Here is a 103,651-nt window from a genome sequence, read left to right on the forward strand (position 1 = left end):
AAGTTATTAGCAATACAAATGTTTATTCCGAGGATTCGGATGTGGAACCTTCATCAACTTCCGTAAAAAAAATACCGGAATGTGTCAGGATATTAATGCAATATACTGACTATTATCAGTTTGCTGAGCAGATAAAGCAAATGAAAGCCGAAGGAAAGATAAAAAATTACGCACGTTATGGACAGCTTGAAAATGGAGATGTTTGTTATTTGGCCATTTATAATAAAGCAGGAAAAGTGGTTGCAATTCTTTCCCCCGGAAAGCAAAGACGAAATATAGCTACAGGAAAAACTGATGGGATAATTAATTACAGTGGTCACGGAGCTATTGGATTTGAAGTAAATGAATAATGTTTAATAAGAAAGCAATGAAAAACATAGTAAAGAATAGAATTATCTGCGTTTTGTTTACACTAATTTGCAGTATCTGGATAGGAAACAGGTGTGATGCCGTAACGGTTACGTTACTTACTGATGAATATACACCACGTCCACTTGCATTAACGGTAGCAGAAAAGAATTTGGGTGTGATTCTTTCTGAAATAAATCGGGCACAAGCTGCAAAAAGTATTCTTACTACTAAAGGGTTGCCTATGGATGATTTTTCACTTAAATCACTTCTGCGTATATGGGCAGTAACTCCTTTTTATTGTGATGATGAAGAAGTTGTGGAAAGAATATGGATTTTTAAAGATGGTTCTATGATGGTGAATCATATTCCCTTGATTATTACTCCAGAAGGTGAAGATTTTGGTTTAGGTAACTATCAAGAAGCTGTGGTAGAATTTGATGCGCAAGGAAATGTTACAGATTTTCGTTTTGCACTTGATGCCCATACTGCAGAAAGTATGGAGCGGTGTGGGAATGTAGTCGATAAAGAAAAGCAAATGATTATTTTGCAATATGTGGAACGTTTCCGTACGGCTTACAATCAGAAAGATATTGAAACGATTGAAAAAATGTTTAGTGATGATGCTCTCATTATTACAGGTAAGGTAATTATGCAGAAACAAGGGGATACGCAACTTTTGTCTGCAAAAGTGGAATATACTAAACAGAGTAAGCAACAGTATATCATTAATTTAAAGAAAGCTTTTCATCGCAATAAATGGATTGATGTTAAATTTAGTCAAATAGGTGAAAACGGAGAGAATGGTGGATGTGCAGGTATTACACAGTCGAAAATCGATCCAACCAAGTATGGTGTTCGGCTCAGGCAGGAATGGAAATCAAGCAATTATAGTGATGAAGGTTATTTATTTTTGTTATGGGAATTTCCAGAAGATGGCGGAGATCCCATTATTCATGTACGTACATGGCAGCCTGAATATGTAGCAGGGCAAAAGCAACAACCGGATGATGATATTTCTACATTGGCCGGTTTTGATTTGTAGTTTGTATAGTTTTCGATAAACTTTTAATTTGCATCATCATGAAACATATTTTGCTAATGCTGTTTTTGTTTGTTTGCTTGTGTCCCATGACGGCGCAAACCGAATATATTTCTAATAGTAGAGATTTGGATGCCGATTGCATAGAAAATCTTAATGGTCAATATGGATTACTTTTGCTTTCCAAACATCAGAAATTAATGATTAGTGTAGTAAATGCTAGTAAAAAGGTGGATATAATATATCCAACGCAGGTTGGAGAGAACGGTTTTTATGAGTATCGTGTTATTTTAGATAAAGAAGATACACATCAGGCAAAAGTAGAGGTAAATAGAAGAGGAGATGTGTATAAAACTGAATTTGTAGCCAATCTTAAACCCGATTTTATGATTGCCTATCGTATAGAAGAAATAGCATCGCCTATTCGAATGGAACAACAAACCAAAGGAAATGACGCATATCTTGATGCCACTGCTGCTGAAGTAGAGTTTACTACAAATATTAAAAATCTTATTGTAAAATGTCCTGATCTTTTGGAAGCAAAAATCACACGAAAGACAAACCTGAATGATAAAGATGTCAATATAATTTCGGTTGTTTTTCCTATCAAAAAACTTTTGTCGGCAAGGGAGAAGGTGGAAAAAGCTGAGAAAGAATATGATGAATTGACACAAAAGATAAATTCAAATCAGGCTACCGATGCTGATTATGACCGGCATGACCTTGCTGATAAAGCATGTCAAGTAGCCGAAAATGAATTAAGGATGCTGACTTCAATAGAAATTTACTCAGACAATACCAATCATTTAGTATTGGATATTAGCGACATGGGACCTCGTTCAAAAAAGTGTTATGCAGTATTACCGTTGGTTATAGAGAAAGAGGTCTTTAAAACAGAATGTAGTGCTTATATGACTGAAGGAGCTCGACTATTTGATATGCGGAAATATGATGATGCTCGTGTGGCCTATATTAATGCTATTACTTCGAAAGATGTAGTGATTAATATGAAACCTGCTATTAAAGAGAGTATTTCGCTTTGTGATTCATGTATTCGATATGAAAAATTGGCAGCGTTTTCCATAAGTAAAATTCTAAAAATGCAGAAAGAGGACAATGCTACTCAAGATGCGGTTGCAAAATATGCTTCGGCTGCCATTGCTTTTCTGGATGTGGTAAACAATTATAATCCTAACGATTTTTATACATCAAGAATTGAAAAATTAAAGAATCTTCTTGAAGACATGCCTTTAAAAATTAGCTTTACCACAGTAGAATGGCGTACCATCACAGAAGGAGATGCTATCCCTGATGTAGAAATATGGGCATATTATGGCATGGATGGCATTTCTTCCATAGCGTTGACATCAGCAAAGAAGTTTAAAAAGATTATGTCTAAAGCTCCTGAACAATATAAACAAGAAGGGCTTACCGATACGCAAGGAAGGGCATTGATAGAACTTGATCGAACAAAACTTCCTTTAGGATTTGTGTTCTGTCCTTCTACTGATGAGGATATAAAAATTACATATATTTCTTTGAATGATTTAATGAGGCAAGCTCAGGGTACTTATTTGGAAAAACAATTTAGATTGAAAATGTATAAACGCACGAATAAATATTTTTAATTTATATTAATGTTTCACTTACTTAAATTTAAAACACAATGAAAAGTATCATTAAGATGATGACTGTGGTTATCATGTTGACAACTGCTATTACAGAAGTTTCTGCTCAAGGATTTTTAAAAAAAATGACTAAAGCAATTACGGATACTACTCCAAAGACTGAAACTCTGACACCAGAAAATAGTGAAGAAAACGCCAAGAGAGATTCTATTTTAAAAACTCCGCTGAAATTCGAGGTGAAAAAAGTAATAGAGTTTAATGCAGAAGGTGACACCATAAAAAATGAAGATGGAACGGTCAAAGTTTCTTATCGTGTGGTAGATGAAAATGATAAAATATACGATCCGGCAGTAGTGCAGCAAATGGTAAATGTACGTCTGAAAGCCTATGGTAAGATATTAGCAAAAGTTGGAGGTGGAGCAGCATTAGGTGCGGTTAAGGGGTTGCTCTCAAAAAATAAGAAAGAAGCACTTACTGGAGCCGCAGTGGGTGCAGCGGCTGGCCTCGCTTTTTCTGCAAAAGACATCAAAGAAATCAGAGGTATTAACAAAGATTTGAAACAACTTAAAACTGTTTTGGAAGCCTATCAGACTACTTTTACGGAAGAGGGTTTACCGAAAATGGCAGATGCAGATCTTTCAAATGTGAATGGTATTGATTTTACACAATGTACTGAAACTACTAAATTAATGGCAGAGGTGCAATCTGATTTGGAAGAATCGAAAAATATGGATATCCCAAGTTTGGATGACCTCTCGTTATAATCGTTACTTAACGTGAGTTCGAAATAAAATTAGAAAATAGCCAGTTGTCCGTCATTGACAAAGTTAACGTCAATGGCGGGCTTCTTTTCCCTCAGGTTTTTACGTTGATCCCGTCATTTCCGGTTGAGCCGTAAATCGGCGAGTTGGACATAAAAAAAGAGAGTTATTTGTTGTAACTCTCTGATTCTTTCCGTGATCCAGCTGGGGCTCGAACCCAGGACCCCAACATTAAAAGTGTTGTGCTCTACCTGCTGAGCTACTGAATCAATCCGTATTGCAGTCATTTCCTAATTGCGGGTGCAAAGATATGTATATTTTTTTAATTGGCAAAATATTGGGTGAAAAATATTTTCTTATGGCTTGATTAAGCAAATTCCAACATCGCTTATCCCCATTAATGAAGGGGTTCTCATTAAGTGGACAATGTGTAGACGAGCGGATGATGGGTGAAGGATTTCAAACGGTTTGTCGTAGACATAGGTATGCTGGTGTAAATTCCCCGTTGTTCCGCCGTCGAGCTGTCTTCCTTCTTCATCTGCAAGATATAAATGTATCGTATCTGTTTCATACGTCAGGCTGTCTTTCCAGTTTTGGCTGACGCTTAACCAGATATCCCGATAGGGATAATTCCCGAAATTTCTTATGTTTATTTCTAACCGATAAGTTTCAGGATGCAAATGCTGAGGGAATTCATAGCTTAACGTATCTTGTTTATACCATCCTTTCTCAAAAGAGACTGAATGGTATGAACAATATACTCTGTTGTTTTGACAAGCCGTTAACAGGCAGGCAAATAGTAAAGCGTATAATAATAATTTGCCTGTCTGTTTATTAATGAGTTTACGCCTGAACATCCGGCACTGTTTTTGTTTCATTATTCGGCTTTTTGTTTCCATCGTTGTTATTTGCCCGTTTGTTTCCACCGTTACGTTTGTTGTTATTCCGGTTATTTCGGTTAGCGCGCGGTGTTTCGTTACTTGTTGCAGCTGCGGGTTGTTGAGCTTGGTTTTGACGCGGTTGCCGATTTTTGTCTTTGGGCGGATGGTTGTCTGCTTGTGGCTTAGCCTTCGGAGCAGCCTCCTGTTTTGTGGAGACGGAAGGAGGATTGGGTGTTGCCGATTTGTTCTTTTTCTTTCGGTTTTTCCCGTTTTTGCTCTTGTCAAAGCGGGTCAGACTTTCCTGTTCCAGTAAGTCTTTAGACTGTTTGGGCTCTGCGGTAAACTTCTCTTCAAGCAATTTCGCCGGCTTCTCTCCCCGTTTATTCATATTGATTATTTCAAATGCACGTCTTGCCGAAATCGTAGCTTCATTAGCTAAGAAACTCTTGTCGGTACTGTAAGTTACTGTACCTTTTAAAATGTCAGCTTTGAAATAATAATAAGTAGCATCTGCTGTCTCAAGGGTGATTTCTTTGCTTGGCAGACGCTTCAGGCACTCTACATAAGCATCTACTTCGTAGTTCAGACAACATTTCAGTTTGGCACACTGTCCTGCCAGCTTCTGAGGATTCAAAGAAATATCTTGAAAGCGGGCTGCTCCGGTAGATACAGAAACGAAGTTGGTCATCCATGTGGCGCAACACAGTTCGCGTCCGCAAGGGCCTATTCCTCCGATGCGTCCAGCTTCTTGGCGGGCTCCGATTTGCTTCATCTCAATACGTACGCGGAATGTCTCTGCCAATACTTTTATCAGTTGGCGGAAGTCTACGCGCTCATCGGCTATGTAATAAAAGATAGCTTTGTTTCCGTCGCCTTGATATTCCACATCGCCAATCTTCATTTGCAGTCCGAGGTTTTCGGCTATTTTGCGTGAACGTATCATCGTATCGTGTTCGCGCGATTTTGCTTCCTCGTATTTCTCCATGTCTACCGGTTTGGCTTTACGGTACACGCGGCGTATTTCGGCATCCGGCTTGATATTTGCCTTCCGCATTTGCAGGGGAACGAGGCGACCGGTTAGCGTAACCGTACCGATGTCGTGTCCCGGACTTGCTTCCACCGCCACGATGTCTCCTTTTTCCAGATGAAGACGGTTGCTGTTTTTATAGTATCCCTTGCGGGTATTTTTGAACTGAACTTCCACCATGTCTTGCTCTTCCGCATTTCCGGGGATGTCTGCAAGCCAGTCGTAAGTGTTCAGCTTGTTATTCTGTCGTCCGCAGCCGCCGCAACATAAACGGCCGCTTCCGTTTTTTAGTTTAAATTCGTTGTTCATTGTTTCTCTTATTGTTTTAGTTCCACTATAATCCGCAGTGCCAAGTCGAAGAATATCATTTTTGGATTCACGTTTTGTTCTACATGAATCTGGGCTTCTTCCATCAGTGCGGATATGGATAATATATTTCGTTCGTTAATATACGGCGCAAAGCGGGAGGCAAACTGGCTTTCATCGGCGTTGAGATAAACCATTTGCGGAAGGCGGAAGTTGTACATAAAGTTTTCGCGTAACATCCGTTGGCAATACTCCAAGAATGATTTCTGTCGTTCGCGCCCTATGGCTGCTACCTGTTCGCTCCATGCTTTCAGGTTGCGTACGTCACGGCGGTAAGCTGTACGCATCAGTGTGATAAATAGCTCGAAATAGTTCCGCTGCTCTTCGCTCAGCCGAATGTTTTCCATAGCCCTTAGCAGACTTCCGGCAGAGCGGCGTGCGATGTCTTGAGCATCTGTTTGGGGGAGCATGTAGCGCTGTTCCAGATACCCGGCAAGCGTGCTTTCATCAAGCGGACGGAGGTTAATGCGCTGGGTGCGGCTGACGATGGTAGGCAGTAACTGCGACGGGTCTTCGCTTACCAATAAGAATACAGTGTGCTGTGGAGGCTCTTCCAACAGCTTTAACAGCTTGTTGGCACATTCGGCATTCATCTTTTCGGGCAGCCAGATAAGCATTATTTTGTAACCGCCGAGACTGGATTTCAGCGACAGTTTGCGCTGTATCTCGTCGCTTTCGCGGACGTAAATCTGAGGCTGCTGGTTGCCCGCCTCAATCATGTTCATCCAGACACTTAAGTCGGTATAAAGCTGGCGGTGAAGCATTTCGCGCCATTGCGGGAGGAAGTCATCGCATACAGAGTCACGTCCCGCTTTTCGTTTGATAATCGGGAACACGAAATGCAAATCAGGATGAGTCAGCTTATTCATCATGACGCACGACGGACATTCTCCACACGCATCGTCGGCTTGAGGATGATTGCAGAGCAAATAGCGGGATACAGCCAGTGCGAGTGGAAGTTTGCCACAGCCTGCTGTTCCTGTCAGCAGCAAGGCATGAGCCAACTTTCCGTGACGTATGTCATGTATCAACTGTTGCTTCACGGTTTCTTGTCCGAGTACATCTCTGAAGAATGGCATATAGCGGTAATGTCTTAATCAATAAATTTCACGCGCAATGTCTCTTACGCTTTCTACAGCTCCTACCGTGTAGAAGTGGATGCTGGGCACACCTTGTTCTATCAGTTCGCGGCACTGGTAGATGCACCATTCCGTTCCCAAGATGCGTGCCTCTTGGTCGGTGCGGCACTTGATGGCTTCCGAGGCAAGCTCTTCCGGAAGGTCTACCTTGAAGGTTTTCGGAATCATGGATATTTGAGACAATTTGGTAAACGGCTTGATACCCGGAATGATGGGAACGTTGATGCCAGCTTTGCGTGCCCGTTCCACGAAGTCGAAATAACGGCGGTTGTCGTAAAAAAGCTGAGTTACGGCATATTCCGCTCCTGCCTCTATTTTTCGGGAGAGCCAATACAGGTCTTGTTCAGGGTTAGGCGATTCTTCGTGTTTCTCCGGATAACATGCCACCCCGTAGCTGAACGGTTGCAGCGGAGCCTTGATAGGTGAGCCGTCGACAAACACTCCCCGGTTGAAATCGTTGATTTGTTCTTCCAGTTCAATGGCATGGCTGTTTCCGCCCGGTTCGGGAGTGAATGACGATTCATGTTTCGCCTTGTCGCCGCGCAATACCAGCAAGTCGGTGATTCCCAAAAATTGCAAGTCGAGCAACATGTATTCCGTATCTTCGCGGGTAAATCCGCTGCACAACATGTGAGGGACAACGGTGATGTTATAACGGTTTTGTATGGCGGCAGCCACGGCAACCGTCCCCGGACGTCGGCGCAAGCGGTCGCGTCGGAACAGTCCGTCGCCCAGTTCGCGGTAAACGTATTCGCTACGGTGAGTAGTGATATTGATGTATTTCGGGTCGAATTCGCGCAATGAGTCGATGTCGGCATATACTTTTTCGATACCTGTACCCTTTAGCGGGGGCAGGATTTCGAATGAGAACGCGGTCTTTTCAGTAGATTTTATTAAGTCGATTACTCTCATCGTATCAAATATATATTCTTATTCCAAATTAGTTATTTGGGCAAAAATAAGAAAAAAAAGTGAGATAAATGCAGGAATTTGCAGAATCGGGCAGATAAATTTAAGCGACAGGTTCTGAGGTAACGTAATCTTTAATTGATGCTTGAAATCAGGATGGAGAGCGGGGAGGTTCATGCACTCGGACTTTGCTTCCGAACAGAGATTCGGCATAAATATTTATCTTTGTGTCGGGAAGTGATTAATGTTAAAATGCAATTTCATGAATATTCAAGGACAAAACAACCGGATTATTTTTGCTTTTCCCGACAGAGAAATTTGTTGTTCGGACACGGCGGACGAAAAGATTGGAAAGATGCTTGAACGGTCGGACATTTCCATTATCGGGAATGACAACCGTGTACTGATGCACTTCGATTCGGAAGAAAGTGCCGAAGAACTGTTGACGGGCGGAGGGTTTCTGCTCATCGTTAAAGGGAATGGAAACCGTGTGGACATGGGGACGGTTATCGTGCGCTGTTCCTCCATATTGGGGATGACGGGACTGAAACTTATCATCGGACAGTTGCCGGGGTTGGGAGCGGGCGTTTCGCGTACGGCTGACGGATGTAGCGTCACGATAGGGAACCGGGTGGTTATCAATGGGGTTACGCTTTACCTTCAGGAAGACGGCTCGCAGGTCAGTATCGGCGATGACAGTCAGTTGAGCTGGGGAGTGGACGTGTGGTGTACAGATGCGCATACGATAACAAACCTTGAGGGTGAGCCGGTTAATTATGCCGAAAGCATCGAGATAGGAAACCACGTTTGGATAGGAAAAGATGTAAAGATAGGCAAGAACGTGCGCATAGCCGATAACAGCATCGTAGGCTGGGGAAGCATCGTGACCAAACGGTTTGACGAACCGAATGTAATTCTGGCGGGAAACCCGGCGCGGATTGTGAAACGCGGCATAAACTGGGACCGCAAATGTATCAATAAATATCTGAAAGAATATACGTCGAAAAAGACATTGGAACAGGGTTGAAAACCCGTTTCGGGTGACTGAAAAACGCAAGCGGTAGCGTAAGGTAACGCATACGGTAAGACTTGTTATTTCTACCGCTAATGTTGCCTTACGCTACCGCTTGTGTTTCGGAGGGAAAAACGGCGTCAGTCTATGCGCAGTGCATCAATCGTGTTACGCACACGGCGTGAGGTAGTTACAGGGTGCATGTACTCGTCGGCATCCGTGCCGCCCATCGAAAGCGCCGGGTTGCGCACCTTCATGAGGCTTTCTTTGTTTTCGCGTGCCGAGAAATGAAATTCGGAGGCTTGCGTGCGTTTGGCAAGTTCGGCGATGTTCGACTCATTGACACCGCATCCCGGCATGATGATGATTCTGCCGTCTGCCTGTTTTACCAATTCGGCAAGCAGGCCGGCACCTTGCAGGGCAGTAGGTTGCTGTCCGGAAGTCAGGATACGGTTCACACCCAAGTCGATTAGCTGTTCAAGCGTCTGTTTCGGGTCTTTTACGTAATCAAACGCGCGGTGGAAAGTGACCGACATTCCTTCCGAAGCCTTCATCAGGCGTTTCATGGCAGGCATATCCAATTCGCCTTCCGGAGTAAGGCAGCCAAACACTACGCCGTCGGCTCCTGCCTCACGCGCTGCGCGGATGTCTTCTTCCATGATATCCAGTTCCAGCGGCGTGTAAAGAAAATCGCCTCCCCGCGGGCGGATGATAACATGTAAACGGATGTCGATAAGTTTGCGGGCAAGTTTGATTTCTCCCAACGAGGGGGTAGTCCCGCCTTCGGGCATTGACGCACATAATTCTACGCGGTGTGCCCCGCCTTCTTGAGCGGCGATGCAGCTTTCTGCCGAGTTTGCACAGATTTCAAACGTGTAATTCTTCATGATAACTATGTATAAAATAAAACACGGATTGCGCGTAGGCACGGAATCGTTGTCCGTGTAATCCGCGCAATCCGTGCGAAAAAATGAAAATAAGTAAGTACACCCGTGGGGAGTCGAACCCCAATCGATGGAACCGGAATCCATTATTCTATCCATTGAACTACGGGTGCAATTTTGAATTTGCTGGGCAAAAGTACAATTTATTAGTGTTTCTTCCTAATATTTCGCTTATTTTTTTCTGTTCTTTATTGAGCGGGCAACAGAAAAAGGTTGGTTACAAAATTTTATGTATAGTGAAGCATGGATATACATTTTGATTAGTTTTCTGTAAAATATATTGCAATTTTGTAAAATATATCTATCTTTGCCAAACATTATAATTAATAAACAAACTGATATGAGTTACCTTATAAAGCCTGTAAATTATCATCCTTTGCTCGATATGAAACAAACCGAGCTGGGCATTAAACAGATAAAAGAGTTTTTTCAGCAAAACCTTTCGTCGGAATTACGCTTGCGCCGGGTTACCGCTCCGCTGTTCGTATTGAAGGGAATGGGTATAAACGATGACTTGAGTGGAACAGAGCGTCCGGTTACTTTCCCTATCAAAGACTTGGGCGACCGTCAGGCGGAAGTGGTTCATTCGCTTGCCAAATGGAAGCGGGTTACGCTGGCAGATTATCACATTGAGCCGGGGTATGGCATTTATACAGACATGAACGCTATCCGTGCGGATGAAGAGTTGGGCAACCTGCATTCGCTCTATGTCGACCAATGGGACTGGGAGCGTGTTATTACGCCGGAGCAACGTAGCATTGATTTCTTGAAAAATATCGTTACGCGCATTTATTCTGCCATGCGTCGCACGGAGTACATGATTTGTGAAATGTATCCGCAAATCAAATCGTTTCTTGCGCATGACATTCATTTTATCCATGCCGAAGAGTTGCTTCGGATGTATCCCGATAAGACACCGAAAGAACGTGAAAACTTAATTACGGAACGCTACGGCAGTGTGTTTATCATCGGTATCGGATGTAAGTTGAGCGACGGAAAGCCTCACGACTTGCGTGCCCCGGATTATGATGACTATACGACAGTTGACCCGAAAACAGGATTGCCCGGATTGAATGGCGACCTTTTGGTATGGAACGATGTGTTGGGGCGTGCGCTTGAATTGTCATCGATGGGTATCCGTGTGGATAAGGCGGCACTGCTGAAACAGTTGGAGCTGTCGGGCAAAGAAGAACGTTTGAAACTGTACTTCCATAAACGCTTGATGGAAGGTTCGCTTCCGCTCAGCATCGGTGGCGGTATCGGTCAGTCACGCTTGTGTATGCTTTATTTGAAGAAAGCGCATATCGGAGAAATTCAAGCTAGTATTTGGCCGGAAGACATGCGTGAAGAATGCGCCAAATTAGAGATGCAGTTAATTTGATGGCGCATAGGTAAAAACGGCGAATGGGAAATCGGAGACACGTGTTTGACTCGATTTCCCATTCGCCGTTTTATTGTATGATGATTAGTACCATGTCACTGCACTACCCGTATTGCTTCGTTGGTCCCACTTCAGGGCATCGGTCAGCATACTTGAGTTGGCGCGGATAGAGAAGTTGTAAGAGGTAAACGGACCGAACACCAAACCGCAACTCATGTTAAAACAGTGGAGGTCGCGGGTAATGTTAAGGGTTGTCATTGACATTTCTTTCGAGGTAAAGTCATATCCCGTAGAGTAATTCATATTCCAGCGGCTTCCTATCTTGAAGTTACCCGAAACGTTGAGCGAGTGAGTGAGCGAATACGGGTAACGCATCTTCTTGATATTGAATTTCTCCCGGTCGCGGTTTTCGCGGATGCTGTAACTGTAACTCAAACTGATGCTCCACGGAAACTTGAAAGCCAAATAGCCGTCGGTATCGACAGAAGCCTTTTCGGTTTTACGCATGTTTCCTTTGTTTGTTTCTTCTTCAGTATTTTCCTCGTCTGTTTCTTCTTCGGTATTCTCTTTATCGGTGTCTGTTTTTTCTTCGGTTTTATCTTTTTTGCCGAACAGTTTCTTAAACGTATCGTTATTCAGTGTATATGAGAACGAACCGCTATATCCCTGAAAACGTCCGAAGCGTCCGTACGACCATTCCGTGCGGTCGCCTTCCACGATGTTTCCGTCTTCGTCAAACTGATAAGCATACGTAGCAAACGATGCGTTCATGTTAAACGTATAGCTCTTTGTCAGCTTCAGGCGGAGGTTCATGCTCAAGTCACTCCACCGCTTGTTGGCTACGTCGTAAGAAAGCGTTGCGCCTAATTGGTCAATCAAACTTATTTTCTTGTATCCCGTAGAGTCTTTATCAGATTTCATCTTCATCTCGATGTTGTTGTCAACCGAGAAGTTGATGCTCTGCGAAGATCCTTTTGTGGAAGGATATCCGTATACAGCCCCCTCGTAAGGAGAATACTCCACGGTGCGCACTTCGCCGTCTTCATCGGTATATGTGTACGTGTCGAAATAGCCGTAACGCTTCTTGCTGAAGTCGGGAGTATACGTATAGCTGATGGTAGGCGTAAATACGTGACGTATCTGAAGCTCTTTGCTCTTCATGAACAGCGGTTTATACATACCGTAAAGTTTCGTGTTCATCTGGAGCGAGAGATTGTAGTCGTACACGCGGTTAAACCCGTTGATGGTATCACGGCGTACATGGTCGCTCGATGTGGGGCTTGGGTCATAACTTTGTTTTACCTTACGCAAGTACCACCGTTCGGTGTAGTTGAACGAAGGAACTACATTGATATACTTAAACAGGTTGAACGTAGCAGAGACGGGTATTTTATGCTGCATACCATTTTCCCATTGCGTAAGAGGGGTCTTAAACAAGAGGTTATCTTTCGTGTTAATCGAGTTGGTCATCGTACCGGTATACTGGAACGAAATCTTTTCATACCAACGTTCGTCGCCTACCGCCTTTTTACGTTTGAACGGATAAATACGGTTTAACGAAATGTTTACGTCCGGCAAAGTCATGTTGATAGAGGAGTCTCTGGTATTCTGAGTAATGTTAAATGTTCCTGAAATATTCAAACCTATTTCCGGAAAAGTACGCGAATAACTTACACTGGATGCTTTAGTGTTTTGTGAATATGCCTGCGGATTATACAATGTACTCAAACTTGAACGGTCATAACTGCTGGTAGCAAAATTGACACTTGCCGAGAATGAGCTGTTCGGATTGGCTTTGGCATCCTGACGGTGGCTCCACTGAATGCGGAAGTCTTTCGATACTGAATAGTCGGGCATACCCTTTTCACCGGTTTTGGTTACCAGATAGCTGGCATTGAATGATCCGCTGAACTTATAACGCTTGTTGTAATTCGAAGCAGCTGAGAGTCCCCACGACCCTTTGGTAAAGATTTCTCCCAATACCTTTAAGTCCATCTGGTCGCTAATGGCAAAATAATATCCTCCGTCGCGCAGGTAAAATCCTCGGTTCATTTCATCTCCGTACGTAGGCATAATGAATCCTGAAGAATAACTGCTGTTGAACGGGAAGAAACCAAACGGGACGGCGATGGGCAGTGGAACATCTTCTACTACTAACTGCGCCGGGCCGAAAACCACGTTTTTCTTTGGGCGTACTTTCGCCATGGCGAGTTTCAGGTAGAAGTGAGGATGGTCATGGTTATCGCAGGTGGTATATTTTCCGTGACGCATGTAGATTTCATCATCTGCACCTTTTTTACCTTCCTCACTGGTAACATATCCTTCGCCCTGCTGTGTTACAATGTTGTTGATAAATCCTTTTTTGGTTTTGAAGTTGTAACGCATGATTTTCGATTCGTAAGGCGTTTCGCCATCTTTGAAAATCGGCAATCCTGTTTCTACACCGGCAGTGTCTGCCACGCCTCGGGCATATACCGTACTGCTATCCATATTCATAGATATGATAGCCGAAGTAAGTTCGATATTTTGGTATGTTACTTTTCCCTCACCATACAGATGGGCATATCCTTCTTTTGTGAATACGATGGAGTCGGCAGCTTCGTATACTACCGGCGCGTCGAGCGGTTCTTTCTTTTCATTGTCCGTAGAGTCTAAAGCCAGCGAGTCGAGCATCAGCGAGTCTGACACAAGCGAATCTCTCTGTAAGGAGTCGGTGGCAACCACTTTGTTTTGTCGTGCCCTCTTTCCCCTTACACGCTGGGCTTCGGCGTAGAACGAAAAGAAAAAGCCCACGAAAAATAAGGATATCAGAATGTATGTAGTTCTTCTAAATGATGTCATCACTAATTATTTACAGAACATAATGCCTGCAAAAGTAAGCATTCTGCCCCAAATAAAAGCGAAAGCTCCGGTTTTTAATGTATTTTTTTATTCTATAAGAACAACTTACACCATGTATCGAAGCGTATCACCCCTTCTTCGCCATGTTTTTCGATGCTTTTGCGTGCCTTTTCGATGCTTTTTTCACGGTCAAGGTGCGTTTTCGAGAAAAACTTGTCGGCGAAGCAGATAATCTGTTCTTCCAAGCTGAGCGGAATCATTTCGCGGTGAGGAATGGGAAGATTTTGTTCTTCAATACGTTGTAGTGAAATACCTGCGCCCGTATGTCGTTCGCAAACCAAAGCGTGGCGCGGATATCCTTCGGCTTTCAGGAGTTCTGAACCTAAATAGCCGTGACAGATGTAAGGGTGTGTACCGAAGCAGTATATTTCTTTCGCGTCGGTCTGGAAGATTCCGATGTCGTGCAGCATGGCAGCTTCTTCGATAAACTGCAAGTCCAGCTCCAGTTCGGGATGCCTGCGAGCCATATCCAGTGCCTTATCGGTTACCGAGCGGCTATGAGTAATCAGAATATGCTTTAGTTCGCTGTCTTCCGGGTAATATTTGTTTATCAAGTCAATCGGATTCATGGTTTTTACTTTTGGTATTTTGTTGGCAAAGGTAATGTTTTAATTGATTCCGTTGCCATACAATCTTTTTTTCGTTACTATAATCTATCTATTTCATTGAAATGGCTGCTATGCTTGCTGCTTTTTTCACGACCGAATCTGTAAGTAATGTTCAGTTTGACTTGTCTTGATTCGCTCTTGCCCCAGTTCCATAACTTGAAACCGCTGAACGAACTGTAATTATCCCAACGATTGGTCCAGAAAATATCACTCATGGCGAGGTTTATCGTCCATTTCCGGTTAGCAAAACTCTTACTGAATCCAATGTCTACATATCCCGATGGTTCGATGTATTCATTCGATGCTCCTAATCGTTTTGTGCTGTACGAACCGTTCAGTTCCATTTGGATTTGCCACGGCAGGCGGATGGTATTCTGTATTGAGAAGATGCCGGCAAAACCGTCCAGATTAAATAGACGGAATCGGTCGAACGCAATGTCGTTTTTCACGTAATATCCTATCAAGTTCAGATTCATTTCCCACCATTGTGTCGGGGTAATTCCCTGAAATAGCGTAAGCGATATACGTTGTTGCTTACCGATGTTGCGCGGCGTCATAATCACTTTATTCACCGACAGTGTATCAGTTATCTGAGCTTTGTAGTCTTTCATGTATGAGTACGATGCCGTCAGCGCCGTGCGTTTATGCGAGTATGTAACAGCGACCCGATGTGTTTTCTGAGGCGTGAGAAACGGATTCCCTTTCCAATATGAGAGTTCATCCAACAGGTATTCGAATGGATTTAAATCCTGATAAGCCGGGCGATCAATGCGACTGGCGTAACTCAGAGTCAGCGCATGATGATCATTAATCTGATAATTAAGATTGAACGTTGGAAAAAGATTAAAGTAATCACGCTCGTTTTCTTCATCTCTTTTGCCGCTTACGGCGTGAAGTTTGCCGTCAGAGAAGGTATATTCACCTCGTAGTCCTGCCTCCAGACTAAGTTTTTCTCCGATGGAATGAGTGTATAAAATATAGGCTGCCAATATTTGCTCTTTATATCGGAAGTCGTTTGACTGGGAGGCATCAATGATTTCCGCTCCATCTGCCACATTGTAAAACTGATATCCGTTGTCGGCATTGACAGACGAGAATTTAATTCCCGATTTTACTTCGCCGTTCCACAGCGGATGCTGTTGGTCGTACGACAGAGCGTAGATGTGTATATTCCGGCTATTGACCGATTTGTAGAGGTTATCTTGTGCCACTGTTCCGTTCGGCAATACGTACGTGTTCGGTTGCAGGTTGCCCGAACCGCCGTCGAACCACGCATAGTTAAAATCTGCAGTGTAGCTCACACCCTCTTTCGGAATAGCCGTGTAGTAAAGATTTCCTCCGTACCGATTTCCTTTCTGCTTGTAATAATCATTTCCGGCGTAAAGCGTCTGCTCCAGCGTATGGGTTTCAGCATCTCTGATTTTAGTTATGGTATGGGTCTGTCCCGGTCCGAACAGGGTGTTTATGTCTATGTGTCCGCCGATGGTCTGTTTGTCAGTCAGAGCATATTCCAGATTCAAGCTACCGGATATGGTTTTGCGCTTGTCTGTGTCTTGGGTAGGACTGTAATAATCTTTCCCGTTTTGGACGCGTTGCATCCCGTAATCCATGTCGTAATAACCGAAAGCATGATTGTAACTACCCGATAGACTGATTTTGTTTTGGGTGTAGCTAAACGAAAGTTCTGTATTTTCTCTTAAATTTTTCCAATAAGACACACCATTATTGATGGAAAAGAAAAAACCTTCTGACTTCTTCCGGTTCATATTGATATTAATAATTCCTCCCGAACCTTCCGCATCGTATTGTGCCGAAGGGTTATGTATTACCTCCACCGATGCGACTTCTGCCGACGGCGTAGCTTTCAACAACGTAACTAGTTCGTCTTTTTGCATGTATGTTTGTTTTCCGTTAAGAATGACCAGTACGTTGTTTTTCCCGCCGATGCTGATATTGTTTTCTCCGTCTACGAAAACGCCCGGTGTTTTTTTCAGTACCTCAAGTGCCGTACTTCCTGCAACAATGCTGCTGTTTTTTGGAATGAAAATCATTTTCCCCTTTTCGATTTTAATGGAAGGCGACTGCTTTTCACCCACTACTACCACTTCGTCTAATTTGAAATTTTCGGAATGTAACCGGATAGTTGGGATAACGGTATCTGATGCTACATAAAAAGGTTGGCTTATATAAGATTGGAAACCAAGACTGCTTATGTAGATTTGCATATTTCCTGTGGCATTCAGGGTGTATGTTCCGTCGGGCGAAGTGATACCTTGCCGGATGGCATTTCCGTTTTCGGGATTCATCAATACTACTACGGCTGCATCAAGCGGAGAACCGATTGAGTCGGTGATTGTGCCTTTTACCAGATGCTGTGCAAACAAGCTAATGCTGGGGAGTAAAAATATTAACGATAGAAGTGCTTTTTTCATAGATTGGAGATGTTCGGTTTTTATTAGATTTATATAAAATGATTTATTCGTTATGTTTTTGTTGTTCCTGCAGAGTGTATAAATGAGATGCTATATTGCTGTTCTCTTGTTTTGTAGTTTTCTTCCATTGCTGTGAAAAATAAAAATGTATCTTTGTGCAAAGATATGCTATTTATTTTATGTTGGATATGAAACTTAAAATCTTTCTGTTCTCATGTATTTGGTTGGTTACGGCGATTCAGGCAGCCGCTCTTCGTACCGGTGCCGAACGTTTGGATGTTTTGCTGCCTCTGATTGAAGGGAAGCGCGTGTCGCTGGTAGTAAATCAGACATCGCTGTGTGGCGGTGCGCATTTGCTTGATACGCTGTACAGTCGTGGAGTGAAAATCGTGCAGATATTTGCTCCTGAGCATGGTTTTCGGGGAGATGCCGACGCAGGCGCAACGGTGAAAAACGGTAGAGACGGTAAGACAGGCATTCCGATAACCTCACTTTACGGGAAAAATAAAAAGCCGCAGCCTGCCCAGCTTGCGGAAACCGATGCGGTGGTTTTCGATATTCAGGACGTGGGAGCGCGCTTCTATACCTATATCAGTACCCTTTATTACGTGATGCAGGCTTGCGCCGAACAGGGGAAAGAGGTGGTGGTGCTCGATCGCCCGAACCCGTGTGACTACGTGGACGGTCCGGTGCTGAAGCCTGCGTATAAAAGTTTCGTAGGAATGTTGCCTATCCCTGTGGTTCACGGTTGTACCGTAGGCGAGATGGCTCAGATGATAAACGGGGAAGGATGGTTAGGCGCAGGGCTTACCTGCCCGCTGACAGTGGTAAGCGTGGAAGGGTGGAAGCACGGACAGCCCTATTCGCTTCCGGTAAAACCGTCGCCCAATTTGCCCAACGACCAATCCATTGCCCTTTATCCCTCGCTGTGTCCCTTCGAGGGAACTTCGGTCAGTATTGGTCGCGGAACGCCTTATCCTTTCCAAGTGTACGGAAGTCCGCAGATGAAAGTGTTCAGTTTCCGTTTCATGCCCCGCCCCACGAAAGGCTCGGACATGAATCCGCTCCATAAAAACACGTATTGCTACGGGCGAGACCTGCGAGGTGTATCCGCTCCGAAGGGTTTTTCGTTGCGATATGTGTTAGATGCTTATCGGCATTACCGGAGCTTTACCGATAATCCGGAGAAATCATTCTTCACCCGCCCCCGTTGGTTCGACTTACTGATGGGAACCAATCAGGTACGCCTCGATATATTGAAAGGAAAGACGGAGGAAGAAATCCGCGCGGCTTGGCAGGAAGACCTGAACCGTTACCGTGAAATGCGCGGCAAGTATTTGTTGTACGAAGAAGAATAAGAGGGATTCAGAGGAGCAAAAATGTCAAGATTTGCGGTAAAGTTTTTGCTCTTCAATCATTTTCCAAACCTCCGGATGCAGGAAGTATCGGATGTCTTTCCCTGCCTCGATGCTACGTCGGATGAATGTAGCACTGATTTCCAGCAAAGGAGTATCGACGGCTTTGGCACGGGCAGGAAGCGATTCGGGAGCAACCTCATACGGACGGCGCGGATAAATCAGCAGGTGATGATGCGCCAAGATTTCTTCCGGCGACTTCCATTGCGCAAAAGAGGCCCAATTATCTGCCCCGATGATAAGATAAAACTCGCGGTCGGGATAGGCTTCTGCCAGATGATGAAGCGTATTGACCGTATAAGAAGGGCGGGGGAGACGGAACTCGAAATCGGAAGCCACGAAACGCGGATAGCCTGCCACGGCTCTGCGCACCATTTCCAGCCGCAGGTCGTCGCCCAGCAATTCCGCTTTTTGCTTGAACGGATTCTGAGGAGTGACGAGAAACCATACCTCGTCCACTTCCCCATATTCGCATAAATAATTCGCCAAAGCCAGATGTCCGATGTGGATCGGATTGAACGAACCGCTGAATACCCCTGTTCTTATAGGCTTTTTTTCCATTTCCGGTAATTCACGATTTGCCATGCCGCAACGAGTATCATGGCTACGGCGATGATATATTCTTGTTTGGCAAGTGCCACGATTCCTACCGCCAGTGCAGCCAGTCCGATGAGGATACACACAATCAGCATGAACTGCAGCATCTTTCTTGGGTTTTTTATCATATCCTTTCTTTATTGTTTGATGAAGTTACTGATTATTTTTAACGCTTCGGCTTCAGCCGCTTCAAGTTTGTCATTTATAATTCTTACATCAAACTTGTCGGCGTAGCTCAATTCAAATTCGGCTTTGGCAATGCGGCTCTCTATTACTTCAGGCGCATCCGTTCCGCGTCCGTTGAGGCGTTTGCGCAGTTCCTCTACCGAAGGCGGCTGAATGAAAACCGACAAGGCGCGGTCGCCATAATATTGTTTGATATTACATCCGCCTACCACGTCTACATCGAAAATCACATTCTGTCCTGCTTCTAACTGTTTTTCCACCTGTGCTTTCAGCGTGCCGTAAAAGCGGTCTTTGTAAACCTCTTCGTATTCCAGAAATTCGCCGTTGGCAATGCGTTGCCTGAACTCTTCCGGAGTGAGGAAAAAATATTCAACCCCGTTTTGTTCCGTACCGCGGGGCGGACGGCTGGTTGCCGAGATAGAAAAAGCAAGGTTTAAATTTTGAGTTAGCAGGTAGTTGATGATGGTCGATTTTCCTGAACCCGACGGGGCGGAGAAGATGATTAGTTTTCCCATACTTATAAAACGTTTAAAACTTGTTCTTTTATTTGTTCCAGTTCATCCTTCATCTGCACCACGATATTCTGCATTTCGGCATGATTTGATTTGCTGCCCGTGGTATTGATTTCACGTCCCATTTCTTGGGCGATGAATCCCAGTTTTTTACCCTGTCCGTGTCCGCCCGCCATTGTTTCGCGGAAATACTTCAGGTGATTCGTCAAGCGCTGTTTTTCTTCATTGATATCCAGCTTCTCGATGTAATAAATCAATTCCTGCTCCAAGCGGTTTTTGTCATAATCAGTATTCAGCGTTTTTTCCAATGCTTCGGTAATGCGTTCGCGAACTTTGCTTACCCGTTCTTTTTCAAACGGCTCGATGGATTTCAGAAGACGTTCGATGTTGTCAATTTTTTCAGTGAATTTTTTCTCTAAGGCTTTGCCCTCCTGCTTTCTGAAATCGGTAAGGTTGGTCAGAGCATCTTCGATTACCTTGCGGACTACCACCCATTCTTCTTCTTCCAATTCTTGCACATCTACCCGCGTCAGTACATCGGGCATACGAAGCAACGTTGCAAACCAGTCGGCGGGAAGCGGAATGTTACAACTATCGGAGATTGTCTTTATCTGATTGTAATAATTCTCTATTAAGGCGACGTTTATCGGGGTGGCGATTTCGGCGGTGTCTTTTTCCACCCATAAGCTGAAATCCACTTTTCCACGTTCCAATGTCTGTGATACCAAGTTACGGATTTCCATTTCTTTTTCCCGATAAAGAGGAGCGATGCGCGTAGATAAGTCCATCGCCTTGCTATTTAGCGATTTTATTTCAACATGAATCTTTTTGCCTCCGAATACGGTTGTCGATTTGCCATATCCGGTCATTGATTGTATCATAATTTCTCAATTTTTTTAGTTGCTGCAAAGGTAGGAATTTTTATTGAGTGACTGTTTAAGAGCCTGTTTAAATTTTCCGATAAGGTATTCGGTGAAGGAGGAAATCGGGTTGGCTGTTTGCCCCTGAAAAACTATGGGTAGCGTTGCTTCGTCCAAGCGGTTGCGTTGCCTTGTTCTACCCATAGAATATACTCGTCCTATGGGTAGAATTTTCAGGTTTTGTTCCTTGTTGAAACAGAGAGTGTTACGCTTTCTCCTAAAGCAGGCTGATCAGCTCGTCGATGTCTTCGGGTCTGGTAGCCCAACTGGTGGCGAAACGGACCACTGCCGTATGATTTTCATGCTTCTCCCATACACTGAAGCGTACCTTCCGGCTCAGCTCGTCGACCTTTTCCATCGGGAGAGAAACAAAAAGCTGGTTGGTTTGCGGACGGATAAAAAACGTATATCCCCGCTCGGTCAGTGCCTGACGCAGCCGTGCAGCCATTTTGATGGCATGGCGTGAAATATCCAGATACAGCCCGTCGGTAAACAATGTATCAAACTGTATGCCCAACAAGCGTCCCTTTGCCAATAATGCCCCGTGACGCTTCACGATGGTAAAGAATTGCTTTACAATGCCCGGACGCGGGAAAACGACTGCCTCGCCGAACAATGCTCCCACTTTCGTGCCTCCGATGTAAAACACGTCGCATACCGATGCGATGGTTTCGAGCGTCACATCCGTCTCTTCGGCAGCCAGACCGTATCCCAAACGCGCCCCGTCTAAGAAGAGCGGCAAGCGGTATTCCTTGCATACGGCAGCAATGGCTTCCAGCTCACTCCGCGTATAAAGTGTTCCGTACTCCGTGGGATGAGAAAGATAAACCATTCCGGGATTCACCATGTGGGCATACGCTTCATCGGCAAAAAAGTTTTTCAGATACCGGCTTAACATCCCGGCTTCCATCTTACCCTCCCGGTGCGGAACGGGTAAAACCTTGTGTCCGCCCGCCTCAATCGCTCCCGCCTCATGCTGGTTGATGTGTCCGGTTTCGGTGGCAACCACCCCCTCGTAAGGCCGGAGCAAAGCATCTATCACCGTGGCGTTTGTTTGGGTTCCTCCTACTAAAAAATAAACTTCAGCGTCGGGACATCCGCAGGCTTGGCGTATCTTGCGGCGCGCTTCCTCACAGTAACAGTCTTCCGTATAACCCGGAGTTTTTTCCATATTGGTAGCGGCAAGACGCTCCATAATCAGCGGATGTGCGCCTTCCAAATAATCACATTCAAAATTTTGCATGGCTCTTGTTTGTTTAAAATGTCAGGTAAAAGTACAGATTTTCTGTGAGACACGGCAAGAAGGCATATAAATTTTGTGTTTGATAGCATCGAAATAACAGATTATTTTGATAACTTTGCGCCCGTTATGACACAATGGATGTGCAACATACGATTAAGTCTGTTCATGACATCATGCCGAGGCTTCTTGTCGGAGGATATGAGTATATCTGCCTCGGGAATCTGTACGCTTACTTTTCTTTATCCGGACAACTCTTAATTTGAACTCTATATGGAATTTATCATTGACTTTATTTTGCATATCGACCGGTACATGATTGAAATAGTACAGGATTATCATTTGTGGACGTATGCAATTTTGTTCTTAATCATTTTCTGCGAAACCGGACTGGTTGTCACGCCCTTTCTTCCGGGCGATTCGCTGCTCTTCGTTTCGGGAGCGATTGCCGCTCAGCCCGATGTTCCACTCAGCGTGAATCTTTTAGCTTTGATTTTGTTTGCCGCTGCCGCCCTCGGAGACAGTTGCAACTACGAGATAGGGCGTTTCTTCGGGCACAAGCTGTTCAGGAATCCCCACTCCCGCATATTCAAGCAAGAATATCTGGAGAAAACCCACGACTTTTATCGGAAATACGGAGGAAAGACCATCGTTATCGCCCGTTTTGTTCCCATCGTGCGCACGCTGGCGCCTTTTGTAGCCGGAATGGGGAAAATGCACTATTATTATTTTATTGTATATAACCTGCTCGGCGCGGCAGCTTGGGTTGGCATATTCTGTTATGCCGGTTATTTCTTTGGCGACATTCCCTTTGTGCAAGAAAACTTAAAGCTGGTGCTGGTTGCCATTATTGTGATATCTATACTTCCTGCCGTAATCGAGACATTGCGCGCTAAACTGAAAGCAAATAAGAGATAAACTATAATTAAAAACTACTGCAAATGAAAAATTCATTCTTTAGCCGTTTTGCCCCTAAGGAAACTAAGTTTTTTCCGTTATTGAAACAATTGTCTGAAATCGTGTTGTCAGCTTCTGAGCTGTTAATGGAGAGTTTGAAACACGAATCTCCGGAAGAGAGAAGCGAATACTACAAGAAGATTAAAGACGTGGAACGACAGGGAGACCAGTTGACAAATCGTATTTTTGAAGAACTGGGGAAAACGTTTATCACCCCATTCGACAGAGAAGACATCCACGATTTGGCATCATCGACCGATGATATTATAGACTGTATAAACAGCGCAGCGAAGCGTATCGCCATCTATAATCCCCGTTCTATTTCGGATAGTGGCAAAGAGTTGGCTGTATTGATTCACGAAGGCGCTGTACATATATGTAAAGCGATGGATGAGCTGGAAACATTCTCGAAGAAACCCGCTTCGTTGCGCGAGTGTTGCTTACAGCTCCATCAGATAGAGAATCATGCCGACGATGTTTATGAACTGTTTATCACCCGACTTTTCCGCGAAGAGAAAGATTGCATCGAGATTCTTAAAACAAAAGAAATCATGCAGTGCTTAGAGAAGACAACCGATGCTGCCGAGCATGTAGGAAAAGTGTTGAAGAGCCTGATAGTGAAGTATGCTTAATTAAAACAACAGAAGCGGATAACATAAGTATATGGAACTATTAATAACCATCATCGTTTTAGCACTGATATTCGATTACATTAACGGATTTCATGATGCTGCGAACTCAATAGCGACAATCGTTTCTACTAAAGTCCTTACACCTTTTCAAGCTGTGGTGTGGGCGGCATGTTTTAATTTCGTGGCTTTTTTCATAGCCAAGTATATTATTGGCGATTTCGGTATCGCCAATACCGTATCGAAAACGGTTTTCGAAGATTACATCACCTTACCTATTATCTTGTCAGGAGTAATTGCCGCCATTATCTGGAATTTGTTTACTTGGTGGAAAGGAATTCCTTCTTCTTCGTCTCATACTTTGATTGGCGGATTTGCCGGTGCAGCAATCATGGCACACGGTTTTGAAGCCATACAGCTTAATATCATTCTGAAAATAGCAGCCTTTATTTTTCTTGCACCTTTTATTGGTATGATTGTGGCATTCGGATTTACGCTGATTGTCCTGAATCTGTGTAAGAAATCGCGCCCGCATACAGCCGAAATGTGGTTTAAGAAACTTCAGCTGGTTTCTTCCGCCTTGTTCAGTATCGGTCACGGACTGAATGATTCTCAGAAAGTGATGGGTATCATTGCCGCAGCGATGATAGCAGCCCATTCACAAGGGTTAGGTATGGGAATAAACAGCATAGCCGATTTGCCCGATTGGGTTGCCTTTTCTTGCTTTACAGCTATCTCGCTCGGAACCATGTCGGGAGGATGGAAAATTGTAAAGACGATGGGAAACAAGATTACGCGCGTTACTCCGCTCGAAGGCGTAGTAGCGGAAACAGCCGGTGCTTTTACGTTGTATCTCACTGAGTATTTGAAAATACCCGTCAGTACAACGCATACTATCACGGGCGCCATTATCGGTGTGGGGGCTACCAAACGCTTGTCGGCAGTTCGTTGGGGAGTTACCCGTAGCCTGATGACTGCTTGGGTTTTGACGATACCTGTCAGCGCGTTGCTTGCCGCCGGAATTTATTTGGTTGTGAATCTCTTTTGTTAAGAATATATTTATTAACGGGCTTTAAAAACATCCGAAGAAGAGACGGGAGTGCAAATAAAAATGTATATTTGCAGATTGCTAATAATTTAAGATTGTATTATGTCGTGTATTTTACATATTGAAACATCAACGGATGTATGTTCCGTAGCAGTGAGTCAGGACGGAGCTTCTATTTTTTCGAAAGAAGACTTCAACGGGCCTTCTCATGCTGTAACGTTAGGCGTCTTTGTAGACGAAGCGCTATCGTTTGCCGATAGTCATGCGATTCCGGTCGATGCAGTGGCAGTAAGCTGTGGTCCGGGGTCGTACACCGGACTGCGTATCGGGGTATCGATGGCGAAAGGTATCTGTTACGGACGTAATATTCCGCTTATCGGACTGCCTACACTGGAAGTAATGTGTGTTCCCATCTTGCTTTTTCATGACTTGCCGGAAGATGCATTGCTTTGTCCGATGATAGATGCACGGCGTATGGAAGTCTATGCAGCCGTTTACGACCGCTCTCTGAAAGCACAACGGGCTATTTCGGCTGATATTATCGATGAAAATTCATACGCCGGTTTTTTGGCAGAACATCCTGTTTACTTCTTTGGAAACGGTGCGGAGAAGTGTCGCTCGAAGCTGACGCATCCGAATGCCCATTTTATTGAAAATATAAATCCGCTGGCTAAGTGGATGTTTCCGCTTGCAGAAAAAGAGATGGCACGCGAAAACTTTAAAGATGTGGCATATTTTGAACCGTTCTATCTGAAAGAGTTTGTCACCTCTGTGCCTAAAAAACTTCTTTAAGCGGTTATAGGCGCATTGAAATCCGGTTCTGAAACCTTTAAAAAGATATTGGGATATTTGATGTAAAACATACGCTTGGTTGATGAACTTCGCTGCGTGGTCTTCATGAATTTGTCCCAATGTTTTTTTGATAGGAATAAGATACCTGCCGGAAGTTTTTACATTTAATGTCATACGTCGAACCATGAAGCCGGAAACAGGTGAGAAAACCTTTCATCTCTGTCTGATGGTTTCTATTTAGTTATAAATTAGAATGGAATACAATACGCAGAAACGTAAATTGCCGTTGCCGGAATACGGACGTAGCGTGCAAAACATGGTAGATTATGCGCTGACTATCGAAGACCGTGAAGAACGTCAGCGTTGTGCCAATACAATAATTAATATAATGGGAAATATGTTTCCACTTTTGCGCGATGCTTCTGATTTTAATCGCAAGTTGTGGGACCATCTGGCCATAATGTCCGATTTTAAGTTGGATATCGACTATCCCGTAGAAATAGTGAAAAAGGAAGAGCTGGAAGTTAAGCCTGAGCGAATCCCTTATTTACAGCATAATATTCGTTATCGTCATTACGGGCGGTTTGTTCAGGATTTGATAAAAATAGCATCTGATTTTGAAGAAGGCGACGAGAAAAAGCAACTGGTAAATCTGATAGTCAACCACATGAAAAAAGATTATGTGGCATGGAATAAAGATGGAGTGGAAGATACGAAGATATTGGAAGATCTTTATGAACTGTCGGACGGAAAGATAAAATGTTCTATCGAAGACGTACGCTTTTTCGAGCAACGCACGTTTAATTCGCGTCGTCGTCCGGCAAACAATAATCAGTCGAAGAAAAAATATAATAACCAAAACCAATAAAAACGGACGTATTATGGCTTCGTTTGTAATTGAAGGAGGACATAAGCTACACGGAGAGATTATTCCGCAAGGGGCTAAGAATGAGGTCTTGCAACTGCTTTGCGCCACGTTGCTTACCGAAGAAGAAGTAACCATTAGTAATGTGCCTAACATCTTGGATGTTAACAATCTGATTCAGATGTTGCGCGACATGGGGGTTGAAGTCTCGAAAAAGTCGGGAGATACTTATACGTTTAAAGCAGCAACAATAGATAGGGAATATTTGGAAAGCGAAGAATTCCTTACCCGTTGTTCGAAGTTGCGCGGCTCTGTGATGCTTGTGGGACCGCTGTTAGCCCGTTTCGGCAAGGCTTTGATAGCCAAACCGGGAGGAGATAAAATAGGTCGTCGCCGTTTGGATACGCATTTCTTGGGTATTCAAAAATTAGGCGCTTCTTTTGATTACGATGCTTCGAGAGGCGTTTTTAAAATCTATGCCGATCGATTGAAGGGTACGTTCATGTTGCTTGATGAGGCCTCGATAACCGGAACAGCCAATATCATCATGGCAGCCGTGTTAGCAGAAGGAACTACCACTATTTATAACGCAGCCTGCGAACCCTATATTCAGCAACTTTGCCGGATGCTGAACCGCATGGGAGCCCGTATATCCGGTATCGCTTCAAATCTGTTGACTATTGAGGGGGTTGAATCACTGAAAGGATGCACGCATACTGCTTTGCCCGATATGATTGAAGTGGGGAGCTTTATCGGCATGGCTGCAATGACAGGTAGCGAAATACTCATAAAAAACGTCTCGTATGATAACCTCGGTATCATACCCAACAGTTTCCGCCGTTTAGGTATTCAAATCGAACAGCGGGGGGATGATATCTTGGTTCCGCAACAAGACCATTATCAGATAGAATCATTCATTGACGGTTCTATCATGACTATAGCGGATGCTCCGTGGCCCGGACTTACCCCCGACTTGCTGAGCGTAATGCTTGTTGTGGCTACGCAGGCGAAAGGTAGCGTGTTGATTCATCAAAAGATGTTTGAAAGTCGCTTGTTTTTTGTTGATAAACTGATTGATATGGGGGCACAGATTATTTTGTGCGACCCTCATCGGGCGGTAGTTATCGGTCATGACCGGAACTTCAATTTACGTGGCGGAAACATGTCATCGCCTGATATTCGTGCCGGTATTGCTTTGTTGATTGCTGCCCTGAGCGCTGAAGGAATCAGCCGTATCCATAACATTGAGCAGATAGACCGCGGATATCAAAACATCGAACAACGACTGACGGCGCTTGGCGCACGTATCACCCGTATAGAATAAAGACTCATTATGATAAAGAAAGACGAAGTTTTTAAAATCGGAATTCTCAATAAGCCGCACGGAATCAAGGGTGAACTGTCGTTTACCTTTACTGATGATATATTCGACCGTGTAGACGATTGCGATTATTTGATTTTGCTGTTAGACGGTATTTTGGTTCCTTTCTTTCTCGAGGAATACCGTTTCCGTTCTGACAATATGGCTTTGGTAAAGTTTGAGGGAATTGATTCGGCAGAAGCGGCACGGAGATTCACCAATGTCGAAGTGTATTTTCCTAAGAAATACATGGATGAACAAGACGAAATCACTTCGTGGAACTTCTTTGTCGGCTTTCAGGTAAAAGATGTCCGTCACGGTGATTTAGGGTCTATTGTAGATGTGGATGATGCTACTATAAACGTATTGTTTGTTATTGAGAAAGAAGGCAAAGAACTATTGCTTCCGGCGCATGAAGAATTTATTGTAGGATTGGATAAAAAGAAAAAGATTCTGACCGTAGACATACCTGAAGGGTTATTGGATTGACAGACATGGGGAAAAGAAACCGTAAAGCGTTTTGGCATAACGTTAAGTTTAAATATAAGCTGACGATTATCAATGAAAATACTTTGGAAGAAGTAGTAGGCATCCATGTGTCTAAACTGAACGGGCTTTCGGTTTTGCTTTGCGTATGTACGGCTATTTTTGTGATTGCGGCACTGATAATAACTTTCACTCCGTTGCGCAATTACTTGCCCGGTTATATGAACAGCGAGGTGCGTAAACAGGTTGTATCGAATGCGTTGCGTGCCGATTCACTCCGGTTGGCGTTAGAACGCCAGAACCATTATATCATGAATGTTCAGGATATTATCAGCGGCAGGGTGAAAGCCGATACCGTTCTTTCGATAGACTCTCTTACAAACGTGCGCGCCGAGAATTTGATGGAACGGACTAAGGAAGAAGAAGATTTCCGTAAGCAGTATGAAGAAAAAGAACGTTATAATCTTACTGCGGTAAGAGATGTCAGCGACGCGGCGGGATTGATATTTTACCGTCCTCTTCGGGGAGTGGCAACAACAGCTTTTAATCCTGAAAAGAAACATTTCGGCATCGACTTTACCGCAAGTCCTAATGGGAGTATTCTTTCTGCACTCGATGGTACGGTTATATTGGCAGCTTATACGGCGGAAGCCGGTTATGTGATACAGATACAGCATACACAGAATTTCATTACGGTTTATAAGCACTGTGGTTCGTTGATAAAGCGAGAGGGCGACCGGGTAAAAGGAGGTGAAGTTATCGCTTTAGTGGGGACCAAAGGCGACACAGAGAATGGTAAACCTTATATTCATTTTGAATTGTGGCATAAAGGAAATCCGATTAACCCGGAAAAATATATAGTCTTTTGATAGTATGAAAAAACAAATAGCGATATTAGGTTCAACAGGTTCTATTGGTACACAGGCCTTGCAGGTGGTGGAAGAACATCCCGACTTGTATGAAGTTTACGCACTGACCGCAAATAATAAGGTGGAACTGCTGGCAGAGCAAGCCCGGAAGTTCATGCCCGAAGCCGTAGTTATAGCCAATGAAGATAAATACATTCAGTTAAAAGAGGCGCTGTCTGATTTGCCGATAAAGGTTTATGCCGGGACTGATGCCTTGTGTCAGATTGTAGAGTCGGGGCCTATTCATATTGTGCTTACGGCAATGGTAGGTTATGCCGGACTGCGTCCTACTATAAATGCCATTAAGGCCGGAAAGACCATTGCGTTGGCAAATAAAGAAACACTGGTTGTTGCCGGTGAATTGATTAATGATTTGGCTTCGCAATACCATACACCGATACTTCCTGTCGATTCGGAACACTCGGCTATATTCCAATGTTTGGAGCGTGAGAATCCGGTACATAAGATAATCCTGACGGCATCGGGAGGACCTTTCCGGACACTGACAATGGAACAGCTCCGTTCGGTTACAAAAGAACAAGCCTTGAAACATCCGAATTGGCACATGGGAGCAAAAATCACGATTGATTCGGCTTCGATGATGAACAAAGGATTTGAAGTGATAGAAGCTAAATGGCTATTTGGCGTACGTCCCGACCAAATCGAGGTTGTGGTACATCCTCAGTCGGTCATTCATTCGATGGTAGAATTTGAAGACGGAGCGGTGAAGGCACAGTTGGGAGTACCCGATATGCGTTTGCCTATCCAGTACGCTTTTTCTTATCCTCGGCGCGAACATTTGTCGGGCGAACGGCTGGATTTTGCCAAATATAGTACGCTGACATTCGAAGCCCCCGATACTACGCGCTTCCGTAATCTGGCTTTGGCATACGAAGCTTTACATCAGGGTGGAAATATGCCTTGCATTGTCAATGCGGCAAACGAAGTAGTCGTTTCGGCTTTCTTGAAAGACCAGCTATCTTTCCTGAAGATGAGCGAAGTGATAGAAAAAGCCATGTCGATGGTTCCTTTTATCAAAGTTCCCACGTATAACGATTATGTGGAAACCGATGCGGAAACACGGCGTATTGCAGCCGAATTAGTGATTAACGGGATGAATAAGTAATAGTAACAAAACAGATAATAAAGAATAACGTAGAATGGAAACATTTTTAATTCGTGCCCTTCAGTTAATACTCAGCTTATCGTTGTTGGTAATTGTCCATGAGGGAGGACACTTTTTCTTTGCGCGTCTCTTCAAGATTCGTGTGGAGAAGTTTTATATTTTTTTCGATCCGTGGTTTTCATTATTTAAGTTTAAGCCCAAAAACAGCGACACAGAATACGGTATAGGTTGGCTTCCGTTAGGAGGATATTGTAAAATCTCCGGAATGATTGACGAATCAATGGATACGGAACAGATGAAAAAGCCGGCCCAGCCGTGGGAGTTCCGTTCAAAACCGGCGTGGCAGCGTCTGCTGGTCATGATTGGAGGTGTAATGATGAACTTCATATTGGCATTGATTATTTATTCCATGATTTTGTTTACGTGGGGCGACCAGTATATTGCTTTGAAAGATATGACCCACGGCATGAAATTCAATGAAACCGCTCAAAATATCGGTTTCCGTGATGGCGATATCTTGAAATCGGCAGACGGTAAAGAACTTGAACGGTTCGATATGGATATGGTTCGCAGCATCGTTGAGGCTCGCGAAGTTACCGTATTGCGTGAGGGAGAAGAGAAAAAAATTCTCATGCCTGAACTCAGTTTGTTAGATGTGGCAAAAGAAGACCCTATGTTTGTTGACGTATTTTATCCTAACGTAGTCGATTCGGTTATAGCCGGGGGAGGTTTTGCTAAAGCAGGCATACAGTCGGGCGATTCTTTGCTGGCTGTAAACGAAACGTCCATTCATTCATGGAATGAGTTTCAAGACGAGATGGGCAAATTGCAGACACAGGCAGAATTAGAAAAGAAAGAAACAGCCTCATTTTCGTTAGTTTATTCGCGTAATGGGATGCGCGATACCGTGGAGGTGCAGACCAACAAGCAGTTTAAAGTAGAAGCTACGGGCGGATTGCTCGATTATAAGCCTACCGTCTTAAATTATGGTTTCTTCGAATCCTTCCCGGCCGGAATTACTTTGGGTGTCAATACGCTGAACGGATACGTAAGCGACATGAAGTATGTCTTTACGAAAGAAGGAGCGAAAAGCGTGGGAGGTTTCGGAACGATAGGAAGCATCTTCCCGAAAGTATGGGATTGGGAACGGTTCTGGTCTATGACGGCATTCCTTTCTATCATATTGGCATTCATGAATATCCTGCCCATTCCGGCTTTAGACGGCGGACATGTGCTTTTCTTGCTTTATGAGATTATCGCCCGTCGGAAACCAAGCGATAAATTCTTGGAATATGCGCAAATGGTGGGAATGTTCCTGCTTTTTGGGCTTCTTATCTGGGCAAACTTTAATGATGTGCTGAGGTTTTTGTTTTAATCTGATTGAATGAGAAGTATAAGTACACGCAGGCTGTGTTTCATCCTTATGGGAATTTGTTTCCGGATGGCTCTTTTTGCCTCCGGTACTTATACTTCTTTTACCATTAACCATTTACAGGGACTGTCGAACAGCGCGGTTTTAGACGTGTTTAAAGACAGTCTGGGACTGATGTGGCTGGGTACGTACGACGGCCTGAACTGTTACGACAGCAGAGAAATCACCGTCTACCGTACCGACTTCTCTAAAGAGAGAACGCTGGATAACAACATCATCTCCCGTATCCAAGATGCCGGAAACCGTAATATCTGGGTACAGAGTTTTTCGGGCATCAACTTGTTTTCCACCGATTCATTGTCAGTCATCGACAATTATCACTTTTCGGATGAGGAAACGCTGATTCACTCCAATAGGCAAGGAAACAGTTGGGTATTGGGCAATAAGCATTTATATTATTATAATACCTACCACAAGCGGTTCATCAAAATCCTTGAGTTGAATTTCCGGACGGGCAATTTGCGAAACAGTGCCTTTGTCGATTCAAAAGGAGTGCTGCATGTCATTCCCGACCGGGGAACACAGATGTTTCATTTTGCCCTGAACTCGTTTTCAAATGATTCTGCTCAAACCAAGCTCCAAGTATCTTCTTCGTCTTTACATGCCGTACCCATCGTAAAGACCTATTCACAGAATGGGATAATTTGTTTTATAGATTCCACAGACGATTTGTATTTTTACGATGTCGCCCATAAATCGAAAGTTTATATCCGTAATGTGCGCAGCTTGGTTGAAAAGTATGGTTCGTTTGTTAATATCCTGTCCTTTCATGACGATATCCTCATTATGCTTCATACCGGCGGATTGTTGCGCTTAACCGCTTCTAATCAATATTCCGAAGAGAGGTTCAGAGAAGATTTGCGTATCTTTTCTGTATACGTTGATTCTTCTCAGGGAATTTTATGGTTGGGTACAGACGGGGCGGGTGCTGTGAAGCTGGCGCAAAAGAATACGTTGGTCACGAATTTGATTTTAGAGAAACTGTCGCCGACTATAAACGGACAGGTTAGAGGGATTATGACCGACAAGGAAGGAACGCTTTGGATAGGAACTAAAGGAGACGGCTTGTTGCGTATACCTCATTATCAGGATGATACGAATTTTGAAGGAGACGTTTATTCGCCCAAAGGGAAATACTCTTTTTCTGCTTATGCGCGTAAGGCAGATTTTTATCCGGTGTTTTCGCTGAAAAAGAAGCGCAGAAGTGATGATTTTTGGGTAGGTATGGCCGATTCGGTACTCTATTACTATTCGTATGAACACGATAAGCTGTTGCCCGTAAGAGGTTCGATGGGAAATCGTGTTGCCGAAATCCACGGGGTTTACGAGGAAAACGACTCTATACTTTGGCTTGCCACGTTGGGGAGCGGAATAATCAAAGTTTCGCTGGACGGGAAAAGCGGGTATTCCCGTGCTAAAAAGACCGAACCTGTGCGCTGCTTTTCCGGTCAGGAAGAAGTGCTGGAATTTTCTTCCGTACTGGTGCAGGGCGATTCCGTTTTATGGTTCGGAAGCCGGGGAAAAGGATTGGTAAAATATGCTTTGAGGCAAGAAAAGTTTCAGGTTTACTCACTTTGCGACATGTTAGGCAAGGCAGTCGACGACATTCTGTGCCTGTGTGCTTACGATGCCGACCGTTTTTTTGTGGGGACTACCGCGGGATTGGTATCGGTTTCAGTGAAAGACTCTTGCGTACAGCCCGTTTACATCGGGCGTGAACAAGGTTTGTTCAACGAAATGATTCACGGTATCGTAAAAGACGGTACAGGGATGTTATGGTTGGGTACGAACCGAGGAATGATTAAATACGACCCCGTAAGCGGAGGTTCTTATACGTATTATTATAGCAAAGGCATTGAAATCGGTGAGTTTAGCGATGACAGTTACTATCGTTGTCCCTATACGGGAAATATCTTTTTGGGAGGGGTAAACGGGCTGTTGTGGTTAGACAGCTCGCGCTCTTCGGCGTTGGAATATTATCCGCCGTTGGTATTGCGCCGGTTGGTGGTCGACCGTAAAGAGGCTTCTTTAGACGATTTTTATTCGCCCGACCGTAAGGCAATCGTCTTGTCGGAAGGGCAAAATACATTCTCTTTACAGTTTGTGGCGTTGGATTACCTGAACCCCGACATTGAGTATGCCTATATACTTGAAGGTTACAGTGACAAATGGAGCTTTTTCTCGAAAGAAAACGAGGCCGTATTCCACCGCGTTCCGCCGGGTGAGTACCTGTTCCGCGTGCGTTATAAAAAAGACGTGCTCGATACGGTTTACGAAGAATATTCCGTGGCAGTGAAAATCGTTCCCTATTGGTACCATTCTCAGATAACCTATACCATACTGGTGGTAATTGTCGTGTTGCTGCTGACGCTTTGGATGTATCGGCTTCACCGGAAAGGCTTTTTCGACCGTCTGGCATTGGCATGGGCAGCCTCGCGCGAGGAACTTCAGGCAAAACGTCAGGCGGAAGCCGGATTGGTTGAGTCGGCTTTGGGAAAATGGGCAGCCGATTTCCCGAATTGCCGTCAGCCCGAACAGATACGTTTCGTAGAACGCTTCATCGAAACATTAGACGAGAACATCAGCCGTGAAGACTTAGGTTCTACCTTCATGGCAGAAAAGATGAACATGAGCACCCGCCAGTTTTACCGGAAAGTAAAAGAGCTGTCCGGACTTCCTCCCAGCGATTTCATCAAGAAATACCGTTTGGAACGCGCCTCCCAACTGCTGTTAGAAACCGACCTTACTATCCAAGAAGTAATAGAAAGCATCGGCATCTCCAGCCGCCCTTATTTCTACAAAGAGTTTTCCCGCCGTTACGGAACCACTCCGAAACTCTATCGTGAGCAATATAAGAACGCCCGTTGATTCCCATTTCATAAAGAGAAATTTTCTGTCGGCATACCCCTCCAAAACGCTACCGTTAGCGTTGGTCATTCCATGCGGTAGCGTTGCCCTGTTCTTCCCATAGTGTTGCCCGGTTCTATGGGTAGAAATTTTTAGCCGTTTACTAATGTAGGGGCGTATTGCATACGCCCGAAAACATCCATATAAACAACCCTGCGGCATTCTGGGCGTATGCGATTACGTCACTGCAAGCTATTGGATGTATGTCTCTTTTTATTCTCTTATTGTTTTTCAATGTTCTTTATTTGCATAAACCTGAATTTTCTATTGTTCTCTAATTTGTATATTGTATTTGTAAATAGTTGAAATACAATGTATAATAATGTTCTGTATTCGTGTACTGGATTCTTTTGTCAGACTTTTTATGAGAGCATTGGAATAATGTCTTTTTTGAGGAAACTTATAGAAGCAGAGCTTTCTAATTTTGTGAAAGTGAAAATGAAAACAACCTTTTAAAAAACCTTATTGTTTATAATATGCTACGGAAACTTGTATATTGTTTGGCTGCCGGTATCGTTGCTCTTCCGGTTTTAGCGCAATCGGAGCGTGTGTCTGATTATGTCAATCCCATTATCGGTACGAATGGAATGGGGCATACATTTCCCGGTGCTTGTGTTCCGTTCGGATTGGTGCAGTTGAGTCCGGACACGGATACGATTCCCCATAATGTGAACGGAGAATACCAGAAAGATGCTTATAAATATTGTGCCGGTTATCAGTATTCCGACCCTACGATTGTGGGCTTCAGTCATACCCACCTGAGCGGTACAGGACATTCCGATTTGGGAGACATTCTTATCATGCCTGCCACGGGTGAACTGAAACTGAATCCCGGACGGGCTTCTCATCCCGAAGAAGGTTACCGTTCACGTTACAGCCATGCTACCGAGCGTGTGTCGGCGGGATATTACGAAGTCAAGTTGGATGATTACGGGGTAAAAGCCCAGCTTACCGCCACTCCCCGCGTAGGTGTACATAAATATACGTTCCCCGCAGCTACCGACGGGCATCTTGTTCTGGATTTGACTCATGGCATTTATAATTACGACGGAAAAGTGCTCTGGGCAAACCTGCGGGTAGAAAACGATACCTTGCTTACGGGATACCGCATAACCAACGGGTGGGCACGTACCAACTATACGTATTTTGCCATCTCTTTTTCTCAGCCGATAAAAGAATACGGCTATGTGGATAAAAAGAAACCGATGTACACCGGTTTTTGGCGACGCTTCAATATGGAGAAAAACTTCCCTGAAATGACGGGACGCTCTATCGTATCTTATTTTAATTTCGATACTTCGGCTTCACCTGAGTTGGTTGTCAAAGTCGCTCTTTCTGCCGTCAGTACGGAGGGCGCTCTGAAGAATCTGGCAGCCGAAGCAGGCGGAAAAACGTTTGAGCAGATAGCAGCTTCGGCAGCCGATAGCTGGAACGGTGCGCTCAGCCTGTTTGAAGTAGAGGGTACTGAGGACGAGAAAGCCATGTTCTACACCTCGCTGTATCATACGATGATTAATCCTTCCGTTTATATGGATGTGGACGGTGCTTACCGCGGATTGGATCATAACATCCATCAGGCAAAAGACTTTACGAATTACACCGTATTCTCATTGTGGGACACGTATCGTGCCGAACATCCTTTCCTGAATCTGATAGCTCCGGACAAGGGTGCAGACATGGTAGAATCGATGGTTTGCCATCAGCAGCAAAGTGTTCACGGGATGCTTCCGGTATGGAGCCTGATGGGAAACGAAAACTGGTGTATGAGCGGTTATCACGGTACATCGGCGGTGGCGGACGCTATTATAAAGAATGTATATACTCGCGATACCAAAGGGGCTTTAAAAGCAATGGTTGAGACTTCGAATGTAGATTATTACGACCATTTGGGCGATTACAAGCGGCTGGGATATATTCCGTTTGAAAAGAGCAGTACGGCTGTTTCGTCTACGTTGGAGTTTGCATACGATGATTGGACGGTTTACCAAACCGCACTGCGTCTTGGGGACAAAGAAACTGCCGACCGCTACTATAAACGCGCGCTGAATTACCGCACGGTGTTCGATGCGGAAACCGGTTTTGCCCGTCCCCGTTACGCTGACGGCAGTTTTAAGAAAGATTTCGACCCGCTGCAAACGCACGGCGAGGGTTTTATAGAAGGTAATTCGTGGAATTTCTCTTTCCACGTTCCCCACGATGTGTACGGAATGATAGACCTGATGGGCGGTGAAAAGACATTTGTGAAGCGACTGGACGATTTGTTTGAAATGCATCTCGACAAGATGTATTACGAAAAGAATGAAGACATTACGGAAGAAGGCTTGATAGGAGGCTACGTTCACGGTAACGAACCGAGCCATCACATCCCTTATCTGTACGCATGGACTTCGGAACCGTGGAAAACGCAATTCTGGACACGCGAAATAATCGACCGCATGTATCGCAATGACATCAACGGACTGAGCGGGAACGATGACTGCGGACAGATGTCGGCTTGGTACATGTTTACGGTAATGGGCTTTTATCCCGTTTGTCCGGGAACCGACCAATATGTATTGGGTGCTCCTTATTTCCCGTATCTGAAGCTGAAATTGCCCAACGGAAATACGCTGGAGATAAAAGCGCCGGGCGTGAGCGACAGCAAACGTTACGTGAAGTCATTGCGGATCAACGGCAAGCGGTACGACAAGTTGTACGTAACTCATGCCGATTTGTTGAAAGGCGGAGTTTGGGAGTACGAGATGAGCAGCCGTCCCGACAAGAAGCGCGGACAGCAACCGGAAGAGAAACCTTATTCATTAACCAATGGAATTAAATAAGAAGATGAAGACACATTATTTTATTGCAGGAATGGTATTGGGGCTGATAGGCATGTCGGCATGTGGAAACCAGAAACAAACACAAGAAACCCCGGTTGAGGCGGTTGCTACGTGGGATAACTACCCCGTAGGACACATTGTATTCGATGATCAAGCTCCTCAAACTGAAGGGTCGAAAATCTATCACCGTATCGTAACCGACCCTCAAAGCTATATAGCCGAACAAGCCCGTGCGGTATTGGCTACCTTATACGACTCTCCGAATGACAGCATCGTACCCGTGGATACGATTCATTATTCATTGGAAGATATCGACGGAATCTCTGCCAAAGACGGAGGAAACGGGGTGGTGAGCATTTTTTACAGTACCCGCCACATTGAAAAATCGTTTGCGCAAAACGATACGGCTAAGCTGTTTTTTGAGACTCGCGGCGTGTTGCTCCATGAGTTGACACACGCCTACCAGTTGGAGCCGCAAGGTATCGGCAATTATGGAAACAGCCGTGTGTTTTGGGCGTTCATCGAAGGTATGGCAGACGCAGTGCGTGTGGCGAACGGTGGATTTACGGCGGATGCCCGTCCGAAAGGCGGAAACTACATGGACGGTTATCGCACGGCAGGTTACTTCTTTGTCTGGCTGCGCGACAACAAAGACAAGGAATTTCTCCGCAAATTCAACCGGAGCACTTTAGAGGTAGTGCCGTGGTCATTTAACGGCGGAATCAAATACGCATTGGGCGACCAATACGACATCGACGAGTTATGGCATGAATACCAAGTAGCCGTAGGCGACATCCAAGAAACCAAGTAACCATGAAACTGAGTAAGAGAATAAAAATAGGTGTGGGATTGCTTTTGTTTCCCTGCCTGCTCAACGCTGAAAACCTGACACAATACGTCAGGCCATTGGTGGGGACAGACGGATACGGCAATGTATATCCCGGTGCGCAGATTCCTTTCGGGGGAATCCAAATCAGTCCGGATACCGATTCGAAATTTTATGATGCGGCTGCCGGTTATAAGTATAACCATACTTCCATATTGGGTTTCAGCCTGACTCACTTGAGCGGGACAGGTATTCCGGATTTGGGAGACTTTCTTTTCATCCCCGGAACGGGTGAAATGAAACTTGACCCCGGCACACGCGAGCATCCCGACGACGGTTACCGTTCGCGCTACTCGCATGACAGAGAATGGGCATCGCCTAACTATTATGCGGTAGAATTGGATGATTATGGAGTAAAAGCCGAGATGACCGCCGGGTTGCGTAGCGGCATGTTCCGTTTCACTTATCCCAAGTCGGAACAATCGTTTATCATGATTGACATGAATCATACCCTGTGGCAGAGTTGCGAATGGGCGAACCTGCGGATGGAGAATGATTCAACAATAACCGGCTATAAACTGGTAAAAGGATGGGGACCCGAACGCCATGTTTATTTTACCGCCGTATTTTCGAAAAAGTTGAAGAACCTGCGCTTCATGCAAGACAAGAAGCCGGTGATTTATAATACTTCCCGCTTTCGGAGCAGTTACGAGGCTTGGGGGAAGAACCTGATGGCATGTATCTCTTTTGATACCCAAGAAGGCGAGACCGTGACGGTGAAAACAGCTGTCTCGGCAGTCAGCACCGCCGGAGCACGCGGAAACCTGCGCGAACTGGACGGCATGACCTTTGATGCTTTGAAAGCAAAAGGCGTGGCCCTTTGGGAAGAAGAGTTAGGAAAATATCAGCTGACAGGCGACCGCAAGACGAAAGAAACTTTTTATACATCGGCTTATCACGCCGCTCTTCATCCGTTTGTCTTTCAAGATTCAGACGGGCAATTCCGCGGGCTGGATAAGAATATCGAGAAAGCAGAAGGCTTTACAAACTATACCACCCTGTCGTTGTGGGACACGTATCGCGCCTTGCATCCGTGGTTTAACTTGGTGCATCAGGATGTAAATGCGGATATTGCCAACTCCATGCTGGCACATTATGACAAGAGTGTGGAACGGATGCTTCCGATTTGGTCGTTCTACGGAAACGAAACATGGTGTATGATAGGTTATCACGCCGTGTCGGTATTGGCAGATATGATAGTAAAAGGAGTGAAAGGCTTTGATTACGAACGGGCTTACGAAGCAATGAAAACCACGGCAATGAACGAACATTTCGATTGTCTGCCTGAATACCGTGCAAACGGTTACGTACCTTTCGATAAAGAAGCCGAATCTGTCTCTAAGACTTTGGAATATGCTTACGATGATTATTGCATCGCACAAGCGGCAAAAGCGTTGGGAAAAACGGACGATTACCACTACTTCCTGAACCGTTCGCTTTCATACCAGACGTTGATTGACCCGGAAACAAAGTACATGCGGGGTAGGGATACGCAAGGTAACTGGCGTACGCCCTTCAGTCCGATAGCTTATCAGGGACCGGGCTCGGTAAACGGATGGGGCGACATAACCGAAGGTTTTACGATGCAGTATACATGGTACGTGCCTCACGATGTACAGGGATACATCAATCTGGCTGGGAAGAAGCTCTTTCAGAAACGGTTGGATGAACTCTTTACGGTAGAATTACCCGATGACATCCCCGGTGCTCACGATATTCAAGGACGTATTGGAGGTTACTGGCACGGCAACGAGCCCTGTCACCACATAGCCTACCTCTATAACTATTTAGGACAGCCGTGGAAATGCCAGAAGTGGATACGCGAAATCGCATCCCGTTTTTACGGAAACGAACCGGGGTCTTTGAGCGGAAACGACGACTGTGGACAGATGTCGGCATGGTATATGTTCAACTGTCTTGGTTTTTATCCGGTAGCCCCCTCTTCGAATGTGTATAACATCGGTTCGCCGTGTGCCGCAGGTTTGACCTTAACCCTAAGTAACGGTAAGCAAATCAGGATGACCACCGAAAACTGGTCGGCAACCAACGTTTATGTCAAAGAATTGTTGGTAAACGGAAAGAAATACAGCAAATCTTATCTGACGTACGATGACATAAAAAACGGGGTTGAATTACATTTCGTAATGAGCGAAAAGCCCAATTACAAACGTGGCATTTCGAAAGAAGATATTCCTCAGTCTATTTCTTTGCCGGGAAAAACAGCTTTATATAAGAAACAGAGTGTTAATCGTTAACCCTTTAGTTATTAACCTTTAATGTAATAAAAATATGAAAACAAAACTCTTGGTGCATTCCATGAAGGGGATGCACTACAAATCCTTAGCGGCTATGTTGGTTTGTGGCAGTTTAGGAACATCTTTTGCTGCCGGATGGAGTTCTCCTGCTGAAATGTCTTTACCGGCAACAAAAATTGTGCAGCAGGCTCGTACTGTAACAGGTGTGGTACTGGATAAGGAAAACGTTCCGATTATTGGAGCTACGGTTGTTGTGGAAGGTACATCAACAGGAGTGATAACTGATTTGGATGGAAAGTATTCGATAGATGTACCGGCAGGTAAGCATAAATTGCAAGTTTCTTATATCGGCTATTCAACTGTAAGTGTAGACGTCAGTTCTCGCTCAACGGTCAATGTTACGCTGTTTGAAGAAGCTATTAATATGCAAGAAGTTGTTGTGGTTGGTTATAATACGGTAAAAAGAAGTCAGCTGACCGGTGCGGTAGATATGGTAAAAAGTGAAAAAATAGCCGATCAAACTTCTGCAACATTGGAAGACCGTTTGCAGGGAAAAGTTGCCGGCTTGATGATTTCTACCGGATCTGGACAGCCGGGAACAGCCGATGTTAAGATTCGTATTCGTGGTACAGGTTCAATCAATGGCTCCAATACACCTCTTTATATTTTAGACGGAGTGATGATTGAAGCGGCTCAGTTTGCTTCGTTGAATGCTGATGATATCGCTGATATTCAAGTGCTGAAAGATGCTTCGGCGACGGCCATTTACGGTTCGCGCGGCTCTAATGGTGTGATTGTGATAACCAGTAAAAGAGGAAAGGAAGGACGTACACAAGTAAACTATAATCTGAAATTAGGGACTTCTATCATGCGCGGGTTAAAGAATCGGATGATGACAGGGGCTGAAAATATATTGTATCAAACTTATTGCGCAGAACAGAATCCGGACTCCAATCAATATCCGTTAATGCATTTGCTTAGTCTTGAAATGAAAGAACAGCAAGGTACGATTACCGCAAGTGAGTTGGCAGAATTGGATGCCGGACGTGACCGTTTGGCTACGGCTCGTGCTACGGATACTGATTATTTGGACCTGATGACACAAAACGGTTTCTCTATGGAACATAATGTGTCGGTTAACGGAGGTAATGAAAAAACTAAATTTTATGTATCCGGTTCTTTCTTGAAGCAAGATGGTATCTTAAAAGAATCGGGTCTGACCCGTTATTCCGGACGTTTTAATTTAGACCATAAGATTAGTCGGGTTTTCGATTTCGGTGTAAGTGCCAACATCGGTTATTCAGATACCAAGTTATCCGACCCTGATTATGATGAAAGTGGTAATAGACAGAGCTGGATGAATCCGTGGTTTACTACCTATCTGGCTTATCCGTATGAAGATCCCGATAATTGGTTTAATGGGGATAATCCGACGCTGATAACTAAGTATTATCACCGTAAAAAAGGTTTGTTGCGTTTGGTTGGTTCTGCTTATCTGAATATTCATATAACGGATTGGTTACGGTTTAAAACTAATTTCGGTATGGATTACTATGGACGGAAAACAACAAGTACATTAGACCGTGAGCACCCGAAGGCTGTTTCTAATCACGGATATATGTCACAAGCTACTTCAGATATGCGCCGCTATACTTGGACTAATACCTTGAATTTTGTACAGACATTTAACGATATTCACTCTTTGTCTGGTGTCGCAGGATTCGAATTATATGATGGTGTGTATTCTGCTTTTAATCAAACAGGATATGATTTAGACCCATTTATGATGGATTCGCCGGCTGGTATTGGAGATAAGACTGGAGCATCGGATAATCCGCCTACTATCGGAGGAAGTAAAACGCATAGTAACTTGATGTCATTCTTCACTCAATGGAATTATACTTTGAAAGACCGATATAATTTCTCTGCAAGTGTGCGTTACGATGAGTCTTCTAAATTTATAGGAAGCAATAAAGGTGCAGCATTCTGGTCTGTCGGAGCTGCTTGGGATATCAGTAAAGAAGATTTCATGAGCCGTTTTGAGAAAATCAATCAGTTGAAAGTGCGTGCCAGTTATGGTACAACCGGTAATCAGGATGGTATCAGTGATTTCGGGACATTTAACGGATATTCTAAAACTTCGTATAATGGAATTTCGGGATATTATCACAGCGTTTTGGGTAATGCCGACTTGAAATGGGAAACCTCTGAGCAATTTGATCTGGGAGCCGATTTACGCATGTTTGATAGCCGTTTGAATGTTTCGGCAGATTTCTATATAAAGAATACAAGAGATTTGTTGATGGATAAGAAAATTTCGCAGACATCCGGTTTTAGTGAAATAAAAACAAATGCCGGTTCTATTCGCAATACAGGTATTGAATTGTCAATAAGCGGAACACCTATCCGTACGGCAGACTTTGAATGGAATATCGGAGCTAATATTACGTATAATAAGAATCAGATTACCGACTTGGGTACATGGGCTAATGAAGATAACAAATTTGTGAATGGAGATTATTTGTATGAAGTTGGCAAACCTTTGGGTACATGGTACATGGTAGAATGGGCAGGAGTAAATCCGGAAACGGGTGAAGTATGGTTCTATGATCAAAAAGGCGGAAAAACCGAAGATATTTCACAAGCACCCTTTGTTGATAAGTTTAAATCATCAGAAGTTCCTGTATTCGGCGGTTTTGATACCAATCTTACCTATAAAGGTATTTCGCTTTCGGCAAGTTTCACTTATGCCTTGAACTACTATATTATGAATGCTACCCGCTGGTATGTGGATAATCATAATTTCAATGGTAATAAGCCTGCATACATGCTGAATATGTGGCGCAAACCGGGTGATATAACTACAGTACCCCGGTTCGACACCCAGAACAATCCGAGTCCGTGGGCTTCTCAGTTCTTGGAAGATGCCTCATTCTTGCGCTTGAAAACATTACGTTTGTCATGGACACCTTCGCATAAACTGTTAGAGAAGCAGAAATTATTCCAGTCTATTAGCTTGTTCTGTCAGGGAGAAAACTTGTTTACTGTGACCGGATATTCGGGAATGGACCCTGAAGTTAGCGGTGATACAGATTATATGTCTTATCCTACTCCGATATCTGTAACTTTTGGAGTAAACATTAATTTCTAAACTTGTTAAAATACGATTATTATGAAAGCATTATATAAAAGTCTTGTTATTGCAGGCATGATGGCAGGGGTTTCATCTTGTAATTATACGGATTTGACTCCCACAGATCAGATTGACGATGGCGCAATTTACAGTTCGGTTTCTTCTTTGGAACAAACTGTAACAGGAGCGTATGGACAGATGTCAATGAAACAGATTGTCCGTGTAACAGCTGTTTTGTCGGATGATGTCATTAAAGGCGGACAGAATGGTGGTGCAGGAGATGATACATATCAATGGACTTATACGGCTTCTACGGGTGAGCATAATGATATTTGGTCGAAAGAGTATAGTGTTATAAACCTTGTAAACCGCATTTTGCAAGGTGCAGAAAATGTACCGGCCGAGACTGACGAAGAAATAGCCTCTAAGAACAACAGCATAGCTACGGCTAAGGTGTTGAGGGCTTATAACAGTTTGCAGTTGTTGCTGTTTTTCTCTGATATCGAAAATGGCAGTTCTTATGGTATTCCGTATGTGAAAACACCTGTTGTGTTAGAAACTCCGGGACGTAACACGGTAGATGAATGTTTTGAGTATATGATTCAAGACTTGACAGAGGCTCGACCGTTATTAGAACAGGTTGCTCCTGATGACCCGTCGTACGTGTCACAAGCGGCTGTCGATGCTTTACTGGCTCGAATTTATTTGTATAAAAAAGATTACCAGCAAGCGTATAAATATGCCGATGATGCGTTAAAACAAAAACCTTTGGCAACGATGAATGAATATGCTGCTATTTGGAGTGACGACAGTGATGTGGATGTAATCTGGAAGTTAAAACGAATGGTGGGCGAAGAAACCATCGGTACGATTTTCTGGAGTGCAGATAACAGTAGTGCGTTCGAACCTTCACCGGAACTGATAGCCGATTACACTCCGGAAGATATCCGTTTGGGCATTTTTATTGGCGACGGGGTAGATCGTGACGGAGTTCCTGTCAAGCGTGTAAATAAATATAAAGGAACTGAATCGAACGTAGGGCTGGCAGACGAAAAGATACTTCGTTCTTCTGAAATGCAGTTGATTAAAGCGGAAGCCATTGCACATACAGATTTGAGCGAAGCGAATACTTTGTTAAACGAGTTGCGTAAAGAGCGTATCGAGGGTTGGACAGACGCTAACTACGGTACACTTGATGAGTTTATGGAAGAATTGCTGTTAGAGCGTCGCCGGGAATTATGTTATGAAGGACACCGTTTCTTTGATATGCGTCGTTTCGGCAAATCGCTGTATAAACCGGTTATCAAGAAAACTCTTGATGTAGGCAACTTCCGTTGGCTGATGCCTATTCCGTTGTCTGAATTGCAGGGTAATGCAGTAATAGCCGATCAGCAGAATCCGGGGTATTAATTAAGTAGGTGGTTTTTATTGTTCGGGCGGTCTGTATATCAGGTCGCCCGATTTTTTTTGTAATTTTTTTCATAAAAGAATGAAGAAAGTAACAGCATTTAAGATGATTATTTTATCCAGCTATTTGTTGCCAAAAATGCAACCGCTTGTGTTGTCATACACATGCGCTTGTGTCACTGAAAACATCCGCTTGCGTTAAGTAAAACAAGCGGATGTTTTCAGCAGTCTGGATGGGTAAACCGAATTTGCTGAAAATAAGGATATAAATAACAGAAAACCTTGTTTCGACAGGAGTAAGGACAGACTATGTGTGAAGATTTGTGTATCTTTGTGCATCGGATTTTAAAGTATGAATTAATGAATCTAAAAAAACTATTTTTTACTGTTTTGATTGCAGGCGGAATACTGTATACGCCTTTGATAGCGCAAGAGCGTTTGCCTGAATATTTGCAGGCGGAAAAATTTACGGGAGCAAAACTGAAGACCATGTTGTTTTCTACTACCGTAGACCCGCATTGGTTTCAGAAAGGAAATTGCTTCTGGTTTGAGTATAAAACGAGCGAAGGAACTTTCTGGTATGTGGTTAACCCGGCTTCGCGAAGCAAAGAGTTGTTGTTCGACCGCGATGAGATGGCGGCACAACTGACCGAGATTGTAAAAGACCCGTTCGAGGCGCGTCATTTGCCGATTCGTAACCTGAAAGCGAAGGAAGACGGACGGACGTTTACTTTCGAGGTGGAGTCTTCGCGCGATGCGAAACCGAAGAAAGATGAAAAGGCGAAGGATAAGAACAAGAAGGAGGTCTTTTATTTCTCTTACGATTATCCGACACGTAAATTGACATGGCTGGAAAACGGCGAGGAAGAACCCAAACGTTTGGGATGGGCTTCGGTTTCGCCCGACGGACAGACGGTGGTGTATGCGAAAGACTGTAACCTGTATCGTATGAGCATTGACGATTATCGCAAGGCGCAGAAGGATGAAAAGGATAGCACGATAGTGGAGGTGCAACTGACTACCGACGGTACTCCGGATTTCGGGTACGGCATTCCGTACAGCATGTTAAACACTGATACGCTGTGTAACGGCAAACGGAGAGGCGTATGGGGATGCTGGTCGCCCGACTCAAAGCATTTCGTAACCATTGTGTCTGACGACCGGGCAGTGAAACCGTTGTGGGTGATTAACTCCGTGGCAGAACCTCGTCCTACGCTGGAAACGTATAAATATCAGATGCCGGGCGAAATGGAGGCTCCTGAAGAACATCTGTATTTGTTTGACATGACAGACAACAGCCGTAAGGAGATTAAGGTTTCGGCATGGAAAAACCAAACCTTAGGCTTGGAGTATAAGCCGTATGAGCAGCGGCAGCGCGACATGGAGTTCATTCCGTCTGTTTGGCAAGGAGATAATAACCGTTTCTTCCTGACCCGCAGCAGCCGTGACTTGCACCGCATTGATGTTTGTACCTACACCATTGGTCAAGATTCGATTGTTCCCGTGGTGAAAGAGCGAATGAACACCTATCAGGAAACGAGACCTGTTTATATTTTCAACGGTGGAAAAGAATTTATTCAGTGGAGTGAACGTGACGGATGGGCGCACTTGTATCTGTATGACGACAGAGGAAACCTGAAAAACCGCATTACGAAAGGTGCATGGCATGTAGAGCGTGTGGTAAAGGTGGATGAATCTGCACGTACCATTTATTTTACGGCAAACGGCCGCGAGAAAGGGGAGAATCCTTACTATGAACATTTATATAAAGTAAATGCTGACGGGAGCGGACTGAAGCGGCTGACGGAGGGAGATTTCTTCCATCAGGTAGAGGTAGACGATGAGGCGCGTTTCATCGTGGATAACTATTCGCGGGTAAATACCATCCCCCGTGCCGATTTGATAGACCGAAACGGCAACAAAGTAATGACGATTCAAGAAAGCGACTTCTCACAGTTACAGGCAGCCGGTTATCAGTTCCCCGAACTGTTTACGGTAAAAGCTGCCGACGGTGTGACCGACCTTTACGGAGTAATGTATAAACCTTATAACTTCGATTCTACCAAAGTATATCCCATCATCGATTACGTTTATCCGGGTCCGCAGGTTGAGGCAGTGTACTATCCGTTTACCCGCATGAGCGTTCGTACCGACCGCTTGGCTCAGGCAGGTTTCATCGTGATATCGGTAGGTCAACGCGGCGGACATCCCAGCCGTTCCAAATGGTATCACAATTATGGTTATGGAAACATGCGCGACTATCCGCTTGCCGATCACAAAGCGGCAGTAGAACAGCTTGCGGCGCGTTATAAGTTTATCGATGTCAATAAAGTAGGAATCCACGGACATTCGGGCGGAGGATTTATGTCAACGGCAGCCATCTGTCAGTATCCCGATTTCTATAAAGCCGCAGTTTCGTGTGCCGGAAATCACGATAACCGTATCTATAACCGCTGGTGGAGCGAAACCCATCACGGAGTAAAAGAAGAAATTTCAGAAAAGGGAGACACGACGTTTGCTTATAAGATTGCCACTAATCCGGAAATCGTGAAACAATTGAAAGGCCACCTGATGCTGGTACACGGCGATATAGACAACAATGTACATCCGGGCAATACGATTCGTGTGGTAAATGCCCTGATTCGTGCCAACAAGCGTTTTGAAATGCTGATTCTGCCCGGACAGCGTCACGGCTTTGGTGATATGGACGAGTATTTTTACTGGAGGATGGTTGATTTCTTTTCAGAACATTTGAAAGGTCGTAAAGAATCGTTTGTAGATATACCTCAGCGTTGAGTGAAAGATAAAGGCACGGAGTTCTTGATAGCCCCGTGCCTTTATTATGATGAAAAACAGTTTATCTTGCAGCGAAAAACAAAGAGTTTCCGGTAGCGCAACGCATGGTTGATAATCCGAATGCATCGGGAGTAACAGTTACCGGCGTACCGTCTTGCTGTTTATAGGTAATCGTACCGTCTTCGTTCATTGTAATCAGTTCGAAGCTTTGACCTTCAGAAACCGCATTCCATGTACGTTTTTCTTGATTGTATACCAAATCAAGCTGTTTTCCTTCTTCACCTTTTTTCGTAATAGTGTAACCGTCTTCGTTTGTACGAACTAAGTATTCACCGTTTTCGCCTTCGATGGTTCGCGTCGTACCTACTTCTGCCAACGGGTTAGAACCCGACCAGAATTCGATGGAATTAAGAACGATGATGTCGGCCAAGTAAGCCACTTCATAAACCGGAATGATGTGGAACGCAAGGAATACGATTTCATTTACGAATTTGTTTCCGATGTTTTGATTCCAATCTTTCAGGCTGCCCCATAATCCGAACGAGCCAATACAAGATGAAAACAATACACTTCCACCTAATACGGCACATACCGCCAATCTCTTAGTCTTTTTCATAATTTTATAGTTTTGGTTCTCTGATTCGTGTTTACTTTTCGGACAAAGTTAGAACTTATTTTGTAATCTGAAAGAAAAAAGGTGAAAAAACATTATCTTTGTCTCGTTTTTTTAAACAAAAAAGAGATTTCGATAAACAACTTTAGCAAAAATGTTTCTTAATTGATTAAATGTAGAAAAGAATGAAAGAACAGATTCAACAAAAACTGAGCGATTCGAGGGTAGCGCGGTGGACAGCCCTCATGATTGTCTCGTTTACTATGATGTGCGGTTATTTCCTGACCGACGTTATGTCTCCGCTTGAAAATTTGCTTACAACGAAAGGTAAGGTGGTATATTTTACGGATGATACATCGATTTCGGCAGATAGTTTGATCAGTAAAGTTGAACTTTTTGCTGCGGCAAATGCGCTTTCTTCGCCCGAACTGACTGTTGAAAAGCTGGAAGAAGGTGCTGAGTTGCAGTATATGGAGACGGTAGACGGCCAGCAGCAAACGGTTCAGAAAACCATCAGTTCGGTTGCTTCAGGCGAGGGATGGTCGAGTACAGAGTATGGTTTCTTTTCGGGAGCTTACGGATACATCAATGTCTTTTTATTGATGCTGTTCTTTGGAGGTATTATTCTTGATAAAATGGGAATCCGCTTTACGGGTATTATGTCGTGCGGCTTCATGTTTGCCGGAGCGTTAATAAAATGGTATGCCCTGTCGACCGACTTTGGTGATACGATGCTTTTCGGCATGAACATGCAGGTAATACTTGCTGCGCTTGGATTTGCCATCTTCGGCATGGGAGCGGAAATTACCGGTATCACTGTGTCGAAGATTATTGTAAAATGGTTTGCCGGGAAAGAATTGGCGCTTGCATTAGGGCTTCAGGTGGCTATGGCACGTATAGGTACGGCAATCGCTTTGGGAGCCAGCCTTTCGGTAGCGAGAATGATGGGTAATGTCTCTTATCCGGTATTATTCGGCGCTATAGCCTTGTGTATCGGCTTCGTTTCGTTCCTCGTTTATTGTGTGATGGACAAGAAAGAAGACGCTTCGGCATTGGCGGTGCGTCAAGAAGAAGGACAGTCGGAAGAAGAAGGTTTCCGTTTGGCAGACTTGAAACTGATTTTTTGCAGCAAGGGTTTTTGGCTGATCACGCTTCTGTGTCTGATGTTTTACGCCGGCGTATTCCCCTTCTTGAAGTTTGCTACAAAATTGATGATTTATAAATACGACGTCCCCGAATCGTTTGCTGGTATGATTCCGGCTTTATTACCTTTCGGTACTATTTTGCTGACTCCGGTGTTCGGCTCGTTATACGATCGTATCGGACGCGGAGCTACACTGATGATTATCGGCTCGGTAATGCTGACAGTAGTGCATGTCTTATTTGCCCTGCCATTGATGAACTACTGGTGGTTTGCAGTAGTCGTTATGATTGTATTAGGTATCGCCTTCTCGCTGGTGCCCAGTGCCATGTGGCCTTCTGTGCCCAAAATCATTCCGATGAAACAGTTAGGATCGGCATACGCCATCATTTTCTATATCCAGAATATCGGACTTGCAATGGTTCCGGTGCTGATAGGTTGGGTGATTGATGATTTTGCCACCCTTCGCGATACTTCCGGTGCAATAACCGGCTATAACTACAGCATCCCGATGACCATCTTTGCTGTTTTCGGCGTATGTGCAGTAGTAATATCTTTGATGCTGCGCGTAGATGATGCCAAAAAGCACTATGGTCTGGAAGAAGCCAATATGAAGAAATAAACAAAAAAACGCATTATTTTTAATTGTCACTTTGGGAGAAGTCTGCTAATCCATATTGGATTGGTGGACTTCTCTTACTTTAGAAATGAGTGAGAATGTTAGGGGCATATAAAGGTCAATACAGACACATTATCTTGAAATAATAAACTACTTCGAGAGACGTTCCACGAACGCTGCATCCGAATCATTTAATGCTAAAATAAAGAATTTTCGCTCACAATTTAGGGGAGTAAAAGATAAGGCTTTCTTTCTGTTTAGACTGTCGAATATTTATGCGTAAGATGAGAGTCCCTTAGGTTTTTACGTTGATCCGACTTGAATTAGTGTTTAATTCAGGATTTCGCCAATCCCATTTTTTTAGCGTCACTTGGGCAAAATCTGTGTTTTAGCTAAAAAATGGGATTGGTGAAATCTTAAATAATACTAATAAAAAAGATTGAAAAATTGAATAATAAAAATTGTATGGTATTGATTATCTTTAAAATAATATAGAATTTTATTTAAATACGATCTTTTGTTAATTGTGAAAAAGTCTTTCGTTTTTCTTTTGGTTAGACCTGATTTTCGTATTATAGAATAGACCCAGAGCAAAGAAAACAATATCCATAAAAAACGATAGCTGTTATGGTAAGTTTTACTATCTTTGCAAAAGTCGCGATATGTGACATAAAATAGTGAAAGTGTTTCGCTTTTATCCTGTGTAGGAAATCTGACAGTTTCAAAGAAACAGGGATGAGCAATAACATTCGTCACTTGGGTAGCGTATGTTCAAAAGACATATACTAAACAAGTGTGGAGTATTGTTTATTTGTTTCTGGGTTTTGTCAGAACCTCCTACACGGTAAACGATGGCTCCGCACTTTCTTTTTGTCGAATCTTACCGTAAAAGGGGCCAACGGTGCTTTAACTATACTATTACTATGAACGGAAAAGATTTTATTCTGTTGAAGCAACAGAATTGGGCAAAAAGGAAAGGCATTGAATTAGTGCCCGGAACTATTGGCAGTAATGGCGAAAAGAATTATGTGAGCAAGGTCGCTCAAAACTTGTTCGAACCTTTGTCGGAAGACAACTTCGCATGTTATAATCAAGGAGATGGCAATGAAACTAAAGACGGTGGGAAAAGACGTGCTAAGATGAAAGCTCTCCATTCATCATCCGCAATCGTGGTCAATCTGTTTCAATACTGGCAGAGAGAAAATGGCATACACCTCCCGTCATTATTGCGCGCCCTCAAACTTCCTGCAACGAGGTATGTGGGAAAGGAATACAAGAATGTTGGTTCCCAAACGGATTGCACAATTGTTGAAACGTCAAAGCCGCTTTCTTTCAACGGCATAAAATTTGAGGAAAAGTTTGAAATCAGTCCGGACAAGGCTTTGTTTCCTCACACGCCGAATATTGACGTGGTTATCTATGGAGATTATGATTTCGCCATTGAATCAAAATTCACAGAACCATATAGCAGCAAGCATGACGGACTAAAGACTAAGTACGTAGAAGATACTTCTTTTTGGGAAAGCCTGCCCAACCTTTATGAACTGGCAAAGGAGATATCCCCTTACAACAATAAATTCCGTTACTTGGATGCAGCACAGCTCATTAAACATGTTTTAGGTTTGAAGAAGAAATACATCAAAACTCATTCTGACATGCAAACTTCGAGCGGACACGCATTGAAGATTGCAGCAAAGCCGTATGAGTTTTATCTTGTGTATCTTTGGTATGATGTGTTGGGCGAAGACGGTTTTAAGCATCGGGAAGAAATAGAACAGTTTGCAAGGATTGCAGAAGAAGATGGCATCCGCTTCAAACACATCACCTATCAGGAGGTGATAGCAAATCTGTCGAAAGATTGCTACGAGGGAAACGAGGCTTATTGCGATTATATGACGGAAAGGTATTTGTAAACTCAATTTTAGGGCTGTTGCTTTTTTAATAATGTTTCAATGAAAAATCAATAGCCCTCATCTTATTAAGAACATTAGGTTATGATAAAAGAGTTAGAAAATCCAATTTATCTGAAATTAGAACATAGAGGAAATGTTTATTATCATGTAGGAGAAAGAAAAGATATTAATGATGATTTTGATATAAACACTCCTTATGATGAAGATATACCACAATGTATTAAAGATAGTTGTGGTTTTGATTCTGTTCTTCTTTTAACAAAGAATCAGTTTCTTAGAGAAATGCAACGTGTAGCTGATTCAAATATAAAGCCTGTTTTTATTTGATATGGCTTATTGCATAACCAAATCATAAAGCATGAAAGAAATAGATTATTACAATCTGATGAAAGGCTTTGAATCAGAAGAAATTGAACCTATGGTAGTAATCTTTTGGTATCTGCCCGAAGAACACCGATTATTTGAAGTTTATGCTTCTTCTTTGTCTCAATCAAAAATGGTGAACGGGCATACCACTTATCATAAACTACACAAAACACTCTGGCAGGCAAAAAGATGCAGGGACAAAGCAAAAGGGAAAGAAACATCTGTTTACTATCAGGATTATACCAAAATTCCCAGAGGTAGGATATTCTATGATAATGGAAAATTCATAGTAAAAGTAGGTTCTTGGTATAAGCAATATGAGAATGAATTGCGTGAACTTGTGGCAGATGTTTTTAATCTTCCTGATGATTTTGTTTTTGAGATTGGCAAGCATTGGGAATTAGGGCATGGATGGGACGAAAGCCAACTGAATGATTTTTTAGAATTATAAGTGACTGAAATAAATAAGATCCATAAACTGACATGAAATTTATCTGTAATTTCTTGCTGACCTTAAACTTCCTTGCATACGTATTGGCAGACATCGTGGCTTGGGAATATGGAATGAAAGCCGGACTTTGGTTTCTTCTTCCGTTACTGCTTTTTCCTGCCGTTATTTCATTGGCAAACAAAGTAGCAATATCGCGAGCCGATAAGTTCTTTTTATCTGAATGGAAAGTCTTTGTGAAGAAAATAGAATGGGGGAACGGTGCTGTTTTGCTTATTATGGCAATTATATACAAACTATTTTTGGAACAGGGAAATTAAATTAATCCAATAGGTAATCCTTTAGGGATAATAGAAATGCAACTTGAGTAAAGAGGATTAAAACTACTGCGAAATGCAGCAAAAGCCTGATGATATAAAATCATTCACCGTGCGAATTAAAGAAATACAGAAGACAAACAAATAATATTTCAAAGAATGAACAACGTCGTATTAGCACATTTATTTGACTATGTGAACTCAAAGTTTACTTTAGAACAGATTTCTAAAAAACTCAATATGGGCATGGATGAGATTTTGGACGGGTTGGAGGAACTCGTTAAGAAAGAAATAGCTCCTAATTTGGCCTATATAAAGGAAGGTGAAACTACTTTGTCAGAAGAACAGTTTAAAAGATTTCGGCAAATAAGAATTAAATCGATACACAATAAACTGTATCAACAGACTTGTTATGATGATACAATAGAAAGACAAAGTAAAGAATGCTTCAAAGCTATAGCAACACTTAATTCTTATTTTGATGAAAATGAGCATTTGGTTTTGGCTACTTCCGCACGGCAAGGTGCTACATTGGAAAGTTTGGAGGGAAACAGTAATTTTACAAGAGCAGAGATAATCTCTCTTATTAAAAAGGCTGTAGTGGAAGATAAAGTAAAAACAGATGTCAGGCACATGATTGCCCAATCTTCAAATGAGGAAGAAAAGAATGAATTGCTCCTTATCCAACAACTGTCTGACCAAACAGAAGAATCCATAAAAGCAGATGCGGCAGAAGAATATATCCCAGTAGAAGAACGGAAGTTGTCGAAAGAGGCAGAACAAATGTGTGGAAGCTATGCAGAGTATTTTGACCCGTATCTCAATGACGAGGATAAACAAGAAGTGACTAAACAGGTATCTATTATGAGAAAAGAGAGTCTTTGCAGCAGATATGATGTTGATTATCGCCCCAACATTACCAATGAAGAAATATGTGCAGGAATCTATTTATATTTGTTGAGCCAGGGATATAGCGATATTCGAACTATTAAGTTCTTTCCCTCTGCTTATGAAGCTATCAGTTTCTATCAAAAGAACCACGAAGGAAGCAAAGATGTCTGGGCATTTGATAATGACCCTGACTTGTTTAATGAAAACTAAATACGTTGTAGATTTGTTGTAGGGGGAAAACAAAAAGGAGCTAAGCAACCGCTTAACTCCTTCATTTTCACCAGTCGGGGTGACTGGATTCGAACCAGCGACCACACGCCCCCCAGACGCGTACTCTAACCGGGCTGAGCTACACCCCGAATTGCGGATGCAAAGGTAGAGCTTATTTTTGAAATACCAAATAAAAAAGAGATTTTTTTGATAAAATATGAACTTTATCAGAGCGAAAAATGTCCAAGCCTGCTGCGGAGGAACTTCAACGCCTTATACATGTGCGCTTCCACCGTACGCAGAGATATATTCATAATCTCGGCTATCTCCTTGTTTTTCATGTTGTGCAGATAGCTGAGCTTAAATACTTTTTTACATTTGTCTGGCAGTTCGTTGATGGCATTATGAATGGCATGGTGTAATTCGCGGTCTTCTATGCGGCGGATGATGTCCGAATGGTCGGGTTGATAAAACTCCAGCCTTTTTTGATAAAAGGCTTCTTCTTCTGCATTATGGTTTTCAACAATCGCACGATGTTTTAAACAGTTGAGCGCCTTTGTATATACAGAACGATAGAGAAAAGACTGAATTTGGTCGCCTATCTGGATGTCGTTTCTCCGACGCCATAATTCAGCGAAAACATCTTGAACGATGTCTTCTGCTTCCTCTTCTCCAACGATGCGTTCTGCGTAAAACAGAAGTCCGGAGTAATATTTGCGGAATAAATTCTTAAATGTCGTTTCAAACGTTTCTTCCATGCCCAAACCCTCTTTTATCTGCTGTAAGGTTTCTGCAAATGTAATAATTCCTTTATATATAAAGCAATAGATGACGTTTTTTTCTTTGTGGATAAAGCCGATGTGAAATCTGTGCCATTTCATCGGTTAAAATGATGGCTGTATCTCTTGATTAACGCAAGCCTTAGTGTAACGGAACGCATTGGGAAGAATCTTCCATTTCTTCCGCATGTTTTAAGGCAAACTATGGGTAGCGTTTTTCGGTAAATCAAATGCTTGTAAAACAGTCGATTGCGTAAACGGCTTGGCCTCACTGTTTCTTCTTCTCCTGAAAAGCGTTTTTGCTGAAAACGGGGTGGGTAATTTAACTTGAGAATACTTTTTTCTTTAATAATTTCATTTTCGGATAAGTGGTTTGTAAAAGATAATTCTTATTCCATTAAGTTTTAGTAAATAGAAGAGAAATTCATTAAATTTTATGTCTAACCTTAGAAAAGCAGGTATGAGAAGCAAAAACTCGTGCATGAGCTCGAAGAAAGTCGTTCGGGCATTATTGGTTTCGACACTGTTTACTGTACCCTCACAGTTAGTGTCAGCGCAATTAAACATTGCTTTAACCAATACTCAGTTGGGGACTATGATTCAGCAAATTCAGTCGCAGTCCCAGTATCAATTCTTTTACGATGACGAACTGGCTGAAATGCCTATCGGTTCGGTAGAGGCAAGCGGTTCTTCTGTAGAAGAAGTCCTTGACAAAGCATTGGCAGGAAAAGGCATCAGTTACCGTGTAGATGACAATGTAATTTATTTGTCGAAAGAATCTACCTCTGCCACTGCTTCTGTTCGCTCGACCCAGCAAGACCAGCAGCAGATTACCGGTCGTATCATTGATGCAACGGGAGAAGCATTGATTGGTGTATCTATCGTGGAAAAAGGTACAACTAACGGAACGATAACCGACTGGGACGGTAATTATACGTTAAGCGTTCCTACGGGTGCTGTCCTCCAGTTCTCTTACATCGGTTATCAGACGGTAGAAATGCCCGTTGAAGCCGGGAAGAACGTAATCGACCTTACGATGAAGGAAGACTCTGAAATGTTGGACGAAGTCGTTGTCACGGCATTGGGAATCAAGCGTGAGAAGAAGATGTTGGGTTACGCCGTCCAAGAGTTGAAGAGCGACGAACTGAACAAGACGGGCGACCCCTCGGTTACCAGTGCGCTGCAAGGTAAGGTAGCCGGTTTGTCGATGAACACTTCAGCCACCGGTTTGGGTGGTTCTACCAAAATCACCATCCGTGGTAACTCTTCATTGAGCGATAACAACCAGCCGTTGTGGATTGTAGACGGTGTTCCGTTCAGCGACAACAACAGTTCAGATGCCTCTTTTTATAGTGGTGTTGACCGTGGTGGCGCTTCTTTGGATATCAATCCCGATGATATTGAAAGTATTTCGGTATTGAAAGGTCCTAATGCCGCAGCCCTTTACGGTAGCCGTGCCGGTAACGGTGTCATCTTGGTAACCACGAAAAAAGGTTCAAAGAAAGATGGTTTCGGTGTTCGTTATAGCGGTAACTTTACTTGGACGAAAGTGGCTGAAACGCTCGAAATGCAAGAACGTTACGGACAGGGACATATTGACTCTAACGAAGGAGCTGTTTATTCAGCTACAGATGGGTCAAGCTGGGGTCCTGTTCTTGACGGCAGCATGAAAGAAGCATGGAATGGCGAAACTTATGCTTATTCTAAATACGGTGATAAGTTGAAGGATTATTTTGAAAGCGGTTTTTCACAGAATCATAACGTATCTATCAGCAATGGCACGGAAAAATCTCATTATCGTGCTTCATTCGGTGCTTCAGATAATGACGGTGTATTCCCGAACGAGGAGCTGAACCGTATCAATATCGACTTGAATGCAGGAACAGAAATCAATAAGTACTTGTCAATGGACGGTAAGATTTCACTGTCTCGTACAAAAGCTGAAGACCGTCCGATGTATGGTACTTACGGTGCTATTAATCAGTTGATGGGTATTCCTCACAATATTCGTTTGGATGACTTGAGACAGTATTCAGACGATGATCATGTACATATTAACTGGTACGGACCTACCGCCGGTGTACGTAACCCGTATTATGTATTAAATCAACGTCATAATTCGGATGAACGCTGGCGTGCATTCGGTTACTACAATGCGAAGATTAATTTTACCGATTGGTTGCATTTCTCTGCTAAATATGCGTTCGATTACTATCGTACCCGTATCGAAGAGACTAATGGAGGTGATGGTATCAATGGTGAAAGCAGTCTGGCTATGGTTACTAATGATGCTATGGATCGTAGAGAAGAAAACTTCTTCGAATCAAATGCTGAATTTATGTTCATGGCTGACAAGCAAATTACGGATAACTTCCGTTTGGGTGCTAACCTCGGTGCTAACTTCATGTATCAAAAATACGAAACCCTGAGTGCGGGTGTAGGCAATATGCTGATTAAAGGCAACTGGATGTTTAATGCTGCCAATTTGCTTCGTACGGCTGCCGAAAGTGGATATTCACGTGCCATGAACTCAGTATTCGGTTCTGCACAGTTGGCTTGGAAAGAATATCTGTCATTGGATTTGACCGCACGTAATGACTGGTCATCTACATTGCCACAATCAGATAACTCATTCTTCTATCCCTCTGCCAACTTGAGTTTCGTAATTTCCGACTTTGTCCGCTCTTTGGATAAGACGTTGCCGAGCTGGTTGACATTTGCCAAGTTGCGTTTGTCGGCAGCCCAAGTAGGTAAGGATACTGAACCTTATCAGTTGTATAACACTTATTCTTACTCATTCGATAACGGTATTCTTGTTCCGACCCGCGATAATGTGAAGATGAACGATAAGCTGAAACCTGAAATCGCTACTTCATACGAAGTTGGTTTGGATATGAAATTCTTTGAAAACCGTTTGGGCTTCGACTTTACTTACTATTACAGCAAGACCAAGAACCAGATTATGAAAGTGCCGGCTGCGGCTCCGTGGTCAGGTGGTCAGTGGGTAAATGCCGGTTTGATTTCGAATCAGGGTGTTGAATTGATGTTGTATTCTACCATTGTTGATACGAAAGATTTCACTTTCGACTTGAACGTAAACATGGCTCATAACGTTTCGAAGGTTAATGAGTTGGCTCCCGATCAAGGTGTAAGTTACATGTTCTTTAACGGCGACTCTAACTTCCCGATCAATGTAGGTGCGCGTGAAGGCGAAAAATTAGGTGAAATCTATGCAAACACTTTGTATCAGCGTGATGAAAACGGTAACATCGTAGTTGGTGCGAACGGTCTGCCTTTGACGATTACAGATGAAAGTATCCGTGTGGCTAATCCGATAGGAAACATCCAGCCAAAACTTACAATGTCTGTATCTCCTACGTTTACGTATAAAGGCTTTACATTGTCTGCTATGTTTGACATGAAGTTTGGCGGTGACATCCTTTCTTATTCAGAAATGGTTGCAACCGGAAACGGTTTGGCTAAACGTACGGAAAACCGTGGCGAAAGCGATGGCTATATGATGGTATTCCCCGGTGTTACAGAAAGCGGTGAAGTGAATACGACCAAGATTACGGCATCTCAATATTATGGCGCTTTGCTGCCGGAAGATTTCTTGTATGACGCTTCATTTATCAAGTTGAAAGAATTGTCATTGGGTTATTCATTCCCATCAAAGCTGCTGAAGAAAACTCCGTTGACTTCACTGAACGTTTCATTCGTAGCACGTAACTTGTGTTATCTGTTGAAACATACTCCGGGTACGAGCCCTGAAGGTGGTTATGATACAACGATGTTCTCTCAGGCCATCGACTATGCGGCTCTGCCGTACACCCGTACATTCGGTTTGTCAGTTAGTTTAGGTTTCTAATCTTAAATAAAATAGTTACTTATGAAATTCAATATATATAAGTCAGTGGCTGCATGTTCGTTATTGGCTATGTTAGCCGGATGTCATGACTTTGAAGAAATGAATACCAATCCGTATCAGCCAGTGTACGACCCATCAATCATTGGCGGAACGGCCGACGGAATCGATATCGATTATACCGTATCAGATAATGCACTTGAAAGTTTGCGTGCTACCGAAGGTTCGGCAGGTGCTACTTTTTCTAATTTCGTTTACGAAGGTTTGTATAACGATTACCAAACAGCAACCAATCTTACCCATGATATCTATGCGGGTTATTGGGGAAATAATGTTAGCGGATTTGTAAGCAACTCGCCTACTTATTCTTATAATGATGGTTGGTCGGCTAACCGCTGGAAACACTTTTATGATGACCGTACTGTAAGTGAATACAGTCAGTTGATTAAAACATTCTGGTTCTGCGACAAAGAGTATTATCATACGGCATTTTATATCACACGTATTTATTACGCATTCTTGATGTCTGCACAAACCGATACTTACGGTGATATTCCTATCAAGTATTACGTAAAAGGTGCTCTTCCACCGGAAGAGAACGTAGAATATTCTTCTCAAGAAGAAGTTTACGGTATGATTTTCGACATCTTGGATCAGGCTATTACCAATTTGCATGACATTCCGAGTGTGCAGCAATTTGATTTGGGAGAAGATGATTTGTGTTATGGCGGTGATGTTGAAAGTTGGATTCGTTTTGCAAACACGTTGCGTTTGCGATTGGCATTACGTGTTTCTAACGTAAATCCGAGTCTGGCAAAACAACAAGGTGAAGCTGCTCTTGCAGATCCTTCAGGTTTGATGCAAAGTCAAGACGATAACATGACGCTGATTCCGAAACGTCAATATATCACCGGAGGTAATGAAAACATTTATGCTCTGTTATTCAGTTGGACTGCTAACGTTGTTCTTCCGAAAGAAATGGAATGGGCTTATAAGAATCAAGCTCTGAAACCGGGTGTGACAACAGATACTCCGGGATTTGAACAAAAAGCTCCGAGCAGTTTGTATACAGCCGGTGGAGTAGATGAAACCATGTTTAACGCAAGTGAAGATAATTGTTATCTTGATCCTCGTTGTAATATTCTTTGGTTCCGTCCTACCGAATTTGATAAGTTAAATCAGGCTGTACCTGAAGAATCGGATAAAGATTTCGGAGGTGTACGTAATGGTGAAACTAATATTGGAGGTTCGTATACCACTACATACTCACCCAACCGCTGTAATTTGCAATCCGATGCTATGAATCCGCAGATTTGGTGGAATCTGGCTCGTGAAATTGTTTGGTTCGGTTATTCAGAAAGTTTGTTCTTGAGAGCTGAGGCCGCTTTGCGTGGCTGGGCAGGTGTAACAGAAACCGCTGAGCAATATTATCTTGACGGCATTCGTGCCTCTATGGATTATTATGGAATTACTAATTACAGTGATTATATCAATAACCTGCAAGGTTTGGAAGCATTCCGTAGTGGTACAAAAGAAGAACAGTTAGAACAGATTATTACGCAGAAGTGGATTGCCGTATTCCCGAACGGTAACGAAGGATGGGCCGAGGTGCGTCGTACCGATTATCCGCGTTATATGTTGGTGCCGCAAGGTGGTAACAACTCTAACGGTGAAATACCGAACACAAAACTGATTAAGCGTGTACAATATCCGAACAGTGAATCTCGTAACCCGTTGAAACCGACTTATACGCAAGGCGATAAAGTTTGGTGGGACGTGGCCGATACGATGGATGACAACGGAAAATGGCATCAACCTAATAACTTCAGATAATTAACCGATCTCTTGACGAGATAAATGCCATGCGGAGAGCAGTATTTTTATTGCTCTCCGTTTTTTTTATGCCAAATATTAAGCTGGTGTCGAAAAAAAACAATATTTTTGACAAGTTTGTTAAGATTAAAATACTTATTCGGCTCGTTTATTAGAAAAATTAAGAAATAAGCTAAGTGTTTTTCTTTATTCTATTGTTTTATATTAAGGTTAATACTATAATTTTAAATTTTAAGCCTTAGATATTATGAGATTTTTAACAGGTTCTGTTTGTGCATTTGCTTTTTTAATTACGGCTTGTGGCACGCAAGAAAAATCTGTAACGGGTGATACGGATTATACTCAGTTTGTCAACCCGTTTATCGGTACGGATTTTACCGGAAATACCTATCCGGGGGCACAAGTTCCCTTCGGTATGGTACAGTTAAGCCCGGATAACGGTTTGCCGGGTTGGGATCGGATTTCCGGCTATTTCTATCCCGACAGTACCATTGCGGGATTCAGCCATACCCATCTTTCGGGAACGGGGGCAGGTGATTTGTATGACATTTCTTTTATGCCTGTAACCCTCCCTTATAAGGAAGCGGAAGCTCCGTTGGGTATTCATTCGAAATTCTCTCACGACCGCGAAAGCGCGTATGCCGGATATTATCAGGTAATGCTTGACGATTATGGTATTAATGTGGAATTGACTGCAACCGAGCGTTGCGGCGTTCAGCGTTATACATTCCCGCAAGCAGAATCGGCTGTATTCCTGAATTTGGCGAAAGCCATGAACTGGGACGTTACGGAGGCATCGTTTATTGAAGCTGTAGACTCGGTAACGGTACGCGGATATCGCTTCTCCGACGGTTGGGCACGTGGACAGAAGATTTATTTCTATACTCGTTTCTCACGCCCGTTTGATAAAATGAGTCTTGACACGGTGCTTATCGAAAAAGATGGTTTGAAAATAAGCAACGGCGTAGTGGCACGATTCGATTATCAAACGCAGAAAGACGAACAACTCACGGTGGTAACAGCCATTTCGGGCACCAGTATGGACGGTGCAGCAAGAAACCTTCAGGCTGAAGCCCCCGATAATGACTTTGATGCTTACTTGGCGAAGGCTAAAGCAATGTGGAATAAAGAGTTGGCTAAGATAGAAATAGAATCTGACAATAAGGATGACAAAACTGTTTTCTATACGGCATTCTATCATAGTATGCTGGCTCCGACGATTTATAATGATGTAGACGGTGCTTATTACGGACCGGATAAGCAGGTACATCAGGCTGACGGGTGGGTGAATTATGGTACTTTCTCATTGTGGGATACTTATCGGGCTTCTCATCCTCTGTTTACTTATACTCAGCCTGAACGTACGAACGATATGGTGAAATCGTTTATCGCTTTTTATGAGCAAAACGGGCGTCTTCCTGTATGGAACTTTCAAGGAAGTGAAACAGATATGATGATTGGTTATCATTCTGTTCCGGTTATTGTGGATGCTTATTTGAAAGGCATTGGCGATTTTGATGCGGAAAAAGCATTGGAGGCATGTGTGAAAACAGCAAATATAGATGAGTATCGTGCCATCGGGGTGTATAAAGAAAAAGGCTATGTACCTTATGACTTGAAACCTTACGAAAATTGGTCGCTTTCAAAAACATTGGAATATGCTTTCGATGATTATTGCATCGCACGTATGGCTGAGAAGATGGGTAAAACAGATGTAATGAAAGAATTTGATGCGCGTGCATTGAATTATAAGAATGTGTTTAATCCGGTTACTACGTTTATGCAACCGCGTGACAGCAAAGGTAATTTCATAGAAGGCTTCAAGGCAGATGCTTATACCGAAGATATTTGTGAAAGTAACGGTTGGCAGTATTTTTGGTCGGTACAGCATGATATTGACGGACTTGTTGGTTTGTCAGGAGGAACTGAACGATTTACTCAAAAATTGGATAGTATGTTCACTTTCCATCCCTCTGCCGATGATGAACTCCCTATATTCAGTACAGGTATGATTGGCCAGTATGCACATGGCAATGAACCGAGCCATCATGTTTCTTATCTGTTTAATAAGGTAAATGAGCCGTGGAAAACTCAAAAGTATGTAGCACAAATTATGCACGAGTTTTACACGAATACGCCGGGAGGGTTATGTGGAAATGAAGATTGTGGTCAGATGTCGGCATGGTATGTATTTAGTGCCATGGGATTTTATCCGGTTAATCCGATATCCGGCAATTACGAAATAGGTACGCCGATGTTCCCTAAAGCACAACTTCATTTAAGTAACGGGAAAACCTTTACGGTAATAGCTCATAATGTGAGTCATGAGAATATTTATATTCAATCAGTCAAGCTGAATGGCGCTCCGTATGATAAGTGTTATATCACTCACCAGCAAATTATGGATGGCGCTACTTTAGAATTTGAAATGGGAAAAGAGCCGGGCACTGTTTGGTATAAATAGCAAGAAATGAAAGTAAAATATCGAATTGATAAAAAGTGGAGTCATGGCAGAATATCTTTGATTCAGCTATTTAATTTTTAATGAAATAAGTGTTTCCTTGTAGAGAATTGTTCTCTATAAGGAAACAAGGTAAAAAGGTTATGAAAAAAACAGGTTATCGTGAAATAGTACGCTTTTTCGACAACGAATGTTCGGAAGACGAACGCCAAGCGATTATTCGTTGGGTAAACGAGTCGGACGAACATGCCCGGTTGTTTTTTGCATGGGAAGAGATATACTTCTTGGGCAAACAAAATGACAGAGATGAAAAGCTGTCGTTGCAGAAAGCGGAAAGAAAGTTAGAGTATTTTATCGAAGCTGAAAAAAATAAGCATCTTGTGAAAACTCGACGCTTGTACTGTTTATTTAAATATGCTGCCGTTGTTGCTGTACTTCTTGTCGTTTCTGTATTTTCTTTTAATTATTGGAGTTCGTCGCCGCAAGAAAAATGGCTGTCTGTGGTTACCGGAAGTCAAGAAACGAAAGATATTGTTCTTTCAGATGGTAGCAGAGTTTGGTTGAACGAAAATTCAGTCTTGAAATACCCGGAGAATTTTAGCACCGCAGAGCGTGAGGTGAAGGTGGAAGGTGAAGCGTATTTTGAAGTAAATAAAGATAGGCATCGCCCTTTCACTGTCTATAACGATGCCATGAGTGTGCAAGTGTTGGGAACCAAGTTTAATTTCAAGGCAAGCCCTTCTTGCCGCATAGCGGAAGCATCATTGATTGAAGGCGAAATTAAAGTAAAAGGTAATAAGGACGAAGGGTCGATTACGCTTGTTCCCGGTCAGCGGGTAGAACTGAATACGGTGACCGGACGGATGAATGTGCGCGAAAGCAATACAGCTTTAGACGCCGTTTGGCATGATAACCTGATACCTTTTAAAAACGCAAATATTTTCAGTATTGCCGAAACATTGGAAACCTTGTATAAGGTAGATATTATTCTTTCACCCGATATCGATGGTACAGAAACCTATTCGGGAGTGTTACGGAAGAAAGAATCTGTTGGGGATGTGTTGGAAATATTGCAAAATACTTTGCATATATGCTATGAGATTCGTCAGAATACAATATTTTTGTCACAGAAAAAATAATCAATAAAATTCAAGTAATTAATTCCTTGAAGTATAATATTATGATACGAAAAGTTTTTACGATTACATGTTGCGTCGGTATGATGCTTTTTGCAGCATGTTCTACGGATGCAACTGTGGAAAAAGATTATGCTGCTTATGTTAATCCGTTTATCGGAACGGGAGGTCATGGACATACTTTCCCCGGTGCGGTAGTTCCTAATGGTATGATTCAGCCGAGTCCTGATACCCGCATCGATGGCTGGGATGCTTGTTCGGGATATTATTATGAAGACTCGTTGATGAACGGTTTCTCGCATACGCATGTGAGCGGAACGGGATGTGCCGACTACGGTGATTTCCTGTTGATGCCTACTGTGGGTGAGCAGACATATAATCCGCAGGACTTTACCAAGCAGAACCTGCCTTACGCTTCGGCTTTTTCTCATCAGAACGAAACGGCTGAACCGGGATATTATTCTGTATTTCTCGATCGTTACGGCGTGAAGGCAGAAATGACTTCAACCAAACGTGCCGCTTTACATCGCTTTACGTTCCCCGAAAGCGATAAATCCGGATTTATTTTAGATTTGGATTATTCTATACAGCGCCAGAAAAACTTGGATATGCAAGTGGAAGTGGTGAGTGATACCGAAATACGCGGACATAAATTAACTGAATATTGGGCATTCGATCAGCAGGCAAGTTTCTATGCTAAATTCTCGAAGCCTTTTACTTACACTATCGTGCGCGATACGCTGACCGACCATAACGGAAAAATGCAGCCCCGTTGCAAAGTCTTGTTGCAGTTTGCTACGCAGAAAGACGAAGAAGTGATGGTTAAGGTAGGTATCTCGGCGGTAGATATGGAAGGTGCGCAAAAGAATCTGGAGGCTGAAATCCCGGCGTGGGACTTTGAAGGTATCCGTAAGGCAGCACGCCAGTCATGGAATGATTATCTGAAGAAAATAGATGTCACCACTTCCGATGAAACAGACAAAACAATCTTCTATACAGCGATGTATCATACGGCTATCAGTCCGAACCTGTTTACCGATGTAGACGGACGTTATTTCGGTATGGACCTGAAACCGCATCAAGGAGATGTCAATAAGCCTGTTTATACGATTTTCTCTTTGTGGGATACGTTCCGTGCCCTTCATCCGTTGCTTTCTATCATCGATCCGGATTTGAATAATGAGTTTATCCGTTCGTTGATGTTGAAAGCGCAAGAAGGTGGTGTATTCCCCAAATGGGAACTTGCCGGAAATTACACCGGTACGATGATTGGTTATCATGCAGCTTCGTTGATAGCAGACGCTTATACCAAAGGATATGCGAATTTTGATTTGGATGAGGCTTACAAGGCTTGTCTGCGTACTGCTGAGTATGATACAACCGGTATCGTATGTCCGGAAAAGGTATTGCCTGTCTTGATGCCTATGGCACGTTATTATAAGAATACGTTGGGTTATATTCCGTGCGACCGTGAAAACGAATCGGTAGCAAAGGCTTTGGAATATGCTTACGATGATTATTGTATTTCGGTTCTTGCCGAAGCAACCGGAGACTATAAGAATAAAGAGAAGTATGCGAAGTTTGCGAAAGCATACGAACTTTATTTTGATCCTTCTACCCGTTTCATGCGTGGAGTTGACTCTAATGGAAAATGGCGTACTCCGTTTAATCCCCGTGCTTCTAATCACCGGAATGATGATTACTGCGAAGGAACAGCTTGGCAGTGGACTTGGTTTGTTCCCCACGATATTGAGGGCTTGGTAAAACTGATGGGTGGCGAAGATGCCTTTGTAGGAAAATTAGACTCTCTGTTTACTGCTTCTTCTGAACTGGAAGGAGATGTGGTTTCGGCAGATATTACAGGGCTTATCGGACAGTATGCTCAAGGTAACGAGCCGAGTCATCATGTTATCCACATGTATAACTACGTAAACCGTCCGTGGAAGGCTCAGGAATTGCTTGACCGGGTATTTAAGGAACAATACCGTAATAACCCTGACGGCTTGTCGGGCAACGAAGACTGTGGTCAGATGTCTGCATGGTATATCCTTAACTCAATGGGATTCTATCAGGTATGTCCGGGAAAACCGGTGTATTCTATCGGACGTCCGGTGTTCGACCAGTCTGTTATCAATCTGCCTAACGGCAAAACGTTTACCATCACTGCGAAGAATAATTCAAAGGAAAACAAATATATTCAGTCGGCTACTCTGAACGGACAACCGTTGGATGTTCCTTTCTTCGAACATAAAGACATTGTTAACGGTGGAGCATTGGAACTGGTTATGACTAATCAGCCGACCAAATGGGGTGTGAAACAATAATTAGTTGAATAGGCCATGAAAAAATTATCATTACTTATTTTATTAGCAGGATTCTTGGGCTTTGCAAAAGCGGCTACGGTGGATTATGCAAGCTATGTGAATCCGCTTGTAGGTACAGAATCTACTTTCGAACTGTCTACCGGAAATACTTATCCGGCGATTGCCCGTCCGTGGGGTATGAATTTCTGGACACCGCAAACCGGAAAGATGGGCGACGGATGGACGTATCAGTATACGGCAACAAAGATTAGAGGTTTTAAGCAAACCCATCAGCCCAGTCCGTGGATTAACGATTACGGACAGTTTGCCATTATGCCGATGGTCAATGCTCCTGAGTTTAACGAAGATAAGCGTGCAAGCTGGTTCTCGCATAAAGGAGAAACTGCAAAGCCTTATTATTATAAGGTGTATTTGGCTGACTACGATATCGTAACCGAGCTTGTTCCTACCGAACGCGCTGCCATGTTCCGTTTCACTTTCCCCGAAAACGAACATTCATACGTGGTGGTAGATGCTTACGACAAAGGTTCGTATGTTAAAATCGACAAGGCGAATAACCGTATTATCGGATATACGACTCGTAACAGCGGCGGTGTTCCTGCCAATTTCAAAAACTATTTTGTAGTTGAGTTTGACAAACCGTTTACTTATTGTGCAACGGTTGCCGACAGCGTGGTGACCGAAAATAAGGTAGAGCAGCGAGCCAACCATGCCGGAGCGATTATCGGTTTTGCTACGAAGAAGGGCGAAGAAGTACACGCACGTGTGGCTTCTTCATTCATCAGCCACGAACAGGCATTGTTGAACCTGAAAGAATTAGGCTCGGATAACTTCGACGTACTGGTTCAGAAAGGACAAGATGCGTGGAATGAAATGTTGGGCCGATTCGAGGTAGAAGGCGGAAACCTTGACCAGTACCGCATGTTCTATTCATGTCTTTACCGCTCACTGTTGTTCCCTCGCAAGTTCTACGAAATCGATGCAAACGGTCAGGTGGTACATTACAGCCCTTATAACGGCGAAGTAGTTCCGGGATACATGTACACCGATACTGGTTTTTGGGATACGTTCCGCTGTTTGTTCCCCTTGCTGAATCTGGCTTATCCTTCGGTAAACAAGGAAATCCAAGAAGGCTTGATTAACACCTATAAAGAAAGCGGATTCTTCCCCGAATGGGCAAGTCCGGGACACAGAGGCTGTATGATTGGTAACAACTCGGCTTCGGTTTTGGTCGATGCTTACATGAAAGGCGTGAAGGTAGACGATATTGAAACGCTGTACAAAGGCTTGATTCACGGTACGGAAAACGTTCATCCGGAAGTTTCTTCTACCGGACGTCAGGGATATGAATATTACAACAAGTTGGGCTATGTTCCTTACGATGTGAAAATCAACGAAAACGCAGCGCGTACGTTAGAGTATGCTTACGACGACTGGTGTATTTATCAGTTGGCTAAAGACCTGAAATGTCCGAAGAAAGAAATCAATCTTTTCGCTAAGCGTGCCATGAATTATAAGAACCTGTTCGACCCGGAAAGCAAGCTGATGCGCGGAAAGAATGCCGACGGTACGTTCCAGTCACCGTTCTCACCGCTGAAGTGGGGCGATGCCTTTACCGAAGGCAATAGCTGGCACTACTCTTGGTCAGTATTCCACGACCCGCAAGGATTGATTGACCTGATGGGAGGCGACGAAATGTTTGTAACGATGATGGATTCGGTATTTTCCGTTCCGCCTATCTTCGACGACAGCTATTACGGTTTCCCGATTCACGAAATCCGCGAAATGACGGTGATGAACATGGGTAACTATGCTCACGGAAACCAGCCGATACAGCACATGATTTACCTGTATAACTACGCTAAGCAGCCGTGGAAAGCCCAATACTGGTTGCGTCAGGTAATGAACCGCATGTATACACCCACTCCGGACGCTTATTGCGGCGACGAAGATAACGGTCAGACCTCTGCATGGTATGTATTCTCAGCCTTAGGTTTCTATCCGGTTTGTCCGGGAACCGACCAGTACGTATTGGGTGCTCCGCTGTTTAAGAAAGCAACCATCCACTTGGAAAACGGAAAGAGCGTGGTAATCAATGCTCCCGAAAACAGCCAAAGCAATATCTACATCCAAGATATGAAAGTAAACGGACAGGAGTATACGAAGAACTACTACACGTTCCCGATGTTTACCAACGGTGCTACGATTGATATCCGTATGGGCGACACTCCGAATAAGTCGAGAGGTGTGCAGGCAGAAGACCTTCCGTATTCGTTCACAAACGAGTTGAAAAAGAAATAATAAGAACCAGATTTATCTGATTTGACGGTAAAGGATTCGGTTACGCGGTAGAGCGTATTCCGAATCCTTTATTTTTTGTCCGTATGTCTGCTGGATTTCTTAGCATCGGGAGTTGAAAATTCATTGGGAAGCGTTACTTAACGCTATGGGATGAATGACATAACGCATCCCATAGCGTGGACCAACGCTTCGAGTAGCGTTGTAAAACCCTCTCAATGCTTGTCGTGTGCGATAACGAAATAACATTCTTTATAATTGCAGATTAAAAAAAAGCATTAAATTTGGGGCGTGAATACGTGGATAAATATAAAAGATGAATGAAAAACAGCTGTGTTCACATCCGGAACTTGCTATGAAATAACATAATTAAAAACCATATAAGCAATGAAAAAATTAGCAACGGCTATGATGTTGGGAGCGATAGCTCTCTCGGTAAATGCACAAGTGAACTACAAGATGCAAACGGCTTGTAATCCGCAAGACGTAAAACATTACGACACCGACAGGCTGCGGAGCAGTTTCATGATGGATAAAGTAATGGCTGCCGACGAAATCAATCTGACTTATTCTATGTACGATCGCTTTATCTTCGGCGGAGCGATGCCTGTAAGCAAAGAGTTGTCGTTAGATACTATCGACCCCCTGAAAGCACAGTATTTCCTTGAACGCAGAGAGTTGGGAGTGATTAATGTAGGAGGCGATGGCGTAGTGACGGTAGACGGAAAAGCATACGAATTGAAATTCAAAGAAGCCCTTTACGTAGGACGCGGCAATAAGCAGGTAACATTTAAGAGTAAAGATGCAGCCAATCCTGCTAAGTTTTATATCAACTCGGCTACGGCACACAAAGCGTATAAAACACAGTTGGTAACCATCGACGGACGTAAAGGTTCGCTGAAAGCCAATTCCTTTCCGGCAGGGAAAATGGAAGAAAGCAATGACCGCGTGATTAACCAGCTGATTGTGAATAACGTATTGGAAGAAGGTCCTTGCCAGTTGCAGATGGGACTGACCGAATTGAAGCCGGGAAGTGTGTGGAATACCATGCCTGCCCATACACACAGCCGGCGTATTGAGGCTTATTTCTATTTCAATGTACCCGAAGGAAACCGCATCTGCCACCTGATGGGAGAGCCGAAAGAAGAACGCCTCGTATGGCTGAATAACGAACAAGCCATCATGTCGCCCGAATGGTCTATCCATGCAGCTGCCGGAACCAGCAACTACATGTTTATTTGGGGTATGGCAGGTGAAAACTTGGATTATAACGATATGGATAAGATTCCTTATACAGAAATGCGCTGATAGCATTTCTACTTCGAGGGGGATGTGTCAGGATGACGAAAAGCGGAGAGTTTTTCCCATCCTGACACATTCTTGTATCTGTCTGAATGGTAATAGCCGAACTGTGGAATAATTCAACACTTCTCAACATTCTTCCACATTTATTGTAAATACAGACTGTAAATATTGCCTTGATTAATTTGTTGTCAAACAGTGTGTTAACATAAAATAATAATTGAGATTGTAGAATGGAATTGTTTTGGCATGAGAAATTATGTCAAATATGGAAAAATATATGAAAACAGTTCATTTTACAATTAGAAGAGTGTGTTTGTTAGTCTTTTCGTTGGTATGCCTGCAAATGTTTGCTCAGCAGCGTGTCATTACAGGAACTGTCATTTCTTCGGAAGATGGCGAACCGTTGATTGGTGCAGCTATCGCAGTTCTGGGGCATGAATCGCAAGGGGCTATCACCGATATTGACGGAAAGTTTTCGTTAGAAGTACAGCCGGATTATAAGATGGTTACGGTTTCGTACTTAGGAATGAAAACACTCGAAGTCCGTATTCCCAACAAGCGGAATACGATGAACATTGTCATGCAGCCCGATGCCGTGGCTATGGAAGAAGTTGTAGTAACGGGGTATGGTAATTTTACAAAGTCTTCGTTCACCGGGTCTGCAAATACGTTAAAGGGGAGCATGATGAAAGACATCCCCGTGATGAGTGTGGAACAAAAGCTGCAAGGTATGACTACGGGTGTGAATATTACCAGCAGTTCCGGACAGCCGGGAGCCAACCAAAGCATCCGTATTCGCGGTATGGGGTCGTTCAATGCTTCACAGGAACCTTTGTTTGTGATTGATGGTGTGCCTGTAACTTCCGGAAGCCTAAGCAGTGGAGGACTTGATGCTTCGTATATGAATAACTCGAAGACCAACATCATGGCAACCTTGAATCCTTCTGACATCGAAAACATTACGGTGATTAAAGACGCGGCAGCGGCTTCGCTTTATGGTTCGCGTGCGGCAAACGGGGTCATTTTGATTACCACCAAGAAAGGAAGCATCGGCAAGGCACAAGTTTCGTTGAACATTTCGGGAGGTTTCTCAAATTCGGCTGTCGATTTCCGTCCTACGCTGAGCGGAGACGATCGGCGGATGATGCTTTACGAAGGTTTGGTAAACTATGCGCAAGACCGAGGCATGTCTTCGCCCACCGCTTACGCCGATCAGGAAATTGACAAATATGCTTCCATTCCTTCGATGGGATACACCGATTGGAGCAAGGAGTTGCTGCGTACCGCTACCCAGCAAGATTACGAGGCTTCCGTATCGGGAGGTAACGACCGTACTACGTTTTATGCTTCGTTGGGGTATAACAAGCAGGAGGGTTTGGCAAAGAACTCGGCATTGGAACGCTACTCGGCACGTTTGAACATGACGCAAAAGGTAGGGCGGTACGGTGAAGTGGGAGGAAACATGATGTTTTCGCAACTGAATCAGGAACTGAATGAGGAACGAAGCTCTGCCATAAACCCGTTTTTCGCGACAGCCGTCACGATGAATCCGTCCATGCTGGTACGCGATGAGAACGGGAATTACGTAGGTGCATACGAAGGCACTTCACTGAACCCCTTGCGCGATATATTAACCGACTATAACCGTACCCGCATGACCCGTATGTTTGCTACGGGCTATGCTTCGGTAGAACCGATAAAGGGACTGAAGATAAAAGAAACATTAAGTTATGACTATAACATACAGAAGGATGCCCGTTATTACAATCCTTTGAGTTCTGCCGGATCAAAGAGCGGAAGCGATGCCCGCACGGCGAAAGGATTCATTGAATACGGGAAACTGATATCTTCTACTTCTGTAAACTATATCCATACCTTTGCCGATAAGCATAATCTGGATGTACTGGCTGCTTACGAGGTTGAAAGTTATCAAACGGATAAGGCAGTGGGCGAGAAATACAAACTTCCTTCCGAGATTCTTACCGAACCGGACAATGCTTCCGTTTTGAGTGCTTTCCAGTCATCTACGCAAGATTACCGCATGATATCTTACGTGTCTCGTTTGAACTATGATTACGATGACCGTTACTATGTTGCCGGAAGTTTCCGTCGCGATGGTAGCTCGCGCCTTGCTCCTGAAGGACGTTGGGGGAACTTCTGGTCGGTATCGGGTATGTGGCATATCTCAAACGAATCGTTCATGAAACCTTTGAAGCATGTGTTGAGCGATTTGAAGATACGTGCATCTTACGGTGTGAACGGTAACCAGCCCGGCTCACTGTACGGATACATGGGGGTATATACTTACGGACAGAATTACATGGAGCAGTCGGGTTCTTACGAATCTTCTCAGCCGAACCCGAATTTGAAGTGGGAAAAGAACTATAACCTGAATATCGGTGTCGATTTTTCTTTCATCAACCGCATCTTCCTGACAGTGGAATATTACAACCGCGATACGAAGGATTTGCTTTACAACATGCCGATCAGCAGCACCACAGGGTTTACCAATTACCTTGCAAACGTAGGACAGCTGAACAACAAAGGTGTGGAACTGGAGCTGCGAACATTGAACTTTGCCACAAACGATTTTAACTGGACAACGGTATTGAATTTGAGCCACAACAAAAACAAGGTGGTTTCATTGAACGGCGAGCTTGACCAGTCTATCGAAGGCAATTGGTTTATCCATAAAGTGGGCTATCCTTATTATACGTTTTACGTAAAAGAGTATGCCGGTGTTAATCCGCAGACCGGAGAAGCCCAATACTATCTGAATACGCAGGACGAAAACGGGAACTACAACCGTAGTCTTACTACAAACCCCGATGAGGCACAAGCCATTCCGTATAAGTCTGCCGAGCCGAAAGTTTCGGGAGGTTTGACCAACATATTAAGCTACAAATGGTTTGACTTGAGTTTTACGCTGACGTACTCATTGGGCGGCTATTCGTTCGATAAAGCCGGAACCTACATCGAGAACGGAACATCCTCCATTTATGGCGGGGATAGCGGAAGCAAGGGTTATAACCTGCCCGTCTATGCGTTAGACCGTTGGCAAAAGCCGGGAGACGTAACCGACGTGCCACGCTTCGTGTATGGTCAGAACGCTTCTATAAGCAACTCTTCACGTTACATTCACAGTACCAACCATCTGCGTTTGAAGAGCCTGACCTTTGGTTATACATTGCCTTCGGAGTGGACAAGCAAGGCTTTGATAGACCGGGCGCGTATCTACTTCTCCGGAAGCAACCTCCTGACGTGGGCTAAGTGGGATCAGTACGACCCCGAAACGCCGGTCAACGGAGAAGTATTCTGCGAAGCTCCCGCCATGCGCACGTTTAGTTTCGGAGTTCAGTTAACATTCTAATTCATTTAAAAAAGGTATTTTCTTATGAAACGATTATATATATATATGTTGGCGGCTGTTTCCTTTGTCGGAACATCCTGTTCGAGTAGCTGGCTTGACTTAGACCCGTCGACTTCAGTAACCACCGACCAAGCTCTCGCTACGTATAGCGACCTTGAAGTAGCCTTGAACGGTGTGTACCGCCAAACCTCTCAGCATAGCTATTACGGGGATAACCATTGGTATTATGGCGATTGCCGCGCTGCCGACGTGCAGGCGCGCGAGAGTAAAGGACCGGGCAGGCGTGTATCTCCTTACTATGAATATAATGTGTTGGCAGACGATAATCTGAACATCACTCTGCCGTGGCAACGTCCGTACATTGTTATCCGTCAGGCAAACAACATCATTCAGCGGGTAAATGAAGGAAATATTCCCGGAGGAACTGACGAAGAGGTGAATGCCATTAAGTCCGAAGCCCTCGTATTGCGCGGGCTGGCACTCTTTAACCTGACGCGCATGTTCGGTATGCCCTATACCAACGATAACGGAGCCTCACTCGGAGTGCCTATCGAGCTGAGTCCCGAAAATCCGGATCATCGTCCGGCGCGTAATACCGTGGCAGAGTGTTACACGCAAGTGGTAACCGATTTGACCGATGCCCTCGACGGGTTGAGCCGTGAAAGACGTGACGGCTACATCAACTATTGGGCGGCGAAGGCACTCCTTTCGCGGGTTTACCTGAACATGGGCAACTACCGGGACGCTTACGATGCAGCGGTAGATGTGATTAAGAACAGCGGAAACCTCTACTCGCTTTACACGCAAAGCGAATATCCCAACGTTTGGGGGCAAGATTTTCAGTCGGAATCGCTTTTCGAACTCTACATCAGCATTTCCGAACCCTCAGAGTGGGGTGGAGGTACGGGAGGTGAAGGTGCGCCGATGGTTTACGCCAACGAAGCCAAAACCGACTGGAACAACTTGATTTTGACCGAAGATTTTTTGAATCTGCTTGACGAAGATACCCAAGATGTCCGTCACTGCGTAGCCCAACCTTCTGTTATCGAAAATAACGGGGGACTGCCCGAAGCTGCTCGTAACCGCAATGTCTTTCTCGGAAAGTTCCCCGGAAAGAACGGCGACCCGCACGATAACAACATCTGCATTATCCGTCTGTCGGAAGTTTATTTGAATGCAGCCGAAGCCGGATTGAAATTGGGAGGAGCGGAACAGACTGAAGGAATGAATTACTTGAACGAACTGATAGCCAACCGTACGCCGAATGCTGCAATGCGCGTCAACTCGGCTGCCGACTTTACAATAGAACGCATCATGAAAGAACGCCGCAAAGAGTTAGTGGGCGAGGGGCTGATATTCTATGACTACCTGCGTAACCGGATACCGATAGTACGCAGCGGCAGATGGCATTTGGCGACTTTGAAAGATAATAACGCAATAACTATTCAATATAACGACCTTCGTATCGCGTTGCCCATTCCGCAATCGGAAATGGATGCCAACCCCAATATGGTGCAGAACGAACGATAAGATTACCGCGCTTATAGATTGTTTTTATTATATATGCGTATAAACATAATGACCCGGCAAGGTGAGTTATACAACCCGTCTTGCTGAGTTATATAACCCGCTTGGGTGAGTCGTACAACTCAGCCGGGCGGGTTATAAAGTTTATACGCTGAGGCTTCGGAATGGCTGCTTACCCATTCCGGTTTTCCTCCCCATCCAGTTGCTCTTTCGGCCAGTTTACTAAATATAAAGTCTCCGTAGCCCGGGTGAACGCCGTGTACAGCCATCGGAAGTAGTCGGGCGAAAGCATCTCCTCCGTCATGTATCCTTGGTCAAGAAAAACACGTTGCCACTGTCCTCCTTGCGCTTTATGGCAGGTTACGGCATAGGCAAATTTTACCTGAAGCGCGTTAAAGTATGGGTCTTCTTTCATTTTTTTCATCCGTTCGCGCTTTGTTGTCAAGTCGGCATAATCCTCAAGCACATTGTTGAATAACCGTTCGTTTTGTTCACGGGTCAGGGCAGGAGCATCGCTGTGCAGCGTGTCGAGCAGTATTTTCACCTCCAATTCCAAATCCCCGTAATCAGGAAACGACAAAACCACATCGGCAAACCGGAATCCGTACATCGAATGGCTGCGGCGTACGCGGCGTACCACGGCTACATCTCCGTTGGCAATGAAATCCAGCTCCTTACAGCCGGTACCCCAATAATAGTTGTTCTTGGCAATCATCAGTATATCGCCCGAATTCAGCTCGTCTTCCCGATACAGAATCGTATTACGGATACCGTTGTTATACAGATTCGCCCTTTTGTTCGACCGGCAAATCACAATCGTCTCGTCTGTGCCCGCTTGCTCGTAACACTCGTTCAACGTATCTATCAGTTCGTTGCCAGTTATCGTCCGGATGTCGGCAAATCCGGCGGTACGGACACGAGGCAATGAAAAACAATCCTCCGCATCGATGTATTGCCGCAGCCGCGTGGCGTTATACAGAATCCCCGACTGCTCCGCCTGTCGGACCACCTGCGTGAGGCTGCATTCCGTAACTTCCAATCCGTAGCCCTGCAGGATACCGGGCGACAGCGCAGGGCTTTCTTCTTCTCCCACGGGAGGAAGCTGGGCAGTATCTCCGATAAGCATCAACTTACAGTTCGTTCCGCTGTATACATACTGAATCAAGTCGTCTAACAGTCGTCCTGTCCCGAAGATAGTGCCCGACAATCCCTCGTTGGCAATCATCGAAGCCTCGTCGACGATGAACAGCGTCTGTCGGTGAAGGTTGTTGTTCAGTGTAAAGTTATCGGTTTCGTTCGAGAAAACACGCTGGCGGTAGATTCTCCGGTGGATGGTATAAGCCGAATGTCCGGCATTTCGGGCGAAAACCTTAGCAGCCCTTCCGGTGGGTGCAAGCAAAACACACTTGTATTTCAAGTCTTCAAGCGCCTTCACCAAAGCTCCGGTCAATGTTGTCTTTCCGGTTCCGGCATATCCTTTCATCACGAAAATCGCATCAGCAGAAGGCGAAAGAATAAAATCTGCAAAAGATTTTATAGCTTTTTCTTGCTCTACTGTTGGTTTATATAAAAATTTTCGTTTAATTTGTTGCGATAAATCATTAATCAGCATATCTGTACGTAAAAAATCACATAATACTATGAGTATGTTTCGGATAAAGTGTTTTATTTGACGCTACGAATATAAATTAAAAAAACAATATTATCATGAAAACAGTTATTAATCTTGTGTTGGCTGCCTGTGTCATTGCTTTGATTTATATATGCTATGGCAGTATAATGGGACCTATTCATTTCGATGAAGAAAGAAAATTGAGAGAGAAAGCGATTATTGCCCGTTTGATCGATATCCGTAAGGCGCAACAGGAATACCGTTCGATGCATCAAGGGGCATATACCGATAATTTTGATTCATTGATTACTTTCGTGAAAACAGCGAAGCTGCCTTTCATCATGAAAGTGGGTACGCTGACCGATGACCAGTTGAACAGCGGTATGACGGAAAAGAAAGCAATGGAACTTATCAATAAAGCCAAAAAGACGGGTAACTGGAAAGATGTAGAAAAAGAAGGTTTGCAGAACTTCCGCCGTGACACGATGTGGGTGGCAGTGATGGATACGATTTTCGAAAAAGGATTTAACCCGGACTCTTTGCCTTATGTTCCTTACGGCAATGGAGCCAAGTTCCAGATGCAAAGTCGCAGAGATACATTGGATACGGGTATGCCTTTGAACCTTTTCCAAGCAAATGTAGGCTATGATGTTTACTTGAAAGGAATCAACGAACAGGAGTTGAATAACCTGAAAGACGTACAAAGTAAGTTAGGTAAATATTGCGGTTTGAAAGTAGGCGATATCGAACAACCTAATAATAACGCAGGTAACTGGGAATAAGAGTATTATATATATGACTGTACCGATTGATTTTACCCAATCAGCTCAATACAATTTATCCATCCGTCTTAGTACGGATGGATTTTCTTTTTCTGTTTTCAATCCTCAAGACAACAGGGAGTGTTTTTATTCTTTTTATCCGGTAAACGCACGTCATTCGATGGCGGCAAACCTCAAACAGTTTCTTGCAGAAGCAGAAGAGATAAAGCATCGGTATAAACAGGTTAATATCTTGGTACATACGGAGCGTTACACATCGGTACCGTTGGAATGGTATGAAGACGAACTTACCGATACGTTGTTTTATCAAAACCTGCCGCGCCGGAATAACGAGGTAATACTTTGCAATGTGTTAGGTAAAAGCAACGTGGTTATTCTTTTCGCCTTAGATAAGTTGAGCCATTTGTTTCTTACTGAACATTTCCCGGATGCCCGTTTCTTTGCCACGATAAGTCCGCTGACCGAATACTTTTGTCAGCAGAGTAAAGGCAGTGAGCGGCGCAGGCTTTTGGTACACCTGCAGCCCGAAACGGTTGATGTCATAGCCTTTGGTAAAGACTGTTTGCAACTGGTCAACACTTATTCCGTATCTTCTACCGAAGATTGTTGTTACTATTTGCTTGGTATATGGAAGCAGTTAGGTTACGACCAAGAACATGACGAACTGCACGTATGCGGAGAGCCGGCAGCCGAACGTACGGAAGTTTTAGAGTGTTTGAAGAAATACGTGCGTCATGTCATTATTATTAATCCCCGGATGGAAGACAACATCCCATTCGATATGCAATCTTTAATATTATGCGAGTAATCAGCGGAATTTATAAGCGCAGGCGTTTCGATGTACCTCATACATTTAAAGCGCGCCCGACAACCGATTTTGCGAAAGAGAATCTGTTTAATGTATTGACTAATTACCTCGATTTTGAAGAAGGAATAACCGCGCTCGACCTTTTTGCCGGAACAGGAAGCATCAGCATCGAACTGGTTTCGCGCGGGTGCAACCGTGTGGTATCAGTCGAGAAAGACCCTCAGCATTATGCGTTTATTTGTAAAGTGATGCGTGAGGTAAATACCAACCGTTGTTTCCCGTTGCGGGGAGATGTATTCCGCTATATGGAGCGTTGCGGCGAGCAGTTTGATTTTATTTTTGCCGACCCTCCTTACGCTTTACAAGAATTGTCAACAATTCCCGATAAGGTGTTTGCACACGGTTTGCTGAAGCCCGACGGACTGTTTGTTTTAGAACATGGAAAAGATTTGAGTTTCGATGCCCATCCCTGTTTCGTAGAACACCGGCATTACGGAAGCGTGAACTTTTCGTTTTTTAAAGCAGCGGAGCAAGCAGCCGAACCACCGATTCTATGACCTTATTTTTCCAAGAACGTTTGTTCCATATCTTAGGCGATAAGAGCAAACAGCTTTTTTGGTCTTCAAGGAATATGTTTTTCAAAGTCAGTGCCGTATTCTTATCATAGAAGAAAGCATTGGCTTCAAAATTATGTTCAAAGCTGCGGAAATCCATGTTGGTAGAGCCGACGGTGGAAAGTTCGTCATCGCTGACCATCATCTTTGCGTGTAAAAACCCTTTCCGGTAAAGGTATATCTTCACTCCGGCTTGCATCATTTCATCTAAATACGATAACGAAGCCTTGTGTATCAACCATGTGTCTGCCCGTTTGGGCAACATGAGTCTTACATCTATACCGGCAAGAGCCGCCGTTTGTAATGCTGTTTTCACCTGTTCGGTGGGAAGAAAGTAAGGCGACTGAATGTAAAAGTACCGTTGCGCGCGGCACAGCGCCATCATGATTCCCTGCATGATGTCGCGCCATTCGCCTATCGGGTCCGACATGACTATTTGGGCTATGGCTTCTCCCTTAGCCTCTGTTATTTTGGGGAAATATTCGGCAGAGGTAATCAGCGAACGGTCTACCGCATACCAGTCAGTTAGAAATGCCGTTTGAAGTCCGTAAACCGCTTTCCCGGAAATTTTAACCTGCGTATCGCGCCAGATTCCCCACGAAACACCTTTCATGTAGCGTTCGGCAATATTCATACCGCCGATAAAGCCTACATTCCCATCAATGATGGTTAGTTTACGGTGATTCCGGTAATTGATTTTGCTGGTGAACTGCGGGAAGCGCACTTTCAGAAAACTCTGTACTTCGATGCCCTCGCATAACATTTGTTCGTAAAAAGCGTGGTCTACTTTCCAGCATCCGACGTCATCGTAAAGCACCCTGATTTTAACCCCTTCATGAGCCTTGTCTATCAGTGCATCGCGTAACAGCCTTCCTACGGGGTCGTCTTCGAAAATATAATATTCCAGATGGATGAAATGGCGTGCGTGTGCTATTTCGCGGAGCAAAGATTGCAGCATGGCGTATCCGTTCGTATAAAACTCCACGCCGTTTCCGCCGAAAGTCAACGCCCCGTTTACTTTGTTGAAAAAAATAGCCAAACGTTTTCCCTCTATTCCCTCTTTCAGTGCAGCCTGCGACTGGTATGCCTCCATCGGGCGTTTGGTCAGCCTCGCATATCCTTTCCGGCTTATCAGTCGTTCCTTGCGCCTGCTCTTCCCGAAGAAAATGTAGAACAGCAGTCCCACCACGGGCAAGAAGAATAAAATAAGAATCCATGCCATCGTTTTTACCGGATTCCGGTTGTCGAGAATCACGATAAAGATGGTGGTAATCACTACGGCGAGGTAGATGACATAAATAAGGGTGGAAAATACCGTACTCCACAGCATAGCGTCCATAGTTTTATCTCCCTTTGCTTATATGTATGTATAAACACGCCCGTCAGCCTTTTGGTTTGGGAAGTGCTACATAACCTTACCCACAAAGATAAACATTCGGTTGGAAATCGCAAACGGATAAGTGCCTATTTAAATAAGCTCTTATCTCCGTTTTTTCATCCGATTTTAGTCTGCGTTACGCTTTTGTTTCAAAGCCGAAACGAAACAATGAAATATCGCCTTCCTTAAAAAAACTCTGATGAAGTGTTTAAAAATTGAAATATATATTCGCAGCGTTAAAAAACTTTAGGTAATTGGTTGATTAAGTATGAAGAGACAAACTTATTATGCAGGTATTGTTTCATTGGGGTTGTGTTTGCCGGTTTCCCTCTACGGAGCGGTTGATAATCCTGAAATGAATGATGTGCGGACAACGGCTTCCGTACAACAAAGTGTAAAGCTGTACGGTACGGTGATTGATGAAACCGGTCTGCCGGTTATCGGTGCCAGCGTCATGGTAAAAGGAACTACAAATGGAACCATTACCGATGTGGATGGAAAATTTGAGCTGACGGTGGGTAACAACGATGTGTTATCCGTGAGTTACATCGGCTATGAAACGCAAGAAATACGTCCGTCGGGAAATAATTTGGTGATTACGCTGAAAGAAAACTCCCAAATGTTAAACGAAGTGGTTGTACTCGGATACGGAGCCAATGCACGTAAGCAAGACCTTTCGGCTTCGGTAGGTGTGGTCGATAATACGGAAAGTCTGGCTACACGCCCCGTAAGCTCTACCGAAGGAATGTTGCAGGGACAGCTTGCGGGAGTTACCGTACAGGCAAACGGCGGCGACCCTACGGCTACTCCGAATATCGTAATCCGCGGACAAGGTTCGCAAAACGGCGATAATGTATTGTGGGTAGTAGACGGTGTTCCCGGCGCTCCCATTGCTTCGCTGAGCGACATCGAGTCGATTGTCGTGTTAAAGGATGCTGCTTCGGCGGCTATTTACGGAGCACAATCGGGAGCCGGTGGCGTTGTACTTGTTACTACGAAAAAAGCAAAAGAAGGTGCGCCCTCGGTTTCATACGACGGAACGTATGGCATCCGTCAGGCTGTCAACTTAATCGAGCCATTGAATGCAGAAGAAGAAATTGAGATGCGTAAGCTGTCATACGGCAATGCCAACATGGATTTGCCCGACGGATGGGACGTGACCAAGAATCCGTGGATTGCTACCACCCGTACCAACTGGATGGACGAAATATTCCGTACGGCTTTTTATCAGCGTCATAATCTTGCCATCAACGTAGGTACGGAAAATAGCTCCAACCGTTTGTCTTTGTCGTACGATAACGATGAAGGAGTATTGATAAATACGTTCAATAAAAACCTTTCTTTACGCTATAACGGAAAATTCAAACTGAATAAGTGGGCAACTGTTAGTCAGGATTTTGTTTGGAAAAACACACAGAAACGTTCGAGCGATACGAATAGCGGTTATACGGGAGCTGTTATTGCTGCCATGTATATGCCGCCCAGCGCAACGGTTTATAATCCGTTAGATGGTTCGTACGGAGGTACTACCACCGAAGACCCTGCTTACATCGAAAAATACGGAAGTAACTTTGCCGATATCCACGGTGATGCCGTAAACCCGGTGCGCTTGTTGGAAGCTGACAATATCTACGACAAAACTACCAGCGTGTGGTCTACCACCAATTTGGAAATAGCCAACATCATACCGGGGCTGAAATTCAACAGCCGCTTTACGTATAATGTAGAGAACAACTATTACAAACAATTCAGCCCGATCCGTGATGAAGTAGGAAAGCCCGATTTGTCGAACTCGCTGACAGAATCGTCTTATCGTGGCGATACATGGAAAACCGAAAACACTCTGACGTACGATAATTCATTCGGTCAGCATACGGTAGGTGCATTGCTCTCTACCACGGCAGACCACTACAACGTCCGTGGCTTTGAAGTAAACGGACAAGATTTGTCTGACGAATCGGAATATCTGCAATATTTGTCGTATGCCGGCACTACCACTGCTACTGATTATCTGACCGGTCCGGATGCCAATGTTTCAGTCATTGCTCGCTTGGCTTACTCGTATGCCGACCGCTATTTCGTAACAGCTTCTTGGCGCCGAGACTATGCCGGACGTCTGCCGAAAGAAAACAATTATGGCGATTTCCCGGCTGCAACTTTGGCATGGAAGGTTTCAAACGAAAAGTTTTTCCCGAAAAGCGATGTGCTTAGCCTTTTGAAGATACGTGCTTCGTGGGGACGTGTCGGCAATTTGGGCTCTATCGGATATAATTATAAGTCGTTGGTGTTGGGTAAAGAGTTCTCTACCGATCAAGGACAATACGGAGTAAGCGGTAATACCACGTGGGGAAATGTGGTATATAACTCTACCGCCCTGAATCCCGACCTGACTTGGGAAACGTCTGAACAGTTCGACCTCGGCGTAGACCTCAGCATGTTTAAAGACCGTCTGTCTGTGCAGTTAGACTACTTCGACAAACGTACGTTTAACCTTATCCAGACCCAGACAATGAACTGGCCGAATACCATCGGTATCGATGCCATGCTGGTTAATCAGGGCGAGGTACGTAACCGGGGATTCGAGGCGCAGGTAAGCTGGAGCGACACCGTGAATAAAGACTTTTCATATTTCGTAAGTGGTAACTTCTCTTATTTAAAGAACTGGGTATCGGATATCGGTGTAAAGAATGCCGACGGCACTCCGGGCGTATGGACCGGCGGGGGAGAATTCCGTAACCTGCCATACGTATATCAAACCGCCGAAGGTGAACCGCTTAATTCATTCTATTTGGTTAAAACCGACGGAATCTTCCAAAGCGATGAAGAAGCTGCGGCTTATGTAGATAAAGATGGAAACCGTATTCAGCCCAATGCCGTAGCCGGCGATTTGAAATTCGTGGACTATAACGGGGATGGAACCATTGATGATGCCGACCGCCAATATTGCGGCAGTGCAACCCCGAAAACCACTTATGCTTTCACGCTCGGATTTACGTACAAGAAACTCTCGCTAAGCGCAATGTTTCAGGGAGTAGGAGGCGCACAGGCTTTGTATATCGGTAAATACATGTCGCTGAGTGATGTGGAAGGAAACTTTAACCGCTCGAAAGAAATCCTGAACGCATGGAGTCCGACAAACACTTCATCCAATATCCCCCGATTGTCAAAAAACGACCCCAACGGTAACTTTACCACCGTTTCCGACTGGTATTTGGAAGATGCTTCGTACCTCCGTTTCAAGAACCTGACACTGTCTTATGATTTGTCTGATGTACTCCGTAAATGGGCGCATCTGAAAGACCGTAACAGTAGTATGTCTGTTTATTTCAGCGGTGAGAACTTATTTACGATAACAGATTATTCGGGTATGGACCCGGAATGTGGCGGATATGATGCGATGAAGTATCCGGTATCGCGCGTGTTCTCTTTCGGAGTAAAACTAACGTATTAAAACCAGACTATTATATAATAAACTTAATTAGCAAATCATGAAAAAACTATATTTATCGGTTTTGGCTGTATCGGCGTTGCTTTTCGGTTCATGCAGTGATTTCTTGGACGTACAACCCGAAGGAAGTGCCATTACAAATGCTTATTTCACGAACGACCAGCAGGCTATCGATGCGATTGACGGGCTGTATAAACCACTCCATAAAGAAACCGTATTCGGGCGCGACCTGTTTTGGGAGCAGGGGGCTGCCTGCGATATCGTGTGGGGACGTACCCGTAATTTTAATTCGCTTGCTACGCTGTCGTATACCGGCGATGAGGAACCTTTGCGAAATTCATTCGATACTTTCTATCAAGTAATGTCGCGTGCCAACTGGATTATTAAGCAGTTGCTCGACAAAGAAACCCGAACGGAACTCAGCGATGTGGAAAAGCGCAGCTTGGGAGAGGCTTATTTTATGCGCGGGATGACTCATTTCTTGGTGGCATACCGTTACGGAACCGACAAGCAGGGGGTACCCTTTGTGCGTTACGAGGATTTTGAAGGAGAGTATGATAACTCAATACCTCCGCAACAGCCCACGGTGATGGATAATTACCGGCTGATTATAGAAGACATGGATAGCGCCATCGAATACTTGCCTAAATTTGAGGAATATACTGAAGATGAACGGGGAAGAGCTCATCAGGCAGCAGCCGTGGCTTATAAAGCAAAGGTTTATGCGTATTGGGCTACATGGGACGAATCGCAGTGGAACCATATCATTACGATGGTCGGATTGTTGGAAACCGAATACGGGCGTGATTTGGCTCAGACTTTCGATGAGTTATTCTCTTCTGATTTTGCCGATTATTGGAATGCTGAATACATTTGGTCTATTCCGTCGACAGGCGGAGTGAACGGAGGAGGTTCGGATTTCCCCGGTGTAGTATTGGAAAATAAAGGATGGGGCGTATATAACGGTTGGGGACAAATCAAGCCCACGCTCGATATCTACGAAGAAATGGCGAAAGACGGTGCGGGAAACGACCGCTTGGTTCGCTCTATCTTAGAGTATAACCAAGAGTTTCAGTTCTTCGGAGAAACCATGCGTTTTGCTTCTTCTTCTGATTTGGAAGCCGGTTTTCAGGTAAACAAATACATGGACCCGTTTAAATACGCCAATGCCATAGCAGACGGTTATGTAAACCCGAACGGCGACTGGCCTACGGCGCGTGTGAACTTTCCGTTGATTCGTTTTGCCGAAATGCTCTTGTTCCGTGCAGAGGCTTACATTATGACCAACCAGCCGGAATTGGCTTTATCGGATTTGAACCGCATCCGTGAGCGTTCAAACCTGACGTTATTAGACCATACGCCTACCATGACCGATTTGTATCACGAACGTCGTTGCGAGTTGGCTTTTGAGTTTACCGACCATTTGTTCGATTTGAAACGTTGGCACCGCTCTTCCAATTCCGAAATCAAGGCATTGGCTGAAAAAGAACTCAATTCGCGTCCGAGAGTACGTAATTACGAAGACCGTACCAGCCCCACTTCTGCGTTTACGATAGGTTACTATGCCGATTATCCTAATAAAGAACCCTATCAGGATTATATGATGGTATTCCCTTATTCTCCTGAACAGGTAACCAAATCGAACGGGTTGTTGAAACAAAACGAAGGATATTAAAGATAAGTTGTTTGATAGTTTAGTTACTTACGTATGAGTATTACCAATTTACAACATTTTGCTGTAATGGGAGTTTTATTGGCAGGCTGCTGTTTGCAGTCTGCCAATGCGCAATATCCCGTTAAGATACATTCGCATAACGATTATACGCGCACTGTTCCGTTTTATCAGGCGTACGCCCAAAAGATATATTCCATCGAAGTGGATATGTTTTACCGCGACGGACAGTTTTATGTGTGTCACGATGAAAAAGACATCGCTGACGGCCGCACGTTTGAACAGCTTTATCTTCAGCCGATACTTTCGCTGTATAAGCAGAACAACGGGCAGGCTTGGGCAGATGAGGCACGTCCGCTGCAACTGCTTATTGAAATAAAATCCGATAACACGTCTGCTTTTATGGATGCACTGACACGTCTGTTTGAGGAGCATCCGTCTGTTTTCAATCCTTCGGTTAATCCGAATGCGGTGCGCGTAACGATTACCGGACATGTGCCCGCTCCGGATGAATTTGCTCGTTATCCGGAGTACATCTGTTTTGACGGCGATTTAAATCAAAACTATACCGCCCGACAGTTGGAACGGGTGGCTTTGTTTAGTGTAGACTTCCAAAGCCTGTCGAAATGGAATGGGAAAGGGTTGCCTGTGGCTTCCGAAAGGGTTCGGATAGCAGAGGCTGTCAGCCGTGCCCATGCAGCAGGAAAGCCTGTACGTTTCTGGGGAGCTCCCGATGGCATTACGGCGTGGAACTTGTTTCAGTCGATGGGTATTGATTACATAAATACCGACCGCGTGGAGCGTTGTGCCGATTTCTTTTCAAACTGGCATAATAAGACGTATGTGATTGGCGGGGATGCTTCAGCCTCTGCGACCGGAGTGACGCGCACCGACCGATTAGACAAGACAACTCACGATTTTGCCGGTTTCCGTAATGACAAGCTGCAACTCGCCGAGCGTATTCCGCTGTACACTCCTTCTTACCTTAACGATGGCGCCGATTTGCCGGTGAAAAATGTAATTCTGCTGATAGGCGACGGGATGGGACTGGCGCAGATAACTGCTGCCGACCGGGTGAATAACGGGTTGAACATGTTATTGTTAAAACATTTGGGATTGATTACAACTTCTTCACGCGATGCGTTTACCACCGATTCGGCAGGAGCCGGCAGCGCATTGGCAACAGGCGAGCAGAATTCAAACCGCCACATTGCAATGAGCGACGACGGTAAACCTTATCCGCAACTGACCGATTTCTTTAAGGAAGCTGGGAAAGACTGTGGAGTAGTAACGTTGGGGAATGTGGCAGACGCAACTCCCGCAGCCTTTTACGGTCATAACGTAGAGCGTGATAATGCGGAAGACTTGACGCGCGAGTTACTCAACGGAAAGTTGTCAGTGCTGGCAGGAAGCGGTATGGAGTGTTTCGTCCGGCGCAAAGACGGTTTGGATTTGCGGAATGAACTGAAGCAGAGGGGCTACCGTTTTGTAACGCAGGCAGACGAAATAGATGCTGATACGGCTAAGGTTGTCTGCATAGACGAGGAAATGGCGAAGGCTACCGATACGGATAATTTCGATTTGCTGGCAAACGCTACCCGGCGCAGCATCGAGTTGTTGAATGGTAGAAACCCGAAGGGATTCTTTTTGATGGTAGAAGGGGCGAAGGTTGATTATGCCGGACATTCGAACTGTTTCCCGGCTTCGGTAGTGGAGACGTTGGGATTTGACCGCGCCGTGGCAGAGGCATTGAAGTTTGCCGACCGTGACGGCAAGACGCTGGTCATTGTAACGGGAGACCATGAAACCGGAGGTTTGACGCTGATAGACGGAGATAACCAGACCGGACGTATGACTGCCTGTTACGTTACCGATGACCATACGCCTATCATGCTTCCCGTGTTTTCATACGGTCCGCAAGCAGATAAATTCGGTGGGAAATATTATAATTACGACATCCCGCGGCGTATAAAAACGCTACCCATAGAGTGACTCATCTTATGCGGTAGAATTTTTGTTTCTTCCCAATAAACAAACAAACGCAACCCATACCGTTTTTCAGCTCGTTGGTATGGGTTGCGTTTGCTGTATAATCAGGGTAAAAAGGCTTTTAGAAGCGGTGCGGACGCGGTCCGAATCCCGGACCTCTGCCGTGCGGCCCTCCCATCGACGGTCCTCCGTTTTTGCCTCCGAAGAGATTCAGACGGTAAATGAAGTGTACCATGCAGTAACTGTAAATGGCATTATATTCCGTATCGCTTCGCATGGCTGCCGTAATAGCTCGGCTTACATTGCTCTGGTTGCGCAGAATATCGTAGAACTGAATACTTACCGTAGCGGCATTGCCTTTCAGGAAGTCTTGAGAAATCTGTGCGTTCCAAATCAGCTCGTCGCGGTTCATGCTGTTGTCAGAATATCCGCGGCGTGAGTTCTGAGAAAGGTCGGTGGCAATCGACATATTCCACGGCAAGCGTATGTTGGTGCTCGCCCCGTAAGAAAAGTCGTAAGTATCCATGTTGTTTTGTTCCTGATAGTTGTTTCGTGAGTGGGTATAATTTAACGAACCGTTTAGCGATACTTCCCACCAGTCTGTACGATACGTTCCGCGCAAGCGTTCGCCCAGTCGTAACTGGCGGGTCTTGTTGCGGTCGTCGTTGGTCGTTTCGGTATTGTCGCTGATGTAGCTCACGATGTTGTTGTAACTTGCCGTAGTAAACGTATTAATGGTATATTTCTTGTTCCGCAATGCGGTGTTGCTGCCCAACATGCTGAACAGATTCCAGTTTCCGTTGATGTTTTCCGGCGTAGTAATATATCCACCGGTTGTTTCATTGTATACACGCCGGCTGCTTACACTGTTCATCGTATTGCTGAAGCTGACATGAGCCACCATGCCTCGTTGGGTTTCCGTATTAAACGTGTTGTAGAATGCCCGGAACGAGTTGGTGAACGAAGGCTTCAACCCCGGATTTCCCCGACGGATATTCAACGGGTCGGTTGTATCTTCAACAGGGAGCAAGTCGGTCATGCTCGGTTGCGAGCTGCGTCCGCGGTAGTTGATGCGGAGCTGGCTTGTCTTGTTAAACTTATAACGGAAATCGAGTGTCGGCGTAAAGTTGAACACATTGCGTACGGTTACCGTATCTAAATCCCCTTTCTTGTATGACAGTTCTGTTTTTTGGGGCTGGAACGATACTCCCACGTTCAAGCGCATTTTTTCACGAATCCACCGTAAGGCTAATTCTGCCTGATGGTTATAGTATGTATAGTGTGCGCTCTTGCTGTTTTCCTTGTCCAGCACGCCCGTATATTCTCCTCCGTAGCCGTTATCTATTGTCCAGTCATTGGGCATGGTATACGTAGAGTTGTCGGTGGTAGAGTATCGGTATTGGAAATTATAGCTGAACTGTAAAAATCCTCCTTTAAAGATAGGTTCGCTATACGATACACGCGCACTGAAATTATTGTTCAGCGTAGGAGTGGAGATGTAGCGGTTCAGAATCTCCAACCGCTCTTCGTCGGTCATCTGGAAGTATTCGGTTTCTGACGTAGAAAATTGTTCGCTGCTGCTGTTGGTGTAATTATACGTACCGCGGAAGTTGATGTTACGCCCTGCTTTGCCCAAACGACGGTTGAACATCACCGAGCCGCCCACGTTGAAATCGCTCGACTTGCTGAGGCTGTTACGTATAATGGTGTTGACTATGTTTTCTTCTGCCATTAAGTCGGTCAGGTTTCCTTCCTGTATGGCAGCAATTAACTCGTCTGTCGTATTCTGAGGTTCTGCATTAAATGTTCCCGAATTGGAGCTTTCAGTATTGTCTGTATCTCCGTAGCTCAACCTCGGCCGTACGAGTAACATTGTCATTGTGTCAGGGCGCCATTCGATGCGGAAATCAGCCGTAAGCGCCGTGTTTTTGTTCCGCTGTGCAATCAATGCATTTTGGAAAGAACTGTTGTCTGAAGAAACGAACGTTTCCGATGCCTGTTTGCTGATAATGTCTGCATCTTTATAATTGAAATTAACGCTACCGCCTGTTTCTAATTTTTCGGAAGTAGTGCTGAAGTTAAATCCTCCCATTTTTATGGCGGTCAGTCCGTTTTGTCCTCCCCACCTGAATCCGCCTCCACCACCGGGATATCCTTGGTCGTTCACGTTGTTCATTGAGCCGATTACGGTAAACTGGTTGTCTCCCCAGAAGCGGTTAAGCATGATTTTCCCGCTGTAACGGTCTTCTGTTCCGGCTGCCAAGTCAGCATTGCCGAACCATCCTTTGTTCATTCCCGGCTTTACACTTAAATCGAGAACGGTTTCTTCTTCGCCATCATCAATACCTGTGGCACGTGCCAAGTCAGATTGTTTGTCATACGCACGCACTTTGTCGATGATATTCACCGGCAGGTTCTTCATGGCGATATTCGGATCGTCAGCAAAAAACTCCTTGCCGTCTATCATGATTTTTTTGATTTCTTTTCCGTTGATGGTTATTTTACCATTTTCATCCACTTCTGCGCCCGGAAGTTTTTTCACCAACTCCTCTAAAGCCGAGCCTTCGGGCACACGATAGGCTGAGCTATTATATACTAATGTGTCTTCTGCCGCTGTCACTTCGGGCGCTTGCGCTACAACCACGGCTTCTCCCAACATGATGGCATCCGCCTGCAATTCAATATTACCCACGTTCAGACGGGGCTTGTTTCGAGTCATTTCGATTTGCCGGAAAAATGTAGTATAACCGATATACGATATTTTCAGTAAATATTTTCCCGGACGTACGGATAAGGCAAAGTTTCCATCAAGGTCGCTTACATTTCCTTTTACCATCGTACTGTCTTTTAATGACAGAATTTGTACTGTCGCTTGCATGACAGGCGATTTGTCGCCCCCGTCGAGCACCGTTCCTGTAACGGTAGCTCTACCGCTGCCGCTTTGTGCAAAAGCGGAAATTGCAGAAATAGCCATCAGCAGTATCCCCAAAACCCATGTTTTCATTCTAATTCCTATGATTAAGATTGATTGTTCTTTTGACACCTTACGGGTTTAAAGGTTTAATCTCATGAATTGATTTTTGTGATTTTTCTTTCATTTTTTTTAATGTTATGCTTTTTTTGAGTGAATTTCGAATCGGTTTCTTACGTCGGTGAGCTTTCTTGTGGATTAATCCAACTTAAGCGAGTAAGTATTTATTTGTAAACTGTTCTCTGCTTTTATGTATCTTTTTTCTAAATTTGTAGCCGAAAACTATACATTTATGAGTAAACAAGAAGTGATTATTTGCCGGAATTTTGAAAAAGATTTGGAGACAGCCGTTGCGTCTCATGCCTACGACAAGCTGTTTTTACTTACCGATGAACATACTTTTCGGTTTTGTTATCCGGTCATCGAGCATATAAGTTGTCTGAAAGATGCCGTTTCTATCTGTATCGGCGTTGAGGATGTGCATAAAAACTTAGAGACTCTGGCATACGTGTGGAGCCAGTTGAGCGAGAAAGGAGCCACGCGCCATTCGTTGCTGATTAATTTGGGGGGCGGTATGGTGACTGACTTGGGAGGATTTGCAGCAGCCACATTCAAGCGAGGTATCTCTTACATTAATATACCGACTACGTTGCTTTCAATGGTGGATGCAGCCGTAGGAGGAAAAACAGGAATTAACTTTAACGGACTGAAGAACGAAATAGGGGCGTTTGCACCTGCCGACCAAGTGCTTATCGACTGTGAATTCTTGCGGACTCTCGACCGCGAGAACCTGTTGTCGGGCTATGCCGAGATGCTGAAACACGGACTTATCAGCAACGTTGCCCATTGGAGTGAACTGTTGGCTTTCGATATGGAACGGGTGGATTACGGTGTATTGCAGCAGTTGGTGGCACGTTCGGTGCAGGTAAAAGAAGACGTGGTAGCTCAAGACCCCTTTGAAAAAGGCATCCGGAAGGCGTTGAACTTCGGTCATACGGTGGGACATGCCTTTGAGAGTTTCGCTCTGAAAACCGAACATCCCGTGCTGCATGGGTATGCCGTGGCGTGGGGAATGGTATGCGAACTGTATCTTTCTCACATACAGGTAGGTTTCCCGTCTGATAAGTTGCGTCAGACCATTCAGTTTATCAAAGACAACTACGGAAGGCTGCCCTTTACGTGTAAAGATTACGATACCTTCTACGAGTTTATGAAGCATGATAAAAAGAATGTATCATCGGGTGTGATAAACTTTACTTTGCTGGGCGAAGTGGGGGATATTCGCATCAACCAGACTGCTTCGCAGGAAGATATTTACGAATTGTTCGATTTTTATAGCGAGACGATGGGATAATTCGCTCCCCGTCTCGCGTGTCGGACACATGCGTTTACAGTCGCTTCAGTGCCAGTTTGATAACTTTTTCTACCGCCGCATCCGGTTCTTCCTTCAGTATGGAGGCAACCACTTTCTGCGAAGGAGCTTGGGCAAACCCCAGCATGGTAAGTGCCGAAACAGCTTCTTCGTATATTTCGGTTTGTACAGACGATACAACGGTACTTACCGGCATTGCCGAATCAACGCCGATGGTCGCAATCTTATCTTTTAACTCCACAATGATGCGTTGGGCGGTTTTTAGTCCGATACCCTTTACGGTTTTAAGCAATTTCTCGTTTCCGCTGCTGATAACGTTGCATAGCTCCGACGGCGAAAGAGCCGAGAGTATCATGCGCGCCGTGTTTCCTCCGATGCCCGAAACGGTGATGAGCAGCAGAAACAGTTCGCGCTCCTGCTTCGAGGCAAAGCCGTATAACACGTACGCATCCTCCCTGATTGCCTCGTAGATGTATAACTTTACGTCTTTTTTCCCCTGTATGGCAGAGTAAGTGTTCAGCGATACATTCACACCGTATCCTACCCCGTTACATTCTATCACCGCCAGAGCCGGCGTTATTTCGGTAAGTTCTCCTTTGATATATTCAATCATCTTTTTCGAATAAATTATAATTTAATGTACAAAAATAGGTATAAGTAAGTTATAAATCGTAAGTTTTACGATTTTTATTTTCAAATCATCCCGAATGTTGTTGTTTGGAATGATTCTAATTCCGTATTTTTGCAACCGTAATTTAAGAATCAATCATTAAACATTCAATATCATTATGAAGAAGATTAGAGCTGCCGTAGTAGGATACGGAAACATTGGTAAGTTTACATTGGAAGCGCTTGAGGCTGCTCCCGATTTTGAAGTAGCCGGAATTGTTCGTCGCCACGGTGCAGAAAACAAGCCGGCTGAACTGGCTGACTATCCGGTAGTAAAAGATATCAAAGAATTAAAGGATGTAGACGTGGCTATTCTTGCTACTCCTACCCGTAGCGTAGAGGCATACGCTAAAGAAATCTTGGCGCTCGGCATCAATACGGTTGACAGTTTCGATATTCATACACAGATTACGCAGTTGCGCCGCTCGCTCGACGAAACCGCAAAAGCTCATAACGCTGTGTCTGTAATTTCGGCAGGCTGGGACCCGGGAAGCGACTCGGTAGTACGTGCGTTGCTGCAGGCTATTGCTCCGAAGGGAATTACTTACACTAACTTTGGTCCGGGACGCAGCATGGGACACTCGGTTGCCGTGCGTGCCATCGACGGAGTGAAAGACGCTCTTTCAATGACGATTCCCGTGGGTACGGGCATTCACCGCCGTATGGTGTACGTAGAACTGGAAGAGGGAGCCGACTTTAAGACTGTAGAAGCTGCTATCAAGGCAGACCCCTACTTTGTAAACGATGAAACGCATGTAATTCAGGTTCCGAGCGTTGACGATTTGAACGATGTAGGCCACGGTGTGAACTTAGTTCGCAAAGGCGTATCGGGTAAAACCCATAACCAGTTGTTCGAGTTTGATATGAAGATTAACAACCCGGCTCTTACGGCTCAGGTATTGGTATGCGTTGCCCGTGCTTCAATGAGACAACAACCGGGATGCTATACGATGATTGAAATTCCGGTAATCGACTTGCTGGAAGGCGACCGCGAAGAACTCATTGCCCACTTGGTATAATCGGATAATTCCGATCCCTGATTTTTAAGGGAACTATTAACCCCCCCCCTATTCTGTTGAATGACAGGCAGAACCGAATGTTCTCCTGTGAATGTCCAACGGAATAGGGGGTTGCTTTTTCATGCAGAAAGCTGCGTGATAAATTTCTACCTGATGCATCGGTTAACGCAAGCCGTAGTGTTGATTGTTTCTATGGGAAGAAAGGGGCAACGCTACGGCTTGCGTTTTTTAACCCTTTTTTCTCATTTCTGTCACGAATTTGATAATAACGGGAAGCATCTCTTGGGCGGAAGTCAAATCCCCGCAGGCAGTTTCGAGCGGACATCTTCCATTCTTGGCACGGTTGATGATGAAAGGTACTTCTTCGCCACACGTTACCTTTGCTCCTGCGTCTTCCAGCAGTCGGCGTGCAGGCGTACTGATTACGTCGGCATATACGTTTGTGATGCCTCCCAATACCATCAGTGCGGCAGCCCCTTTACCGATAACCTTGTCGGCAATGGAAGCATCTTTCAGGTACTCAGGCTTTTGGGTATATAAATCGTACAGGTCGGCAACTCCTCTTTGCGTGTAGGTATGTATGCCGTAAGCGTTTTTGATGACGCATGAATAGTTTCCCTCGTGCAAGATTCTCTTTATCTCTTCCATAATGATATTGATGGTTTAGTTGTTCTTCCTTTTCCGGAGTTCCTCGGCTATCCGGTAGTGCAGGGCGGCTTCCGTTTCTTTTCCGGCACTGTCGAGCGCATCGGCAAAACACTCGTGCGCCCCCGCGTGATGAGGCTTCAGGCTGGTAGCCTTGTCTAAGTCGGCAAGAGCTCCCTCGGTGTCTCCCGTGTGTAGGCGCAACTTCCCCCGGTTATATACCGCCTTAAACTCGTTGGGGCGGAGCTTCACCGCTTCATTCAAACATGCTTCCGCTTCGTCAATGCGGTCGGCATCAAACAGCGTAACCCCTTTTCTTACCCAAGCATCGACATACGTAGGATAAAGTTCAATCGCTTTGTTGTAATTGGCGATGGCAGCCTGCGGGTCGTGTGCTTTGGTTATACATTCATTCCCCATGAGGTAATACTCGTGTGCATATTTTTCCAGATTCTTCTGTTGCTCCTGCATCCGTTCTTTCAACCGCCGGTTTTCGGCTTTCAGTTGGTTGATAACCCCTAACTTCCGCCGGATAAGTCGTTGGATGATTGGCTTTTCAATGTCGTACCGGCTGTGGATAGCCTTAAAGAACTGATTGAGAAACTCTTCGAAGTCCCCTTTGTCGAATGCCTGTGCAGCGGCTACGTACTGAATATCTGCCTGTGCCTGCTTCATGGCGCGGTCTACTGCCTGCTGGTTGTTGAACCGCTTGGAGAAAGCCACGATTTCGGGACGCACAAAAATATCCCCTCGTGTGATTTCGCGTTTCAACTGAATCCCGTCGAGCGAAGTACAGCGGCTCAACGCCACATACGCCTGTCCGCCTGCAAACACCCCTCCCGTGAAGTCGATAACCACCCGGCTGAAGGTCAGTCCCTGACTTTTGTGTACGGTAATAGCCCACGCCAGACGGATGGGGTACTGCGTAAACGTGCCCAACTCTTCTTCTTCAATCTTTTTCTCGGTTTCATTGTAACGGTAACGCACGTTGCTCCAACTCTCCCGGTGAACGTCCATTTCCTTTCCGTCTTCGGTAATGATGTAGATATTTCCATCGTCTGAAATGCCTGAAACCGTACCGATAGTCCCGTTTACCCACCGCTTGTCCGCATCGTTTTTGATAAAAATAACCTGAGCGCCGGGTTTTATCACGAGTTCCATGAGGGTAGGAAGGCTGTTTAGAGGAAATTCTCCTTTGATTTCGCCCTGAAGCGTAACGGGTTCGCCCGGCAGCTCTGCCAACTTTTGTTCGTTGATGTAATCTACCGTGTCGCGGCGTGTGGCGAGGGTGATGTATAAATCGTTTTCGTCTTTTCGTATAGGCGTATTATAGCGCGTATTCAGTAGCTGAAGGTCGGCAGCCCCGGCAGTATTGGTACGGATGTGGTCGAGTACGCTTACAAATACTTGGTCTGTCTGTCGGTACACTTTCGTCAGTTCGATAGCCACCAGTTCCATCTCCTGAAATACCCTTGCCGAAAAGAAATAAGGATTCGGATAAAAACGGTTGATGATTTCCCTCTCGTCGCTCTTCACCACCGGTTCCAACTGAAAGATGTCGCCTACCAACAAGAGCTGTTTTCCCCCGAAAGGCTCTCGCATATTCCGCGAATATACCCGTAATACCTTATCTATAAAGTCGATAACATCGGCTCTCACCATTGAAATCTCGTCGATAATCACCAGTTCGATGTTCTGTATCAGCTTGCGGTGGTCAGACGAATACTTCAGAAAATCATGCAATTTGTTTCCTTGAAACTTCGGGTCGTCCGGCAGTAACGGATGAAAAGGCAGTTTGAAAAAGCTGTGTAGCGTACTTCCTCCGGCATTAATGGCAGCAATTCCCGTAGGAGCAAGTACCACATATTTCTTTTTTGTGTTTTGACACACATATTTCAGAAAAGTCGATTTGCCGGTACCGGCTTTTCCCGTCAGGAACACCGACTGATGAGTATACTGTATCAGCTTCAGCGCATTCTGAAATTCGGGATTATCTGTATCTATTACGGTGTGTGCCATCGTTGTCACTCTTTTTTCTACAAAGATAGATACAAAAAGGCAATAAAAAAAGCGACCACGTTGGTGATCGCTTTTCGTTTTTAATTTATTATTTACGAAAGCCTCTCGGCATTTATCAGATTCTCTACTAAAGCTGACGCTTTATAAATGGCTGTCAGCTCATTTACTTCTTGCTCACCATGTTGTCGTTGAGCATTACGTATCCCCAAATCATCGGGTCTGCGTTCATAATCTTGTGAAAAATGTTCTTTACCTTTTTCATAATGTTATCCTTTCTTTTTAGTTAATAAAAATAATACCTAAAAACTTTACCTAAAATCGGGTGAGCCTCACGGCTGACCTTCAGTGTTCACTAATCTTATTTCCTTAAAACAATCTTCGTGTTCGTTTAGTTGAGTCTAGACTTATTTTCTTTTGATTACACTGCAAAGATAGTGCATTTTTAGATAGAAAATATGTTTTACAGCATAAAACTTCTCTTTTCCCCTGTTTTATTGATGTAAATCAAATAGGAAGGCTATGGTATGACAATATTGTTACATTAAAACGCGATTTGGCAGACGGATACTGACAAACAGGCAGAAGTTTGAAATTACCGATAACTTTTTGATGAGTAAAGCGCGGTGAAAAGTAGAAATCAGAGTGTGATTCTCCGTGCTTTTCACCGCGCTTTAATGAAAATAGTATGCCTGTACAGGTCTGTATTCGTAGCGAAGGCTATAATTTCAGTTTCAGCGATACGAACTTCTTGATAAACTCCACTGTTCCGTCGATACCCAGTACCGAAGAGTCGATGCAAAGATGGTAAGTGGCAGCAGCTCCCCACGTCTTGTAACTATAATAATTATAGTAAGAAGAACGTTTCTTGTCTGCTTTCTCCATCAGTTCTTCAGCTTCTTCAGCGTCGATGTTATGAAGGCTCATCAGGCGCTGGATGCGTGCTTCAGGCGATGCCGATACAAAGACATTCGCGCAGCGCGGATGGTCGCGCAGGATATAGTCGGCACACCGTCCTACGAAAAGGCAGGATTGTTTCTCGGCAAGGTGACGGATGACATCACTTTGGATTTTAAACAGTGAGTCGTTGCTTAAATACGAGTTATAGGGATATGCGCCTTCGGTAATAAACGGAAAGCGTGTACCAAACAAACCTCCTAAAATTGTTTGCGATGCTTTCTCATCGGCTTTTTCGAAAAACTCGCGGCAGAGTCCGCTTTCTTCCGAAGCAAGGTTAATCAGTTCTTTATCGTAGAAGGCAATGCCTAATTCTTTAGCCAGCTTTTCACCGATTTCTTTTCCGCCACTTCCTAACTGACGTCCTAAATTAATAACATAGTGTTCGCTCATAGTGCTGTTGGTTTAGTTGATTGTTACAGGCAAATATATATTTTTTGTTCGAGAAACCATTGAATTGAGGCATGGATTTTATATTTCTTCGTAAATAATCTGCATTGCGTAAGGTGGGCGTGCGTATTCTTCTGAAAAACTTTCGTTATATTTGTCCGATATAAAATAATGTATTGATGAAAAGGATTACACTGATAGGTTTGTTATTGGCATGTGTACTGTCGAATGTTCATGCCGGAGAGAAGAGTTATAAGTATCGTGTGAAATTAACGGATAAGGCAGAAACCGTTTATGCGCTGGATAAGCCGGAGGAGTTTTTGTCCGCCCGTGCGTTGGAGCGTAGGGCGAAGCAGGGCATTGCGGTCGATTCTACCGACTTGCCGGTATGCGAATCGTACGTCCGCAAGCTGGTAGAGCAAGGCGGCAAATATTTGTCGGCAAGCAAGTGGAACAATACGGTGCTTGTCCAGACATCTGATGAATTGACGGCAGAAGCCTTTAAGAAGAATCCTTTTGTGGAGTCAGTAAAAAGAGTTTGGGTGTCTCCCGACACGGTTTATCCGTCGAATGCAGACCGGAAAAAGGAGGTAAAGAACGTTTGGAAAAAGCAAAAAGATTATTACGGTATGGGAGCCGGTCAGATACGGATGCTCCACGCAGACAGCTTACATGCGGCAGGATTCCGGGGCGAAGGCATGTTGATAGCCGTGATTGATGCCGGTTTTTATAATGTGGATGCGATGAAGATGTTTAAAAAACTGGATTTGAAGGGCACGCGCGACTTTGTGAATCCACAGTCGGACATCTACGCCGAGCATAGCCACGGGCTGAAAGTCTTGTCGTGTATGGCTGCCAACGTACCCCATGTGATGGTAGGAACAGCGCCCGAAGCTGCTTACTGGTTGCTCCGTTCGGAAGATAATGATACAGAACAGCCCGTGGAGGAAGATAACTGGGCGGCTTCGATAGAGTTTGCCGACAGTGTGGGGGTGGATGTGGTGAATACTTCGCTGGGATATTATTCTTTCGATGACCCTTCTTATGATTACCGTTACCGAGACCTCGACGGAAAAACTTCACTGATGACGGTTTCGGCTGAGATGGCTGCCGCTAAAGGAATGTTAGTGGTGTGCAGTGCGGGAAATTCGGGCATGGATACTTGGAAGAAGATAACGCCTCCGGCGGATGCCGAAGGCGTACTGACGGTGGGGGCTGTAGACTCGATGAGGGTAAATGCTACGTTTTCTTCCATCGGTAATACCGCCGACGGCAGAATCAAACCCGATGTGATGGCGATGGGAGTTCATGCCAGTGTGACTGGTACTGATGGAGGAACATCGTTTGCCAACGGAACTTCGTTTGCTTCGCCGATTTGCTGCGGGGCAGTGGCGTGTTTGTGGCAAGCCTGCCCGTGGCTTACGGTAAAAGAACTTATTGATGTGGTGCGCCGTGCGTCCGACAGGGCGGATTATCCGGATAATATCTTTGGTTACGGAATCCCTGATATGTGGAAAGCCTATCGGTTGGGACTGGAAATGAAACCTCGTTGAACCTGAAACATTTATCGGTATATGGAAAAAGCCGTACTGTCACTTTTCGAACTCAACCAGTTGGTGCGCCGTAGTGTACGTACCTGTCTGCCCGATGAATATTGGGTACAGGTAGAACTGAGCGACGTACGTGCCAATTATTCGGGGCATTGTTACTTGGAGTGTGTGCAAAAAGACCCGAAAAGCAATTCGCTGATAGCCAAAGCGAGAGGAATTATCTGGAGCAACGTGTTCAGCCAACTGAAACCTTATTTCGAGCAGGAAACGGGGCAAGCCTTCGTATCCGGCATCAAGGTGCTGGTGAAAGTTACAGTCGACTTTCACGAACTTTACGGCTATTCGCTGACGATAGTAGACATTGACCCCGCCTATACGTTGGGCGATATGGCAAGGCGGAGGCGCGAAATACTTTTGCGCCTGCAAGAAGAGGGCGTGTTGAGCCTGAATAAGGAGCTGGAACTGCCGGTGCTTGCGCAGCGCATCGCTGTCATATCCTCGGCTACGGCAGCCGGTTACGGCGATTTCTGTAACCAGTTGGAGAATAATGCGTTCGGCTTTGCCTTTTACCCGCGTCTGTTTCCCGCCATCATGCAGGGCGAGCGGGTAGAAGCATCGGTTATCGCGGCGTTAGACCGTATTTATGCCGAAAGCGAAAAGTGGGACGTGGTGGTTATCATCCGGGGTGGAGGAGCCACATCCGACTTATCGGGATTCGATACCTACGACCTTGCTGCCAGTTGTGCACAGTTTCCGCTGCCCATCATCACCGGTATCGGACACGAACGAGACGATACGGTAATAGACCTCGTTGCGCACACCCGCGTTAAGACACCTACCGCCGCAGCCGAATTTCTGGTAAACCACTTGCGCCAGACCGCCGAACAGCTCGAAAACTATGCTTATTATATACGTCAGGAAGTGCCTGCCCGCCTGAACCGGGAGAAAGAGCGGCTGGAACGCTGCATAACCCGCATCCCGGCACGTGTGCAGATGCGGCTTCAGCGTGAAGATTTCCGGCGCGAACGGTTGGCTAAGCGCATGGAAATGGCATGGCAGTCTCGTTTGGCAAGAGAACAATACCGTTTGGAGCTGTCATCGCGGCTGTCGGTAGCCTTGCAAGCACGCTTGTTGAAAGAAAAACATCGGTTGGATTTGTTGGAAAAGTCTGTGGAGGCAGCTTCGCCCGACTTGCTGTTAAAGCGCGGGTATAGCATCACACTGAAAGACGGGAAAGCCGTAACAGATGCTTCCCTCTTAAAGCCCGGCGACAGGGTAGTGACCCGTGTGGCAAAAGGGCAGTTCAGCAGCGAAGTTCAGGGTACGGACATGCACGCAGAGTAGGAATCGTAAACGCCATTCGGCTCTCTTCGGAGACAGAAAAAACGCTACCCATAGAACCGGTCAACTCTATGGGTAGAATCAGGTAACGCATCCGCATGGGATGGACAACACTAACGGTAGCGTTTTTTGAAATGTACCGTTAGTGATATTTGTCTTATAATGAATGAGTTATGTTTTTTTCTTAAAAACACTCTATTTTAAGTCGACCACCGTAATGCCTGCACCTCCAAACTGTACATGCTCGTCTTGGAAATGGGCAACCCCCGGAACCGTAGCCAGATACTGTCGGATAAGCGTGCGGAGAATGCCGTTTCCCGTTCCGTGCAAGATGCGTACACGGTTCATGCCCACAAGGATAGCATCGTCAATGAAATACGTAACCGCCTGTATCGCCTCGTCGCCCCGCATTCCGCGCACGTCGATGTCTTGCTTGAAGTTGAGCTTTTTCTCATACATCTGGTCCTGCGTTTCGTTGCTTACAAACGAGGTCTTGGTAGAAAGGCTGGGCTGTTTAGGTGCTTCCGTCCGCTCCAAACGCTCCGTCTTTACGTTAGTTTTCATCAGTCCGAACATCACAACGGCATTTTTTCCGTTAATTTCAAGAACCTGCCCCGTGCTGGTCTGTCCCTTTATCCGCACGTATGTACCCACTTCGATGGGCAATACCTTAGGCTCAGCGGGTTGTGCGGACGATGCCGTTTGGCGTTGCGCTTTCTTTTCTTTCTTGCGCTCCTGCTTTTCGCGCAGTTTTTCCATTTTTTTCGCAATCTTCTCTTCCAGCGCTGCCTTGCTTTCGTCCTCCATTTGTCGGCGGAAATCATTCAACTCCTGCCGTGCTTGGCGGGTACGCTCTTTTTCCGCCTGCGTTTCTTTGATGGTGCGAATCGTATTTTCAATCTTGGCATTCGATTCCTGCAACAAGCGTTCGGCATCTTCTTTTGCCTTTTTCAGAATCTCCTTACGGCTGCGCTCCAACTCCGCTATCTCCTGTTCGTAACGGCTGATGGTATCTTCCATTTGTTTTTCGCGTTTGCGGATGTTCTGGCGCTTCGTTTCCCAATACCGCTTGTCGCGAACAATGTCTTGCAGGTATTTGTCGCTCTGAATATACTCACTTCCCACAATCTCCGAAGCATCGGCAATCACCTCTTCGGGAAGTCCGATTTTCCGTGCGATTTCTACCGCGAACGAGCTTCCCGGATTCCCGATTTGCAGTTGGAACAATGCCCGCATCTCATGACGGTCGTACAGCATCGCTCCGTTAACCACCCCTTCATGGTCTTCGGCAAAGTGTTTCAGGTTCTGATAGTGCGTGGTAATGACCCCGAAAGTCTGTTTCGCATTAAACCGCTTCAGCACCGCTTCGGCAATGGCTCCCCCGATTTGCGGTTCGGTACCTCCGCCAAACTCGTCGATAAGGATGAGGCTGCGCGCATCGCAGTTTTTCATCATGATTTTCATGTTGGTAAGATGCGAAGAATAAGTACTTAAATCGTCCTCGATGCTCTGTTCGTCTCCTATGTCGATAAACAGGTTGCTGAATATCCCCGCGTGGCTGCGTTCGTTCATCGGTACGGGCATCCCGCATTGAAGCATGTATTGCAGCAGTCCCACGGTTTTCAGACACACCGATTTACCTCCGGCATTCGGGCCTGAAATCAGCAGGATACGTTGGCGGGGAGTGAGTACAATATCCAGCGGAACCACCTTCTTACCGTGTTTTGCCAGTGAAATCTGAAGCAACGGGTGGATTGCTTCAAACCAATCAATGGTCTGCCGGTTCTCGAAAGCCGGTTTGACCGCCTTAATCTCGATGCTGAACAAAGCCTTAGAGCGGATAAAGTCTATCTCTGCCAGAAACTCATAAGACTGGAGCAAGGCGGGCACTTGCGGGCGTACGACGGCAGAAAACTCGGTGAGGATGCGGATAATCTCGCGCCGTTCTTCCCCCTCCAACTCACGGATGCGGTTGTTCGCTTCCACTACCTCGGTAGGTTCGATGAACACCGTCTTGCCGGTAGCCGACTCATCGTGTACGATGCCCCGTATCTTGCGCTTCATGCCCGGCGCAACCGGAATCACCAGACGCCCGTCTCGCATGGTGGGCGTAACGTCCTTATCTACGTACCCCTCCGCCTGAGCAGCCCGAAGAATCGAATTCAAGCTGCGCGAAATACTTCCCGTAGTGGCAGACAGTTCGCGCCGGATTCGCAATAACTCAGCCGAAGCATTATCTTTAACCTTTCCGAATTTGTCGAGAATGTCGTTGATGCGGGCAATAAGTTGGGGGAAAACTAACACATCTCCTGCCAACTCCCATAAGTAAGGATAAGGAGACGACGGTTCATCCTCCGTTTCGTCGGTAACCTGTAAGAAGCGCACGATATCCCGAATCGTCTCCAGCGACCGTCGTAAATCGAACACCTCCTGTTCGTCCATATACATACCTTCTACCCGTATGCGCTTCAGCGACGGACGCACATCGAAAAAATATTGGCTTGGAAACTCATTTTCTTCTTGCAGAATGCGCATGAATTCCACCGTTTGTTCCAGCCGGCGGTTAATATCCGCATAATTATCCGAGAAAGTCATCTCTTCCACCCGCTCTTTACCGAGCGAACTCAAGCATTTTCCCGCAAGCAGTTGTTTGATTTGAGTGAACCCAATTTTTTGCTCAAAGTTCTGAGGATATATCATAATTCCTGTTTCTTAGCTGTTTATACGTGTACTGTTTTGCTTGCAAAGGTACGAAATGAAAAAAAATAATCAAAAAAGCCGTCAGATATTTGTAAATATAAAAATAATGCGTACCTTTGCATCGCTTTTGAAACAAAGCACTTCCGAAAACGGATTTTAGGAGAGGTGGCAGAGTGGTCGATTGCGGCGGTCTTGAAAACCGTTGTGCTGCGAGGCACCCGGGGTTCGAATCCCTGTCTCTCCGCAA

At 44.5% G+C, this 103,651-nt stretch carries 72 protein-coding genes, 4 tRNA genes and 1 pseudogene (1 of these 77 only partly in view); 51 read left to right on the top strand and 26 right to left on the bottom strand.

Annotated elements, in window-relative coordinates:
- The 4 genes in view from H9626_RS06270 to H9626_RS06285 are tightly spaced (at most 38 nt apart) and all read left to right on the top strand, a layout consistent with a single transcriptional unit that may run on beyond the window.
- Positions 1 to 350, top strand: the end of a protein-coding gene (locus H9626_RS06270; RefSeq protein WP_191709954.1) for a hypothetical protein. The gene continues 355 nt to the left of window position 1, outside the view; the window shows 350 of its 705 coding nt (coding positions 356–705); its start codon lies off the left edge, out of view; its stop codon occupies positions 348 to 350.
- Positions 351 to 367: 17 nt separating this feature from the next.
- Positions 368 to 1,393: a Cif family virulence factor gene (locus H9626_RS06275; RefSeq protein ID WP_191709955.1), complete on the top strand. Its 1,026-nt coding sequence runs from the start codon at positions 368 to 370 to the stop codon at positions 1,391 to 1,393.
- Between the two features lie 38 nt (positions 1,394 to 1,431).
- Positions 1,432 to 3,018: a hypothetical protein gene (locus tag H9626_RS06280; RefSeq protein ID WP_191709956.1), complete on the top strand. Its 1,587-nt coding sequence runs from the start codon at positions 1,432 to 1,434 to the stop codon at positions 3,016 to 3,018.
- A gap of 38 nt (positions 3,019 to 3,056) precedes the next feature.
- Positions 3,057 to 3,782: a hypothetical protein gene (locus tag H9626_RS06285; RefSeq protein WP_191709957.1), complete on the top strand. Its 726-nt coding sequence runs from the start codon at positions 3,057 to 3,059 to the stop codon at positions 3,780 to 3,782.
- Between the two features lie 193 nt (positions 3,783 to 3,975).
- Here the strand turns inward: H9626_RS06285 and H9626_RS06290 are convergent.
- The 5 genes from H9626_RS06290 to metF all read right to left on the bottom strand — a co-directional run bounded on the left by H9626_RS06290 (position 3,976) and on the right by metF (position 8,104).
- Positions 3,976 to 4,048, bottom strand: a tRNA-Lys gene (locus H9626_RS06290).
- 87 nt (positions 4,049 to 4,135) lie between these two features.
- Entirely contained in the window at positions 4,136 to 4,657 is a 522-nt protein-coding gene (locus H9626_RS06295; protein WP_191709958.1) for a gliding motility lipoprotein GldH, read from the bottom strand.
- Complete coding sequence (locus H9626_RS06300; protein ID WP_178257022.1) at positions 4,623 to 5,996, bottom strand: PSP1 domain-containing protein; 1,374 nt, start codon at positions 5,994 to 5,996, stop codon at positions 4,623 to 4,625. The genes H9626_RS06295 and H9626_RS06300 overlap by 35 nt, the downstream gene beginning before the upstream one ends.
- An 8-nt stretch (positions 5,997 to 6,004) precedes the next feature.
- A complete protein-coding gene (gene holB / locus H9626_RS06305; protein WP_191709959.1) occupies positions 6,005 to 7,132 on the bottom strand; it encodes a DNA polymerase III subunit delta' in 1,128 nt (375 codons plus the stop codon).
- Positions 7,133 to 7,150: 18 nt separating this feature from the next.
- Positions 7,151 to 8,104, bottom strand: a complete 954-nt coding sequence (gene metF, locus H9626_RS06310) for a methylenetetrahydrofolate reductase [NAD(P)H] (protein WP_178257024.1) — start codon at positions 8,102 to 8,104, stop codon at positions 7,151 to 7,153.
- A gap of 259 nt (positions 8,105 to 8,363) precedes the next feature.
- On the opposite strand from metF, the gene H9626_RS06315 reads away from it, so the two are divergent.
- On the top strand, positions 8,364 to 9,128 hold the full coding sequence (locus tag H9626_RS06315; RefSeq protein ID WP_178257025.1) for an acyltransferase: 765 nt from the start codon (positions 8,364 to 8,366) through the stop codon (positions 9,126 to 9,128).
- A 125-nt stretch (positions 9,129 to 9,253) separates the two neighbouring features.
- Here the strand turns inward: H9626_RS06315 and H9626_RS06320 are convergent, their stop codons facing one another.
- Both H9626_RS06320 and H9626_RS06325 read right to left on the bottom strand, forming a co-directional pair.
- On the bottom strand, positions 9,254 to 10,000 hold the full coding sequence (locus H9626_RS06320) for a copper homeostasis protein CutC (RefSeq protein ID WP_191709960.1): 747 nt from the start codon (positions 9,998 to 10,000) through the stop codon (positions 9,254 to 9,256).
- Positions 10,001 to 10,098: 98 nt separating this feature from the next.
- Positions 10,099 to 10,170, bottom strand: a tRNA-Arg gene (locus H9626_RS06325).
- 227 nt (positions 10,171 to 10,397) lie between these two features.
- Here H9626_RS06325 and asnA point away from each other — a divergent pair.
- Positions 10,398 to 11,438, top strand: a complete 1,041-nt coding sequence (gene asnA / locus H9626_RS06330) for an aspartate--ammonia ligase (RefSeq protein ID WP_178257027.1) — start codon at positions 10,398 to 10,400, stop codon at positions 11,436 to 11,438.
- Between the two features lie 84 nt (positions 11,439 to 11,522).
- Here the strand turns inward: asnA and H9626_RS06335 are convergent, their stop codons facing one another.
- The 3 genes from H9626_RS06335 to H9626_RS06345 all read right to left on the bottom strand — a co-directional run bounded on the left by H9626_RS06335 (position 11,523) and on the right by H9626_RS06345 (position 17,379).
- Positions 11,523 to 14,279: a putative LPS assembly protein LptD gene (locus tag H9626_RS06335; protein WP_178257028.1), complete on the bottom strand. Its 2,757-nt coding sequence runs from the start codon at positions 14,277 to 14,279 to the stop codon at positions 11,523 to 11,525.
- A gap of 92 nt (positions 14,280 to 14,371) precedes the next feature.
- A complete protein-coding gene (locus H9626_RS06340) occupies positions 14,372 to 14,908 on the bottom strand; it encodes an HD domain-containing protein (protein ID WP_178257029.1) in 537 nt (178 codons plus the stop codon).
- Between the two features lie 77 nt (positions 14,909 to 14,985).
- A complete protein-coding gene (locus tag H9626_RS06345; protein WP_225230902.1) occupies positions 14,986 to 17,379 on the bottom strand; it encodes a TonB-dependent receptor domain-containing protein in 2,394 nt (797 codons plus the stop codon).
- Positions 17,380 to 17,567: 188 nt separating this feature from the next.
- Between H9626_RS06345 and H9626_RS06350 the strand changes: the two genes are divergently transcribed.
- Positions 17,568 to 18,737, top strand: a complete 1,170-nt coding sequence (locus H9626_RS06350; protein ID WP_191709961.1) for an exo-beta-N-acetylmuramidase NamZ family protein — start codon at positions 17,568 to 17,570, stop codon at positions 18,735 to 18,737.
- A gap of 24 nt (positions 18,738 to 18,761) precedes the next feature.
- On the opposite strand, the gene nadD is transcribed toward H9626_RS06350, so the two are convergent.
- The 5 genes from nadD to H9626_RS06375 all read right to left on the bottom strand — a co-directional run bounded on the left by nadD (position 18,762) and on the right by H9626_RS06375 (position 22,252).
- Positions 18,762 to 19,355 carry a nicotinate (nicotinamide) nucleotide adenylyltransferase gene (gene nadD, locus H9626_RS06355; RefSeq protein ID WP_191709962.1) on the bottom strand — a complete coding sequence of 198 codons (594 nt, stop codon included), beginning with the start codon at positions 19,353 to 19,355 and terminating at the stop codon, positions 18,762 to 18,764.
- Complete coding sequence (locus H9626_RS06360; protein WP_178257033.1) at positions 19,337 to 19,519, bottom strand: hypothetical protein; 183 nt, start codon at positions 19,517 to 19,519, stop codon at positions 19,337 to 19,339. Before H9626_RS06360 ends, nadD begins: the two co-directional genes overlap by 19 nt.
- A gap of 9 nt (positions 19,520 to 19,528) precedes the next feature.
- Positions 19,529 to 20,092 (bottom strand): guanylate kinase, encoded by a 564-nt coding sequence (gene gmk / locus H9626_RS06365; RefSeq protein WP_178257034.1) that lies wholly within the window; start codon positions 20,090 to 20,092, stop codon positions 19,529 to 19,531.
- Between the two features lie 2 nt (positions 20,093 to 20,094).
- Positions 20,095 to 20,970, bottom strand: coding sequence for a YicC/YloC family endoribonuclease (locus H9626_RS06370; RefSeq protein WP_178257035.1), 876 nt, complete (start codon positions 20,968 to 20,970; stop codon positions 20,095 to 20,097).
- Positions 20,971 to 21,226: 256 nt separating this feature from the next.
- Positions 21,227 to 22,252, bottom strand: coding sequence for a threonine aldolase family protein (locus H9626_RS06375; protein ID WP_178257036.1), 1,026 nt, complete (start codon positions 22,250 to 22,252; stop codon positions 21,227 to 21,229).
- Positions 22,253 to 22,522: 270 nt separating this feature from the next.
- On the opposite strand from H9626_RS06375, the gene H9626_RS06380 reads away from it, so the two are divergent.
- The 17 genes from H9626_RS06380 to H9626_RS06460 all read left to right on the top strand — a co-directional run bounded on the left by H9626_RS06380 (position 22,523) and on the right by H9626_RS06460 (position 48,055).
- Positions 22,523 to 23,167 (top strand): DedA family protein, encoded by a 645-nt coding sequence (locus H9626_RS06380; protein ID WP_191709963.1) that lies wholly within the window; start codon positions 22,523 to 22,525, stop codon positions 23,165 to 23,167.
- A 23-nt stretch (positions 23,168 to 23,190) separates the two neighbouring features.
- Positions 23,191 to 23,838: a DUF47 domain-containing protein gene (locus H9626_RS06385; RefSeq protein ID WP_178257038.1), complete on the top strand. Its 648-nt coding sequence runs from the start codon at positions 23,191 to 23,193 to the stop codon at positions 23,836 to 23,838.
- 31 nt (positions 23,839 to 23,869) lie between these two features.
- Entirely contained in the window at positions 23,870 to 24,886 is a 1,017-nt protein-coding gene (locus H9626_RS06390; RefSeq protein ID WP_191709964.1) for an inorganic phosphate transporter, read from the top strand.
- 99 nt (positions 24,887 to 24,985) lie between these two features.
- Positions 24,986 to 25,675: a tRNA (adenosine(37)-N6)-threonylcarbamoyltransferase complex dimerization subunit type 1 TsaB gene (gene tsaB / locus H9626_RS06395; RefSeq protein ID WP_191709965.1), complete on the top strand. Its 690-nt coding sequence runs from the start codon at positions 24,986 to 24,988 to the stop codon at positions 25,673 to 25,675.
- Positions 25,676 to 25,928: 253 nt separating this feature from the next.
- Positions 25,929 to 26,543, top strand: a complete 615-nt coding sequence (locus H9626_RS06400) for a DUF4290 domain-containing protein (RefSeq protein ID WP_178257041.1) — start codon at positions 25,929 to 25,931, stop codon at positions 26,541 to 26,543.
- Between the two features lie 13 nt (positions 26,544 to 26,556).
- Positions 26,557 to 27,864, top strand: coding sequence for a UDP-N-acetylglucosamine 1-carboxyvinyltransferase (gene murA / locus H9626_RS06405; RefSeq protein ID WP_191709966.1), 1,308 nt, complete (start codon positions 26,557 to 26,559; stop codon positions 27,862 to 27,864).
- A gap of 9 nt (positions 27,865 to 27,873) precedes the next feature.
- Positions 27,874 to 28,389: a ribosome maturation factor RimM gene (gene rimM / locus H9626_RS06410; RefSeq protein ID WP_178257043.1), complete on the top strand. Its 516-nt coding sequence runs from the start codon at positions 27,874 to 27,876 to the stop codon at positions 28,387 to 28,389.
- 5 nt (positions 28,390 to 28,394) lie between these two features.
- Complete coding sequence (locus tag H9626_RS06415; RefSeq protein WP_178257044.1) at positions 28,395 to 29,255, top strand: murein hydrolase activator EnvC family protein; 861 nt, start codon at positions 28,395 to 28,397, stop codon at positions 29,253 to 29,255.
- 4 nt (positions 29,256 to 29,259) lie between these two features.
- Entirely contained in the window at positions 29,260 to 30,420 is a 1,161-nt protein-coding gene (locus H9626_RS06420) for a 1-deoxy-D-xylulose-5-phosphate reductoisomerase (RefSeq protein ID WP_178257045.1), read from the top strand.
- 34 nt (positions 30,421 to 30,454) lie between these two features.
- Positions 30,455 to 31,795: an RIP metalloprotease RseP gene (rseP, locus tag H9626_RS06425; RefSeq protein WP_178257046.1), complete on the top strand. Its 1,341-nt coding sequence runs from the start codon at positions 30,455 to 30,457 to the stop codon at positions 31,793 to 31,795.
- Positions 31,796 to 31,804: 9 nt separating this feature from the next.
- Complete coding sequence (locus H9626_RS06430; RefSeq protein ID WP_191709967.1) at positions 31,805 to 34,720, top strand: helix-turn-helix domain-containing protein; 2,916 nt, start codon at positions 31,805 to 31,807, stop codon at positions 34,718 to 34,720.
- 515 nt (positions 34,721 to 35,235) lie between these two features.
- Positions 35,236 to 37,578 carry a GH92 family glycosyl hydrolase gene (locus tag H9626_RS06435; protein ID WP_191709968.1) on the top strand — a complete coding sequence of 781 codons (2,343 nt, stop codon included), beginning with the start codon at positions 35,236 to 35,238 and terminating at the stop codon, positions 37,576 to 37,578.
- 4 nt (positions 37,579 to 37,582) lie between these two features.
- Positions 37,583 to 38,389: a basic secretory protein-like protein gene (locus tag H9626_RS06440; RefSeq protein ID WP_178257049.1), complete on the top strand. Its 807-nt coding sequence runs from the start codon at positions 37,583 to 37,585 to the stop codon at positions 38,387 to 38,389.
- A gap of 2 nt (positions 38,390 to 38,391) precedes the next feature.
- The gene (locus H9626_RS06445; RefSeq protein WP_191709969.1) at positions 38,392 to 40,719 is read left to right on the top strand and encodes a GH92 family glycosyl hydrolase; all 2,328 of its coding nucleotides are present in this window, start codon (positions 38,392 to 38,394) and stop codon (positions 40,717 to 40,719) included.
- A 34-nt stretch (positions 40,720 to 40,753) separates the two neighbouring features.
- Positions 40,754 to 43,870: a SusC/RagA family TonB-linked outer membrane protein gene (locus tag H9626_RS06450; RefSeq protein ID WP_191709970.1), complete on the top strand. Its 3,117-nt coding sequence runs from the start codon at positions 40,754 to 40,756 to the stop codon at positions 43,868 to 43,870.
- 21 nt (positions 43,871 to 43,891) lie between these two features.
- Positions 43,892 to 45,262 (top strand): RagB/SusD family nutrient uptake outer membrane protein, encoded by a 1,371-nt coding sequence (locus H9626_RS06455; protein ID WP_191709971.1) that lies wholly within the window; start codon positions 43,892 to 43,894, stop codon positions 45,260 to 45,262.
- Positions 45,263 to 45,619: 357 nt separating this feature from the next.
- A complete protein-coding gene (locus H9626_RS06460; RefSeq protein WP_191709972.1) occupies positions 45,620 to 48,055 on the top strand; it encodes a S9 family peptidase in 2,436 nt (811 codons plus the stop codon).
- Positions 48,056 to 48,116: 61 nt separating this feature from the next.
- On the opposite strand, the gene H9626_RS06465 is transcribed toward H9626_RS06460, so the two are convergent.
- Entirely contained in the window at positions 48,117 to 48,671 is a 555-nt protein-coding gene (locus H9626_RS06465) for a DUF3332 domain-containing protein (RefSeq protein ID WP_178257054.1), read from the bottom strand.
- A 182-nt stretch (positions 48,672 to 48,853) separates the two neighbouring features.
- Here H9626_RS06465 and H9626_RS06470 point away from each other — a divergent pair, with 182 nt between their 5' ends.
- The 7 genes and pseudogenes from H9626_RS06470 to H9626_RS06500 all read left to right on the top strand — a co-directional run bounded on the left by H9626_RS06470 (position 48,854) and on the right by H9626_RS06500 (position 54,573).
- Positions 48,854 to 50,431 (top strand): MFS transporter, encoded by a 1,578-nt coding sequence (locus tag H9626_RS06470; protein WP_178257055.1) that lies wholly within the window; start codon positions 48,854 to 48,856, stop codon positions 50,429 to 50,431.
- A gap of 112 nt (positions 50,432 to 50,543) precedes the next feature.
- Positions 50,544 to 50,711, top strand: a pseudogene (locus tag H9626_RS06475) (transposase); the annotation flags it as partial.
- A 640-nt stretch (positions 50,712 to 51,351) separates the two neighbouring features.
- Positions 51,352 to 52,341 (top strand): PGN_0703 family putative restriction endonuclease, encoded by a 990-nt coding sequence (locus tag H9626_RS06480; RefSeq protein ID WP_191709973.1) that lies wholly within the window; start codon positions 51,352 to 51,354, stop codon positions 52,339 to 52,341.
- 81 nt (positions 52,342 to 52,422) lie between these two features.
- On the top strand, positions 52,423 to 52,668 hold the full coding sequence (locus tag H9626_RS06485) for a hypothetical protein (protein WP_191709974.1): 246 nt from the start codon (positions 52,423 to 52,425) through the stop codon (positions 52,666 to 52,668).
- 31 nt (positions 52,669 to 52,699) lie between these two features.
- Positions 52,700 to 53,158, top strand: coding sequence for a hypothetical protein (locus H9626_RS06490; RefSeq protein WP_191709975.1), 459 nt, complete (start codon positions 52,700 to 52,702; stop codon positions 53,156 to 53,158).
- 32 nt (positions 53,159 to 53,190) lie between these two features.
- Positions 53,191 to 53,475 carry a hypothetical protein gene (locus tag H9626_RS06495; RefSeq protein ID WP_191709976.1) on the top strand — a complete coding sequence of 95 codons (285 nt, stop codon included), beginning with the start codon at positions 53,191 to 53,193 and terminating at the stop codon, positions 53,473 to 53,475.
- A gap of 156 nt (positions 53,476 to 53,631) precedes the next feature.
- Positions 53,632 to 54,573, top strand: coding sequence for a hypothetical protein (locus tag H9626_RS06500; protein WP_191709977.1), 942 nt, complete (start codon positions 53,632 to 53,634; stop codon positions 54,571 to 54,573).
- A 74-nt stretch (positions 54,574 to 54,647) separates the two neighbouring features.
- Here the strand turns inward: H9626_RS06500 and H9626_RS06505 are convergent.
- Both H9626_RS06505 and H9626_RS06510 read right to left on the bottom strand, forming a co-directional pair.
- Positions 54,648 to 54,722, bottom strand: a tRNA-Pro gene (locus H9626_RS06505).
- 78 nt (positions 54,723 to 54,800) lie between these two features.
- A complete protein-coding gene (locus tag H9626_RS06510; RefSeq protein WP_191709978.1) occupies positions 54,801 to 55,454 on the bottom strand; it encodes an RNA polymerase sigma-70 factor in 654 nt (217 codons plus the stop codon).
- A 358-nt stretch (positions 55,455 to 55,812) separates the two neighbouring features.
- Between H9626_RS06510 and H9626_RS06515 the strand changes: the two genes are divergently transcribed.
- The 9 genes from H9626_RS06515 to H9626_RS06555 all read left to right on the top strand — a co-directional run bounded on the left by H9626_RS06515 (position 55,813) and on the right by H9626_RS06555 (position 75,474).
- Positions 55,813 to 59,220 carry a SusC/RagA family TonB-linked outer membrane protein gene (locus tag H9626_RS06515; protein WP_191709979.1) on the top strand — a complete coding sequence of 1,136 codons (3,408 nt, stop codon included), beginning with the start codon at positions 55,813 to 55,815 and terminating at the stop codon, positions 59,218 to 59,220.
- Between the two features lie 21 nt (positions 59,221 to 59,241).
- Positions 59,242 to 61,050: a SusD/RagB family nutrient-binding outer membrane lipoprotein gene (locus tag H9626_RS06520; RefSeq protein ID WP_191709980.1), complete on the top strand. Its 1,809-nt coding sequence runs from the start codon at positions 59,242 to 59,244 to the stop codon at positions 61,048 to 61,050.
- A gap of 247 nt (positions 61,051 to 61,297) precedes the next feature.
- On the top strand, positions 61,298 to 63,514 hold the full coding sequence (locus H9626_RS06525) for a GH92 family glycosyl hydrolase (RefSeq protein WP_178256877.1): 2,217 nt from the start codon (positions 61,298 to 61,300) through the stop codon (positions 63,512 to 63,514).
- A 140-nt stretch (positions 63,515 to 63,654) separates the two neighbouring features.
- Positions 63,655 to 64,650, top strand: a complete 996-nt coding sequence (locus H9626_RS06530) for a FecR family protein (RefSeq protein WP_191709981.1) — start codon at positions 63,655 to 63,657, stop codon at positions 64,648 to 64,650.
- Between the two features lie 41 nt (positions 64,651 to 64,691).
- Positions 64,692 to 66,971 (top strand): GH92 family glycosyl hydrolase, encoded by a 2,280-nt coding sequence (locus H9626_RS06535; RefSeq protein ID WP_178256879.1) that lies wholly within the window; start codon positions 64,692 to 64,694, stop codon positions 66,969 to 66,971.
- A gap of 15 nt (positions 66,972 to 66,986) precedes the next feature.
- Positions 66,987 to 69,272: a GH92 family glycosyl hydrolase gene (locus H9626_RS06540; protein WP_191709982.1), complete on the top strand. Its 2,286-nt coding sequence runs from the start codon at positions 66,987 to 66,989 to the stop codon at positions 69,270 to 69,272.
- A gap of 384 nt (positions 69,273 to 69,656) precedes the next feature.
- Positions 69,657 to 70,577, top strand: coding sequence for a 5-dehydro-4-deoxy-D-glucuronate isomerase (gene kduI, locus H9626_RS06545; RefSeq protein ID WP_191709983.1), 921 nt, complete (start codon positions 69,657 to 69,659; stop codon positions 70,575 to 70,577).
- A 340-nt stretch (positions 70,578 to 70,917) separates the two neighbouring features.
- Positions 70,918 to 73,944 carry a SusC/RagA family TonB-linked outer membrane protein gene (locus tag H9626_RS06550; RefSeq protein ID WP_239466563.1) on the top strand — a complete coding sequence of 1,009 codons (3,027 nt, stop codon included), beginning with the start codon at positions 70,918 to 70,920 and terminating at the stop codon, positions 73,942 to 73,944.
- Between the two features lie 24 nt (positions 73,945 to 73,968).
- Entirely contained in the window at positions 73,969 to 75,474 is a 1,506-nt protein-coding gene (locus H9626_RS06555; RefSeq protein ID WP_191709985.1) for a RagB/SusD family nutrient uptake outer membrane protein, read from the top strand.
- Between the two features lie 169 nt (positions 75,475 to 75,643).
- On the opposite strand, the gene H9626_RS06560 is transcribed toward H9626_RS06555, so the two are convergent.
- Positions 75,644 to 77,083, bottom strand: a complete 1,440-nt coding sequence (locus H9626_RS06560) for an ATP-dependent DNA helicase (RefSeq protein ID WP_178256885.1) — start codon at positions 77,081 to 77,083, stop codon at positions 75,644 to 75,646.
- 95 nt (positions 77,084 to 77,178) lie between these two features.
- Here H9626_RS06560 and H9626_RS06565 point away from each other — a divergent pair, with 95 nt between their 5' ends.
- Genes H9626_RS06565 through H9626_RS06575 form a run of 3 tightly spaced genes read left to right on the top strand, consistent with a single transcriptional unit; the run spans position 77,179 to position 79,230 of the window.
- Positions 77,179 to 77,865: a hypothetical protein gene (locus tag H9626_RS06565; protein ID WP_191709986.1), complete on the top strand. Its 687-nt coding sequence runs from the start codon at positions 77,179 to 77,181 to the stop codon at positions 77,863 to 77,865.
- Between the two features lie 13 nt (positions 77,866 to 77,878).
- Positions 77,879 to 78,673: a DUF3822 family protein gene (locus tag H9626_RS06570; RefSeq protein ID WP_191709987.1), complete on the top strand. Its 795-nt coding sequence runs from the start codon at positions 77,879 to 77,881 to the stop codon at positions 78,671 to 78,673.
- Positions 78,664 to 79,230, top strand: coding sequence for an RsmD family RNA methyltransferase (locus tag H9626_RS06575; protein ID WP_191709988.1), 567 nt, complete (start codon positions 78,664 to 78,666; stop codon positions 79,228 to 79,230). The genes H9626_RS06570 and H9626_RS06575 overlap by 10 nt, the downstream gene beginning before the upstream one ends.
- Here H9626_RS06575 and cls read toward each other — a convergent pair.
- Positions 79,190 to 80,617 carry a cardiolipin synthase gene (cls, locus tag H9626_RS06580; RefSeq protein ID WP_438616940.1) on the bottom strand — a complete coding sequence of 476 codons (1,428 nt, stop codon included), beginning with the start codon at positions 80,615 to 80,617 and terminating at the stop codon, positions 79,190 to 79,192. The two genes, H9626_RS06575 and cls, sit on opposite strands and share 41 nt — an antisense overlap.
- A 403-nt stretch (positions 80,618 to 81,020) precedes the next feature.
- Between cls and H9626_RS06585 the strand changes: the two genes are divergently transcribed.
- The 3 genes from H9626_RS06585 to H9626_RS06595 are packed head-to-tail and all read left to right on the top strand — an operon-like array spanning position 81,021 to position 87,777.
- Complete coding sequence (locus H9626_RS06585) at positions 81,021 to 84,116, top strand: SusC/RagA family TonB-linked outer membrane protein (RefSeq protein WP_191710005.1); 3,096 nt, start codon at positions 81,021 to 81,023, stop codon at positions 84,114 to 84,116.
- Positions 84,117 to 84,153: 37 nt separating this feature from the next.
- Complete coding sequence (locus tag H9626_RS06590; protein WP_191709990.1) at positions 84,154 to 85,788, top strand: RagB/SusD family nutrient uptake outer membrane protein; 1,635 nt, start codon at positions 84,154 to 84,156, stop codon at positions 85,786 to 85,788.
- 33 nt (positions 85,789 to 85,821) lie between these two features.
- Positions 85,822 to 87,777: an alkaline phosphatase gene (locus tag H9626_RS06595; RefSeq protein ID WP_225230903.1), complete on the top strand. Its 1,956-nt coding sequence runs from the start codon at positions 85,822 to 85,824 to the stop codon at positions 87,775 to 87,777.
- Between the two features lie 118 nt (positions 87,778 to 87,895).
- On the opposite strand, the gene H9626_RS06600 is transcribed toward H9626_RS06595, so the two are convergent.
- Complete coding sequence (locus H9626_RS06600; RefSeq protein ID WP_191709991.1) at positions 87,896 to 90,778, bottom strand: TonB-dependent receptor; 2,883 nt, start codon at positions 90,776 to 90,778, stop codon at positions 87,896 to 87,898.
- Between the two features lie 259 nt (positions 90,779 to 91,037).
- Between H9626_RS06600 and aroB the strand changes: the two genes are divergently transcribed.
- Complete coding sequence (aroB, locus tag H9626_RS06605; RefSeq protein WP_178256892.1) at positions 91,038 to 92,099, top strand: 3-dehydroquinate synthase; 1,062 nt, start codon at positions 91,038 to 91,040, stop codon at positions 92,097 to 92,099.
- A 34-nt stretch (positions 92,100 to 92,133) separates the two neighbouring features.
- On the opposite strand, the gene ruvA is transcribed toward aroB, so the two are convergent.
- Positions 92,134 to 92,730 carry a Holliday junction branch migration protein RuvA gene (gene ruvA, locus H9626_RS06610; protein ID WP_178256893.1) on the bottom strand — a complete coding sequence of 199 codons (597 nt, stop codon included), beginning with the start codon at positions 92,728 to 92,730 and terminating at the stop codon, positions 92,134 to 92,136.
- A 175-nt stretch (positions 92,731 to 92,905) separates the two neighbouring features.
- Between ruvA and H9626_RS06615 the strand changes: the two genes are divergently transcribed.
- Positions 92,906 to 93,805, top strand: coding sequence for a diaminopimelate dehydrogenase (locus H9626_RS06615; protein ID WP_178256894.1), 900 nt, complete (start codon positions 92,906 to 92,908; stop codon positions 93,803 to 93,805).
- A gap of 228 nt (positions 93,806 to 94,033) precedes the next feature.
- Here H9626_RS06615 and H9626_RS06620 read toward each other — a convergent pair whose 3' ends face one another.
- The 3 genes from H9626_RS06620 to H9626_RS06630 form a co-directional block, all read right to left on the bottom strand.
- On the bottom strand, positions 94,034 to 94,453 hold the full coding sequence (locus tag H9626_RS06620; RefSeq protein WP_191709992.1) for a DUF1893 domain-containing protein: 420 nt from the start codon (positions 94,451 to 94,453) through the stop codon (positions 94,034 to 94,036).
- A 15-nt stretch (positions 94,454 to 94,468) separates the two neighbouring features.
- Positions 94,469 to 96,469, bottom strand: a complete 2,001-nt coding sequence (locus H9626_RS06625) for a tetratricopeptide repeat protein (RefSeq protein ID WP_191709993.1) — start codon at positions 96,467 to 96,469, stop codon at positions 94,469 to 94,471.
- 717 nt (positions 96,470 to 97,186) lie between these two features.
- Complete coding sequence (locus tag H9626_RS06630) at positions 97,187 to 97,816, bottom strand: cytidylate kinase-like family protein (protein ID WP_178256898.1); 630 nt, start codon at positions 97,814 to 97,816, stop codon at positions 97,187 to 97,189.
- A 176-nt stretch (positions 97,817 to 97,992) separates the two neighbouring features.
- Between H9626_RS06630 and H9626_RS06635 the strand changes: the two genes are divergently transcribed.
- A complete protein-coding gene (locus H9626_RS06635; protein ID WP_191709994.1) occupies positions 97,993 to 99,366 on the top strand; it encodes a S8 family peptidase in 1,374 nt (457 codons plus the stop codon).
- A 21-nt stretch (positions 99,367 to 99,387) separates the two neighbouring features.
- Complete coding sequence (gene xseA / locus H9626_RS06640) at positions 99,388 to 100,707, top strand: exodeoxyribonuclease VII large subunit (RefSeq protein WP_191709995.1); 1,320 nt, start codon at positions 99,388 to 99,390, stop codon at positions 100,705 to 100,707.
- Between the two features lie 192 nt (positions 100,708 to 100,899).
- On the opposite strand, the gene H9626_RS06645 is transcribed toward xseA, so the two are convergent.
- The gene (locus H9626_RS06645) at positions 100,900 to 103,404 is read right to left on the bottom strand and encodes an endonuclease MutS2 (RefSeq protein WP_191709996.1); all 2,505 of its coding nucleotides are present in this window, start codon (positions 103,402 to 103,404) and stop codon (positions 100,900 to 100,902) included.
- 159 nt (positions 103,405 to 103,563) lie between these two features.
- Here H9626_RS06645 and H9626_RS06650 point away from each other — a divergent pair.
- Positions 103,564 to 103,648: transfer RNA gene (locus tag H9626_RS06650), tRNA-Ser, on the top strand.
- Positions 103,649 to 103,651: the final 3 nt, after the last annotated feature.

Origin of the sequence: Phocaeicola faecium, assembly GCF_014837055.1 — a bacterium.
Classification (GTDB): domain Bacteria; phylum Bacteroidota; class Bacteroidia; order Bacteroidales; family Bacteroidaceae; genus Phocaeicola; species Phocaeicola gallinarum.

Excerpts from the sequence above, each read along its gene's own strand:
- H9626_RS06275 (WP_191709955.1), top strand. The coding sequence starts at position 368 with ATGAAAAACATAGTAAAGAATAGAATTATCTGCGTTTTGTTTACACTA.
- H9626_RS06280 (WP_191709956.1), top strand. The coding sequence starts at position 1,432 with ATGAAACATATTTTGCTAATGCTGTTTTTGTTTGTTTGCTTGTGTCCC.
- H9626_RS06285 (WP_191709957.1), top strand. The coding sequence starts at position 3,057 with ATGAAAAGTATCATTAAGATGATGACTGTGGTTATCATGTTGACAACT.
- H9626_RS06295 (WP_191709958.1), bottom strand. The coding sequence starts at position 4,657 with ATGAAACAAAAACAGTGCCGGATGTTCAGGCGTAAACTCATTAATAAA.
- H9626_RS06300 (WP_178257022.1), bottom strand. The coding sequence starts at position 5,996 with ATGAACAACGAATTTAAACTAAAAAACGGAAGCGGCCGTTTATGTTGC.
- holB (WP_191709959.1), bottom strand. The coding sequence starts at position 7,132 with ATGCCATTCTTCAGAGATGTACTCGGACAAGAAACCGTGAAGCAACAG.
- metF (WP_178257024.1), bottom strand. The coding sequence starts at position 8,104 with ATGAGAGTAATCGACTTAATAAAATCTACTGAAAAGACCGCGTTCTCA.
- H9626_RS06315 (WP_178257025.1), top strand. The coding sequence starts at position 8,364 with ATGAATATTCAAGGACAAAACAACCGGATTATTTTTGCTTTTCCCGAC.
- H9626_RS06320 (WP_191709960.1), bottom strand. The coding sequence starts at position 10,000 with ATGAAGAATTACACGTTTGAAATCTGTGCAAACTCGGCAGAAAGCTGC.
- asnA (WP_178257027.1), top strand. The coding sequence starts at position 10,398 with ATGAGTTACCTTATAAAGCCTGTAAATTATCATCCTTTGCTCGATATG.
- H9626_RS06335 (WP_178257028.1), bottom strand. The coding sequence starts at position 14,279 with ATGACATCATTTAGAAGAACTACATACATTCTGATATCCTTATTTTTC.
- H9626_RS06340 (WP_178257029.1), bottom strand. The coding sequence starts at position 14,908 with ATGAATCCGATTGACTTGATAAACAAATATTACCCGGAAGACAGCGAA.
- H9626_RS06345 (WP_225230902.1), bottom strand. The coding sequence starts at position 17,379 with ATGAAAAAAGCACTTCTATCGTTAATATTTTTACTCCCCAGCATTAGC.
- H9626_RS06350 (WP_191709961.1), top strand. The coding sequence starts at position 17,568 with ATGAAACTTAAAATCTTTCTGTTCTCATGTATTTGGTTGGTTACGGCG.
- nadD (WP_191709962.1), bottom strand. The coding sequence starts at position 19,355 with ATGGAAAAAAAGCCTATAAGAACAGGGGTATTCAGCGGTTCGTTCAAT.
- H9626_RS06360 (WP_178257033.1), bottom strand. The coding sequence starts at position 19,519 with ATGATAAAAAACCCAAGAAAGATGCTGCAGTTCATGCTGATTGTGTGT.
- gmk (WP_178257034.1), bottom strand. The coding sequence starts at position 20,092 with ATGGGAAAACTAATCATCTTCTCCGCCCCGTCGGGTTCAGGAAAATCG.
- H9626_RS06370 (WP_178257035.1), bottom strand. The coding sequence starts at position 20,970 with ATGATACAATCAATGACCGGATATGGCAAATCGACAACCGTATTCGGA.
- H9626_RS06375 (WP_178257036.1), bottom strand. The coding sequence starts at position 22,252 with ATGCAAAATTTTGAATGTGATTATTTGGAAGGCGCACATCCGCTGATT.
- H9626_RS06380 (WP_191709963.1), top strand. The coding sequence starts at position 22,523 with ATGGAATTTATCATTGACTTTATTTTGCATATCGACCGGTACATGATT.
- H9626_RS06385 (WP_178257038.1), top strand. The coding sequence starts at position 23,191 with ATGAAAAATTCATTCTTTAGCCGTTTTGCCCCTAAGGAAACTAAGTTT.
- H9626_RS06390 (WP_191709964.1), top strand. The coding sequence starts at position 23,870 with ATGGAACTATTAATAACCATCATCGTTTTAGCACTGATATTCGATTAC.
- tsaB (WP_191709965.1), top strand. The coding sequence starts at position 24,986 with ATGTCGTGTATTTTACATATTGAAACATCAACGGATGTATGTTCCGTA.
- H9626_RS06400 (WP_178257041.1), top strand. The coding sequence starts at position 25,929 with ATGGAATACAATACGCAGAAACGTAAATTGCCGTTGCCGGAATACGGA.
- murA (WP_191709966.1), top strand. The coding sequence starts at position 26,557 with ATGGCTTCGTTTGTAATTGAAGGAGGACATAAGCTACACGGAGAGATT.
- rimM (WP_178257043.1), top strand. The coding sequence starts at position 27,874 with ATGATAAAGAAAGACGAAGTTTTTAAAATCGGAATTCTCAATAAGCCG.
- H9626_RS06415 (WP_178257044.1), top strand. The coding sequence starts at position 28,395 with ATGGGGAAAAGAAACCGTAAAGCGTTTTGGCATAACGTTAAGTTTAAA.
- H9626_RS06420 (WP_178257045.1), top strand. The coding sequence starts at position 29,260 with ATGAAAAAACAAATAGCGATATTAGGTTCAACAGGTTCTATTGGTACA.
- rseP (WP_178257046.1), top strand. The coding sequence starts at position 30,455 with ATGGAAACATTTTTAATTCGTGCCCTTCAGTTAATACTCAGCTTATCG.
- H9626_RS06430 (WP_191709967.1), top strand. The coding sequence starts at position 31,805 with ATGAGAAGTATAAGTACACGCAGGCTGTGTTTCATCCTTATGGGAATT.
- H9626_RS06435 (WP_191709968.1), top strand. The coding sequence starts at position 35,236 with ATGCTACGGAAACTTGTATATTGTTTGGCTGCCGGTATCGTTGCTCTT.
- H9626_RS06440 (WP_178257049.1), top strand. The coding sequence starts at position 37,583 with ATGAAGACACATTATTTTATTGCAGGAATGGTATTGGGGCTGATAGGC.
- H9626_RS06445 (WP_191709969.1), top strand. The coding sequence starts at position 38,392 with ATGAAACTGAGTAAGAGAATAAAAATAGGTGTGGGATTGCTTTTGTTT.
- H9626_RS06450 (WP_191709970.1), top strand. The coding sequence starts at position 40,754 with ATGAAAACAAAACTCTTGGTGCATTCCATGAAGGGGATGCACTACAAA.
- H9626_RS06455 (WP_191709971.1), top strand. The coding sequence starts at position 43,892 with ATGAAAGCATTATATAAAAGTCTTGTTATTGCAGGCATGATGGCAGGG.
- H9626_RS06460 (WP_191709972.1), top strand. The coding sequence starts at position 45,620 with ATGAATCTAAAAAAACTATTTTTTACTGTTTTGATTGCAGGCGGAATA.
- H9626_RS06465 (WP_178257054.1), bottom strand. The coding sequence starts at position 48,671 with ATGAAAAAGACTAAGAGATTGGCGGTATGTGCCGTATTAGGTGGAAGT.
- H9626_RS06470 (WP_178257055.1), top strand. The coding sequence starts at position 48,854 with ATGAAAGAACAGATTCAACAAAAACTGAGCGATTCGAGGGTAGCGCGG.
- H9626_RS06480 (WP_191709973.1), top strand. The coding sequence starts at position 51,352 with ATGAACGGAAAAGATTTTATTCTGTTGAAGCAACAGAATTGGGCAAAA.
- H9626_RS06485 (WP_191709974.1), top strand. The coding sequence starts at position 52,423 with ATGATAAAAGAGTTAGAAAATCCAATTTATCTGAAATTAGAACATAGA.
- H9626_RS06490 (WP_191709975.1), top strand. The coding sequence starts at position 52,700 with ATGAAAGAAATAGATTATTACAATCTGATGAAAGGCTTTGAATCAGAA.
- H9626_RS06495 (WP_191709976.1), top strand. The coding sequence starts at position 53,191 with ATGAAATTTATCTGTAATTTCTTGCTGACCTTAAACTTCCTTGCATAC.
- H9626_RS06500 (WP_191709977.1), top strand. The coding sequence starts at position 53,632 with ATGAACAACGTCGTATTAGCACATTTATTTGACTATGTGAACTCAAAG.
- H9626_RS06510 (WP_191709978.1), bottom strand. The coding sequence starts at position 55,454 with ATGAAATGGCACAGATTTCACATCGGCTTTATCCACAAAGAAAAAAAC.
- H9626_RS06515 (WP_191709979.1), top strand. The coding sequence starts at position 55,813 with ATGAGAAGCAAAAACTCGTGCATGAGCTCGAAGAAAGTCGTTCGGGCA.
- H9626_RS06520 (WP_191709980.1), top strand. The coding sequence starts at position 59,242 with ATGAAATTCAATATATATAAGTCAGTGGCTGCATGTTCGTTATTGGCT.
- H9626_RS06525 (WP_178256877.1), top strand. The coding sequence starts at position 61,298 with ATGAGATTTTTAACAGGTTCTGTTTGTGCATTTGCTTTTTTAATTACG.
- H9626_RS06530 (WP_191709981.1), top strand. The coding sequence starts at position 63,655 with ATGAAAAAAACAGGTTATCGTGAAATAGTACGCTTTTTCGACAACGAA.
- H9626_RS06535 (WP_178256879.1), top strand. The coding sequence starts at position 64,692 with ATGATACGAAAAGTTTTTACGATTACATGTTGCGTCGGTATGATGCTT.
- H9626_RS06540 (WP_191709982.1), top strand. The coding sequence starts at position 66,987 with ATGAAAAAATTATCATTACTTATTTTATTAGCAGGATTCTTGGGCTTT.
- kduI (WP_191709983.1), top strand. The coding sequence starts at position 69,657 with ATGAAAAAATTAGCAACGGCTATGATGTTGGGAGCGATAGCTCTCTCG.
- H9626_RS06550 (WP_239466563.1), top strand. The coding sequence starts at position 70,918 with ATGTTTGCTCAGCAGCGTGTCATTACAGGAACTGTCATTTCTTCGGAA.
- H9626_RS06555 (WP_191709985.1), top strand. The coding sequence starts at position 73,969 with ATGAAACGATTATATATATATATGTTGGCGGCTGTTTCCTTTGTCGGA.
- H9626_RS06560 (WP_178256885.1), bottom strand. The coding sequence starts at position 77,083 with ATGCTGATTAATGATTTATCGCAACAAATTAAACGAAAATTTTTATAT.
- H9626_RS06565 (WP_191709986.1), top strand. The coding sequence starts at position 77,179 with ATGAAAACAGTTATTAATCTTGTGTTGGCTGCCTGTGTCATTGCTTTG.
- H9626_RS06570 (WP_191709987.1), top strand. The coding sequence starts at position 77,879 with ATGACTGTACCGATTGATTTTACCCAATCAGCTCAATACAATTTATCC.
- H9626_RS06575 (WP_191709988.1), top strand. The coding sequence starts at position 78,664 with ATGCGAGTAATCAGCGGAATTTATAAGCGCAGGCGTTTCGATGTACCT.
- cls (WP_438616940.1), bottom strand. The coding sequence starts at position 80,617 with ATGCTGTGGAGTACGGTATTTTCCACCCTTATTTATGTCATCTACCTC.
- H9626_RS06585 (WP_191710005.1), top strand. The coding sequence starts at position 81,021 with ATGAATGATGTGCGGACAACGGCTTCCGTACAACAAAGTGTAAAGCTG.
- H9626_RS06590 (WP_191709990.1), top strand. The coding sequence starts at position 84,154 with ATGAAAAAACTATATTTATCGGTTTTGGCTGTATCGGCGTTGCTTTTC.
- H9626_RS06595 (WP_225230903.1), top strand. The coding sequence starts at position 85,822 with ATGAGTATTACCAATTTACAACATTTTGCTGTAATGGGAGTTTTATTG.
- H9626_RS06600 (WP_191709991.1), bottom strand. The coding sequence starts at position 90,778 with ATGAAAACATGGGTTTTGGGGATACTGCTGATGGCTATTTCTGCAATT.
- aroB (WP_178256892.1), top strand. The coding sequence starts at position 91,038 with ATGAGTAAACAAGAAGTGATTATTTGCCGGAATTTTGAAAAAGATTTG.
- ruvA (WP_178256893.1), bottom strand. The coding sequence starts at position 92,730 with ATGATTGAATATATCAAAGGAGAACTTACCGAAATAACGCCGGCTCTG.
- H9626_RS06615 (WP_178256894.1), top strand. The coding sequence starts at position 92,906 with ATGAAGAAGATTAGAGCTGCCGTAGTAGGATACGGAAACATTGGTAAG.
- H9626_RS06620 (WP_191709992.1), bottom strand. The coding sequence starts at position 94,453 with ATGGAAGAGATAAAGAGAATCTTGCACGAGGGAAACTATTCATGCGTC.
- H9626_RS06625 (WP_191709993.1), bottom strand. The coding sequence starts at position 96,469 with ATGGCACACACCGTAATAGATACAGATAATCCCGAATTTCAGAATGCG.
- H9626_RS06630 (WP_178256898.1), bottom strand. The coding sequence starts at position 97,816 with ATGAGCGAACACTATGTTATTAATTTAGGACGTCAGTTAGGAAGTGGC.
- H9626_RS06635 (WP_191709994.1), top strand. The coding sequence starts at position 97,993 with ATGAAAAGGATTACACTGATAGGTTTGTTATTGGCATGTGTACTGTCG.
- xseA (WP_191709995.1), top strand. The coding sequence starts at position 99,388 with ATGGAAAAAGCCGTACTGTCACTTTTCGAACTCAACCAGTTGGTGCGC.
- H9626_RS06645 (WP_191709996.1), bottom strand. The coding sequence starts at position 103,404 with ATGATATATCCTCAGAACTTTGAGCAAAAAATTGGGTTCACTCAAATC.